We start from the raw sequence: 95,479 nt of genomic DNA on the forward strand, positions 1-95,479 counted from the left end.
GAGCCATGAGCCGAACAAAGCGACCGCCCAACCTCCAGCAATATAAAGGTGATAACGCATAATTTCAGAAGGCTCACCTAGATTTCGCCAGAAGTATAGTAGCATAGGATGGACGAGATAGATGCCAAAGGAAGCGACACCTAACTTCACCACTGTCTTTTTGACAATGGCAGGCACTTTTTCCTTCAGCCAAACGGCGACATAGTATAGAAATAAAATCGATACGAGTGTATATAGGTTCCACGCTAACTCATACCAGCGTGTATTAACCCAGTCGTTGTACACGTAAGCATTGTAGTACAGATAAACGTGATACAAGCCTGTTCCCAACCAGGTGAGAAAGACAAGACCCTTGAAAGTACCCGTGTACTGACGTCCTTTTATGCTGACGTTCTGCAACCAGGCTGTGATTCTCTCAAAATAAACACCGACGACGGCTCCTAGCGTATAATACGTGAGGTAGGAAAAGAATAAGCTCCCTTTGTACGGAAATTCAAGGACGTAGTGGTTGTAGAAGAAAAAGCCCCACTGTCCAATGATTCCGAGGAAAAAAATCACCTTTGCTAGCCATTTCATTCTCTGGAGCGCAAAAAGTAAAACGGGAAATAACACATAAAACTGTATACTGATGATGACAAAGTATAAGTGCGTATAGGCGTTACCAAATGCAAGGTCATCGGTTATAAATGCTTTCAAATCAAATTGTTGGAGCTGTTGCCAACTCTCAAACCCATGTGTCAATAACAATACGTGATACCCGACAGACCAAACCAGATAAGGCACAAGAATATACAGCAAACGTTTTTGGTAAAATTGCCTGATACGCTGGGTATTGAGCGCCTTAACATAGTAAGTATAGAACAGGACAAGGCTGCTTAAAAAGATAAAGGTCGGTGTTCCAAGCTTACCGAACCTGTTTAAGAAGATATAAATCGGGTACAAACTAGAGTGCTCCATGGTTACCGTAGGAACCGATGTGGCATGCACAAAAAGGACCCCCAAAATGGCGAGCCCACGCATCATATCTACTTCTTCAATATATTGTCGTTGACTGAGATCAGGTAACGACTGGCCTTGTACTTTTTTCGCTTTCTTATTCGATTTCATAGTTTCCTCTTATCATGACGTGACTTGGTCCTTTGATCACTTCAATCCCACGGCCATCCGATCTAGGGATGAGTAACAGATGATTCAGTGGAATGTTTGTCCCACGTATATCGTTCCCTGCTGTGACATCAGGGATACCATCCCCACCTGGTCCTATGATGCCATTCGCCTGACCGGTACGCACGATAATCTCTGTTCCCGCTTCCCCGATCAATTTCTGTCCTTCTTCTAAACGCTCAACCACCATCGGTGAGGAGCCTGAGGTCGTCCCATCACCTCCACCATGGCCTGTATCTGCGGAAAGCTCTGCACGGAGCTCTGCTTTAATCTCTGCTACTTTTTCGTCCATATATGACTTTGTAATAAGCGGATCTTCTGCCGTCCCTGGCTCGGCATTGTTCGCTGATGTCCCAGTGCCTATTAGTAATGCGGCAAGCATCACGGTGACCACTGTTCCTATTTTCCCCTTGTTCATGGTTGTCCCATTCATCTTCATGTCTCCCTCCCGTAATCGTTATATGATTGACGTTTTGTATTCATCAAGAGATCCAACCGTTCATGTATTATCCCTACTGTATCCGTAGGACGAGTGTGGCAAACTCTGCACGCGTCATCGGTTTATTCGGCCTAAACGTGCCGTCTTCATACCCGTTCATGTACCCTGCTTGCGATGAACGTATAATCCCTTGGTAAGCCCAGTGTTCGGGTGTCACATCAGGATAAACGACTCGCCGTACATGGCGGTGAGCATCTTCCATGCGATCAAGTATGACAGCCACTTCCGCTCGTGTGATACTGTTTGAAGGGCGGAACGTGTCATCCTCGTACCCTCCTAAGACACCTGCGCCAGACACGCGCTGAATGGATGAATAAGCCCAATGGTTACGGCTCACATCTCGGTAGGCGATCGTTTGACCCGGATCAGAATATTGCTTTAAGGACTGCAAAACAGTCGTGACTGCAGCCCGTGTCATAGGTGCATCAGGCTCAAATAGATAGTCTCCAGTCCCACCGAATAATCCACTCTCCGTCACTTCGATTATATTGTCTTGTGCCCAGTGCCCTCTAATATCACGATAACCTGACACTAATGTCTGTTGTGTCGCTTGTAAACGATAGGATTGGAATGGGAAAGGCTCGCGGGCGTTAATGACCACATAATACGTTCCAGGTGCTAATTTGTCGCCAAACCTTATTTCACTCGTTGCCCCACTTTGGGTTTTGCGTGTGATCAAGTTCTGGTCTTGGTCATATAGTCTTATTTGTAAATCCACGTTGGCTGGTAATTGATACGCTCTGAGCTCAACGTACCGCTCTCTAGAGACTTGTAGTCGAAACCAGTCGACGTCATTTTGATCATCGATGTTGGCTTGTACAATTTGCATAAATTGTAATCTCTTTGCTTCTTCTGCACTGTTGTTCGGTTCATACTGATCAATAAAGTAAGGTTTGTAAGACACTCGCACGTAATATTCTCCATTGACCTTATGATCATAATAGTGGTTGATTTTGAAGTAATAACGCCCTTCCTTAACAGTGGTATTCAAATGCTCCTCTTGTCCATTAGAGGCGTCACCATCATCAATGACTTGAACATCACCATTTGGACTCTCGAGATATAACACAGGGTCTAACCGTAGTGTATCAACGGTAATCTGTATATCTAATTCGCCTTCCTTAGGGACATCGATATAGTACCAGTCTTCTAAATAATCTTCATGAAATGTACCGGTGATGACTTCTCCATCACCTGATACCTTTGTAGCTTGGTTTCTATCATTATTCGGTTGCTGTGCATCGGCATAGATCGTAAACGTACTGGTTAGCTTGTACGATAACGAGGACGTGTCGGTTTCATTACTGTTATATTTCACCCGAATATAGGAAGTCCCCTGTGGAACGTTAAACGTCACCGTTTGATCACGGTTCACCGTATGCGTAACAGAAGAAGATTGCCCACCTGCATAAAAGGAAATATCCACACCGGTTACTTTATTATGGGCAAGGTCCACCTCGAGCTCTAGCGTTCCTCTGTAAGGTGCATTAACCTCATACCAATCAACGTCACTTGATCCTTGTAACTGAGCAGAGACCATCGTTTCAATTGGAAACGGAGAGGCATTGCCCATCGTGTCATTGTCATTATGAATATCTGTCGTTGGATTTATTTGTAACGCTTTTTCTACGTTAATTCTTCCATGACCCGTCTGAGCGTCCCAGCCGGATTGATGCACATCATCACTCGTATAAATGATATGATTGCGAATTTCACTCGGGTTGAGTTGCGGGTACTGCTTCAAAACCAGTCCTGCTAGTCCAGCAACCTGGGCGGCGGACATCGATGTCCCTGAGCGCGTGCCATAACCACCACCAAGGTGAGTGGTGTAAACTGCGCCAGGAGCAACAACACTGACCTCAGGCCCACTATTGGAATAGGATGTGGGTTGGTCCTGACTATCAACCGCTCCAACAGCGATCACATTGGAGAATGCAGCAGGGTAGTTGACTCTCTCTCCTTCGTTCCCCGTGGCTGCCACTGTGACAACCCCTCTATTTTCAGCGTAGGCCACAGCGTCTTGTAATGTTTGGCTATAAACGTGGCCGCCTAAAGAAAGCAGAAGGACCGAGGCTCCCTGGTCAACGGCATCATATATCCCCTGGCTCACTAAGTACGGCGTTCCTTTTCCGTTCTTCTCTATGACTTTCACGGGCATTATATTGGTGCGCCACATGACACCTGTCATACCCACTTCATTATTTCCCGTTGCAGCGAGCACACCCGTTATTTGCGTGCCGTGCCCGTTATCATCTTGAGGGGGCTCTTCAGGGTTCACTAGGTTTATACCTGGTACAAGGTTGTCCTTCAGGTCAGGGTGATCTAGGTCCACACCGGTATCGAGTACAGCAATCGTCATATCACGATTATCGGTGGCTGTTTGCCAGCCTTGTGGTGCTCTAATTTGCTGTAAGTATTGTTGTTTAGAAAAATCGGGGTCATTAGGGACCACCGATTGTATCTTCATATCATAATTCGGTTCTATGTACTCGATATCAGTGTGATTGGACCACTCCTTATACCATTCTTCAACATCGACCTCTGTACTAAGCCTTATGAGTGCAATGCCACGCTCATGATCTTCTTGTAGGATCGTAAATGTGCCCGTTGCAATTGGAAGTGTGGTTCCTTCCTTCCATTTTACAATCCATTCGTCGTTATCCTCTTCAACCTCTGGCATCATCGTCCCTGTTACATCGTCAACCATCGCGTGTTGCGCTGTAGCAAAATCCCAGTTAAGAAAGGTGACGAGGACAACAGCTAAAGCGAGAAAGACAATGAGCGACCGCGCCATTGCAGACGGCTTTTTCTTATTGGGTTCTAACGTTGATCCTAGCATTATTCTTCCCCTCTCCCTGTTGCCACGTATCCCTATCAAGTAAGATACACGTATCTCTAAAACTACACTTATTCTATCATTTATACCCTTTATTTTCTATCTTTTTCTACTATATTCTATTATATTCAACACTCATCATGACTGATCAGCAATGACCGTCACCTGGTCCTCTTCGCTAATGTTAAGCGGTAGGATTCCCTCTAAGGCGTCTAATGACAAATATGACGTATCGTGTGCAATCAACACAGCCTCATGCTGCTTCGGAATGAGGTAGTCCTGTTCCTCTACCTCGAAGACGATGCTTTGTGTCGCATTGTCCCAGCCAAAGTCATACCCAAACCATTGGGCCAAGGCGCGCACTTGGATATACTGTTCACCATTCGATTGAATTAATATATCTTCCTGAAGCGCTTCTTCTACGCCATTCCAGTGAACGGAACCTTCAGAGGTGACTTGAATCTCGTTTTTCCCTACTAAATATCCATACGCTTTTGGTAACTGAAAGTTGTGGTTTTCTACAGCAATATCAGGTGTAATCCCTCGCTGATGCACTGGGTTCCGATCCGGGGTGTAATATTCTTCAACGGAGATTTTAAGTGCACCACTTGTTTCGAGTGGTATGAGCGTTTGGACGGTTCCTTTCCCGTATGTCTGAGTCCCCATGACGGTTCCAACCTCATGATCTTGTACGAAACCCGTGAAAATCTCAGATGCACTCGCTGATAACCCGTTCACGAGTACGACAAGTGGGAGGTCAAACGCTTGTCCTTCTGAAATTTCGTAGGCTATCTGCTCATCGGAACGATCTCTCACATGCATCACCACCCCTTGTTCTTTGAATAACTCGGCCAATTCTAAGGCAGCATTTAGATATCCTCCGGGGTTGTCACGTAAATCTAAAATCACATGCTGTGCGCCTTCTGCTTGAAGTTTTTGTAAGTGTTCCTCTACGAGTGGCACGACCTCACTACCGAAGCTATGTAGCCTTATCACACCCACACTGTCATCTAACCACTCACTCTCCACAAGGGGAAGGCTGATCTCTTCTCGTGTGATGCTGTATGTATGTGATGTGGTCTCACTGTTTTGCTCACGCTGTACTGTCACTTGAACAGCCGTTCCTTCTTCTCCTGTCAAGTGGCTCGAAGCTTCTTCTAGTTCTGTAAAATGAACTTCCTGTCCATTGATGTGCGTCACAATATCGTTCGCTTCCACACCTGCTCTCTCTGCAGGTCCTTCTGGAATGACATCATTAATCTGAAGCTCACCGTCTTCCGTTAGCTGTATCATCACCCCGATGCCAACAAAGCTTCCTTCCAATGATTGATAGAATTGTTCTAGTTCTTCATCAGTAAAGAATTCAGTATGGGGGTCTTCAAGACTTAGTATCATGCCGTATATCGCCCAGTCCATCAGCTGATCCGAGTCAGGGGCGTCAATATGATACTCACTCAAATACCAGAAAACCTCCTCGAATTGGTCAAAGCGTTCTAACTCGTCCTCGCTGTATTCAGCCAGGGCAGGACTTACAGGGGCAAACAGTAAAGCCAGAAAAATACTCCACACGATCCACTTTTGTACTCTTAAACTATGCATCCTAACATCCTCTCTGTATGTCATACTACTCAAAATAAATATTTCGACGGATGTGACCGGATTCCTTGTTAAGAATCGACTCTCTGGAAAGTGTCCTGCACGCCGTCCTTATTTTGGATACTAGAACCTGTTTTGATTGATATATTGTGCTTGTGATCCCCTTCTATGAATCTACTGTTCTAGTGTTCTAGTCTTTTATTTAAAATTGTTTACCTTTCATCCCCATAATTTAAATCTCTGACTCGAAAAGTATATATAACTTGGAAACCTACTTCTCTTACGGTCACATTGTCTATTCGAACTGTCACCGAATGTACGTAAGAGGAAAGATCCTAGTTAAGCTCTTGCTCGATATTGCCTGGAACGCAGGAGATCTAGCGTTGACCCTCTGCCTTTATCCAATTGATCTCTTGCTTCCAACCTTTTTCTTTTTTTTTAACGTCTAATTACTTCCCTCTAATCTATTTCACTGCTGATTTATTTCTCCTCTTATTAATGGCCATTTCTAGATTTACTTCTGTATCTCTCCTATACTTAACTCAGTTTATAGCCAATGTCATCTATTTCCTCAGGATTAATCGGTAATGTGATCCTCACTTCTGTTCCTTGGCTGACCTTACTTTCGATCTCTATATGCCCGCGGTGAGAGCGGATAATTTTATGGCTAATCATAAGACCTAAGCCTGTCCCTTTTTCCTTCGTCGTATAGAATGGTTCACCTAACTTGGGAATGCGTTCGTCGGGGATACCACACCCTTGGTCGATAACGCTTATCCTAATATATTGCTCGTCAGTCACGTCGACTTTAATGAGAATTTTGCCCCCACCGTCCATCGATTCCAATGAGTTTTTTAATATATTGATCAAAACTTGCTTCAGTTGATTTTCTTCACACATAATCTCAGGTACTTTGCTACTATAAATGGTCACGATCTCTACATTATGTAAAATAGCTTGGGTATCAATCAGTGTCATGACGTCAGAAATAAGCTTTTGGACGTCCCTTTTTTGGAACGTTAAAACCTGCGGCTTAGCTAGGAACATAAATTCGTTCACAATCGTATTAATGCGATTAAGCTCAGAAAGAATGATATCGATATACCGTTTCTTGATGGTTTGTTCCGTTTCAATCAGTTGGACAAACCCTTTTAATGACGTTAACGGATTCCGAATTTCATGCGCCACACCAGCCGCCAATTGGCCTACGACGGAGAGCATGTCCGATTTCCTTAATAGTTCCTCCGCTTTCTTACGTTCAGAGATGTCACGGATAATCCCTGAGAAGGCCACAATCTTACCCTTTTTATTCCTGACGGGCGCAAAGCTCATACTGACATGAAAATGTGTCCCATCCTTTTTCATGCGAATCGTCTCATATCCGCTCACGGGTTCACCCGCTCTCATTTTTCTGCCAAGCTGCGCGGCTTCATCCATATACTCATCGGGGATCGTGGCGATGGTTCTCTTCTGTAAAATCTCATCCCTGTCCCACCCATACATCTTCTCAAAGGCACGGTTAACCTTAATAAAGTAGCCATTAAGGTCATAGATGACAATCGCATCCGTTGTATTATTGAAGAAGGACTCCATCTGTTCTTTTGTCATGCGTAGTTCTTCCTCTACGCGCTTTCTTTCCGTTATATCTTTGCCAATGATTAATAAACCGATATTATTCGGCTCATACTCGATGGGTACCTTCGTCACTTCATAGACACAATCGGACTGATCGGGCAGCGTAAAAGTCTCCTCAAAGGTTTGTTGCTTTCCCGTCTCTATCGTATGCTGATCCGAACGACTACACTGTTCTACTATAGATTTATATAAAGGGCTCAGCTCTGCCATCTCACTGTTACTCTTACCGGTGAAGTCTGGGTCCTTGAATTTAAATAACTTAAGCATCGCTTTATTCGCTTCAATCCAGTGCCCGTTCTGGTCGCGTAGTGAGACAAAGTCAGGCATCGTATCGATTAAGGCTCTCAGTCTCTTTTCGCTTTCTCTCAATTTGCGATCTGTGCTTTGCTTTTCCTCAAAGGAAAGTTTTAAGAGATGGTACATAATAATAGAAGTCACCAATATGAGGACGAAGCCCTGTATCATTCGTTTGGAGGTGGGGTCATATGCGCTTAGGATAGGGTGGGAAAACACATACTCGGAGACGAACAGAAGTGTTAACGCGATTAATATATATTTAATGGTAATTTGTAATGGTAGATTGTCCTTCCACTCAGACAGCCGAATCTTGTTACTCAAGGCTTCAACTTCCCTTCTCATACTATTCAGAATATTTGAGTCTATACTCGAAATTGTACCATAACACAGCTGATATAAGAAGAGTACGAAAGGAGTAATTTGTTAGAGTTTGTCGTGGTTTGCGCCTTAATCGACAAGGTTTAAAAGGGCCATAAAGCTCCTAGAATATAGGATAAGGATGATATAAAATGGTTTCGATGCATAGATTTGTAAGACAAGACCATACATAGTCAATGTCAAGTACGGTTGATCAGGAGGCGTTATGAAGAAAAAGAATCGTTTGGCCATTATCCTCATTCTCATCACGAGTATGATGATCATCGGTGTGACCAGTGCATGGTATATTCATGAATTGAAAACAGACTTTGATCACGCGGCAGAACATATGTATGAACCACTAAGCAGGGACCTGGACCCCACTGTAAAAGAAAAGGCACCCAGCGAAGAAAACACCCTAAAGCCCATTTCTGTCCTCCTTCTCGGTGTAGACCAGAGACCTGGTGAACAGGGGCGTTCAGATACCTTGGTTGTGGCCACCCTTAATCCGGAGGAAAAGAACACGTACCTGTTAAGCATTCCCCGTGATACATTAACGGAAATTGAAGGCTTGGAAAGATCAGATAAAATTAATCATGCGTATGCCTACGGAGGCGTGGACATGACCTTGGATACGGTGGAACGCTACCTAGACATCCCTATAGACTACTATTCTCTCGTTAATATGGAAGGGTTCATGAATGTCGTGGACGTGTTTGGGGGCGTTGAAATTGAGGTCAACCAACGCTTTGACTATGGAGCGTTCTCATTCAGCCCCGGTCAAACGGTGATGGATGGCGAGGAAGCTCTGGCTTACACACGGATGCGCAAGGACGATCCTGATGGCGACATAGGACGAACGAGGCGGCAGCAACAAGTGCTTAGGGCCTTGATTGACCGAGGGACATCTCTGCAAACGTTATGGAACCTAGATGATGTGTTTGCAGAGGTGGCCCAGCATGTGCGTACGAATGTGCCGCCTGAGGAACTATATGGTCTGCAGCAAGAGTATATGGCGGCGACAAGACAGGTTGAAACGCTTCGTTTGGAGGGAGAGAGTAAGCGTATAGACGGTATCTTCTATTATATTGTGCCGGAGGAGGAGCGGTTGAGGGTGAGCGAGGCGTTGAGGTCGCAATTGGGGCGGTAGCTCGAGCTTGCTCAAAGGGACAACCCTATGCTGCTTGAGGCTCGATGGTGGTAACCCTTCTCCGTTTTGGCTCGATGGTGGTAACCCTCCTCCGTAACTCGAGCTTCGCTCAAAGGTTACTTCGGAGGGACACCACCATATCCACCATGCTCCGATCAACACAAGCCTACTACTGGCTCAGGGTTTCTCCTTGTGATGATGCCCCTCTTTCGCCACTCGGGCTCGCTCAAAGGTGGCTTAAGAGGAACAAAACCGTGTGCTCCTAGTGACTTTTGGCTCATGGTGGCAACCCTCCTCCGTAACTCGAGCTACGCTCAAAGGTTACTTCGGAGGGACACCACCATATCCACCATGCTCCGATCAACACAAGCCTACTACTGGCTCTGGGTTTCTCCTTGTGATGATGCCCCTCTTTCGCCACTCGGGCTCGCTCAAAGGTGGCTTAAGAGGAACAAAACCGTGTGCTCCTCGTGACTTTTGGCTCATGGTGGCAACCCTCCTCCGTAACTCGAGCTTCGCTCAAAGGTTACTTCGGAGGGACACCACCATATGTTCCGATTCCAATACAAACGTACTACTGGCTCTGGGTTCCTCCTTGTGTTGATGACCCTCTTTCGCAACTCGAGCTGTGCTCAAAGGTGGCTTGCCGTATGCGCGCCTAGTGCGATTTTGGCTCCATGGTGGTAACCCTCCTCCGTAACTCGAGCTAGGCTCAAAGGTTACTTCGGAGGGACACCACCATATGATCCGATTCCAATACAAACGTACTACTGGCTCTGGGATCCTCCTTGGGTTGATGACCCTCGGACGCAACTCGAGCTGTGCTCAAAGGTGGCTTGCCGTATGCGCGCCTAGTGCGATTTTGGCTCCATGGTGGTAACCCTCCTCCGTAACTCGAGCTAGGCTCAAAGGTTACTTCGGAGGGACACCACCATATCCACCGTATGCTCAGATCAACACAAACCTACTACTGGCTCAGGGTTCCTCCTTGTGATGATGCCCCTCTTCCACCACTCAGGCTCGCTCAATGGTTGCTTTGGAGGGACTCCACCGTATGTGCCTAGTGCTCTTTTGGATCCATGGTGGTAACCCTCCTCCGTAACTCGAGCTGCGCTCAAAGGTTACTTCGGAGGGACACCACCATATGACCAGAGCATCAAGACCAATACAAACTTACTACTGGCTGAGGGTTCCTCCTTGTGTTGATGCCCCTATTTCGCAACTCGGGCTCGCTCAGGTGGCTTAAGAGGGATAAAACCGTGTGCTCCTAGTGACTTTTGGCTCATGGTGGCAACCCTCCTCCGTAACTCGAGCTGCGCTCAAAGGTTACTTCGGAGGGACACCACCATATGACCAGAGCATCAATACCAATACAAACTTACTACTGGCTGAGGGTTCCTCCTTGTGATGATGCCCCTATTTCGCAACTCGGGCTCGCTCAGGTGGCTTAAGAGGGACAAAACCGTGTGCTCCTAGTGACTTTTGGCTCATGGTGGCAACCCTCCTCCGTAACTCGAGCTGCGCTCATAGGTTACTCCGGAGGGACACCACCATATGCTCCTGTCAACACATCAGCTACTTTGGTATCGGTATCTCTCCTGAATGCTTTGTGATGCTGCCCCTCTTTCGCAACTCGAGCTACGCTCAAAGGTTGCTACAGAGGGACAACATCACATCGGCTAGGGTGTGTTCCCTGTCTTCCAGTCATCCTAGTGGTGATGGACAAGCCTTGTACGAGGGAGCAACTCACTCGCACAGTTGGTTGGTGTGTGTCAATTACCTTTTTGACGGCTCGGGTTGGGCTCAGTGTTTTTGTAGTTTTGTGAGGTCGGCTTGGGCGGGGAGGGTGTGGTTGATGTTGTGGAACCAGACTGTGAGGTGGTCCCCGACTTGCAAGGTAGGCTTTGGTGGTTGTATGTTTTCACCGGCTGTTCGTATCCAGATGGCGTTGTGTTTTTTAATCAGCGCTTCTTGGGTTAGAGTCTGAAGTTCTCTGAGTGTCATCTTTTCTACGAGCATGAAGCGTGTAGGTTCTACGATGGCGACGGTACCTGTCATGACGTAGCTGGGTGGTTTTTGTTGTGTTTGTTCGTTGGTGCTATGGTAGATAAGGAGACCGCCAATGATGACGGTCAATATAGTGAAGGTTATTAAGGAAGCTTTTCTGTTCATATCACGCTTTGGTCTCCAGTTCGATTTGATTCATGACTTGTGTTTTAAGTTGGGCAAGTTTTGTGGTGCTGTTTTTGTCTGAGTCACTTTTGACTCCAAAGTAGCATTTGATCTTCGGCTCTGTCCCGGATGGTCTGATACAGAACCAAGTGTCATCGTCGATCAGGCATTTGACGACGTTGGCCTGCGGAAGTGTGATGTCTTCTTCTTGCCCCGTTGTGAACCATGTTCTCTTTCTGATCTGGTAGTCCTCCACCGCTGTGATTTGGGGGAAGGTGTCGCGTAACCACTGATGATCACGGAAACGGCTTGTGATCTGTTCAATTTGACGTGTGCCTTCTAAGCCTTTAAGGGTGATGGATTCTAGCCCTTCTTTGTAGTAGCCCACTTCTTCGTAAATGGCGGTTAAGGCGTCGTATAGTGTGAGGCCCTGTTGGTGGTAGTGCGCGGCCACTTCAGCGATGAGTAAGCATGCTTGAACGGCGTCTTTGTCACGCACGAAGTCCCCAATAAGATAGCCGTAGCTCTCCTCATAGCCGAAAAGGAATTGGTGCTCCCCACTTTGTTCGAAGGTCTTTATTTTTTCCCCAATATATTTAAATCCTGTGAGTGTATCTATTGTTTGTATATGAAAAAGATCCGCGATGGCTCGTCCCAACTCTGAGGTGACGATGGTTTTGAGCATGACACCGTTTTGTGGCAAGCAGCCTTGGGCTTGGTATTGGCTCAGCAAGTAATGGAGCATGAGTGCCCCGACTTGGTTTCCCGTTAATGGGACATATTCGTCGTCAGGGCCTTTGCAGACGACGCCCATTCTATCCGCATCCGGATCTGTGGCCATGAGCAGATCCGCTTGTTGTACTTTGCCTAATTCAATGGCGTGTTCAAAGGCGGCTGGTTCTTCCGGATTAGGGGAAGAAACGGTTGAGAATTCTGGGTCGGGTGTGCATTGCTCCTCCACAGTTGTAACATGCTTAAAACCTGCTTGTCTCAAGACGCGCGGGACTAACGATGCGGCCGTCCCATGTAAGGGTGAAAAAACGATCTTAAGTGTTTCACTCGCTTTTTGTATCACTTGAGGCTGTTGCACGAGTGTTGTGACCTTTTCGACATAAGGGCCATCGATATCCTCCCCGATCCAGACGAGAAGCCCGTCCTTTTCTAATTGTGCTTGCTCGGCCACCTGTATATCCAGTTCGTTAGGGATGCTTTCAATTTCTTGAATGACTTCCCCAGCAGCTTGCGGTGGAATTTGCCCACCGTCTTCCCCATATACTTTAAACCCGTTATATTCCGGGGGGTTATGGCTCGCCGTTATGACGATCCCATTATGTGCATTTAAGGTACGCACGGCAAAAGAAAGCTCGGGTGTGGGACGTAGGTTCTCAAAAATATACGTGCGGATACCATACTTGCCCATGGTTCTAGCAGATTCGATGGCAAAGCGTTTGGAATAATAGCGAGAATCATAGGCGATAGCCACGCCGCGTTGCTTGGCTTCTCCCCCTTGTTTGTCTATGTAACGCGCCATCCCTTCTGCCGCACGCCTCACGGTATATATGTTCATGCGGTTCGTCCCTGGTGCGAGCTCTCCTCTCATGCCGCCTGTCCCAAATTGTATGTATTGGTAGAAATGTTCCTCTTGTTTGGCTTCATCATGCTCTAAATTTTGTAATTGCGCTTTCAATTCTGCGTCTAACGCTTCATGGTTGCGCCATTGCTCGTATCTTGTTTTCCACTCCATCTATGACACCGCCTCGACTTAGACTTCTTTTTTGATCATCTATACCTTTCGACCGTTTCCTGTATTTATTGTAGACCATCAGGGGAGAAAAAAGAAAGCCCCTTCATCCGTTTCTGTTAATCAGAAGAATATTGTTGTTGTTTGTTTAATAGGGATATAGTACAGCTTGGAGACAAGCTTCCTGACCTCATAGATTAATAGCAATACGGAAAATAAATTTGAGGAGGGTTTGATGATGTTTGCCGCGGTGACCTCTTTTTTCGATCGGCTCGTACAGCGCTTGCTACCTGATGCGTTCATTTTTGCCATTATCTTAACGATTGTCGTGTTTGTATTGGGCATTGGATTCACTGGGCACTCACCTGTGGAGATGGTTCAGTATTGGGGAGATGGGTTTTGGGATTTACTTGCCTTCGCCATGCAGATGTCTCTTATTGTGGTGACAGGGTATATCTTAGCTCATAGTCCGCTGATGAAAAACGTGCTCACGAGACTTAGTACCCTGGCCCAAACACCCGGACAGGCTATTGTGTTGGTCACGTTCATCGCGAGTGTGGCTTGCCTTATTAATTACGGTTTTGGGCTCGTGGTCGGTGCTTTACTGGCGATACACGTTGCTAAACGTGTGCCTTCCGTGGATTACCGTTTGTTAGTGGCCAGTGCTTACAGTGGTTTTATCCTGTGGCACGGTGGTTTCTCTGCTTCCATTCCCTTGACGATTGCCACTGAGGATCATTTTTTAGTAGACACGATTGGTGTCATTCCCATTTCAGAAACCTTACTGAGTTCCGTTAATATCTTCATTGTGCTCTTTCTACTACTGACATTGCCCCTTATCAATCGTATGTGCTTAAGATCAAGTGGGTCTGGTCCAACATTCAACACATTAAAGTCCTCAGCGATGTTAGAGTCGGAACCAACAGCTTCACACTCAGACAAAAAGGATACACAAAGCACCACAACGTTCACTCCTGCAGAACGTCTGGAGCATAGTCGCATTGTCTCACTTCTCATCGGTCTACTTGGATTGACTTTCATCGTGTACTACTTCATACAGCACCGTGTAGACTTGAATATTAACATTGTGAACTTTATCTTCTTATTTCTAGGCATCCTCCTGCACGGTACCCCTCATCGTTTCCTTAACAGTGCAAAGGAAGCGGTCAAAAATGTGAGTGGGATTATCATTCAGTTTCCCTTCTACGCAGGTATTATGGGGATGATGGTGGCGTCGGGGTTGTCTGAACAGATTGCGTTATGGTTTGTACAGATCTCTAATGAGGTTACCTTTCCAGTCTTTGCGTTTATCAGTGCGGGGCTATTAAATATATTCGTGCCTTCCGGAGGCGGTCAATGGGCGGTGCAAGCCCCGATTATGATACCTGCGGCACTGGAAATCGGCGTGGATACAGCCAAAACGGCGGTCGCTGTGGCCTGGGGTGATGCCTGGACCAATATGATTCAGCCGTTCTGGGCGTTACCGTTACTCGCCATCGCAGGTTTGGGCGTAAGAGATATTATGGGCTTCTGTATGATGATCCTCTTGTGGAGTTTTATCCCTATTACCCTGGGCTTACTTCTTTTCTAGGGCTATATAAAAATAGACATCCCCGCATCATGTGATGGTACGGGGATGTCTTATGTCCGTGGCCTATATACTGTAGCGAGACCAATTCCAAAGATAATGAGTGTCGCCCCAATGAGGATGTTCAATGTCAGCTGCTCACCTAATATGAGCCAACCGAAAAATAATCCGAATACGGGTACAAGCAACGTCGATAATGTCGCGGTGACCATATCGATATGACTTAAAAGATAAAACCATACACTGAAACACAAGGCAGAGGCCAGGATACCTGTAAATAGAACATCATATACGCTCGCCGCTGTCCAATGTATCGGTTCCCCACGCTCCATGATTAGTGTGACAGCCAGAATACCCAGCGTGCCAAACAGCATTTGGTAGGCGGTCACTTGCAGTTTGTTCACACCTTCAAGCTTCAAACGATAATACACGTTCGAAACGGCCCATGACAGGGCGGCAAGCACTATAAGACCTTCACCTATGAGTGTTGTTGCCGTCTGCTGCACCCATATATCCCACCCCATAATGGATACGAGGCCTAATATCCCTAGTAGAAGTCCCGTTCCCTTCATTGCCGTTAACCTTTCCTTTAAGAAGATCGCAGCGAGTAAGCTACTCCATATGGGCATAGAATACAGCAAAACAGAAGACTTGCCAGCGTCAACGAACTTCAGTCCATACATGACTAACATAAAAACGAAGCTCGTCTGTAATAAACCTACAACCACTAAGCGTCCCCATATGTGCTTAGGAGGACTGCCTACTTTTAATACCCACATGACAAGCAGTAACGTTAGTGCACCCGTCCCAAAACGCAAGGTTGAAAAAGTAAAGGGTCCCATATAATCTAGTGCTGACTTCATCAAAACCCATGCGTAGCCCCATATCATGGTGATGGTGAGTATAAGCAGGACAATGGTCCACCGCTTTTGGGTAAGTGAAGCCGTATGTTTGTCGGCGGGTTTTGTAGCCTGCATTTGTTTTTCCTCCTAGTTGAATGTCAGTTATTGTACCGAGTTTATCGTTATCTATCACTTATCTTAAAACACGCCACTTTAATGTTAAAGCATTCTAAATACAAAAAAAGAACCCCTACCGAAGTAAGGGTTCTTTTTATACTGAGAGCTGAATTAGCGCTCTTCGTAGATTACTACTACGTCAGCGAAAATAACACTGTCGTCTTCATAAGAAGAAGTTACAAGAGCTAGTTCAACTTCAGGTGCTTGGTTAAGAGAAGTGATGTCGCTGTAAGAACCAGCGTTAATTGCTCTAACACTTTCATCTTCCTCGTCAACCGTAACTACATAGTACTCTGTGCTGTCAGTAGTGTAGTAAGTAGTACCAGCATACTTGAACGCTCCATTAGGAGTATCGTCAGTGGTTAGTTTTGCAGGTTCAGATTTTTCAAAAGTCTCTACAGAATTGATGTCTTCATTCGCACCAAATTTTACTAATAGACCTTCTTCAAGTCCAAGTTCCCCGCTCTTTTCTTTTTCGCCAGTTTCAACGTTATACACATCGCTAGTTACAGAGAATTCAACGTTCTCGTCACCAGAGAATAACGTGATAAAACTTTGTTCAGCATCGTTAACCCAACGAGCTTCTTGGCTAACGAAGATTCCTGTACCTTCAAATATAGATGATACTCCGTCACCATCAACAACTTGATCATCAGCGTTTAATACAATTGTTACTTCAGAACCAAGCTTAAGGTCATTATCAAGGTTTACACCGTCAGCTATCTCGTATCTTACATCGTCTACCGTGATAGAGTTGTTAGTGTAAGCAGTATACTGACCAGTTACAACGTTACGAGTTGCTTCAACAGCAGTTGCTTCTGACTCTTCTTTAGGGTTAAGTTGTACACGTACAATGTCACCTTCCTGAAGATCACTTGCTTCAACTTCTTCACCGTTTAGGGTAAATACAGTGCTAGAAGTTGTGTCAAAAGAAGCGCTCTCTGTAACATTTAGACGATAACCGTTGTAAATGGAAGTTGGGTCTTGAGTTAATGCTTCGTCAAAGATGTTGTAGTTAGTTGCAATAAGGAAACGTACTTCATCATCAGAAGTTAAGAATAGCTTAGCTTGAGCGTCTCCTTCTGCTTTAACTTTGTCAAGAGAAGATTTGCTTCCGTTAAGGTATACTACAGCGTTGTTAGTAAGGTCATACTTGTTATCGTTAACTTCTACAGAACCGTAAGTTTCTGTTGTTACAGTTTCAACTGCTCCTTCAACAGTACGGTTGCTAGCTTCTTGAACGTAAGTTACTTTACCGTCAAGCTCTAAGTACTCAACGTTAGCACCTAGAAGAGAAGCTAGAGAATCACTAGTGTAAAGCGTAGCAGTTTCTTTCCACTCACCAGAGATTTCGATTTCTTCGTCATCGTTTAGTGCTGGAGAATAAACAACGCCTTCTTCGAACTCAGCGTTGAATGCATCTTCTAAGATGCTGTTGTCAGTACCAACGAAAGAGCTGATGTCTTGGCTGTATACTACAGTTTCAACGTCAAGTGCAGCAGCAGTCATAACAGCTACGTCACCACGAGTTGCGTTAGCTTTAGCAGAGAAGTTAGCGTCAGCTAGTAATCCAACAGAGTTAGCTTGGATCACATAGTTTGTAGGCCAAGATCCGCTTAAACCTTCGTCGTTGTAACCAGCTACACGAAGAAGTACAGTTGCTACTTCAGCGTAAGTTACGTTGTTGTTAGGCTTGAACGTTCCGTCTGGGTAACCAGCGAAGATACCATTGTTAGCAGCAACGGATACGTATCCAGCAGCCCAGTGGTCACTTGCTAAATCAGAGAATCCAGTGTTAACGTCACTTAGATACTCAGCAGACTCACCAAAACCAGATAGGTAAGCTACAATTTTAGAGAATTCAGCACGAGTGATGCTGTTGTCTGGTCCGAAAGAACCATCAGGGTAGCCTTCAAGAACACCTAGTGCTTGAAGCTTAGCGATTGAATCTCTTTGCTTTGCGTCATCTACATCAGTTGGTAGTTGCGCGAAAGCAGGCATAGCTAGAGAGAAAACTAGCGCAAATACTAATAAAGACAATAAACTTTTCTTCATAACCTTTGTTTCTCCTCCTTGAAATGCTTGTTTAGAATTTTGTGTGTTATTCTTATAGCTCTGTCCTCTCATATGTAGTGCACCCCCTCTCCTGAGTTGAGCAATCTTATATTTAATAATGTCTACAAACAAAAAGCGTTTGTAGAAACTTGTAAACTAGTGTAAACCCATACGTGAATATGTACCTCATTAGTATACTATTTATCTACCGAATCGTAAAGGGTAAAACTGGTAGTCTTTTTAGTAGTGTACATATATTGCCAGTCGTCATGAAGTGACTGTATGAGCTGTTTTTATTGATCTCCATATTCAACGTTAAGGCGTTGTTTTTTCGTCCTCACCCATGTTAAACGTATGAGTTTTGGAAAAGTTGCGTGTGTTTCATCATTTTTTTAAAAAATATTTCGAGATGAAAAACTTGTCGAAAAAAGATATGTAAGATCACTGTCAGTGAAAACGGCTATATCGTCAGTATGTTTTATTCGATATACCCAACATGACTTCGATATACCCAACGACTGACCAACAGTGATTATTATACCTTTTTCCTATTCCTTGTGTCATTAACTAGTTTTTACCATCCTTGCGGAATGGGCGCAAATACAATAGGATTTATATAGAGACAAAAGGAGTGTGACACAATGCTTAAGACGTATAGAACGGTCAAAGGTTACGGTGAAAAAGAAATTGTGATAGATAAATCTCGCTTTATCGGATATGTTGAACGGGCAGAAACAGAGGAAGAAGCGACCACTTTTATAGAAAAAATTAAGAAACAACACTATAACGCCACGCATAATTGTTCCGCTTATCTTATCGGAGAGAACGACCAGATTCAGAAGGCACATGATGATGGTGAGCCAAGTGGAACGGCTGGCGTTCCGATGTTAGAAACGTTGAAGAAGCAAGGGCTGAAAGATGTGGTCGTGGTTTCAACACGATACTTCGGAGGCATTAAGCTAGGGGCTGGCGGCCTTATCCGTGCTTATACGGCCTCTACCGTTGCAGGCCTGAAAGCAGCCCACATCATTGAACGTCAGCTTCATCAGAAGGTGTCCGTGACAGTGGACTATACCTTACTAGGAAAAGTTGAGAATGATATCAGACATCAGACCCACTTACACCTCGAACATATCGATTACCTGGAAAGTGTAACGATCCATGTCCTTGTGCCTATGGACGATGTCACAGCTTTCAAAAAGCGCATCGTCGACCTGACAAACGATCAATGCCAAATCAAGGAGGACGACCAGCAGTATATCGATACTGTCATCGACTCTGAAGCATAGAAAAGAGGCCCTGAAGGGGTAACAGCATGCAAAGGTCAGTACACTCTTACCTTTGAACGGTGCCGTTGACTTCCCAACAAGGGCCTCTTTTTTCATATTCAACTCTACTTAAATGATACTAAGTACTGACTCGTTAACATTGCTGTTAACACCGCTATTAACACTGCATGCCTCTTACATACTCGGAATGCGCTTCTCTTGTAACAATACACGCATCATCACCGCTGCTGCTTCGGCACGGGTAAAGTTTGCCTTCGGGTCAAAGTAGTAAGTCGGTCTTCTCTCATCTGCTCCGACCACATTCGGCTTCCCTTCGATTAAATCGGCTCTAGCCACGGCGACCACTGACGGGATTGCATACGCGTCGAAGTTATGAGCGTCTGTGAATTCGCGTTCCAATCGTTGCCGTGCACGATCTGGATCACTTTCTAATTTGAGGTCAGCTGCACGGGCAATCATGACAGCCGCATCTTCTCTCGTAATATTCTCCCGAGGTAGGAAACGCCCACCTAGGCTACCACGTACAATGCCGACTCTAGCAGCCGTCTCAATATACTTATATTCATATAACCCAAATGAGTAGGGATCGACTTCACGCACATCAGTAAATGTCCCTTGGCCCTCATAATCGAGCGGTATTTCAAACGCTCGTACGAGTAGCGATGCGAATTCACCCCGTGTGATCGGTTCATTGGTCACAAAGCGATTGGCTTCTTTGGACTGCATCATGCCTTTGGAATATAACGTTTCAAGGTGATTTCTGGCCCAAGGGTGGCCGATCACATCATCAAATGAACGATCCATATACATGACGACATAATAACCAAATTCTTGTACGGGCACAGTAATCGTATTTCTTCTCGGATCGACGACCCCGCCTATGTTATTCCATTCGAAGCGTTTGTTACCTAAGTGGTCTTCGTTATACCCGTAATGATAGACCGTGAGATAACGCCAAGCGGATTCTACCATATTGGGGTCATAGCTTAATGTTAATTCTCCTACCTCAGACGGCACATACAGATCGCTATAGTTATTCGCCGTCTTCGTATAGAACTCTTGTCCTCGTTCATATGGATATAGCCCGCTTCCGAACAGATTATCATGCTGGTCCTCAGATTGCGTGACCATGCCCGCATCAATCCAGAACATGTGACTCGCTTGTCTGAAGCGTCCGGTCGGTTCTGTCAAATACAGGTGTCCTCTCTCCCAGTCGGAACGTGATTCGAACTTAGACTCTTCCCCACGTAGTGGGTGTAACGCCTTATTCACTCGTCCGTCTACAGGGTCGGCTATCCCCACTAAAACATCTCTCGTCGGAGATAGATACTGATTAGACGCTGTTGGGTCGTTCGCTCTCAACACAGTCCCACGTGGAAATCTTAGTTCAAACTGGCGATCAAAAGCACGGATACGACTATTGTCGATACTCTCCTTAAATTGTGCACCCACAACCGGGGTATCTGTATTCACGAGGGTGATTTCAGCCTCATCTTCTCTATCACCACGTACGATGGTAAAGGCCACCTTATTATCTCCGCTACGTAAATCCTTCAGTTCAAAAACAAATAAGTCTTTCGTTTCATTGCCGATCTGTACGCTTTGGGTCTCCGTGACTTCCTCATCACGATCGTAAATGATCTTATCGGCCCCTTCTGCCTCTACGTACATCCGTGTGAAGTTACCATTTACCGTTCCTACTTTGGAAATAGGGTCCACATTCGGGTAATGCACAACGTAAGGTGCAGGTTCACGCACAATTTCTAACATACGTGTATTGTACAAACCACCTTCGTTCGAGGCAGTGATTTCAATTGAATTCGTTCCCGTGCCGAAGAGAGGGATGTTATGTGATGTCAATGTGGCGTTACCTAGCCTGCCACTCGAATCACTATTCACGTCAATCGCATCTATTAACTGATCAGACCCTTCTTGACGATCAAAACGTTTGGCGGAAGCGTTCCATTCATAACGTGCTTCTAGTGTGATCGAGGTTTCATCCTCGGCATATTTGTTCACTACAACATGAATTTCGGACGCATTACGTACGGCCGTCTCAAATTCTATACTACTTTCCTGCGTATAATAACGGTAGTCCTCACCGTCTAACTTCGTGTAATCATGATCTCTAAGGAAAGCAGACTCAAGATCTAAGCTGTACACCTCTGGTACGTTATCCTCAAAATAGAATAATTCATACGTAAACGTTGTAATAGGAGCAGCGCCGCCTACTGGATTACCATCGGCGTCCAGCTGACCTTGCGCATACACCTCGATGATGAGATTGTTTTGTCCATTGACCAACTGCCAATCGCTTCTATTCTCATGTGCATTGCTACCAAAACGGAAGCGAAACTCCTCAAACGTGCCCGACTCTTCGTAAATATCTTCATCACGAACAGCATCATACTGGTCGTTGAGTCGGACTCGAATGTCTCCCCACTGTTCAGACGGGATATTCACGGGCTTCATCTGAAGAACTGGACCGTTAAATGGATTGCCTTCGTTGTCGGTTCCTCTAGGCACATTTTCATTCGTATTAAATATCTGGCCGTTATACACGTTGGTAATGTAAACGTAAGGTGACGGATTATAATTGACAAGGTACTCTTTTGCTCCTACCCTATGCTCCGTTTCATTCGCATCGGTCGGAACAAATTTCAGTAGGCTTTGACCTTCAGGTAGGTCATTCTTATCTAACCTGACAAGGATGTACTCGCCATTATCTCCTGCTCGCTGTGTAAAAGGGCTGTCGTTAATGGCACCCGTTTGGTGGTTGGTGTAGACGTTCACTCCTGTGGTGTTGTTTTTCCCTTCCACTAAAAATTCGATAGCTGTTGTGGTGACGTTAATCTCAACCCCACTGAATAACTCCGTCCCTGATTCCTTGAATAATACTCTAGAAATATAGGGGTTATTCTCATTGACATAGTAATAGATGAACGATTGAGACTCAGAATCATAGCCCATGTTAGAGTGAAAATTCACATTGAGCATCTGTTGAGACTGGCTTTGGTCAACCGGTAAGCCCTCAATTGTCACATTGCGAATAAGATAGTAATCCTGATAAGCTTCAGCTGTGTAGGACTGACCGTTCACACTCGCTTGTCCATTTTGATCGATCTGTATCGTTTCTTGCACCTCTCCATTCACTTCTAAATCAATGGTTTGATGCGTCGGCATGTTGGCTTCACGATTAACCTTAATATCCGTGCTAAAGGTCAGCTCAAAAGGACCATCACTGTTCGTCGCTTCTAATGTCGGCTGCTTAAAGAGCATACTGTCTCCTTCAAGCTGAAGGTTGCCGCTTTGTGTTGCCGCTTCGTCCACTTCCGTATTAAACAAGAAGTTCTCCCCGTTGTTATACACAAATTGACGATCGGCCTGATACGTCTTCAACGGATTAGCGGCAATGATGGTCAGATCATTATCCCCTGGGCGTAGGCTCAGGTCGACGTTAGATTCACCGGCCGTGAAGGAAAACTCCCCTGTCTCAGGGTAGAAAAAGCTCGCTAACTGCCCTTCGCTATCCCCGAACGTGTACCCTCTCACTTCCGTAGCATTAGGTGCCACCCCGTCAATGAAAACACTATTCTGTTGAGGAATGGGGTTCTCCTCTGGGACAAAAATCCCATTCATGAAGGTTTCGTCGTTAATCTTCAAATCTGTGATGGTCGCCACTTCAGTAAACGTCACCCAAGCTGGCAACGACCTCGGCTGTGAAGGAGAATCGAGTTTGACGGTAATTTTATTTAACCCTTCAGATAACTCGACATCTTCAAAGCGAATCGTTTGTGTTCCCACACTAATCGCTGGGTTATCCTTTACCTCCCGTGTGATGTCAGTATCGACGTTATGTACCTCGTAGTAAAGGTCGGGTACGTCATCATCGGCGATCTGAGTGTAGTTCACTTCAACATCGATTCGACGTGACGTGACTGTTGATGGTTCATTGTAATCGCTGCGGCTCCAATCTGGATGTCCATCTTCTTCAGGCGCGGTGGCCCAGGATAGTATCTCTAGGTTAGGTGCTGCCTGTACCGTTTCCATTGGTGGCCATAGCGTCACAATGAGTGCTGTTATTAACAATAAAATGGTCGACTTACGTACAATCCTCACTCATGTCCACTCCCTTAAGTTATTCTTGTTCTGGTTATCAAATCAAAAACCTCATTACTCTCTATATCGACAAAATCTAGCATATCTTTTAGAACTTAACCTAAAAAATAAACTAAAAAACCACCTTATGCATAAAAACGCAACAGGTGGTTATATTTACTCATCTTCATTTATAGAGTAGTAGCGATTATACTGTTCAATGGCCTATTACTTCGAACTTGAACCCTCTAGCCAACGATAGCCTTTCTTGATGAGGTTCGTTACTGGGCGGTCTTTGGTATTCACTAGACCGATGGCTTCTGCCCCCACTTGTAAGGCTAGCGCTAATACGCTGACCAGCACCAGTGTAAACCATAACTCGGTCTTAGATAACAGGATGGCACAAGTACCGAATGCTGCCGCAATCCCATAAATAATAAGCACCGTCGCACGATGGCCAAACCCGAGGGCTTGGATACAGTGGTGTAAATGGTTCTTATCCGCTTCAGATATCGGTTTGCGGTTGACAATACGGCGGATAATGGCAAAAAACGTATCAGACAACGGCACACCAAGGATTAGGATGGGGATAATGAATGACGCCAGCGTCACCTGCTTGAACCCTAACAACGACAAGGCGGCCAGATTAAAACCAAGGAAAAGCGCGCCCGTATCTCCCATGAATATCTTAGCAGGATGGAAATTAAAGCATAAGAAAGCGATAATAGCACCTAATAAAATAGCGGCGTATAAAGCCACAAAACCGTTCCCCATAATCAAGGACATCACGAGAATTGTCCCTGTGGCAATGCCTGACACACCGGCTGCTAAACCGTCTAAACCGTCAATAAGGTTGACAGCGTTCGTCACCCCGACGATCCAAAAGATCGTGATAGGAATAGCAAACCAACCTAGAATCCATGGGGCTTCCTCAAAAGGTAAATTCAATAATTCCATACGAAGCCCGAATCCCACAACTGTAATCGCTGCTGCTAGCTGACCCGCTAACTTCGCTTTTGGAGAGAGCTCCATCATATCGTCTAATATACCAATGACGATGATAATCAATCCGCCGAGGAATAACCCCCAACCGATCATGGTATGAGGCATAAATCCAATAAAGGCGAAAGCAAAACCGATAAAAATCGCCAGTCCACCGAGACGTGGCATAATTTTGCTATGCACTTTTCTATGATTGGGTTTATCTACTGCGTCGATGCGAAATGCGAGTTTCTTCACGAATGGTGTACTTACATAAGTGACGGCAAAGGCGAGTAACGCCCCGATGATATAATATATTGTAGAAAATTCGTACTGATAAATGACTTCCATATTAAGACACCTCTTTGTGGTGTGATGATTTCATTTCATTGTGTAAAGATTCCATTACATTGTATGATGATTTCATTTTGCGAAAAATGTCCTTCACAAGAATAAATGTTACATGTCCTTTCAATTTTTGACAAGCGTTATTTTTCGCTATTTTTCGCCTTGCGCACCTTCAATACGAAACGGGGCAAGTCTAGCTGGCGTTTCCAACGGCTAGGTTGCGAAAGTAAACGATGAAGCCATTCTAATCTTAGCTTCTGCCACAGCACTGGCGCCCGCTTAACCTCACCTGCAAGGACATCTAAGGACCCGCCGACACCGATGGCCACTTTTGCTTGTAGTGTCTCTTTATACTTTGCAATCCACTGTTCCTGTCTCGGGCAACCTAAAGCGACGAGTAACAAATCCGGTTTCGCTGCATTAATTTGTCGGACGATGGCTTCCTCGTCATCAGGATGGTAATACCCATTCTTTCGACCGACGACGTCGATTTGTGGGTATAAAGCCCTAATTTTCTCTGCTGCTTTTCGATTCACTTCCTCATTGGCACCCAAAATGTAGACAGAAAATGGCTTTTCTTGGGACGTTTGGCACACTTGATGAAGCATGTCATATCCTGCGACTCTCTCAGGTACGGGGTCCCCAAGATGGTTCGCTGCCCAGACAATGCCAGTACCGTCAGGCGTCACGAGATCCGCATCCTGTACGATGCGCTTTAGCTCTGCATCACGCGTGGTAAACATCACGATTTCAGGATTTGCGGTCACAATGTGATGTGTATGCGCCATGTCTGTCCTTAATGTATGCAGACGTTTAGTAATCCACTGTGTGGTCTCTGTCATGTCCATTTTAGAAAAAGGAATGCCAAGTACGTTCACTGTCTTCCACTGTTGTGTCATTTATTATCACACCGTTAATTGATATTTTCCTATGCAAAGATGTTAGCGAAAAAGGATTCATTCGGAGAAGCTATAAAGCTGAACAAAATTAAAAATCCCTTTCCTTCACTCTAGGAATTTAAACGTATTTCGTCGAGAAAAGTTTCAATTTGACTATAAATCTGTTAATGATTGTATCATGGGGGCATGAGGACGTAAAGAAACCTAAATCAGTCTTGAAAAAGAGTCCCCTGTACCATTTTCTTAATCACTTGTTACAAAATTGAGAGCATCGCTTGCCGTAAAAAGAGCCACCCCTTTAGAGGTGGCTCTATAAATGACTGCTTTAACTTTTTTTACTGTAACGGCTTATACGCTGGAACAGTTAAACTTTGTTCAAACTTATGTGAGATATCCAACTCTTGAGCTTTTTCACTTCCCAACAATGCGGTCAACTCATCCTGGTTATTTAATTGATGGTAGTTGAGTGCCGTATATAAAAGCTTCTGAGAAACTTGTTCAGCTTCTAACCCCTCGTCTGCTACTCCTTCTAAATACTGTAATGATTCTTCATGATTACCTAAGAGGTACTTTGCTATCCCTACATCGATCGAAAGGCCATTGTTTAGTTTAATTGTTCTTTGCAGCCTTAAGCCTTCTGGTACTTCCGTATTTTGTATCAACAGTCTTTCCTCTAAGTGTGTCAATACGTTCCCTAGCTCATCTTTCGAGTCTTTTGCTTGCGCTGTCCCTCTTATTTCTGAAAGGTAACTCATACGATAGTGCAAATTAGCTTGAATCATTTCCGCACTCCACGGGTGGTACTGTAACGCTAATCCCAAATGCTCAAAAGCCTGGTCGATCTGACCCTGCTCCCACAAAAAGTGTGTATAATCTAAATGATATCGAGCTTGAGTAGGTGCATACATTAATAATGCTTGATACTCCTCATTTATCTTTTCGTCAACATTTTCTCCGTATACATCGTTTTCCTTGGCGTATTGAAGCAATTGGATTTTCATCTGATAATACTTCGGATCTTTTTTCAGTTTAATTGCTTGATCAATATAATCCATCATAGTATAAAATTCACCAGATAATTGAGCCTGCTCGTATAGGCTGTCTGCTTTGGCATAAGCGTATGATTTATATACGCTAAATACACTTACGACAATGATCAGTATCATCACGGCGTTGATAATGCTATTCTTTCGTTTATACGATAGCTTTGGTAGCTTAAGCCTTTGGAAGACTCCGTGATCAGAATGTCCTATTCTATGACTCCAGATCAAGGCCATTAAGCTGAATAAAAATAAGTTATAAGTGCCAAATGACATGTTGAAATCAATCATGTTGTGTAGCAGCATGGTGATCACAATCACTATAGCTGGTGCTAAAAATACATCTTTCCCTTTTGAGTCTTCATCCAATCGAACATAATAACGAATTCCTTGTACCAAAACATATATGATGAATCCAAATATAAATAAAGATCCAATGAGTCCGACTTCTACTAATGTTTGCATATAGAAGCTATGCGCTTGGGTACTGTAATATGGGAGGGTTTGGTACTGCTCAAATAAAGCTCTCCATGCTCCCCCGCCACCTCCGAGCCAAAAATGATCCTTCCAAACCTCAAATGCATCCTTATAGAACAAGATTCTAGTTTGGACACTATTTTCAGCTAATGTAATTTGACCAATTCTTGACTGTAATCCTTCTGGAAAAAGAGGGAGTATCTTGTCCTTCAATCTTGTTCCCATTGTAATCATCGCTATCAATCCTGAGAAGAAAACCCCTGCGGGTAGTATGATATTAAGCTTTGAGGTTGTATGTAATTGATAATTGCGATTCAATACATACTGTACTACAAAAACTACAGCCATAAAGAGCACCGATAAGAGGATGATGAAATACCCTGCCTTACTAAATAACTCGTCAGCAACGTAGTTTTCATATCTGGTAAGACCCAAGAAGCTGATGGCAATGATCGCAATCGTGTATAGCACATATAAAATTTGTTCTTTCCAAGCTAAGAAAACAAGACCAAGGAACCAACCTACTATAATGACCAAAAAACCGCCTCTAGAATCCGTTAATAAAAAAGCGACCATAAACGGCACCAATGTGGACCCGTACATCAGTTGATAGCCAACATGAAGACGTCTGGTTACACTTATTAAACCCGCAATCACAAACGCACTCACTATACTAGCCAGTGTATTAGGATACTGGAATACAGAAGAAAAGCGTCGAGAGGATCCCAGTAAGGCATCCGTATATTCCAATATATTCAAATGAACCAAAAAAACTAACCCTACGATCCATGACATCGTCAACCAGAGCAATATCCACAGACCATTCTTAAATGGTTTATACTCCTTTAACCATATTAATAACATGATGAATATGGCACTATAGGAGAGCCATTGTAGAGTTTCATTTGCTGCAAGAAGCTGGTTTACACCGAGCAGAGAAGATATGGCGTAGAATAAGGGTATACCTAGTAATAATAAAATAACGAATCGGTCTGTTATTAGTTGTTCCTTTATCTCTCTATAACGGAGTAGGATGGTACTAATAAATAACAATTGGATTAAGACACTCATCCAATAATAATCCTCATGGAAAAAAAGTCCTCTATTATAGGGTGAGATTGTAAAAATTAAAGCGAATATAGAAAAAAGGGCGATTAGAAGATAAGGTATTTCTCCACCCTTTACTGCATTTCTTTGGTCTGGTTGCTTTTTCCTCAACAAAAACATCCCTTTCTTACGGTTTACCCTCAGCTGCTTCCTGTTGCTTTATCTTTAAGTCATGATTGTCCTTCTATGATACATGTTCTTTGAAGGTAGGCACAATCTGTCGAAGTGCTTTTTTAATATCTACTGGACTTTTGTGCAGTACCGATTGTAGCTGCTGGATTTCTTTTTCCATTTCTTTCGATGTCCAATTGGCTGTTTTACCGATAAAGATACGATCATGCTTAGTAGAGGTTGCCCCTTCCTCTTTGGTTAATATTTCTTCATATAGCTTTTCCCCCGGTCTAATACCAGAAAACTTTATCTTAATATCTTCATCAGGAGTGAACCCTGATAAACGAATTAAATCTTGGGCTAAATCTAGTATTTTAACAGGCTCTCCCATGTCTAGGATAAATACTTCTCCGCCTTTCGTTAAGGCGCCAGCTTGTATCACCAATTGAACGGCTTCAGGGATCGTCATGAAGTAGCGTACCATCTCAGGATGAGTAACCGATACTGGCCCTCCCTGTTCAATTTGTCTCTTAAATAAAGGAATGACACTACCTCGACTCCCTAACACGTTCCCAAAACGAACGGCCGTAAACTTTGTAAAGCTTGTCTCATTCAACGACTCAACGATCAACTCAGCGACCCGCTTCGTCGCCCCCATGACACTGGTTGGATTCACCGCTTTATCTGTAGAGATTAAGACAAAGCGTTCAGTCCCATACTTGCTCGCACACTCTGCTACATTTTTTGTGCCAATAATATTATTCTTGACCGCTTCTACTGGATTTCTTTCCATTAGAGGTACGTGTTTATGAGCGGCTGCATGAAAGACAACCTCTGGCTGTAACGTTTTATATACTTCGTCTATACGGTCTTTGTCTTGGACATCCGCAATAATTGGGAGGATATCAAGATGAGGATATGTACGTCTTAATTCCATCTCTATTTGATAAATACTATTTTCGCCATGTCCTAATAAGATCAGTAGTTCAGGATTAAATTGTGAGACTTGTCGACATAATTCTGAGCCTATGGATCCACCTGCACCTGTTACTAAAACTCTTTTAGCCGTAACATAGCCCATAATGCCTTCTAAATCAACCTGAACGGGGTCACGTCCGAGTAAATCTTCAACTTTTACGTCACGAATTTTTTGGATCGATACTTTTCCTTCGATCAAATCAGCTACCTTAGGTAATATCTTTACCTTAGCTGAAGTCTCTTTACCAATATCAAAGATTTTTCTAACTTCTTTTCTTTTTGCAGACGGAATTGCAATTATAATATCATCAATATCATAGTTTTTTACTATATTAGGAATATCTTTTCGACTTCCCAAAACTGGCAAGCCCATTACTTCCAAATGATGCTTTGTATCATCATCATCAACAAATGCAATGGGATAAAAGGAACCCCCGGGATTATGCTTAAGTTCTCTTGCTACGAATGTGCCTGCATTTCCCGCTCCTACAATTAATGCTCGGCGATGGTGTGGTTGTATCTTAATGTAACTGTCTCTCCACATTCTCCAAGCTAACCTTGAACCACCTACAAGGAGAATCAATAACCCGAAGGATATTAAAAATATTGATCTAGGAATCACTACTGGATCTACTAAAAACTTATACCCTGTATACAAAATAAAAAATGCCCCTGTAGAAATACCAGCCACTTTAAATAAGCTTATTAGCTCACCAATACTGGCATAACGCCACATTCTTTTATAGATGCCAAAGCAATAATTTGAAACTATGACTATCAGTCCGAAAGATACGATGATGTACGGAATCTGTGATATATACTGTTCTGGAATCTTGAAGTCGAAACGAAGGAGGTAGGCGTAGAGTATTGCTAATGAAACAAGCAATAAGTCAATCAGCATTAAAGTAAAAACTCTCTTTTTTCCCCTCACTATAATTGGCTCCCTCTCTCATTTTCTGTATTGATAATTATTTACATGTCGAATTTACTAGAATTATATCACTTTAAATATTTAATAAGCTACATATTTTTTCTAATATTTTGATATTCTGAGAAAGCTATTTTCAATTCACTTCTTAGGTATGAATACTTAATATATACTGACTCTTGAATTAAGTCAGTTGAAAGTAAGTTTTTCATCTCAATCTCTACTAAATAAATCTCTTGTATACACTTTATCCTCTACTTCACGTAAATCATCAGATAATCTATTAGCCACAATTATATCTGAAATCTTCTTAAATTCCTCAAAATCATTAACTACTTTTGAGTTATAAAACTGATCCTCACTTAAAGCTGGTTCATATACAACGACTTCAATACCCTTTGCTTTAATACGTTTCATAACCCCTTGAATAGCAGATTGTCTAAAATTATCAGAATCCATTTTCATTGTAAGTCGATAAAATCCTACAATTTTAGGATTACGTTTAATGATCATATCCGCAATATGGTCTTTTCTTGTTCTATTAGCATCAACAATGGCTGCCATAATATTGTTTGGAACGTCTGCATAGTTAGCAAGCAGCTGCTTTGTATCCTTTGGTAGACAGTAGCCACCATACCCAAACGAAGGATTGTTATAGTGATTCCCTATTCGAGGATCTAGTCCAACACCATCGATAATCTGCTTAGTGTCTAATCCTCTTACTTCTGCATAAGAGTCTAACTCATTAAAAAAAGCAACTCTCATTGCTAGATAAGTATTCGCAAATAGCTTAATAGCTTCTGCTTCTGTGGAATTAGTAAACAAGACCTTGATGTTTTCTTTTATAGCACCTGTAACAAGTAAATTGGCAAATACTTTTGCTCTTTCTGATTGTTCTCCTACAATAATCCGAGAAGGGTATAAGTTATCATATAAAGCTCTGCCCTCTCTTAAAAATTCAGGAGAAAAGATAATATTTTCCGTCTCAAACTTTTCCCGAACTGCTTCTGTATAGCCTACTGGAACAGTTGATTTAATAACCATTACTGCATCTGGGTTAATAGACAACACATTCGCAATAACAGCTTCAATAGTTCTAGTATTAAAATAGTTTTTTTCCGGATCATAATTGGTAGGAGTAGAGATGATAACAAACTCTGCCTCTTTATATGCCATATAATTATCTGTTGTTGCAGTTAAGTCCAATTCTTTTGTTGCTAGAAATTCTTCAATCTCATTATCTATTATCGGAGACCTTTTATTATTGATCATATCTACTTTTTCTTGAATAATATCTAATGCAATTACTTCATTATGTTGAGCCAGTAATATAGCATTTGATAAGCCTACATACCCTGTTCCAGCTATAGTAATGTTCATGAATCACTTCACCTCCTATAATATATAATAATATATCAATTATTACCTTTACGTAGTAATGATCTATATAATTCTTCCATTATATCCACACTTTTATCCCAATCATAATTATTCAATACAAATTCTCTTCCTTGCTTACCAAATAACTCCCTTTTATTTTTATCCATTATTAATTGATATAATTTTTCTGCAATTTGTGTACTATTATTTTTCTCAACTATAAATCCTGTTTTTCCATCTTGTACTACTTCAGGAAGACCACCAACATCTGATACTACTACAGGCAATTCACAAGCAGAGGCTTCTACGATAGCAACACCAAAACTCTCACTGATACTTGGGGCAACATAAATGTCCAATTTATTTAAGTATTCAGGTACCATATCATAAGGCACTTTCCCAGTAAAATTAGTTATATTAGAGAGCTCCAACTCATCAGCTAAAGATTTATATTCATCTATTTTGCTTCCACCTCCAACTAATAGCAATCGGATATTTGATGCAATTTCATCCTGATTATTCAATTTTAATAATTTGATTAATTTATAAGTTCCTTCAATGATAAGCTTTATTCCATATATATCCTCCATTGATTTTACTGTACCTATTGTAATAATATTAGTATTGTTCTCGTTCGAAATTTTCCTTGAATAAAATTTTTGCATATCAACCCCAAAGGGTGTTACTGAAATAGGCATATTCGGTTCGCAAAGTGACAAAGTTTGTTTCTTCATTATTTCACTTGTAGATGCTATTTGATCCGCAGATTCTAAATTTTTTTTAATCAGATTGAGATTAATACTGTTTTTAAATGGAAATTTAAATACGTCACTACCCCAAACAGATAATAAATAAGGACTATAATTAACAAAACGTGCTAACGTGCCATAACCACTAGCGTAATGGGCATTTATAATGTCAGGTTTTATCTTATTAATATAGTTTCTTGATTGAAAAAAACCTAGATAATAACCTATAGGGGGAGGAATACTCACCTTTTTAATTTTAACCCTAGAATCGATATTATTTTCATCTGCGGGATGTATAGTGATCAAATGTACCTCATGTCCTCTTTCAGCCATTGCATTTACCCATCTAACTGTATGAATAGAATGTGCAGAAGCTAAAAAACATATTTTCATAATTTACTCCATTTCAAAAAGATATAAAAAATCTTTAAAAATTGTTTCCCTTTTATACTTAATCTTATCTTCTAATGTAACTTTCGGAATATCATTACATACAATTATTTCTCTGAAGTAATTGTAAAAATTTTCCGTTTTATCAAACTCACCAATCACTGGTAATCCCAATCCAATATAATCGAAAACTTTTGTACCAAAGTCTAATTTCTCATCTCTTATTATACAAATACCTATATCAAATTTTTTTGCTAATTCAATTGCCTCAATATATGATCTTCTACCATAAAATTTCATTTTACTATTAGATAGACCACTTAATTCAATAGCATTTTGATTAACTTTTTTTTCACTGCCTATAAAGTGAATTTCATAATCAACTTTATTAGTACTACAAAACATTTGAATAGATTGTAAAGTTTTAATTGCTTTCTCTAAACTATATTCAGCAAACTTACCTATACAGACGTAATTAATTTTATTATTGAATTTATTTTCTTTTAACTCTTCTCTATTTACATCCAATGTATGTCCATTAGTAATCAATTTAATTTTAGAGCAGTCCTTAAACAGTTTTGTATACTCTTCACTCATTCCAGTTGTACAAACAATAAAATATCTACAAATATTATAAACTTGTTTCTCTATTAAAACGGAAACAGAATATTTTATTACATTCATTAACTTTTTCTTTTTTCCATACGCTCTTTTAATATTTAATGACCATGGATCTCTAAAATCTACTAGTAATTTAATCCTCAATAATTTACTTACAATTGCTAATGGATATAAGTGATGAAAAGGCCCACACGATACATAAATCGACTTTGGTTTGGTCTTAATAATGTGAAATAATAACTTAAATAGCCAAACTAAAAACTTTTCATTCTTTTTAAATGTATTTTTGCTAATACATTTAATATTAATATTCTCTTTTAACAAAAAATTATATAACGATAACGATCTTAATGCACCTACACCATCTGATTCATCAAAAAAATATGCAACAAACAAACTCTCTTTATCCAAAATATCCCCTCTTTAGTGTTTATATAAGGTAATTTTTAAACCTAATTTAAGAAGTGTACATAATTATTTACTTTTTGTAGTTCAATCTATACATTTCTTTGCTTTAATCTCATATTTATTCGAGAAAGCTATTAACAAGCCTATAATAATCCACAATAATAGGGAAATAGTTGAAATATTATATATTAATAACCCCTCAAAGTTTTGAATAACCAAGATTCCAATAAAAAAAGATGCAGTAATTCTTAAATTGTATCCATCATGATTAATTATTTTTTTAGACAAGAAGGACATACTCAGTAGTAATAGCACTAATAATAATATTCCTATTAAACCTGATTGGTACAAAACTTGTACATATAAATTATGCGTATACCCATATAATCTCAAAAATTCATAATTATTACCCATTCCCATTATTATATTACCTGAGCTATAAACATCTTTTATCGCTAACTCCCACGCTAAATGTCTACCCGAAAAAAAGTTTTTCCCAGTATAGTTAACAATAAAGTCATTTATCATCATACCTAAATCTGTATAAAATAATTGCACATATACAAAAATAAACATCATACTAAAGAAAAGTATACTTGTTGTTAACTTTGTATAATGTTTTTTTATTTTTGGCCAAAAAATATACACTAATAATGTGAAAAAACAAGCTAAAATAGCAGTTCTTGATTGGGATAAAAGTATAATTACAATATTTAGTAAAATAGTAAATACATTAACTACCTTAGCGAAGTTATTTAAAGGGTCTTTTACTGAAATAAAGCAAAAATATAAGAATAAATAAGCTAATATTCCATTTGAATTAGCAAAATGTAACTGTGAGTTTAATACACCAGTGAAGAAAAGTATACTTGAAAAAACAAAAATAGAGATCATCCAGATAGGAAAAACGATTATTTTATCACCAATTAATATCATTGAGATATATACAAAAAAGATAATTGTTAAATATAAAATATATCTAAAATCAATTTCATTTGAAACATCAATATTAGTCAGATAATAAGTGAAAAATATAAAGGAAATTGTTATTATTGATATATTTTTATTATTTATATAAAACTTAAAATCTCTTATTAGTAAAAAAATATAGATTAAAAATGTAAAAATTAGAGGGATTATCAATAAATCTGTCGTTAATGAAGTGTACGCTGAAAATTCAAGTGACATAAAAAACAAAGCAAGTACTAAAAAAATATTTAACAAATGACTTATTGGAAACTTTCTCGTTATGTTCATAAGCTACCATCCTGTTTATAGACTATCAAAGATCTTTATATACCTCATTATATATTTTTTCAGAAATATGTTCTTTACCATAATTAATCGTACATTCATTCTTTATGAAAGTGCTATTATATGTTGAATGATTTATAATAATTTCATCCATTGCTCTGCTTAGATCTTCAACATCATCTACATTTACTAATAATCCATTATTATTATTAACTATCATTTCTGGTCCTCCACATTTTGTTGCTATAATAGGCTTTCCACAGGCTAAGGCCTCTATATAAACTACACCGAATGTTTCATATCTGCTAGGCAAAACAAACACGTCACATTGGTGCATTTCTAATACAACTTGTTCTCTAGACAGAGGACCTAAAAAGTGGACTTGATTATTTAACCCTTCATCTCTGACTAATTTAATTAAGTCGTCCATTGCATCACCATCTCCACCAATTACTAATTCAACACTTTCATTCCCTTTAAAACTTTTTGCAAAAGATTTAATTAGTATATCAATACCTTTATTATAATTTAAAAAGGCAAGACTAAAGAAACGGAATTTATTACTTTTGTAAATTGGAGTGGTTAATGTATTAAATTTTGCTACATCAACTATGTTGGGAATTATTATTATTTTATCTTTGCTTACATATCTTTGCATTTCTCTTTTTAAACCCGGACCAACTACAATCAATCTCTTTGCTGTATTCAAAGTGTCTTTTACAAAACTTATTTGATAATCTTTTATTAATCCTCTTCCATACCCTGAAAAATGTTCTGTAATTACTAACGGAATATTATACTCCTTTGATATTTGTGCCGCTGCCCACCCCCCCCATAATATGGAATGAGCATGCAAAATATCTGGCTTCCCATTTTCTTCAATGTAGTATTTAAGTATCTTTTTTAATCTCTTATAAAATATAACTCTTGGCGCATGCTTTACTTTTGGGAAAAAGTTATATCCTCTAATACGGTATGTTAGAACACCACTCTCATAGTCTTTCGAAAAACCACTTTTTATTCTGTGATTTTTAATATTTTTAAGGTTCCATATTTCGGGATAAGCAACTGTAATATCCAATCCAAACTCTTGTAACGCTAAAGCCTGCTCTTTAAAAAATATCCCTGAATTAGGTGATTTGTTTGTTGGATACCATGATGGTACTATTAAAACCCTCACATTTCTACTTCCTTTTCATAACTTTTTTTAACACGAATCTATACAAGTATAGATCATTTTGATCGATAAGAAGCAACTTAGGTATTTTACTTTTCGTAAAATGTGCATAAATAACAATTTTAATAATAAACGACAGTACATACGAAGCTGATGTTGAAAATGCAGCTCCATTTAAACCATATATAGGAATTAAAATTACATTTAATGTGATATTACAAATTACGGTAAAAATAGATGTGTATAAATTCATCTCCGGTTTGCCTTTTCCAGCTAAACTATTTGAAAGAATTCTTTCACAAGAAAACACAGTAATACCTGGTAATAAAATTTTTATAACTAATGATGCATCTAGATAAGCCTCTCCAAATAAAAGATATATAACTATGTCTGACAAAATGTAAAGTACAATACCTGCAATAATTGATAAAAACAATACATTCCTCGATACTACAGCAGTTAAATTATTTTGTTCTTTTTCACTAGATGAAGAAACCCTAGGAAACATAACAGTAGCAACCGGCTTAGAAATTATCCATAGTCTTTCAGCAATATTTATAGCCACGTTGTAAATACCAACTGGGAGCGGTCCTAAGAAAAAAGAAATTAGTAACATATCAACACGATAATTAAGAAATGCAAGAATATTACTCAAATGTGATTTAAATCCATATTTCAAGCTATCCTTTAGATATGAATAAGAAAAATCTTTCATAACTATTTTATAGTTTTGCTTGATAATGTAATAGATAACAATAATTGTGGTAGTTAAGTTACCTAAAACAAAGGAAAAAAGAGCTCCAGTTATACCTAATGGTAAAAGATAAATTGTTAATATTAATGATATAAGATTAACTAATTTCCCAATTACCGCTATGATATTAAACGTTTTAAAGTCCTCAGTACCTTGAAAGAAAGATTGAATAAAGTTATTAAAGGTCAATATAGGTAAAACACTTAAGATACTTAACAATAAGATAACCGGTATACCGTCAAAAAAGGATTCAGAAAACAGTGGTATTATTGCCACACCTAAGATTATAGAGATTAAACTTATAGCTACAGATAATACAACATTGGTAGAAATCACAGTCTGCAGACTATACTTTCTCTTCCCAATATAATAAACAGTAGAAGAGGAAATCCCTAAATTCATAAATGTCATTAGCATATTAGGCAGTAAAATGATTAAGGCATACATACCTTGCTTTTCTGGACCTAAAATCCTAGCAATTAGCACAGTAGTTAGTAGCCCTAATGTTATTACTACTATATTTCTAGTAAATGTTAAAAAACTATTTTTCAAAAATGTCGAATTAGCCAAAGTATATACCTCTTAAATATCACAGTTTATAAGATTATGTTTATATATCTTTTAAAGGGAAAACTGGTTACCTTTTCGCTTAATCTATTATTTGCAGATGTCAAAAACAGACTAACCAACAAACGATAAAATTTGTATTATTTAATTTATATATACTTATTATCAGTTTTTAAATTCGATGGGGTGATTTTTATCAACAGATTCATAGAAAGATAACACTAGTTTCAGAGCATTCTTACCGTCTTCACCAGTAACAGCAGGCTCGCGATTTTCATTAATAGCATTCACCATATCTTCAATAATCCAATGATGACCTGGAGTTCCCCAGGGATCAGCTTTAATACTTTCTTTCAAATCGCTTATTTCGTTTTCTGACATATCCATAAGATCAAGATGTTCGAAGTATAATGCGTTTGTACCACCAATTTTTACAGTACCTTTTTCACCGAATATTGTAATAGACTCTTCATAGTTTTTAGGATACACAGTAGTTGAAGCTTCTACGGTTCCAAGTGCGCCTGAATCAAATTTTATTGTTCCGACAGACACATCTTCAGCTTCTATATTCCTAAATCTTGTTGCTTCCATACTAAACACTTGTTCAGGAGTTCCCATAAACCATAACAATAAATCAAGATTGTGAATTGCTTGATTCATTAGTACTCCACCATCATGCTGTTTAGTACCTCTCCAAGGAGCTTGGTCATAATAATCCTGATTTCTGTTCCAATTCACTATACAGCTAGCATGGCTAATCTTTCCTAATAAACCCTGGTCCATAATACTCCTCAACTCTTGAACAACCGGTCTAAAACGATTCGGATGAACCACCGCTAATTTTACATTATTTAGGTTACACGCATCTATTATTTTATCGGTATCTTCGATTGACATCGCAATTGGTTTTTCTACAATAATATGCTTTTTTGCTTCCGCTATTTGAACTGCAATGGAAGCATGGAAACCACTTGGAGTACAAATACAAACTATATCAATATCCTCTTTTTCAAGCATTTGTTGTAAATCAGTATAAGGTTCTGCATCATATTCTTCTTTGTAAAATTCCATTGTAGCTAGAACTTTATCACAGACTGCAACGAGCCTTGCAGCATCAATGTTATCAATTGCTGCTGCATGCTTTTTTGCTATAAAGCCACATCCGACAATTGCAAAATTCATAACGAAACCTCTTCCCTTTTCATATATTGATCTTAAGCATTCATAAACTCTTGTATTACATCACATACTTTTGTAACTTCTTCCTCTTTTAGATATGGATGCATTGGAAGTGAAAGAACAGTATCACAAAGTTTGTTTGTTACAGCAAAATCTTCCTCTTCAGATGGTAGATCTGCGAATGCCTGTTGAAGATGCATTGGTTTAATATAATAGATCATACTTGGAATATCATTTTCTTTCAGCTTAGCTTGTAAAGCATCCCGTTGTACTTTTGATTCAAGCTTGATTGTATATTGTGCAAAACTAGAATAATAACCTTCTGGAATAAAAGGGGTTTCTACAATATCTTGTAGTTTTTCACTATATAGTTGATAAGCTCTATTTACTCCATCTAGCTCATGTTCTTTAAATGCATGTAATTTTACTTGCAAAATGGCTGCTTGTAAGGTATCTAGTCTAGAATTAACACCAATCCTTACATTGTCATATTTATTTTCACCTTTACCATGCACTTTATAGGAACGAAGCAGTTCTGCTGTTTCATCACTATCTGTAAAGATTGCTCCACCGTCTCCATAACAACCTAATGGCTTAGCTGGAAAAAAAGAAGTAGTTGCAGCATCACCGAAACTGCAGGCCATTTTACCATTAATTTTTCCACCAAATCCTTGTGCACCGTCTTCCAAAACAAGCAAATCGTACTGTTTAGCAATCTTTTCTATTTCATCATAATTAGCTGGGAGACCAAAAAGATCAACCGGTATAACTGCTTTAAGGTTTAGCCTTCCCTCTTCTTTCACTCTTTCAATTGATTGTTTAAGCTTATCAGGATCAATATTGAATGTTTTTTCATCAACATCTACAAAAACTGGTGTCGCTCCGTTAAATGAAACTACTTCTCCCGTAGAAAAAAAAGTAAAATCAGGTACGAAAACAGCGTCACCCTCTTTTACATCCCAAGCCATGAAAACCAAGGACAAAGCATCTGTTCCATTTGCACATGTAATACAATGCTTAACCCCTACGTATTTAGCTAATTCCTTTTCAAGTTCACTTACTGGTTTACCGCCTATATATTGGCCACTGGTCAGCACATTTTGAATAGCATCATCAATAGCTGATTTATACTGAGTATATTGAGCTTTCAAGTCACGAAACTGCATACCTTACCTCTTTCCTTTTATTTAATTTGGGTTAAACTATGTTCTCTTAATTCATAAGATCTATCACATTCTTTACAATGATAATCTTTCTTTAAAGGAAGACCACATTCACAAACCCAACCAATTTGTTTTGCCGGAACACCAGCCATTAATGCATAGTCTGGAACATCTTTTGTTACAACGGCCCCAGAAGCAATCATGGCCCAGGAACCGATGGTGTTTCCACATACAATCGTCGCGTTTGCTCCTATAGAAGCACCATATTTAACTAAAGTTCTTTTATATGCAGCACTACCTTTAGGATATTTACTTCTTGGAGTTAAATCATTGGTAAATACCATAGATGGACCACAGAACACATAATCCTCTAATTCTACACCCTCATATACAGAAACATTATTTTGAACCTTTACTCCGTTGCCAATTTTTACATTGTTAGATACATTTACATTTTGTCCGATTGAACACTTTTCTCCAATTTCCGCTCCAGAATGGATGTGACTAAAATGCCATACCTTTGTTCCTTCTCCAATCTTTACATCATTATCAATATAACTACTTTCATGTACAAAATACTGCATCTTAATTTCTCCTTATAATTCCTTGAAATAATTAATTAAGGAAGAGTCATAATGGAAATCTTTCTATAGCAGCTCAATATTTTCTCTGTTCCTTATATCTTTCATTGCATTTTTTGTATCGAAAATAGCTTTTGCATGCTGTTGCACAAGGGCATAATCAACCATTGTATGATCTGCTGTTATCATAACCAAGTCTACCTTTTCAATAAGCTCAACTGTCAATTCAGTTTCTCCCTTTTTAAATTTTCCATGATCATTATACTCTGGTATATAAGGATCATAATAAGTAACATCTGCCCCTTCTTTTTCTAATTCATCAATTACCCTAAGAGCAGCACTCTCTCTATAATCATCAATATCTTTTTTGTAAGCTACACCAAGTACTAGGATTCTAGATCCATTCATTGCCTTCTTGTATCTATTTAAGATTTTGCTTGCTCTCTCTACGCAATATTCAGGCATCCGATCATTAACCATCATAGAGGATTCGATCATTGATGTATGAAAGCCGTATTCACGTGCCTTCCAAGAAAGATAGTATGGATCCAGTGGAATACAATGCCCACCAAGTCCTGGTCCAGGATAGAATGCTTGGAATCCATACGGCTTTGTTTTTGCGGCGTCCACAACTTCCCAAAAGTTAATCCCCATTTTATTACTAAGGATTGCAAGTTCATTTACTAAGCCAATATTAATATTTCTATAAATGTTCTCAAGAATTTTTTCCATCTCTGCTACTGCTGGTGAAGATACACGATGAATAGGCGCTTCTAAAATACTCTCATATAGAGCTGCTGCAACATCTGTGCATCTATCTGTGCATCCGCCCACTACTTTAGGTGTATTTTTTGTTTTAAAGTTCAAGTTACCAGGATCTACACGTTCCGGAGAATACGCAAGGAAGAAGTCCTCGCCACATTTCAAGCCAGATTCCTCAAGTATCGGTTTTAAAAGTTCTTCGGTTGTTCCAGGATAAGTTGTTGATTCTAACACTATTAACATGTCCTTATGCATGTATGGTACAATACTCTCTGCTGAGGCTTTAACATAACTGAGATCAGGCTGTTGATACTTATCTAAAGGAGTTGGAACACATATACTTACACAGTCTGCTTGTACTACTTTTGCAAAATCAGAAGTAGTTAATAAATTTCCTGAGTTCACAAGAGATTCAAGGTCTTCATTAACTACATCACCAATGTAGTTTTTCCCCTCATTAACCATTTTCACTTTGGATTCTTGAACATCAAATCCAATTGTTTTATATCCTGCTTTTGCTTTTTCAACAGCTAATGGTAGTCCTACATAACCTAACCCTATAACGCCTAGTGTTGCAGTTTTGTTTAATAGTTCTTCCTTTAAATTACTAGTTAAAGTAACAGTATTCATAAATATTATTTTCCTCCTTTTAATATAGCATTACATATATTCTTCGCAGCTTTTCCATCACCAAATAACAAAAGTTGTGGGTGTTGAAAGCATTCTAGCTCTCTTTTAACTGTTTTTAAGATTTTATCAATATCAATTGAACTTAAAACATTCCAGCCATTTTCTAGGGTTTCAACCCACTCTGTCTGTTCTCTTAGAGTTGTGCATGGTGTTTTAAGAAAGTATGCTTCTTTTTGAAGTCCGCCAGAATCTGTAACAACCATATATGCATTTGCTGTCAGGTATAACATCATTAGGTAGCCAACAGGTTTAATTAGTATTACATTATTTAACTTAATATCTAGTTTATCAATCAATTTTCGTGTTCTTGGATGAATTGGTAGGACTACTGGCTTGTCCATTTTTTCAAATGCAGAAAAAATCTTAAATAACTTCTTATGATCATCAGTATTTTCTGCTCGATGGATGGTCGCAAGATAATACTCTTTTTCTCTAAGGCTAGGAATCTTTTCATTTTCCTCTCTTAACTCCGTTAACCAAACACCATTAGAGTAACGACTTCCTGAAATTTCAATATTTCTTAAAACTGCATCATACATTATGTCTCCTGTATTTAAGACGCCATCTGTTATTCCTTCTTTTTTTAAGTTATTAAGGGCTGTTAGAGTTGGACAAAGTAGTAAATTAGATATGTGGTCTGTTAAAACTCTGTTTTGCTCTTCAGGCATCAACTTATTATAACTACGCAAACCAGCTTCAACATGAAATACAGGAATATGTAATTTACTAGCTGCCAAAGCACCAGCCAATGTGGAATTCGTATCACCGTACACTAGCATCCCATCAGGCTTTTCTACTAGTATTATTTCTTCAATTTTCTCAATCATACGTCCTGTTTGTAAGCCATGACTACCAGAACCAACACCTAAATTATAATCAGGTTTTGGTATATTTAGTTCTGTAAAGAAAACTTCAGACATATTAGTATCATAGTGTTGACCAGTGTGTACTATAATTTCTTCATTTTCTCTTCGAAAAATATCAGAAAAGGGGGCTGCTTTTATAAACTGAGGCCGAGCACCAATTATTGTAATTATTTTCATTATCCCTAATCCTTTCAAGGTAGACTGATATTATTTTATGCTTCTAAGATTATTTCTTCGAGTTTATCTACTAGCTTTTTGTAATCAAGTTCTTGAGAAGCTTTTTCAGCATTATTACAATAAACTGCATATTTTTCTGAAGACATCTCGTAAAAACTTATTATTTCTTTAGCAAAATCATTCGGATCATTTGTACTACATATCTTTCCACAGTTAAATTTTTTAATCTGGTTATAATTCATATCAATAGATGATAATGTAGGCTTTCCACTTGCAATATACTCACTTAATTTATTTTGACTACCACCGTATTTCCATGTATTTACCTGTTTATAATTAAGCAGATTTAAGTTAGAGGTAGATAGAATATAAGGAATAAATTTCTTTTCCACTTGTCCCTTAAAGTGAATATTATTTATATTCTCACGTTTGCATCTTTCTTCTAATTTTCTTTTATCTGGACCTTCTCCATAGATTAAAAATTGTATATCTTTGATACCACTATTTTGAATTTCCTTAGCAGTATCCACCAAGAAACTAATATTATTGGCTTCTCTAATAGCACCAGTATAAACTACTTTAAATATATCCTTATTTTCAAGAAGATCATCGTTTAAAGGATAATTCAATTTATTATAATTAAAATCATCTAAGTCGAACCCATTTGTTATATGATGAACTTTGCTTAAAGACATCTTTTTATTTATACCTCTGTCTATCAAATAGTCTTTTCCACCCTCCATTGAAAAGATTATTTTGTCAGATTTCTTAAAAACCCATTTTTCTACAGAGTATAAAAATTGTATAATAGGGTTTTTTTGTGAATAGCCTAGAAAATCTACAATAGATTCAGTCCATAGATCACGGACATCCAATATAAATTTGGAATCTATCTTTTTTGAAATAAGGTACGGAATAACAGCAAAGACAGACTGAGGATTGCAAATTATTACATCAGGTTTTACTTTTTTCTTTTTAGAAACTTTACTTAATCGAAATGGAAATTGTAGCATATTTATTATTCTTGATATACCATTTCCTGAGTAGTTTGATGTTCTAATATGATTATATTTAACACCCTCATATTCCTTTTCTATGAATAACGTACTATTATCGTTAATAAGATTTATATCTGAATTGTGAATTGTACTAGCTGCAAAAATTTCAACATTATATCCCTTTTTAGTTAAATACTTTGCAAATTTATTTGTCCGAGTCCTTACAGCCAAGTGTGGTGGCATAGCTGAATGACTAATAAACCATATTGTTTTCATCAAATCGAACCTTCCTTATATCTAATCTTTCTTTCTCTAATTTATAATTTGTACGATAAACTTTTCGATAGTTAGTGAATCTTGTATCCACTAGTACTAATATATTCCTCAAAATGATTAACTCTTATTAATACCATCCTTGGAAACAAGGTCGTATAGTCAGGTCGTACTAATACCTTGTTTTTTTATGTTCCCGGCTATACAAAAGTGAACGTAAAGATAAATTTAAAATATTTTTAACCTTAATGTATAAACCCATTTATTAATCATATCAGGAGTTCTACTAGCAACCTTAAGCATACCTTTATATTTAAGACGATTACTTGGAGGATTCCATTGTCTCATTACTTCTCTTGCTTTAGTTTTTTCCCCAGACATAATCAAAGTGAAAATATATGCAATCATTTTTTTATCATACTTTAAAAGAATACTTTCTTTTTCTTCCCTAGTTCTCTCGGGGTTGTTCAATTCTTGTGAAAGAACCGATAAATATGCTTTAGGGTACGCTATACGAACTCTTACTCGGGCATTATTTTCTGCAGACCTATTATAATCAACACAGCGCTTTGTAGAGTAAGCCACCTTCTTATTTATCTGTGCTACTCTTGCAAATAAATCTAAATCTTGTCCAATTAATTCATTGGGGGTAAAATATCCAGCATTGACTATTGCTTGTTTTCTAATTGTTGTTGCAGATGTCCATACAAATTCGTATTTATTTTTAAGTGTCTCCCAATAACTTAATAAAACCCCATCATATTCTTCTTCAACAGCACTAGAAAAATTAACCTTTTTTGGTCCAAGTATGATTCTATACGCAGTCACAAAGATATCACTTTCTGGATACTTAGAAATAAGTTGATTTATTGTGTCTAAATAATAAGTATGCCAATAATCATCAGCATCAAGAAATGCAATATATTCTCCAACAGCCATGTCTATTCCAGTATTTCTTGCAACAGACACGCCTGCGTTTTTTTGTTCAGTTATTTTTAGTCTTTTGTCTTTGATATCTTTAATTTGATCCAAGCTACCATCATTAGATTCATCATCAACGACTATTACCTCAAAATCGGAAAAAGTTTGTTCTAAAACACTTAATACTGTTGCTTTTATATAATTTCTTTTATTGTATAGTGGAATAACTACAGAGAACTTTGGCATTAAGACCTTCCTTTACATGGAGTTACTTTTGGTCAACTCAATTCTGATTTACTAATACTTTCTTTTAATAAATAGCAGTTATAATTATGAATTCCATTCGAAATGTTCATGTCATAAACTAAATCACCAAATACTTTATTAATAGTACTTGATCTACTTAATCTTAAAATGGGATTAAATAGTTTAATCATCCTAATTTCTTTTCCATGAATTTCTGCTATAAGCCTAACCATCTCAGAAGTACATACATATTCGTTATTCTGTGGGAAAAATATTCCGTTAGAAGCTTCGTCAATCAATAATCTTATAAATTCACATAAGTTATCGATATAAATCATACTACGCTTATTTTCTATGCTAGGGAAAAAAGGCACCTTAAGTGCAAGGTTAGCTAGTCTCGGATAATTTCCTTTACAACCTTTACCATAAATCATCGGGGGACGAATAATGGCAACTTTAAATCCAGTGCCTTCTAAAGATTTTATCAATTCCTCGGCCTCAAGCTTTGACTTGCCGTAATTACTTATTGGTTTGGCAGGTGTGTCCTTGTCTATAATTCCTATTTCTATACCATAAACACTCATAGAGCTAAGAAATATAAATTGCTTAACTCCATCAACTCTTGCCTTTTGAGCAACTTCGTAAGCCAAATCACGATTAACCTTGTAATAAAGATCAGCATTTTCTTTTGTTTCCTTTATATGTGCAATCCCAGCAACATGAAACACACCATCATATCCTGATAAATCCTTTTTCTTCCATGTATCATCTCTTAAACTAATTGTATCTACCGAATATCTATCAGGATATTTATTAAGCCAATCCTTCAGGCTCGTACCCACATAGCTATTTTTACCTGTTATCAATATCCTTTTCATTTAGTAACTGACTCCTTAGTATTGGTAACATCCTTTTGACCCGTTGCACCTGTACTACCTTCCACAATCCCATCACTTTTCACTACACTTACAATGGTTCCAAAGAAGCATTTAACATCCATCAAAAGACTAAGTCTCCTAACATACTCTCCGTCCAACTTTGCTTTTATCTCAATAGGAAGTTCATCTCTCCCATTAATCTGCGCCCAACCAGTTAGGCCAGGGAGAACATCATTAGCACCGTACTTGTCTCTCTCTTCAATCAAATCATACTGATTCCACAAAGCAGGTCTTGGCCCAATAATACTCATCTGCCCAACAAAGATATTCCAAATCTGTGGTAACTCATCTAATGAAGTTTTCCTTAGAAACTTACCCATTTTAGTGATATATTGTTCCGGGTTATCTAGTAGGTGTGTCGGTGTATCCTTTGGCGTATCAATTTTCATCGTACGGAACTTTAAGATATTAAAATAAGTTTTATTAATACCGACACGTTTTTGTTTAAACAAAACGGGGCCTCTTGAATCGAGCTTAATCAGTATAAGTAATACTAAATAAAGCGGAGATAGTACTATAATTCCAATTAAAGAAAGAATGATATCTATAAATCTTTTTATATTTATATACATGGTAACACTCCTTGAAAAAAGCTATTTAGTAAATTAGGACTTAATTGGAAATCATCCGCTTTTCCAACCAACTACTAAGACACTAAATCTCATCTGTTTCAGATAAAGACCGCATGTTCATGACAAACTTCTGTATAGCTTTTTCTAAAGCAGGAATGCTAATTATGATTAGCATTCCTGCTTTGAAATTTCTTAACTTAAATAACGTGAAGCCTATACATTCACATAACTTCTTCATACCGTTCATAAAATAATCTCTTACAAAATGACTTTATCCTTTTCCAGGACACTTTCTATATACTGCATAACATCCTCTTTCAAATCTCCTCGCTCCAACGCAAACTCAATCTGTGCCTTAATAAATCCAAACTTATCACCTACATCATGGCGTACGCCTTCAAAATTATAAGCAACAACCATCTGTTTTTCATTAAGTCCTTTTATCGCATCAGTCAACTGAATTTCATTCCCAGCACCAGGCTTCTGCTCATCTAATATTTCAAATATATCAGGCCTTAAAATATATCGTCCCATAATAGCATAATTAGAAGGAGCTTCTTCTTTGCTTGGTTTTTCCACTAGATCATTAATATGATAACAATCCTTATCTATGCCACCATTTTTCACTGAGATAATGCCATATTTTGAGACATCCTCATTAGGCACTTGCTGAACCCCAATGACGGATGAATTGTACCGTTCATAGACGTCTATCAATTGCTTCAAGCATGGCTTCCCATAAGCATGCACAATATCATCACCTAATAGGACAGCAAACGGCTCGTCGCCTATAAACCGACTCGCACAAGCTATAGCATGTCCAAGTCCCAGAGGTTCTTTCTGACGTATATAGTGGATATTAGCTAAGTTTGAAATACTTTGTACTTCTTCTAATTGTGTAATCTTACCCTTACTCGATAACGTTTCTTCTAACTCATATGATTTATCAAAATGGTCTTCAATGGCTCTTTTTCCACGACCAGTCACAATAATAATGTCTTCTATTCCTGAAGCAACCGCTTCTTCGACAATATATTGAATGGTTGGTTTATCTACGATCGGTAGCATCTCTTTTGGTTGTGCTTTTGTCGCTGGTAAAAACCTCGTGCCTAAACCAGCTGCTGGTATAATCGCTTTTCTCACTTTTTGCATCCTCTTAACCTCCTTATCATACCCTTATTGAATAGCCTCACCATTTTGATCTCTCTGTACTGGAGATACCTGAGGCGCTGAGTTTATCCAGTAATACCGACCAAATACAACAAAAACACTGATCATTACGCCTAAGACTCCTGCTATGGCAACATTCAGCTTCTTATTTGGACTTGCTGGACTTTCGGGTTCAACCGCCTGGCTTGTAATTAATAAGTTTTCCTCTACTGCGAATTGTTCCTCAGCGATTCGCTGTTCAAGATTATTCTTTCTATTTTGTAGTTCTGTTATTTTTATATCGATGTCTAATTGTTTTTGTTGCAGGTCTAGGTACAACGGATTAAGGTGCTCATTCTGATACTGTATGCTTCCTGAATCAGCGTTTGAACTCGTATTTTCAGTAACAACAGAGTGTAGGAATGAGTCTTCAGTCAGTGAGTTGTTGGTAACAAGAATTTGTGGTGTCTTATTCAGTTTCTCTAGGATGTCCTTTAAGCTATTTTGTTCAATTTCTATGTCCTCATTAATCATTTGGATTTCATACTTTAATTGTTGTGTTAGCTGTTGTGTCGATTGGTTGTACATATACTTGATATACTCTGATGTAACAACGTTGGCTATGTGTGCCGCTTGCTCTGGATTGTTATCCAGCGCGTAAATTCTTATCAAATTGGTATCTCCTACTATTTCTGCTCGAACTTTTTGACGAAGGCTATTTATAGAAATATCTTGTTCATGATCTAATTGTTGTATTGTTCCACTCATAACCTGATTATTGCTTACGTGTGCCACATACGATTCGAGATTGAGATTGTCTGTATCTGCAGTGACCATCACCGTTGCACTGGCCTCATACGTAGGATCTAGGATAAAGAAGCTGTTGATCCCACTGAGCAATACAGCAATTGCTGTCACACTCGCGATGATCCACTTGCCATTCAAAACCACTTCAATGAGTTCTCTTAAGCTAATTTCATCTTCCATGTGTAATTTGTTTTGTTCCTCTGTCATTTCTGCTCCCCCAATAGAATAATGGTTATGTACTTTGAATAAACACTGTAAAAGGTCTTAGCTCTATCGTTAAATCATATAAACAACAGAGCTAAAATCTTTTCTCATCAATACAAGAATTTAGTCTAATATTCTTGATTTTTGCGTTTAATACGTCACTATCCGAGTGCCATTATACCACATTCAGTCATCGTTTTATGATTTAAACCTTATATTTTCCATATTTTCTTGTGATTGGAAACTTCGTTGCTCCCCTAAATATTAAGATCGTTGGTATGTTATTAATTTTATCGACAATCGTTGCCTATGTATAGCTAAAATTTTGTCAATTGATGTCTACGGTACACTTTAAAACACTTTCTATTTCTATTTTGATCGTTCCTCCTACCAGATTATTTTTTAAAAAATCAAGCAACAACCCAAGCATTGTCATCCTAGGTTGTTGCTTTTTAAAAAGGCAGGGGTCTTACTCAAAGAGATAGATTAATAGGTAAACGTACTGACTGAGAACAGGTCACTGCATTAAGCAACTGTCTCTATATCAAGCTAAGTTTCTTTGTTGAAGCTTATTCATGCTAGCCTAGTAGATTAGTCCTCGTCCTCGTCGTCATCTTCATCGTCATCTTCGTTGTCTTCGTCATCATCTTCATCTTCATCATCTTCGTCGTCTTCATTTTCCCACTCGATTTCATAGGATGTGCCGTTCGTGAATGTCACTTCGATTTCGAGTTCATAAAGTTCACGATCAGATGGTAGGATATCAAGCACAGCGTTTAGAAGCTCTTCCTTCGTCATGTCAGCGGAAAGGTCAAGCTCTTCTAGTAAACTTTCTAGTTGTTCTTGTGCTTCTTGTCCTTTTACTTCTACCTTACCATCAGAAGACTCTGCTTTGATTTCTGCTTTGACTTCGTCTTCTTCTAATTCATATTCCCATTCAACTTCTGCATCGTTCTCAAATTCAGCCTTCACTTCAAAAGCTCTGATACCAAACTTGTCTTCGATAACCTCTTGGCTATCTTCAGAGCCTTTCCATTCCACCTTGAACTTAGAACCGTTGGAGAATTTTACCTTTACTTCAAGCTTCTCAAGGTCGCCTTCTGGTAGAGCCTCAACAATTTTGTTCGTCAGGTCTTCCTTCGTATCTTCTGCATTCAGTTGAAGTTCTCCAAGCACGGATTCTAACTGCGCTTGAGCTTCTGATCCCTTGATTTCTGTTTTACTATCATTTAATTTCTCTTCAATCTTGGCTTCTACTTTCCCATGCTTCTGCTTGTATTTCCACTCTACTTTAGAACCGTTCTCGTACTTACCTTCAACCTTGAATTCTACGATGTCTAAAGCCTCTTCGTCCACGTTTGTCGTGTCGATGATCGCCGCTTCGACTACAACGCCATCTCTAGCGATAAGGTTTAGCGCGTCACCTTCAGCTATTTGATCAGCATGAACGAACTTATCTCCATATTGAACGAGAAGCTCAGAAGAGATACCAAATGTAAATGTGTCTCCACTGAAGGATTTGACTGTCAGTTCACCATCGTAAACGTCGTCAGTAACACTGTCTTCTTCGTATACGTCAAAGCTCACGCTCTCTACTTCACCGCTGACAAACACAGCCCCTTCTTGCTCAAGTAGGTTTTCGTTTGTACGGTCTAGTAATGCCGCCATTTCAGCACGTGTCACCGGCTTGTTCGGCTTGAACGTGTTGTCTGTGTAGCCTGTGACGAGGTCATAATCTACAGCCACGTTCACATAACCCACAGAACCTGCTGGGATCTCGTCTGTATCTGTGAATTCAGGTGTTTCCGTCATAACGTCTAGTGCTTCATCTGTTAGATCTAAAGCACGAACAAGTAAGCTTGACACCCAAACACGAGAAGCTGGCTTGTTCGGTTGCAGCTTGTCCTCTGCTGCATCAAAAAGGCCATTTTCTAGTGCGACTAGTAGGTAGCCCTTAGCCCATGGCGCTTGCTTCTCAATTTGTTTCGTGTCTTTGAATTGTAACGTCACGTCTGTGTCTTTCTCTTGGGCTTCCTCTTCAAGTCCCATGAGGCGGACGGCTGTCACTACAGCTTCAGCACGTGTCACGGGCTTGTTCGGTTGGAACGTCCCGTCAGTATAACCAGTGAAAATATCTTTCGCTGTCATGCTGTTGATATAATCCCCAGCCCAAGGCGCTTCATCTGAGTCCTTGTACTCAATGTCTAAGGTTTGACGATCCTTGCCTTTTCCTTTGTTATCTTTTGCGTCGACAGCTAGTGGAGCTGCCATGCTAAAGACGAGGGCAAAGACAAGCGTCAACATTAACGCAGAACGTAAATTGCCTTTTTTCATGCGTGTTTCCTCTCCTTTATCGATTGTTATAGCGAGTCTCCCAATATTATGTAAAACACGAAGTCACATACACTGAAACCTCCGTGTTCAAATGGGAGCTAGTACACATTTCGACATTGTTGAACAAAATGTGTCGGGAGTTGGAGAAAAATTTGCCAAAGGAATATAAAAAACAAGTTTGATATAACGTTAAAGCTACGAGCACGCACACTGGCGTGAAACCAAAAAAAGACACCCGCTTAGGGGTGCCTTCTCATTCATCTATACTGTGACGTGATCTTACTCTTCGTCTTCTTCCTCAGTGTCTTCTTCTGTATCCTCTTCAGTATCTTCTTCTGTTTCTTCCTCAGACTCTTCAGCATCTTCTTCGTCTTCGTCATCTTCAACTTCAAGTGCTTCTGCGTCTAAGATATCGATTCTAACGATAACGCCGTCTTTGACAACGAGTCCTACGATCTCTCCAGCTTCAAGCTCACTTGCTGTTACGTCTTCATCGTCTTCAGCCTTTACTTCTAGGTCAGCTGCAACGTCGTAAGTCACTTCTTCTCCGTCTACAGTTTCAACTGTGATCGTACCGTAAACTTCTTCCGTTACAGACTCTTCTTCGTTGCCTTCTTCTTCATAAACATCTCCAGTTACTGTTTCTTCCTCAGATGCTTCTTCATCAGCTTCCTCGAAGTCTACTTCAACGATCGTTCCTTTTACGTCAAAAGCGTTGAATTCAAAATCCTCGCTTGCACGGTCTAAAAGTGCAGCCATTTCTGCGCGTGTCACGTTTTTGTTTGGTTTGAAAGTGCCGTCAGGATAACCAGTGATAAGCTCATTCTCAGCTGCAACGTTCACATAACCGCTAAGTCCTGCTGGGATCGCACTTGCATCAACGAAATCTGGTGTTTCAGTTAAAGCTTCTTCTGCTTGCTCTTCAAGGTCTAACGCTCTTACTAGGATTTGAGAAACCCATGCACGAGACGCTGGACGTTGTCCGTGAATACGATCTTCACCTTCAAGTAGTCCTTCTTCTAGTGCTGTTAATACAAAGCCTTTAGCCCAAGATTGATGTCTCTCGAATTGTTTTGCGTCAGAGAATGGAAGTTCTTGATCAAGGTCTTGCTCTTGTGCCACATCATCAAGTTCCATAAGACGAACAACGGTTGTGATCACTTCTACACGAGTGACAGGTTGGTTCGGGCGGAAAGTGTGGTCAGGGTAACCTGTAAATAATTCTTTTGCTCTCACGTTATTGATGAAGCCTGCTGCCCAGTGATCATCTGAGATGTCGCTGAATCCGTCTTCGCCTTCAGTCCCTTCTTCATCTGTGCCTTCCTCTTCTTCGTTGCCTTCCTCTTCATACACGTCTTGTGTCACTGTCTCTTCTTGTTGTGCTTTTTCTTGGCCTTTCGCGTTTCCTTTACCATTTCCATTGTTTGCATCGGCATACGCTGATGCTGAACCAAATACGAGTATTAAAGCAAGTGCGGCTGTTACGAACTTACGTACATTCATTTTTTAAGTTCCTCCTCTAATTTTAATTAATATATTGATGATGGCCCATACAGTTTTAGTCTGTGGTGCAGTATGTACTCTGTGGTGCCATTCATTGTCTATCTGGGCTTTCACAAATAGCTTTCGGCTTGTCCTAACTTTTTGTGAGGGGGTCGTTTGAATTTTTCTATAAAAAATGTGGAAAAAGTTAAAAAGGCACGTTCTACTTCTCCCCTCGTTTCATTCGCTATCGCTGTACCAATAATAATCATGATTAGTGCACCTATCATAGAATTAAAAAAGTAAGAGCAAGCACACGCCTTACGGTGTGCTTGCTCTTACGGGGTTCGTATACATGAACGATACAAAGATTATTCCACGTCTTCTTCAGTGTCCTCTTCTTCTTCGTTGTCTTCAACTTCTTCATCTTCCTCTTCTTCAGGAACCTCTTCTGTATCTTCCTCTTCGTCTTCATCGTCATATACATCATCTGTTACGGACTCTTCTTTTTTACCAGCGTTTTCTTCTTTCTTCTCTGCGCCTTTTCCGTTAGCGGCCTTTAGCTCTCTCGCTTCTGCACCATTGCCGTTTTCTGCTTTCTTTTCGCTAGCTTCTGCACCGTTTCCGTTAGCGCCTTTCTTTTCACTTGCTTCTTTGCCTTTCGCATTTGGTTGAGCTTCTTGCTCCTCTTGTTGTTGTTCTTCTTCAGGTGCTGTCTCAACATCCTCCTGAGTTTCGTTAGCCGCAGCAAATCCCATTGCTAGTACTAAGAAAGCTGCGCCTCCCATAATCCATTTGCGTAAGTTCATTTGCACTCTCTCCTTCGCAATTTTTTTAATTTTTAGGCTTCTCCTGCTGTCTGGTTAAAGCTTTCGATCGCTTTATGTCATTTTGTGTCGGCTTGTTTTAATTTTAGGGCTAATATCCCATACTCAGAAATCCGTTATGGGACTAAGGAAGGTTTGATTGACAGAGTAAGGGAGTTTAAAGGGTCTAAGGGTGGTCTAGGAGAGCTCTAGAGACGGCTTAAAAACGTTAATACGGAGGGCCACGAGAGCCAAAATACGTACAATAAAAAAGTACAAATGAAATAATTTAAATGAAAAAACCCCTCCAACTGAGGGCGGAGGGGTGGGCACTTGGCACTTGTGTTGATGTGCCGTCATGCGTTTTTGCTATGTGATTGTACCACTGTTTATGTTATTTAATTTTGTTCGTTTACTATTTTGTTATGTTATTTGGCTTGTGTTGTTTATGCCCTTGTTGTGTTGATGAGCTCAACGATGTTCTCGTATGCTTTACTGTAGCTGATGTTGGTACCTGATATCGGCGTCCGCTTGTTCTGAGTCTGCATTCTCAGATGACTCCTCATCTCGTAACGGTTCTCTATCTAGAAAGTGATGCACGAGCTCATGAATACGGTCTATCTCCGCTTGAGGGATCATCTCGTACGAGTATATCCCAATTTGCTGACCTTCTCCTTCTATAGAGGTGGTTTCTAAATTCTCCATATCGAATTTATAAAACGATCTGATGAGCCGGTCTAGCTCTTTTGGTTTGAGAGTCGTGGAGACATTATCTCCAACAACATCCATCATATTAAATATTCTCGTCAGGCTCCTCACTGAAAGCAGTTCGTGTCCCAGTGCTTTTAGCACACGTTGCTGTCTCTCCATACGAAGATAATCACTTGTGTAGTAACGGGAACCACGATTGTCTTTTCGTGCACGGACAAAATCTAGTGCGTTTTTACCGTCGAGGACCTGCTGACCTTCATCTAAGTTTATATTCGTTCCATCGGCAGGATCATAATATCTGATGGTTCGGTCAACATAAACGTCTACACCGCCAACGAGGTCAACGAGTTCAATGAAACCATTAAAGTCAATGGACACGTAGCCTTTGATAGGGATATCTAACCATTCTTCAATTGTCTCTATGGTATATTCCACGCCACCGATTGAAAATGTTTGATTGATCTTTTTTAACTCACCTGGGATTTTTTCCACATAACTGTCCCGAGGGATGGAGATCAGCTTCACCTTCAGTTCCTCTGGGTCAACTAACGCTAACATTAAAGTATCGGGTCGACCCGTGTCGTCTTGGTCCATCCTCTGATCTATACCGTATAATAGAAGGGCAAAAGGCTCTTGTAATTTCTCTTTAGGTTCTTTTTCTTCATCTGAATCGGGATCTTCCGTATTTTCACTCTGGTCTTCATCTACATGCCACTCGCTAAGCATATCTTGGTAACTTTGATACAACGCAAACCCACTTACTATGACTATTAATAGTATGGCTATAGAGCCCCACAAGAGTATTTTTTTCAACATGTGTCGTCACGTTCTCCTTCGTCATCAGGGACTGTAGTCCTAAAATATGTGCCTGTGCCTAAGATATAATCTTGTATGAAAGTCCTACTCTCCATAATATACCGTTTGGGTCTTATGAATGCAACGCTGAACTGGTTTTGTTGCAAAATTGTCGATTTATTTAATTAGGAGGGCGGAGGGCTTGGCAACGTTGTCCTTTCCTCCATCTATCATATAATCTCCTTTCTTTAGACATAGTAAAAGAAAGAGGTATGAACGAAGAGGTTTTTATTATATCCCAGAACCAAAATCAGCTCTCATCGTCTTGACTCATTTTGAGGGTCGGCCATAAATTGTGTACGTAAAAAAAGGTATTATGTGAACTAATTCCTTTTGTGCTGACTTGTTAAGATGATCATTCACTTTTTTTATGTTATAAGGTATAATTCGGTTAAGAACGATTTATACTTTTAAAAGAGGTTATCACAGTCTTGAGTACCACAGGACTCACCTAAATTTTTGCCAAAAGAAACCCCCACTACGGCAATAGTGGGGGTTTCGTCGTTCTATCGACGGAAGATGAACTTGAATAATCCGATTAGGATATTCTTATCTACCAGTAAATGAGAAAGCCCCCCACGATATGTAGGGGGCTATTGTTATATTATTTATGTACCTTACTACTAACAGTTAATAGCTTCTTCTATGGCTCACGATGGCAAAAGTGAGACCCATGGTCGGTCCATTCTTTTTATCAATGACCCGAAATCTTGGTCGGTGCGGGTATAATAAAATATGATAACTATGATAATGTTGCACCGACGAAAGATCTAAGGCTTTGTGCCACCAAAAGTGACACATTTTTATTTAGTAGCTGGATTGTATGGTATGTAGCTTTACTTCCCAATAGGAAGTGTATATCAAATTAACACAACTTTCAACATTTTTTTCACAAGTTTTTTCAGTCTTTTGACCTAGATTAGATCAAAAAAAGGCACACGACAGCATGCCCGTTTCCCTTCATCATGCTTTCTTCAGCTATTATTCATTTGTGTCGATCAGCCCAAACATCTCTTCTATCATGTTTACCAGCGCATCCATTGACACCACAAACGGTACGACGTGTTGTGCAAGTCTGACCGACTTAACCGTCTTTTTTAGCACCAGTTTGGTATAATCCCACTACGGCAAAAAATGGGGTTCTGTTGAGTCGTAATAATGTCGGGCCGCTTCTTCAAATTTGCCTTGTTTATATAGACAATGAGCCAGGGCCAGGGTGAGCTGTCGTTCTCTGTTATGATCCTTCACATGATGACTTAAGACTTTACCCTGCGTGTAAGCATGGTGTGCTTGCGCCATATCGCCCGTATGCATGTACGTATCACCTAGCGTTTGATACGCCTCTATGAGATGCGACGTGTATGGGGAATCTTGGTTCATAATATCCTGACAGACTTTTTGCGCCGCCACAATGTTGTCTTGAACGACGTACATTTGGGCCAAGGCCAGTTTCGTTTTCAAATATTCTTCCCCATGATCCAACTCCTTAAAAAGGGCCATACTGGACTCAAAGTACGCCTCTGCCTGCTCCACTTCACCTCGCATCCCTAATAACATCCCCAGGTTATGCTTCACTGCTGCTATATTTTTGGTGTCATGGGCTAGTGAAAAGAAGTTAAGGGCACGGTTATAATTTATCTCCGCCTCCGTGTCATTCTCTAGCTTGCGGTTACATATCCCTAAAGCCATGTTGATATGACCCGTTTTATAGTAAATACCGGATGCGTCAGACAGTGCACAAGCCTCGTTCAAATACTTTACTGCTGAGTAGTATTCTCTGAACTTACCGTGTGCAATCCCTAAGCATAACAGTAGATAGATTTTGTGCTTGGCGCTGATTTGTTCAGTAGAGGAAACGGTATACGCCTCTTGTAATAATGCAAGCGCATCGTAATGATGTTCTAGCTTCAGTAAGATATCGGCGAGAGATATTTGAGACACCAGTCTACGCTCAACGTAGATCTCTTCTTGTTTATCGGACAAGACGTTGATGCTTTTCTGCAGTAAGCGCTTGGCGTTCTGCATGCGGCCTTGTTCGGCACGTAGAAGACCCACTGACCAGTACAGTAGTGATCGGGCATAGTCGTCCAACTCGTGTAATGACACATGGGGTTTTACACGTGCAAGAATGCGTTCTGCCTCCTCAAACCGACCTTCCTCCACACAGTTGGCTAGCATTTTGACTTGTCGTACGACTTCAGTGAGTTGCATTTCATTGTTTTTAGGGCCAGCGAGCAACGCTTCAACACTCGTATTTAATTTTGCCGCAATCTTCTGCAACGTATCGTAAGAACCATTTATGACACCGCTTTCAATACGGGACAAATAGCTTCTGGTGACGATACCGTCGGCCAGCTCTTCCTGTGTCATGTTCAGTTGTCTACGACGTTCTTTTATTGTATAGCCGATGTTTTTCATCTCTGTCCTCTCCTTCTTCTCTATACTGCCAGACATATGCCTTAGTGACAATGCCACACTACACATTATGTAACATTTTTTGCGACGCGTTCAAATGTGACATTCAGTATAAAAGTCATATTGACGTCGTGGATAAATATGGTTTAATGTTAACTTATGTACACAGTATACAACACAAACAATTTTGTAAACAGATGTGTACAATATGGATAAGGAGTGGATCTCTTTGGTAAAGGGCTTAAGGTTGTTTCAACATGCAGCGATGTTAGAAAAGGCATCATCTGATGGAGGGCAACAAACGGTAGAAGAAATCTGGCCATTGATCGTGCATCAAGGGTGATACACCATGACAAAAACGGCACTGAGGTCGGAGATGGATCGGTTAAATCATTTTATTGATCATTATGGGAAAAAAGACTTCACTGTTGGCACCCTAGGACCTTCTGGCAGTAGTAGTGAGGCCGCGACGCAATTCCTTTTGGGTTCTTTCTTTGAACAGTATGAGGCAAACGTCACGCTTTATGACTCGTTTGAAATGTGTTTAGACACCCTCGGTACAGGCGACATTGATGCGGCAGTCGTACCCCACGCTTACCCCAAGATAAACTTATTCTACATGAATCCTAACCTAGAACTAACGTATATGTTCAGAATGGATACCCCAATGTATGGATTAGCTGCAAGACACGATTATGTCTTTCATGAAGAAGCGCTTACGAACGAGATCGTCCTATCTCACCCAGCACCCGTATCTCTTATGGATTTCTATTGCGCACCAAAGATAAAAGAGAAGCCTATCCAATACAAATTGATAAGTTCCACAAGCAAAGCCGCTCAGCTAGTGGCTGAAGGTCATTACAACCTAGCCCTCACGAATTGGAATGCGATACAAACATACAACCTCACGTTTGTCATGACCTTCGAGCCCATTCGCATGAGTTGGTCCATGTTTACGAAAAGGAGACTGGTCTAGCATGGTACAACAATTAAAATCTGATTATTTTCCACCCGCTCGGTTAGTGGAATGGGAAAACGGCATCAAACAGTACGCTTACAGAAGAGGCGATACAGAGGTGTTAATCTCCTACGTCCCCGCCCATACCACCGTTGATGCACATGCACATCCAGAGGTACAGATCGGCATGGTGATCCAAGGCGAGTTGTTGATGACGGTAGATGAGGAAACGCAATTGTTGACACCGTTAGCATCCGTTTATGTGGCCCCTCCGCAGACCCGTCATTCTGCTGTCAATCCATCTAGCGAGGAGACCATCGCTGTAGACATTAAACGCTTAAAACAAGATGAGGCCTATACGGTTGAGACCGACAGTTACTTTATTGCTCCCAAGTTAACGAGAGATCTTATACCTGGCATGGCGGTGACTTTCTTTTATAATCAATGGTTTGAGCTCATGCTCGCGGATATCCCACCCCACGGGGGTGAGATGCCACACCACCGTCATCGGAATGAACAGATCGGTATCTGTATCGGTGGCGGCTATGAGATGACCATTGAAAATGAAACGGTCCAAATGGATTTTGGTCGTACCTACTTTTGTGAAGCGAAAGAGTATCATAGTGCTATTAATAGACAGGCGGAAGCGTCCAAATCCATTAATCTATTCTTCCCTCCGCGATATAACAGGACGCGATCATGATGAGACCGATCTGTTTGGTCACTGGCGCTAGCAGAGGCATCGGATTAGCCATTGCTCAAGCGTTATACAACCGTCATTATACATTGATTCTAAACGCAAGAAACGCAGGGGCGCTCAAGGACGCTCAAGCGTCAATCGAAGCTCAGGCCACACGTGAGAGCCAAACACCATCTGAACGATCAGTAAGGAGTGAATGCCCCGAGATTTATCTCTATCCCGGGGATATGACAGATGAAGATGTACGGCAAGCGTTATTCACTTGGATCACCAATCATTGGGGTCAATTACACGTTCTAGTGAATAATGTCCCTAGCCAAATGAGTGTCAGACCCGAAGAGATGACACCCGCTCATATCCAATCCGCTGTAGCAGATAAATTAATTCCTTATCTTGATCTGACCAAGCAAGCGATGCCGCTCATGCAACAGCAAGCGTATGGCCGTGTCATTAATATTGTCGGTAACTTCGCTCAGGAACCGAATCCTGACATGTTTCTTAACGGGATGATTAATGCTGCTATTATGAACGCTGCCAAGTCTGTAGCAGATCAGTTGGCCCCCACGGGAATTACGGTTAATTGTGTCCATCCAGGTGTGATTGAAACGGATCGTTATCACAGCGCACGTGAGCATATTGCACACACGAGTCACATCAGTGTTGAGGATGCCACTGCAAGACTGATCAAGGATATTCCAATGAACCGGGTGGGTCAGCCACAGGAAGTAGCAGCGTTGGTGGCCTTTCTCGCTTCAGCGGAAAGTGCTTACGTCACGGGACAGAATATCTCCGTTGATGGCGGCCAACGCAGGTCAATGTAAAGTGAAGAAGGTGATGAGATAATGGTAGACACGAAAACTTTTGAGGATAAAGTGGTCATTGTCACGGGCGGTGCCGGTGGTATCGGTCTCGCCACAGTGAAGCAGTTCGCTGAACAAGGGGCCCATGTCGTCATCGCTGATATTAATCAGACGTTAGGGACCACATCCAAGTCGGCGCTTGCTGCTGAAGGCTACTCTGTTAGCTTCCAACATACCGATGTAGCGGATGAAGCGGATTGCGAGGCGTTAATGTCCCGTACAATCGAACAGTTTGGGCACTTAGATATCTTAGTCAATAATGTCGGCATTGAAGTGACGACACCGATTCATAACATGTCCATAGAAGAGTGGAACCGTGTGATGAACGTCAATCTGACCAGTGTTTTTCTATGTAGCAAACACGCCCTACAACATATGTTGAGGCAGAAAAGCGGCGCTATTGTTAATGTCAGTTCCGTCGGTGGTCTGGTCGCTTGGCCTAAGATTGCGGCCTATAACGCGTCTAAAGGCGGGGTCCTCATGCTCACGAAAGCGATGGCCAGTGACTATGCTCGAGACAACATTCGGGTAAATTGCGTCTGTCCAAGTATTATTGACTCACCCATGACAGACACGTCCATTGGGGCTGAGAATCGTGATGAAATCAAAGCTCAAAAAGCAAAATTAAATCCGATCGGTCGGTTAGGCCAGCCGGAAGACGTCGCGAGTGCGATCCTCTACTTAGCATCCGATCAAGCTTCTTTTGTCACGGGGACGGCTCTAACGGTCGATGGTGGTTATACAGCAGTGTAAGGAGTGTGAACAGCATGCAAAAAAAGAAAAGAGTCCTCGTCATCGCGGACCTTGGGGGATGTCCCCCACACAGTTTCTATGAAAGTGTAGCGGAAAAATATCATATTATCAGTTACGTTCCTCGCCCTTTTGCCATATCCGCTGGGCATGCACGCTATATGGAGGAATACTCCATCGCAGTGGTGAAGGACCCAGATATGCTACAGGATATCGAAGACTACCCACACCCCTCCTCTATTTACTGGGCTGATGGCGAATATCACAAACCTGAAGAACAAGTGGTGGCAGACATTAAAAAAGTGGCGACCTTATTTGAAGTGGATGCCATCACAACGAATAATGAATTGTTCATCGTACCCATGGCGCGCGCTTGTGATGAATTAGGCTTACGCGGAGCTGGTTATGAAGCGGCCAAAAAAGCCCGAGATAAGAATCTGATGCGTGAGTCTTTTAATCGATCGGGATTAGAAACGGTCCAAAGCCGAAGAGTGAAAAGCTTAGAGGACTTTTTACAAGCGGTCGAGGATATTGGCTTGCCTGTGGTGTTGAAGCCCACATATCTGGCCAGCTCCATTGGCGTCACCCTGATTGATGACGAAGAGCAGTTAGAGCGGACGTTTCTCGACACGGTTAAAGCGTTAGAGGGTATCCCGGTTCCCGACGCCATTACGTACGAAGCCCCGTTCATTGTGGAGCGATACTTACAAGGAGAGGCAGGAGATTGGTACGAGGAGCCCGGATACGGCGACTATGTGAGTGTAGAAGGGATGATGGTTAACGGTACTTATTATCCACTCGTCATCAATGATAAAACACCGTTAATTAAATTTACGGAGACCTCTCATATCACGCCGTCTATCCTAGATTCTGCTTCAAAAGCACTGATTATTGAAGCGGCTAGAAAAGCGAACGAAGGGTTAGGATTAGCCTACTGTTCCACCCATACGGAGCTTAAGCTTATGAAAGGGAAAAAAGTGGGTGTCATCGAAACGGCTGCCCGTTTTGGAGGATGGGACTTAATTCCTCAAATTCGCACCTCATTCGGGGTCAATGCACCCACTATGTTATGTGACCTGCTCGTCGATGGTCAATCGGATGACTTACCGCTGAAGGTTTTAGACGTCCCTCGGCAGTACTCTGCGGTGCTTAATCTGTACCTCACTGATTTTAAAACACAATATACGTTCGATTCTGATCAAATCAAGGTTCAATCCTTAGAATTGAACGAGGAAACACAGTTAGTGGGCGATACGTCTATTACCGCATTCAGTGCGCCTGAGAAAGGCACCGTTGTCAACGTGGACACGGATTTCGAGTCTTTGTACGCCTTAGCGACGGTTAATTTTGTCAGCTCGTCTCCACATGACCTGAAGCGCTCTATAGAGAACATACGCCAACATAGTGAACTCGTTTTTAGTCCTTGTACCGAACACCAACTAGAGGAGTCCAAATCATGAGTCAAGCGAATCGTACAACTAAGTTAAATAAAGATGCTAAGCTTCTGTTGGTCAGTCAGTCTGCTTCATTCATGGGAGATTACTGCGTCCTCCCTGCTATCTTAATTTTAGCGACTTATTACGGCAACTACTGGGTGGTATCCGGTGTGCTTGTCGTACGCAGTATACCGATGATCTTTCAACCCTTTCTGGGCGTCTTCGTCGATAAGTTTGAACGCAAAGTGATTATGTTCTGGACAGATATCATAAGAGGGCTATGCTTCTTAGCTCTCTTTTTTCTCCCTGAAGGAGAGTTTCCGCTTCTCTTTCTAGGCTTGTTATTCGTTTCTTATGCCAGTGGGGTGTTCTTCAACCCAGCACGATTGTCCCTGATGGCTAATCTAGGCGTGGATGTGAAACGCATCAATACGCTCTTTGCCTTAGCGACAACGCTATGTATTATTTTCGGGGCCAGTTTTGGGGCACTGTTCTTGTTCTTAATGGGATCAGTTAAAGCGGCCGTCCTCTTCAATGCCCTGTCTTACCTTTTACCCGCTGCACTGGTGTTAATGATTAAGGCAGAGTCACCCAAAATCGATAGTGTGGGATTCAGAGCACACATGCAAAGCTTTAAACGCGGGCTTTTAGAGATTAAGGGCAATGCTTATGTGCGTAACGCCGTGTACTTGATGATGACCATGGCGACAATGTGCGGCGTAGCCTACAGCTTTTATCCTTCTGTGAGTGAGGGATTTATAGACGGTGAGGTCGGCAACTTTATCTTGACGGTGGCCCTCGGTGTCGGTGGGTTCATCGGAGCGAAGTCAGTGGAACGCTGGGGATTCCAATCTCAAGTAGGGATCACGTTATTTTATATCTTGTCCTTGGCTTCTATATTATGCTTTATCTATTCACCGACGTTTATGTTCGCAATGCTTGCGGCCACGGTGTTTTATATGGCCATGGAGTTTGGGGAAGTGATAGCGAAGGTACGGGTGCATGAGAGCACAACGAATGATATACAAGGTAGAATCTTTGCTGTATCTGAGGCTTTGATCGGGCTGTGCTTGTCGCTGGGGGCCTTGTTCATCAATCTATTCTCACTTCCGGTTATCGCAGGCATCATTGGTTTAATGATTATCGCTCTGGCGGTGCAGTCTCGATCTCTGCGCCATATGACGGATAAGGAACAGCATTCAGGCTCTGCACCTGGGGTGTAATAGTCTTATAATTCTATTCTTATTAGTTCTGTCTTATCAGTTCTAGGGGTTTAACAATCTATCATGTGGGGAAACATACGCGTAAATCAACCTAGGAGGAAGACAACCATGCGTGGTACACCCTATGTGATTTATTTCATTAATATCGTCATTGGTATCGCCCAAGTGGTCTTAGGGTTACGTATTATTCTAAAGTTGTTCGGTGCGAATACGGCTGCCCCGTTCGTACAGTGGGTTTATGATACGAGTGCCCCATTACTTTACCCTTTCGAGGGTATCTTTCCGACAAGAGCATTAGATGGCTCTTTCGTCATTGAATTCTCTAGTCTGTTTGCCTTTGTTATTTATACTTTAGTGGGGTACCTTCTTACTCAGCTTGTACTGATGTTGGATAAGACGGCCAGGAAGTAGCCGGGGTTAGTCAAGATTAAGATTCATGTTCAGGTTAAGGTCCGACTAGCTTCTGATTAAAAGCCAAAAACCAGAATATAGATAACAGGAGTATGAATGACGCTGATTTAATAAAAAAACCTGTTGGGGAGCATATCACACAATGCTTCCACAACAGGTTTTTTAATGACCTTCTTCGCTCTATTCACAGGCTCTTGTCAGGCGCTAATTGGAACGCCCCATGAGCATAAGAGAGATCTCATGTACGTTATTCACGGTCGAATACGTCTGGGTCTGGACCGACACGTTGGTCTTCATTAAGGGCTGAAATCTTATCCATGTCTTCTTGGCTCAGTTCAAAATCAAAGATGTCTGCATTTTCTTTGATACGATGTGGCTTAATGGATTTCGGAATGGTCACCACTTCGTTCTGAAGATCCCAACGTAAGATCACTTGCGCTGGAGATTTATCATGTTTGTTAGCAATCTCAACGATCGTTGGGTTGTCGAGCAGTTGGCCTTGCATTAATGGAGACCATGCTTCAAGCTGTATCTGATGCTGCTTACAGAACTCATGTACCTTCTGTTGTGTCAGCTTTGGATGAAATTCTACTTGGTTCACCATCGGCTTCACTTTACAGTCTTCCATTAGCTCCTCTAGGTGGTGCGCGTTAAAGTTACTTACGCCAATCGCACGCACACGCCCTTCTTCATACAGCTTTTCGAACGCTTGCCATGTTTCCTTGAACTTCCCTTTTTTCGGTAGTGGCCAGTGAATGAGGTATAGGTCAACGTAGTCTAAGCCTAGCTTTTTTAGACTTTCATCGAACGCTTTTAGTGTAGAGTCGTAACCTTGCTCGCTATTCCATAGCTTCGTTGTCACGAAGATCTCTTCACGAGGGACGTCGGTTTCAGCTAACGCTTGGCCAACCCCTTCCTCGTTTTTGTAAACAGCTGCTGTATCTATGCTTCTATAGCCTGTGTCGAGAGCGGCTTTAACCGACTGCACGACTTCATCTCCGTCTTGAACCTTAAATACACCTAAACCAAACCTTGGCATCTCTACCCCGTTATGTAATGTGGTACGACTTTGTAAGTTCACTGTATCTACCTCCTACTCATTTGATTTCTATTATATTAGAAAATCGTACAGATACAAAATATGATGACCACAAATTTCAGTTGGCTATGCTATCATGAGGTTATGAGCCATGTGTTTATCTGAAAATATATGGGTTATGAAGAAAGCAACGTTTTGAAGCCAGTTATGTAAGCCTGTTTTGCAAGTCAGAAAAATGGATGACAAGTAAAGGAGTCGATACAATGATCAAAGGATTTCATCACACAGGCGTTAAGGTCTCTGACATGGAGCGTTCCATCGCTTTTTATGAGAAAACATTCCAGTTAGAGGTCACAAGACGTACACACATAAGCGAAGACACTGAATTATGCTTCTTATCGTTTCCTGATTCCCCCGGAGTCAGTGTGGAGTTAATTTGTGAAAAACAACAAGCAGAACCTCTAGGGGAAGGACAAGTTCATCACCTCGCTTTCCGTGTATCAAACATTGAAGAGGAAATGTCCCGTCTCAAAAGTTCAGGCCTTTCTTTTTCAACAGAGGCGCCAATAGAAGTTTTAGGCGGCCTGAAAGTGGCTTTTACTACGGGACCGGACGATGAGATTCTAGAGTTGGTTGAAGAATAGCATCTTTAAAAGCTAAATACAGGAGAAATACAAAGAGCTTGGGGGACCCCAAGCTCTTTTGTATAGGCATGACTTGATACTTATATTACGATTATATCACGCACTGTGTTATATCGTGATATGACGCTTCTGCATTATTTTTTTAAAAAAGGTATATTCCGATTAGCCCTTCCTTCTATTAGGCAATACAGACTATGTTTGGAGGAAAATGCGGGAAAGTTTTGATTAGACTTTTTACTAAAAATAACATTGACAGCGCTTTCATAAATCGGTACTTTAAATATAACGCATGTTATACTATCCGTTATATTTTTATGATGAAGGGAGCTGTCTTCATGTCCACCTATGTGCAAGAGGAAACTTGGGATCGGGAAAAGATGAGAGATTTGCAATGGGAACGGTTAAAGACAACGATCGAGCGTGTCTACGAGAACGTCCCTTTTTATCGGACAGCCTTTCAAGAGGCGCAAATTGAACCGGAGAGCATTCAATCTTTGGAGGATTTGCAGAGGCTACCTTTTACCCAAAAGCATCATTTGAGAGAACATTACCCGTTTGACCTGATCGCTACACCGATAGAAGAGGTTGTACGGTTTCATGGGTCTTCTGGGACAAGTGGTAAGCCCACGGTAGTGGCCTATACGCAACAAGACATCGATCACTGGGCAGATATCGTCGCACGTTGTATTTACATGGCAGGTGGACGACCAGGAGACATATTACACAACGCTTATGGATATGGGTTATTCACTGGGGGACTTGGCTTGCACTACGGTTCTGAGAGGCTTGGATGTGCGACTGTTCCAATATCAGGCGGTAATACATCCCGACAGATCACACTGATACAAGACTTTAAACCTCGTGTCATCTGTGCGACCCCTTCTTATCTCTTAAACATCGGTGAAACGATGAAAGAGATGGCCATCGACCCTACCACTACTTCCCTCAAATACGCTATCTTGGGTGCCGAACCGTGGTCTGAGGAGATGCGCGATTATATAGAACAGCTTTTTGATATTAAAGCTCTAGACATCTACGGTCTAAGTGAGATTATCGGACCCGGGGTGGCGATGGAGTGCCCTGAGGGACAAGATGGTCTACACATTGCTGAAGATCATTTCCTCGTTGAAGTGATTGACCCTGAAACTTTACAACCGGTGGCGGAGGGAGAAGATGGGGAGCTTGTGTTCACGTCTCTCACCAAAGAAGCGTTACCGATCATACGCTACCGTACGGGAGATATCGCCTCAATCACTCGAGAGCAGTGTGTATGTGGACGGACAACGACGAAAATGAGCCGCGTCAAAGGCCGCATAGATGACATGCTCATTATTCGTGGGGTGAACGTCTTCCCTTCAGAGATCGAGCGTTACGTGCTACAAATGGAAGCCCTATCGTCTCATTATCAGATTCATTTATCGAAAAAAGGGGTCATGGACCACGCTGTGTTACACGTTGAAGTATCAGAATCTTTCTTCGACTCTATTCCAGGTCAAGATTTGAAGCATCCGCTAGCCCAAGACCTTGTGAAAGATATTCAACATACACTAAAGGAACAAGCTCTTGTCACGATGGATGTTCAACTTAACGCACCAAATACCATCCCCCGCTCAGAGGGTAAAGCCAAGCGAATTGTGGATCAGCGTAAGGCTTCTGTCGCCCAAACATAGAGAACTGACTAACTGTGAGAGGCTGAACGCTTAGCTGTATAAGTATACATGTAAACCAAAAAACATGCCATAGTGAGTGACCATGGCATGTTTTTTGGTTCAGTTCGTCTCACTTCCTAAGCTATAAAATGGTCAATAGGAACCCCATTATAACGGCTCCCATGAATGAAACGACGACATCCCTTTTCCCAAACTTGACCCCTTCTTCAACGATGATTCTATGTCCTATGTAATAAAAAATAATTAAAACAACAAAAGATAGAACGACATTGGCTATAAAATTAATGAAAATATTAACCACTACCTTTAAGGTTTTTACTCTTAATATTTTCCAATTACACCATATCATGTTTTTTTGTTATAAGTCATTAATTGGAAGCTCATTACAAGACGGTGGTCAATAGTGTAGAAGAAGTATCTATAAATTTATAAAATAGGAGACGGAGTACTTATTGGGACAAAATAAAAGGTAGCCTATGAATACTTTTGACATATCCATAGGCTACGAGCGGCCTTGAAAAGGCCTTTTATGTGTTTTCTAAACTTGATGTCTATCCTCTTTTATTCAAATTCGATATCAACACTTCGATCTTCAGCGTTGTATTGAACGTGAGCGCCTAGGCTTTCAGTAACAAAGCGTAGCGGGACCATGACGCGTGAATTTCTTATCTCCGCAGCGATCGGCATCTCCACTTCCGCCCCGTTCACAATAGCCACTCTATTATTAAGTTGCACGGATACTTCTTCCCCGTCTAATGAGAAGGTTGCTGTTTTGGTTGTATCATCCCAGCTGACAGGGCTTTGGGTTAGGTCAGAAATATATCTTACAGGGACAAATGTATGATCCTGGTTGATATAAGGTACAGTATCCATTTGTACCGTTTGGTGGCGAATCGTTGCATGCGCTTGGTCGATGAATAAGGTTCCTTTTTTCGCGAATACCAACTCTTCTAACGCATAACGCACGATGGAGTCTTCACTTAACGTTTTGTGTAATTCTGGGTCTTCTTTTAACTCATGAGTTGTCATGATCTTATCGGTGTCTGGTCGTGGAATTTCAACCGTTTCGCCTTGGTTCCATCTGAAGCCACTCATGCTTACTTCTATTTCTACAGGTCTTTCTAGTTCACTGTTCACAAGAGGGGTCAAAGACAAACTAAATGTATTATCTAGCTTCAACGTATGGGCTTGATCATCTACATAAACGTTAAACTGACCATCAAAGTTAGCGTCAACGCCCATTTCCTGCATAAGTTCATCTTTACCCATGTATTCTAACATTAAACCCACGTCTTTCAAGGTTTGTCTCACTAATTCAAGGTTGGCTTCACGATCACCAGGAGGTAAGAATTGCGCATCTGGTTCAACAGTGCTGTTTAACTCTTCCAAAGCGACATAAAAATCATCTAATCTATCATATTCTGCTAAGTTACCAAAAGTAAATGCGAGCATATTAAACAGTTCATCAAAATCAACCGCATACTCTATATGTGTCACTTCTTTTTGTCCATCAGGTGTATCTATCGTCACCTTGCCATTCGATGAAACATTGCTTAAATCGTAATCGTACTGACTAAGATAATTTTCAATAGACGGAAGTAAAGGTTCAAGTTGATCAGTTTTGTAAAATGCCCCCTCTATCTCCTGCATCCAATCATCTGTTATTTGAATATACTCTTCATCTGCAGATGTCTTCACATAGACACCGTTAGCCGTCTTAAACCATTCCACATCTAACTCTGGAAAAGTTCTATTATGAATGGTTATTGGTTGGTCTATGTAGACGCGAACATATTCTTCATTATCTAATGTTCTCTTAGACTCCACATGCACACCGTTCTCTAGAACTTCTAACAACATCAATGTCATATCATCCAATTCGGATTGATAATCGGTCGTAAAATTGGTCTTCACTTTGAACGTTTGTTCCGCTTCAAATGACGTGCTGCCCATTTCTAAGCTCTTAAAAGCGATAGAAGTGAGGGCTGGGCTTGTACTCTGACAGCCTGCTAGAAGCAGCGCGAAAGCGACAAAGATGATCATCCCTTTTTTCATTGACTCCACTCTCCCTTACATCTTTTTTTGTAAATAAAAATACCTCATACCCAAAACGGTGAGGTTCCATTGATGTGTTGAAGCTAGACCTGTCAAAAAGGCCTCACTTAGTCTATGATGTGTATTCTAGGTCACCTAACCACGTGAATATATAAATCTATTTAGTAGTTTATATAAAAATGTGAGTCGAATCAACAATTTTTTACAAAATATTCATGATTATCAAAAGACCCCACTTGGCGTAGTAGGGTCTTTTTGATACGAGTGGTGCCTCGCTCATCATAGCGTTAAATCATCATTGTACCAATAACGCCTGCAATGATGACCACGAGCAGAATAAATGGCACTAATAGCAAGAGGAAAATAATTAATAAAGTGGCAAACGCCTTCCAGTTGGAGAAACGGTGGACCTCACTCAATCCCCCAACCAGTATGACGACGGACCATATAAACAGAGCGAGCTGTATGAGTAATACGAGGGCTGTGATGACGGCTGTTGCAGCGTTATCGGTCATTAATGGATTATTCATCACGTGAGGCCCTAATATAAGAACCCCTAAAAATAAGATTATATTAGCCACAATCAATGGTAGGTTGGACCAAGCATATACTGTGCGGGTTTCTCGATGCGAGGCCTGACCGTCTATCCAGCTTCCCACCCACTTGTACAGCGCACTTAAAAAGAAAAAAGCGATGAATCCAGCCACGAGACCGCCGACTAAAGCGAGACCAAGCCAAAGCGCGAACATAGCGCTTGAGATATCTGTCAGTCCTTGAGATAATACACCACTCACACTGGAGAGTATCACAAGTAAGATAACCATATAACGAGGGTTTGTGTTTACCAGTTTTCGAACCGTGACTTTTGGTTTCGTCCATATAGTTAGAAACGCCGATTTCATCTCTTCTGGTTCAGCATATTGTAATTGTGCCCTTGGGTCTGCAGAAGATTCCACGGTATCGTGATGGGCGTCAATCGTTGCATCCATTTCCCTTTCTTTTTCCGTTTCATTTTCAGTTTCATTTCGACCATTTTCGTAAGACATAGCGACCTCCTTTTCACTACGTTATGCCCCAAACATATTCAGCATGCTACCCATTATAGCAAAGATTTCTATCAATCTGCATCATTTAGTGCCACTCACTATGCGACATATATCGACATCAGTTTTAAACTGATGAGCAAAAAAAGCCCCCAGGACATGGGGACTCAGGAGGACTCTATTAACATTAAAGCTGTACTGACACGTATTTGGTCTCAAGAAACGATTCTAGCCCTTGATGACCGCCCTCACGTTCGAGGCCACTTTCTTTCCAACCGCCAAATGGGGCTTGCGCAACAGCAGGTACACCGTCGTTCCAACCGACGATGCCATACTCAAGGGCTTCCATCAGGCGTGTCCCTTTACTCATGCTTTCAGTGAAAAAGTAGGCAGCGAGTCCGTAGTTGGTTTGATTCGCACGTTGAATCGCTTCTTCTTCACTCTTAATTTTCTGGACTGGGGCTACAGGGCCAAAGGTCTCTTCCTGCATGACCTGCATGTCTGCTGTGACATCGGTCAATACGGTCGGTTCATAGAAGTAAACGCCTTTCTCCTGTACACCTTGCCCCCCGCAGACAAGGTTGGCACCCTTATTTAACGCATCCTGAACATGGCGCTCCACTTTTTCATAAGCTTGCACATTGATGAGGGGACCTAAGTCCGTGTTTTCGTCCATGCCGTCGCCCACTTTTAGCGTTTGGACCTGTTCTACAAAGCGAGCCACAAAAGCGTCATATATGCCTTCCTGTACGTAAATGCGATTACCGCAGACACATGTTTGGCCCGCATTTCTATATTTAGAAGCGATCACGCCTTGGACCGCCTTATCTATATCAGCATCATCAAGCACTATGATAGGGGCATGGCCACCTAGTTCTAAAGAGACTTTTTTCACTTGATCCGCACTTTGTCTCATAAGATGTCTCCCTACTTCGGTAGAGCCGGTAAACGTGATTTTGCGTACGCGCTGATCCTGCATACAAACCTCACTGAAAGCCGCAGGCTCACTCTGTACTAGCTGAATCACACCGGGTGGAAACCCTGCTTCGTGTGCGAGTTCAACCAGTTTGATTGCTGTGAGCGGTGTTTCTTCTGAAGGCTTAATCACCACAGTGCAACCAGCAGCCAGAGCAGGGGCGATTTTTCTCGTGATCATGGCTGCGGGGAAATTCCAGGGCGTAATGGCGGCCACCACACCAACGGGTTGCTTCAGGACCATCAGCCGTTTATCAGGGTGACTGGCTGGGATGGTTTCACCATAAATCCGTTTAGCTTCCTCTGCATACCATTCAATAAAAGAGGCACCGTAAATGACTTCTCCCTTCGCTTCCTTGAAGGGTTTGCCCATCTCCAAAGTGATCTGTTCAGCGATCTCCCGACGGTGTTGCATGATGAGCTGATACCAGGTGCGCAAGCGTTTAGCTCTTTCGGATGATGTCGTTTTGGACCAGTTTTGGAAAGCGTCGTGAGCGCCATCAATCGCCTCCTGTACCGTTTCCTTAGGCACAAACGAGATATGGTCTATCACCTCCCCTGTTGCCGGGTTTTTGACCTCTTGTCTGCTCCCAATGTTCCGCCAAGCGCCATTAACATAAGTTCCACCTTGCTTTTCGGTCACTTGCATCAAAAGACACCTCTCTTTATTTTGGTTTATGGTCTATTTCGCGATAGCCTAGTATTCTCCTACCTTTTTCAAGGCTAATTCTCTTTAAGGTCGATGGGGTAGCCATACTGATTTTGTTTCATGCAAGTCAATCAATGAAGCCAGTCAAGACAATGTGAGTGAGATGACCTCGATCTTCATCCGCCCAGGAATAATCCCCCGTATACGAGAGAGGCCAGAATGACAAAGGCGGGATGAACTTTCCACTTCTCTAAAAGCAAAAGACTGACAACGATAATCAAAAGCGTTTGTACGACCCCAGCCGAAAGCCATGACGTCTCGAAAAACTCAAAGGCTAAGACCCCGAGGAGAATGGCAATCGTGGGGCGGATCAGGGCTGTCATTTTCTTCACCTTAGGAGAGTCTTTAAACTTATAGAGCAAGCTGAGTAATAATACCATGGCGATCAGTGAGGGCCCAACGGTGGCAAATAAAGCAATAAAAGCCCCCAACGGTCCGCCTACTTCATAACCTACGTAGCCCGCCATTTTGGTGGCGATGGGGCCAGGTAGGGTGTTCCCAAGCGCAAGCAACTCTGCAAACTCTTCATTGCTCATCCATCCATAGCGGTTGACCACTTCATACTTGATGAGTGGAATGGAAGCGGGTCCCCCTCCGTAACCCACAATGCCGGGTATGAAAAAGGCTAAAAATAAATGCCAGTATGTCACTAAATCTATCATGCTTTAGCCGCCTCCTTCTTTTTGTTCTTTGCTAGTAAGGCATAGATGATTAAGGCACCGATGACGATCGCTGGATGGATGGAGAGAGCCGTATAGGCCAGTAAGCTCACGACGGTCAGTATAATGGTGGTTACCCAACCTAGACTTTTGCGCGATTGCTTGAAAAATGAGTAGGCGAGTACGGCCAGCATGACTCCAACAACAGGAGCAACAGCCTGTGTCATGCCTTGCACCACTCGACTATCACGGTAAGAGGACAGAAAGCCGATCAGCAGTAGCATCAGTAAAACCGTTGGTAGAACAGTGGCGGTCAATGCCGTAAACAATCCGACTAAACCACCGACACGATAGCCGATATAGCCGGCCATTTTCGTTGCAATTGGGCCAGGTAACGTGTTCCCAAGGGCCAGGACATCGCTAAATTCTTCATCTGTCATCCACTGATAACGGACAACGACTTCTTGATGCACAAGAGGGATAGAAGAAGGGCCTCCCCCGTATCCTAATATGCCTGAGCGAAAAAATCCGATGAACAGGTCTCGCTGTTTTTTAAAATCCACGTGTGACGCCTCCTGTATTTGTAAAAATCGAACTTACCAAGCTCAACATTTTACGATATAATATTGCTCAGAATCTTTTTCCAAAAAGAAAAGTGGTGGGATCATGAAAATTGATCAAACAGATCGTAAATTATTAGAAATCCTCTCGGATCATGGACGGATGTCTTATGTTGATTTAGCCAAGGAATTGGGGTTATCTCGTGTTGCCGTGAGAGAAAGAATTAACCACTTGAAGGAAGCCGGTGTCATTGAAAAGTTCAGTGTGGTGGTTAATTCTGAAAAGGTAGGTAAGTCTGTTTCCGCGTTTTTTGAAGTGGACTGTGAGCCGACTGCACTGGTTTCGGTTGCCGAGAACCTGGCTCAAAACCCTAGAGTGGCTAGCTGTTACCAGATGACAGGCCCAAGTACGTTGCATATGCACGTTCTTGTGGAGGATTTTGAGAAGTTAGAGCAGTTTATTAATGAAGAATTGTACGCACTAGAAGGCATCACGCGTGTCGAAAGCCACATTTTACTCAGACGCTTTAAAAGTCGTACGGGACTAAAACTATAACCCCATTATCTCCTTACAACTTTATCATGATTTATTAGACAGCAACAGTGCTTGAATGGCTAAACGCCCTGACTCAATGGTCAGGGCGTTTTGTTGATGTCTGGCACTTATACGGGATCTCCTTTGGCGAGTGAGTATCCTCTGGCGAATGAATATCCTCATAAGTGTTGGTAGACATCCGGTCGTGCTTACCAAGCGGCCACTTCCCCGTCTGTACGAGATTCTGTAGCCCCTGCGAGTACGCCCGTTTCAGGATCTCTCCAGATGATTTGGCCTCTGCCAAAGCTGCCGCTGTCGACGAGTTTGTGCACCCGATGTCCTTGGCGTACAAGCGCTTGCGCTATATGGTTTGGAAAATGAGGTTCGACATGAATATCCTTATCTTTGACCCATTGCCACCTTGGCGCATCTAGTGCCGCCTGTGGGTTAAGGCTGAAATCAACGGTGTTCATGACCACTTGCATATGTCCCTGCGGTTGCATAAATCCACCCATCACACCGAATGGTCCTATCGGCTGGTCCCCTTGTGATAGGAATCCAGGGATGATCGTGTGGTATGTCTTCTTCCCTGGCTCAAGCACATTGTCATGCGACGGATCTAAGGAGAAATTGTGTCCTCTGTTTTGTAAGGCGATACCTGTACCAGGGACGGCGACACCAGATCCGAATCCCATATAATTGCTTTGGATAAAGGACACCATATTTCCTTCCCCGTCTGCTGTAGCAAGGTAAACCGTACCCCCACGTGGCGGTTCGCCCGCTTCAGGTTGTAACGCTTCACTTGAGATCAGTTGCCGCCTCTGTTCCGCGTATGTATCGGATAATAAATCCTCTACACCCACACTCATCCTAGACGGATCGGTGATGTACTGTAGACCGTCAGCAAAGGCCATTTTCATCGCCTCGATTTGTTTATGGTAGCTATCTGCTGATTCTTTTTCCGTAAATGCGTAACCTTTTACAGTATTTAAGGCGAGCAGTGCAATTAAACCTTGCCCGTTTGGTGGGATTTCCCATACATCGTACCCACGATAGTTCACTTTGATCGGATCAACCCATTCAGGCTCATAGGAGGCAAGGTCTTCATAACTTAAAAAGCCCCCGTGTTCCTTACAAAAGGCGTCGATTTGCTCTGCAATAGCCCCACGGTAAAACGTTTCGGCGTCGCTTTCTCCAATGGCTCTTAGTGTCTGGGCATGCCCTGGCGACCGCCATATCTCACCGATTTCTGGTGCTCTACCATCTGGGGCGAACGTCTCAAACCACCCTTCAAATTCTGGGCCTTTTAGATTTTGTTTATATATCTTATAAGCCGCTTTCCAATACTTCCCTAAGATTGGTGAAAGCGGGAAGCCTTCTTCCGCATAGTCAATGGCAGGCTGTAAGACGTCTCGGAGTGGTAATCGACCAAACCGCTTCGATAACGCTGCCCATCCCCCTGGGGTACCCGGGACAGTGATAGGCACCATGCCATGTTTGGGTAATTCTTTCTCGTATCCTAACGCTTTGACCTTATCTACTGAGATCCCTTTCGGCGCTGGACCGCTTGCGTTAAGCCCGTGGAGCTTGCCCTCCGTCCATACGAGCGCAAAAGCATCACTCCCAATCCCATTTGACGTAGGCTCCAGTACAGTCAAGCACGCAGCTGTGGCAATAGCCGCATCTATGGCATTCCCGCCTTGTTTTAAAATATCTCTGCCAGCTTGTGCGGCCAGTGGTTGTGATGTTGCCACCATACCTTTTCTACCATAGACGGTCATGCGTTGAGATGGATAAGGCTGATATAAAGAATCATATGACATCATTTGCTAAAATTCCCCCTTTTAGGATGCTCTCTGTCCATTTTTGTTTTTTCAAAATTGGGTAATCTCTCATGCATCACCAAAAAACTATACCCTAACTTCAGAAAGTAAAATGATAGGATTGTTATCAAAAATAATAGTATAAAGGACTTATCCCTTTCTTTTTGTCTAGATTTTATTATAAAGTATAACTTTTCGTAAGTCTACATAGTCCCCATGTTACCAGTTAAAATGGTTGTTTCGTCCTACAGGAAAAGCTTGATTCTTGTAGAAGTATTGTAGATATAGTCGAAAAAAAGAAAGGGAATGTACCATGGATGCGTCTCATAGATCACTAAGATTAAGAGCATTTATACTTCCAACTTTATATACGATATGCGTGGGGCTGGGGCTCGTATTACTCCCACTGGACATGCTTGATTGGCGCTTCACACTCGTATTTGCCATCAGTTTTATCATCCTTTGGCAATGGGGGAGCATTCCATATCATAAAAAGTTCGGGTACACCTTCGGTTCTCCATTGTACTACAGTACGGTGTTTCTTTTTGGACTGGAAACAACGATGGTATCACTCTTGTTAGCAGCCAGTTATTTTTATTTTTATCAAGCTTATTTCTCACCAAACGAGAGTTCTCTAGGTCGTTTGTCCTACGTATTTATGCTCTCAGCTACCGTTGCCACTTGTTACTTTACGTTCGTACTGATTGGTGGCGAAGTCGGTATGTTTAGCTGGGACCAGTTCCCTTACTATATCATCGCTATGATCGTCAGTATGGCCATCGATTCTGTCATTACGTTTATTCAGGTTCGTTCTTATCAGTATGTTGAGTCTGCTCAATATTATTTAGTAGCGACCATACTTACTTTTATCCTCCTTATGACGGTTTCCCATTCTACATTATTTGGTGTTATTTTCTTTGTTGGTTTGAATGTACTGATCGCTTTATTATTTAAAAGGCAACGACTACGCTTTGAAAAAATTTACAAAAGGGCTTATTTTGATAACCTAACGGGCTTACCCAACCGCTTTTTATTTACTGAAAAAATGGAGCTACAGGGGAAAAAGATTCAGCCTGAGAAAAAACAAGTCAATATATTGCTTATCGGCATCGATCGTTTTAAGCTTATTAACGATATTATGGGGCATGCCAGTTCCGATAGACTGTTAAAAATGGTCGCTGAACGCTTGCTTAGCGTGGCCCCCGTAACAGACCAGGTTTATCGTGTAGGTGGAGATGAATTTGCTTTTCTGCTTACGAAGGAAGACAGCAACAGCGCTGACCAAACGGCCCAATATATTCTAGACGTCTTTAAAACGCCTTTTGTTGTGGATGAACAAGAAATCCATCTTTCTGTTAGTGTGGGAGGCTGCTACTGGAATATGGAAAAGGATTCAGTCGGTGAAGTGACCAAATATGCTGAAGTGGCCTTAGCGGAAGCCAAAAAGAATGGCGGACATACCTATAGTAAGTTTACCGAAGACATGCGGCAGGATACGCTCAACCGCTTGCAGATGGGGCTTGATCTAGCTAAAGCGATCGAGCGGAATGAATTAGAGATTTTTTATCAGCCACAATTTTGCACAGCGACAAAAGAACTGGTCGGGGCAGAAGCGCTACTGAGATGGAAACATCCGGAACATGGGTACGTTCCCCCGAATAAGTTCATCCCTATTGCAGAGGAAAACGGTCAAATTATCCCAATAGGCGATTGGATTATCCGCACGGCTTGCCAACAATTAAAGCAATGGGAGAAGGACGGATACTCTAGTATACAGATGTCGATTAACTTATCCTCTCGACAGTTCCAACAGAAGGACTTGCTCCATGTGATCAAGGAAACTCTAGAGGAAACGAAGGTGAAGGCACAATTTCTAAAGCTTGAGATTACCGAAAGTGTGGCCATGACGAATGAGCATATGGTCCTTGAGCGTCTTTTCTCCTTAAAAAAATTAGGCATTCAGCTTTCATTAGATGACTTTGGCACAGGGTATTCTTCCATGTCGTACTTACAACGTTTTCCGCTCGATGCCATGAAGGTAGATCGTTCCTTCATACGTGACATCCATCAAAATAAGCGTAATTACGCCATTGTCAAATCTACGATTGCGTTGGCGCAGAGTCTCGGTTTAGAAGTGGTCGCTGAAGGCGTGGAAACGGAAGAGGAATTCGAGGTTGTCCGAAAATTAAAAGGGGATATGGTTCAGGGCTTCCTACTGGGTCGGCCGCTACCTAACCATGAGTTTGAAGCGATGTTAGCGAAACAGGAGTATGCGATTTAACTCAAGATTATACTTTTGGATTAATAGCTTTTAATGGCTTAATGGACGGTTTATGGACTCTCCAACAGTCTGAGATCAAAAAGAGAATGGGGCGTTGTCCCATTCTCTTTTTGATTTATATCCCAATATGCTAACATCAGTCAATGGTAAGTGTCTCGGGGCCGGCGTAGTCAGTCTGCCCTTGTTTTGTTGCATAAGCGTAGACGTAATATGTGCCAGGTGTCAAAGCTTCCCCATTCACTTTGCCATCCCAAGTTAATGTTTCATAGTCTTCACCACTGACGTTAAGGTGCACCCCACCATCCCCAACATATTCAAATGGGGAAGCGGTGTATACCCAGAGCCCCACTTCTTCTGCTCCACTTGGGAGGTATACAGTGTACTCATAGCCCTCTTCAGTTTCGGTTAGGGAAAAACTTGTAATCCTTGGGTAATCTGGTTCTTGTACAAAAAGGATGGTTGGCACTTCAGTCGTATGTTCTCCATCCGAAATAAGGATCTTCCCTTCATAGTAACCAGCCTCTAATTGATCAGCGCGGACGCGAACGTTCATATTGACGGCCTTAGCACTGTGGGCATCGACTTTTGTGTTCTGACTCGTTTTCACGTCAATACCTTGTGGCTGATCATCAAATGTGACACTAATATCGTAGCGTTTGGTCTCATTAGAAAGATTCTCAATGGTAAAATGCTGTCTTTCTACTTGTCGTCCAGCATCCTTGTCGAAAACACCAAAGGAATGGCTACCTGGACTGACCAGCGTGTCGACCTCAATTGCTTCAACTAAGCGGATGCTACCTGCCCCTTGGTCATTATGCTTATAGCTATCACCATTAGGGTCAAACAATGGCTCAGCGGTATTCATCAACGCTGCCTTTACTTGTTCAGGTCCCCACTCGGGATGGGCTTGAAGTAATAACGCTGCAGCTCCCGCTACGTGTGGCGCAGCCATACTCGTCCCTTGCATGGATGCATACCCATGAGGATCATCAGGATTGTGCGTTGGGACAGAGCTTGTGATATTCACACCAGGTGCACTCACGTCCGGTTTGATCATCCATGTATCCATCACCGGGCCACGAGAGGAGAAATCGGCAACGGTCTCATCGATTTGCTTACTAAAGTTGATACCGAAGCTGACTTCGTGGTAACCAGCTTCAATCTCAGCTACGAGCTTTTGCCCGTCAACATCGTCAAGCTTCAGTGTGGGAACAGCCATACCCGGTATTTCATAGGGAATGTCACCTTCAACATTGTTGAAAATGATGGCGCCTACGGCACCCGCATTTTTAGCATTGGTTGCTTTATCTACAAACGCAAATTCACCGCGGCTTATGACGGCGATTTTCCCATTCAGGTCTTTGCCGGCAAAATCCTCTTCATACCCCATTCCAACATAAACCATGTCGAAGGTGCCCTCTCCTAGTGCGAGTAGATCTTCCTCCGACTCATAACCCATGACAGCTGACGACGGGTAGTCATATACGTCTTGTGTGGTTGTGATCACACCGTCGTAAACGTTATAAGGCAGTTGTGTCGCACCCACTGAGATGGCCATACGTGATGTTCCTGGAGAACCCACTGTCCAATTGTTAGGACCGGCGTTACCGTTTGACGTTACGGCCACAACGCCTTCTGCCATCGCCCAATCGAGTGCAATACTTGTGGCCCAATCTGGATTGTTAAGTGAGTTACCTAAGGACAAATTCATCACATCTGCTCCATCCTGTACGGCTCTCTCAATGCCAGCGACAACGTCCGTTGTCGTCCCACTGCCACCCGGTCCTAAGACACGGTACCCTAATAATTGCGCATCTGGCGCGATACCTTTAATTAATCCATTCGCAGCCACTGTACCAGCGACGTGCGTACCATGACGTGTGGAACCCCCTCGTGGGTCCCCTACGGGCGTTTCCTGTGGATCGTTGTCATTGTCGACGAAATCCCATCCCTTGTACGCGCCAAACGCATGGGTTAAATCGGGGTGGGTATAGTCTACACCCGTGTCAATGATAGCCACTGTTACACCTTCTCCCGTGTAACCGAGGGTTTCCCATACGGTATCCGCTCCTATGTATGGCGCACTATCTGCCATGTGCGGCGTATACGCTTCTGAGCTTATAAGGTTGTCATCGGACGTCATCTCGTAGGTCACGTTAGGATAAACCGCCTCCACCCCTGTGACAGCTAACACGTGCGGCAGCTCATTGGCAGGCACGTCGATGGATAATCCTGAGAAGAGATAATCATACTCCCTGTTTACCTGCAAGTCACTCACTTTAGCTTTTAGCGCTGAAACGACTTGCTCTCTTTCTGTGGCCAGGGCCTTTTTATCTTGTGCCTGCCCTTGGTGCTTCGCTTCCATGATGGACGGTTCCTGTAGCTCTACCATCACGGTTACCTTCTCATCACTCTGTAAATCAAACGTTCCGTATAACGGCGCAGGCTCATGCTGTCCCTCTTCATTCGCGACGCCTTGGGCTAAGACGCCTGTACCAAGAGTCGATAAGAGCAATGCAAAAATGGCTGTTATGACAATACTGTGGCGAAAAACTTTTTTCATGCTTTGTGACACCCCGCTTTTCATAATTTTCTAACACTACTATATTAGACCATAATGTTTAAAAACCCTTGCGTCTAAAGTCCTATTTATCGCTGACATGAACAAGGCTGTTCGCTAAACGAGTCACGCGCTCGCTTTTGTATCAAGAAGAGGCTGTCTAAATGACGGTGTTTGACGCATTTAGACAGCCTCTGTGAGGCATTGAGAGGAATATAAAATGGGAGATTAGGAGATGTGTTTATGATGGGAGGTGTTTATCAGTTGTTTTTTAATATGCGTGCAATCTGATACTGGACTTCTCCACTAATCGTCGGGTCTTCACCAACGAGATAAGCATGCGTGATCGCATTTGTGCTCAGTAACGTTTCCAATTCATCACTCACGGTGTCTTCTACTAAAATCGTTCCGGTGTTTTTCTGAGCTGCTAGTGTACCACTGGTATGAGCGGCATGATACGCATCAGCGGATACGAGGACAATATCGGAACCTAATCCGAATCGATCAGCTAACACATAGCTTAGCTCAACGCTTGAATCGTGCCACACCCTTTCTGCAGTCGGTAACTTGCGTAAGGCATGATCTTCTATGCGTTGCTCGTTCCCGAGCACGATAAGCTGATTGATGTCTAACGCCTCTAGCGCCTTATTAACCGTATTGGAGACTTTTCTCGTATCCGTATAGAAGATAGGCACCCCTTGGACTGCAGCGTAGCTAGCGGCCGTTAGTGCTTTGTCATGATCATCACGGTGCACCAAAACAGCCGTATCAGGGGTGATACCCGCTACTTCCGCAATCGAGACGGTGACTTCGTCCGTGTTTTTCCCTGTCAGTCTCGTCACGTCTAGGCCTAACGTGTCGAGTTCTTGTTCGATCTGATCAGAGATCATGTTGGCATTGCCTAGTAATGTCACTTCTCTCGCATTCAGACGTGCCAACTCTTCTTGCACTTCAGCAGACAGCTGTGACGGGTCTGTCACAAGTATCGGTGCTTGCCACTGAGCGGACAACAACGTGGCCGCTAATATTTCGCTTGTCTGGCCTGTGTGAGCTAGAATAACGGAGTCTGATTGTGCCCATCCTTCTTGACTGACCAGTGTTGATGCTTCAACCAATTGCGCTGCGGGTAAACGAGTGGTGTAGGTTGAAATATCTTCTTCTGTTGGTGGGGGATTCTCTGCAACGACACTCAGTTTCCCAGGCGTGGTCTCGACCACCTGATTTCCTGCTTGATCTTCGAAAGTGACTTCAATCGTCGCATCCTCGAATTGGACATGCTCAGGTGCCGTCCATTGCCCTTGATAGTGACCCGGGGTCACTTCCTCCATTTGGATTCGGGTCTGGGACTCGGCATCGGCATCTGCCGTACCCATCGGTAAGAGAATAGCAAATGTGGCCTGTCCTCCTTCTTCACTCATGAAGGACACCTGCACTTGTTCTCCTGAATAAAGTTGGACATTTTCACTCGGTTGTAGCTCAGATAAAACGGGCGCTTCGGTATTGACGGTTACTTCTAAAGTTTCTGTGGCGGCATTTCCCGCTTGGTCTGTAGCGACTACTGAGAGCGTATTCTGGCCTTCATCCAACATGATGCGATGGGCAAAACCACCATCATCGTCCACACTCACCGCTTCATCGTTGACCGTCACTTGAGCGAGGTATTCGTCCGTCGCCTGACCCGTGACTGTCACTACCTCTTTATTCGTGACAGATCCATCAGTCGGTCCATCAATATATAGCTCGGGTTCCACCGTATCACGTATAACGGTAATCGCCTCGGAAGGGTCCGTTTCCCCAGCTTCTACTGATGCTGTGGCTTGTATGTGGTTCTCTCCTTCCTCTAGTGGGACTTCCACTTGGAAGGCTTGATCGATACTTGTCGCCTCTGCGACTTGTTCTTCGTTACGGTAAATACGAATGACACTGTCCGCCTGTACTTGTCCTTCAACCACTGCGTGTGTCTCATTTGTAAATGATTGGTCCTCAGGTGCCGTGATGGTAGGTGAAGATAAGGCGTAAGACACGTTGGCCCGAATCATGGCATTACCATAGGACTCGTCTAGCTTTTGAAAAGCCCCATCTACCACCATATAGGCACGGTCAGAGAAGGTCCCGTCTTCATCGAAACCTAAACCAGGGGTATCAGGGTTATCTCCGATCTGGACAAAGACGACATAAAAGTCTTGGTCTGTGCTGAGACCGAATTCAGACAAGTCAACGTAATTCCAACCCCCTCTTTCACCGTCAACAACCACCGGGTCTATTAATCTCTCTCCTGGTTGCCCGTTCGTCTGTGAATCGTAGATCGTAACAGAGAACGCATCAGCGCCTGGCGTAGGCCAGTCTTCTCCCCAAAGGTAAACACTAGCTCCTTTAATTTGGGCTTGTCCGTCTGGGCTCATCCGCATGGCCCAACCGTTTCCTTCATCGTAGAAGGCGCGCGCGTTCTCCGCAGTGCCATCATCATAGGCGATCATCTGATCATAACCAATGAATGGTTTAAGCGCGATGGCCACACTCGTTTCTTCTTCACCGTCGATATGGACCGTCTCTCTAGCGATGTGATAGTTGTCCGCGCTGATTTCTAGTGTATAGGACCCTTCTAGCACATCGTCAAAATGGAAGGAGCCTTGCTCATCCGTATGAATAGCAGGCACTCTGTGATCCTCAACGAGCTTTAACTGTGCCTGTTCAATCGGTGCGCCCGTTCGTTCATCCACAACCTCCCCAACGAGGTCCCCTCTTGGTACGGGATCAAGCTGGAAGTGTTGTTCAAGTCTATCCTCATCGGCCAAGCTGAACGTCGCTTCTTCCGAGTGATAACCGTAGGACTCTGCCCGCAACGTCCATTGTTCACCTTCTTCTGTAGCAGGGTGGATCAGTCGATACTCTCCCGTGGCAGGGTCCGTTCGAACACTACGCCCTGTTTCTACCACGGTTAATACGGCGTCTAATGGTAAACCACTAGAACGAAGAAGCGTGGCTTCACTTTCATCATAAAACGTATAGGCTGATTCGTCTTCTTGTAGTTGGAACTCACTTAAAAGCGTTTCAAGTTTTTCTCGTTTGTCTTCTTCAGGCTTTTCGGCCACGACTTCAGCTTGGTTTTCTTCACTGTCAACGCTTGCTTCATCGCTCATCACCTCTAGCGTGCTAGCGTCTCGCACACCGCTTACCCTTACATCGTCGATATACCAGCCTGGGTAGGTGACGGACAGATCAGAGGTGAATAGAAACTGTATCCTAATCTCTTCCCCGACGTAGTCACGTAGAGATATGGTCACATCCGACCATTCACCTCTTCTTTCAGAATAAGAAGCGATGTCTTCAAAAGTGGCACCGTCATCCGTTGTTATTCTGACGTACGCTTGATCGTAATTTCGTTCAATGTTATACCAATGTGTGAAGGTGAGTTCGGCGTCTTGAACATCAGTGAGGTCTAGCGTAGGACTCATGATCCCGCTATCTGAGCTGTTGCTATAGTCACCGCTTAAGTTTGTGGCCCACAAACTTTCTCCTGATGCCGCTTCACCAGGGCCGCTCGTGGGTATGCCCCATTCCCACTCACTGCTATCTCCATCGGTAACGAAGCCGCCGTTATCCGCTTCAAAATCTGAGAAGTATAAGGTTACAGTCTCTAAAGCTGTTGCAGATTCCTCGTTGGAGAATTCACTTTCATTGTCAGAGTAATCGTAAGCTGTGACAACATAATAGTACGTTTGATGCGCTTCAACACGACTATCTGTCCAGCTCGTGTCTGTGGTCTCTCCAATTGGTTCATACGCTCCCCCCGCTGAATCTGATCTATAGACGGTGTACCCTTTTAGATCAGGATCTGTTGGTGCCTCCCACTGTAACAAGATACCTGAACTTGTACTGTATGCCTCTAAAGCTGTAGGCGCACTCGGAGGTTCGTGATCTACACCTTTGAGTTGAACATTATCGACGTACCAACCCGGGTAAGTCACTGACCCGTCTGAGAAAAAGCCGTAGAGCACCATTACTGGATTCTCAGACCCAACATACTGATTGAGATCAGCGACGTATGAACGCCATGTTTGATCTCGTCCTGTAAAGACGTCAATGATATCCCATGTCTCTCCGTAATCATCGCTAATCGCAAGGACGCCTTCATCAAAGTTATTCTCAATATCGTGCCAATGGTTGAACCTGACAGACGCTTCATTGGTATCTCTTAGATCTAATGGCGGCATCAGCATGTAGCTATCTGACCCGTTACTGTATTCACCTGCTAGATTCGTAGCCACTAATTGTTCTCCAACAATCGGGCTCGGTCCAACTGACGGTCGCCCCCACTCCCAGTCACCACTCAGGTCCCAACCTAATGGAGATTGAGAGAAATCCGTCTCATACTCATCGGGACGTACACCGAATTGAACTTCAACAGGGTACTCATCCGTTTCACTCAGATTGTGTCCGTAGTCCACAGCCTTAATCTGATACGTCAGTCCCGGTTCTTGTACAAACATCCACGGGATGACGCCTCTGTATGACCCAGATTGATGGTCTCCTGAGACACGATTCATCGGAATAACGGTCCAATACGTGGCGTCATCCGGTTTTACCCATAATTCCGCTTTTGTCACCGCAACATCATCTTCAACGGACGCTTCAATCTCCACATCCAACCCTGCATATAATTGCTCTATAGGGTCGTGTGAGATGGTCGGTGATGTATCGTCTTGTCCTTCCGTTGTGACTGTCCCCACGACTTCACCACGCCCTTGAGCAATGGTGGCCACTGCTTCAAACGCGTTGACCAAACCGAAACCGTAACCGTAGTTAGGGGCGTCTTCATATTGATCATCAGTTAAAGGACGAGCCGTATCGAGCATGACTTCTTCTAGGTCATCCACTGCGAGTGCCGTATCCATAGAGAGCATCAAGGCCGCTGTCCCTACGACATGCGGAGATGCCATCGATGTCCCGTTCCATCCCGCTTCATATCCACCTGGTACTGACGATCGGATATTGGCCCCAGGTGCTGATAAATCTGGTTTTATATCATCGTCATATGGCCCTGGACCCTGATTAGAGAAGCTCGCACGCAAGTCCTGACTGTCTGTTGCGGCTACAGCCACACTTTCAGGGTAGTTTGCAGGGGTACTGACCGAACCGGGTTGAGACCCACCTGAGGAGTTCCCTGCGGCAAAAACGGGTAAGATGTTCGCGTCTCTCCAAGCCTGGACCATAGGGCGGTACCACTCATCTAGGCCTGGACCACCGCCCCAAGAGTTATTAATGACGTCTGGTGCTAGACTAGGATCGGGATCGCCATTTTCATTAATAGGGGCGAGCATATATTCACCGGCGGCTAGTAACCAAGAGGACTGACCACCTGCGGCAGTGAAAGCCTTAACGGCAATCCACTGAGCACCGGGGGCAACCCCAATCACTTCATTTCCAGCCGGATCCTGCCCCAGTATGGTCCCCAAAACGTGAGTGCCGTGGGGCACACTAGAGATATCGTACGGCATCTCTTCACCGTTTACAGCATCGAACCAGTTTCCAACTGGATTGGGGTTCTCAGGTTGTTGAGGGTCATAACCACGCCAGTTGTCCATGAGTGCTTCGTGCTGCCAATCTGCACCGGTATCAATGAGGCCCACGACAACACCCGTTCCGTCTACACCATACGTATCCCAAACCGCAGGTGCTTCCACTCGGTCTATGTTCCATTCCACGGACTGTGTACGGGGCTCATCTCCCTGTGACTCATCTTCCTGTGAGGACGTAGAGGTTGCCTCTGTTTCTGTGCTGCTTTCCTCAGTACCCGCTTGAGACGGTTGTCGTTCTTCTGGCCAGTCTATTTCTATATGGGCATCTGGTAGTATAGAGGCTACGTCTCCTCGTTTAGCAAGCGTATCCGCGACTTCCTTACTCACTTTGGCATGAATCATGTTTACAATAAAGTAAGCGTTGATTTCCTTTACTTCACCGTTGTTTTGTTGCTTTTCCAGAAACGTAAGAATGCCCTTCTGACTTTCTTTTGCATGTGTTTGAAGGGCATCGACAACAGCATAACGTACATTCATCTTTTCCTGATACTGGGTGGTCTGAGCCGTATGTTGCTGACGCGCTTCAGTTACCACCTGACTTGTGTCCACTTGTGAGTTGAGTTTGATCAGTACATCTACAAATGCGTCTTCTTTGAACGCATCCTGTACTTCAGGTGACACCTTCTCCTCAGCTGAGGACATTTCAATCGTATCAAAAGATACGTCTGGCTGACTTTGGGCTTGTACACCTAGCCCAGAAAATGAAGATAATACTAACAGGAATATTAACAGTGATGCCCAAATACGTCGTTGGCTGACCATGACAAAACCACTCTCCTTTCTCTTATACACATACAATTAGAGAATAATTTGTCATTACCTTCCAACTAATGGATTATATTAACACGAAAAGAATGATAGAGATTGTCGATTTCATAGGTGGTTCGTACTAATTGTGTATTGTCCAAAATAAAAACGAAAAATAAAAACGCCCAAGTGTCTCCATCTCACCTGGGCGTCCGCGCTCTATCATTTTATTTTGTTCATATTATGGTACATAACAATAGATTGATCTAGAAAGACGTAAGGTTAAAACATCTACATCCTTATAGGTTTGAAACAACAGTCGTTTGGAATGACCACCGTAGATTAATATAGCCATCGCCGGAGTGGATTTCGCCAAGAAGGTTGGTGTTTGCGCCTTCTCGATCAAAGTCCCAATTGCTTAAGTTCCCAGAAGCGGAGCGATAGACATGATCGTTATGCATATTACGCTGCTCCTCATAAGTGCTTCCGATAAATCGCTCCCTTTGCCCAAGTGATTCATTTGTAGAGTGTTGTAGTGTATTCCAAAGATCATAAACTTTGTCACCGTAGGGAATGAGGCCTACGAAGTAGCCAATCACGTTGCTACCACTCTGTGACAAGTTCTGCCCGCTTAACGTCTGAGCGTAATAAACATTTCGATCCTCCAAAGCGCCTTGTACCATTTGCAGGTCTTCTAAGGATAACCCCCATCCGTAGTACATGACACTTATATCTTTTGTCCAGTGATCGTATTCTATAATCATCCCGTGTCGGTACGTAAAGGCAGTGTCAAAGCTGTTTCTCAGCCCGGACCAACCTAGAAAGCTTGAATCATGTTGAAAGGCTGTGATCTGCGTGATCGTATAATCCCCTTGATCAGCACCCCGTGCATAGTAATTCCAGCCTGGAGAGGAGCTTATATCAACGTCCCGTTTCCAGCCCGATCCTTTGAATAAGCTTTCGGGTAAGTTATAGTTGGACAGATTCACCTTATCTGTGTACGGGTCCTTTAAGTCTCTGAACATACGATCTAATTCATTAAAGTTGACTCGTATGTCTGTCCAAGACTGTGTTGTGATCGGTGAATCCATTGTATATTCACCTTCCGTATCGGCTGTACCGCTTTGTTCCACCTGTATGCTATGAGGTGTCTGATCCCCATCACTCGCTTTATTGTGCATATTTAGTAATGTGATCACTTTTTCAATTACTTCACTTTCTTCCATTCCTTTATGAGCTAGGCGCACATCCGATCCTTGTTGGTAAGCATCGAAATCTTTTTGATCTACCTTCGTCTGGAATCTCAACCATTCCCCACTTTCCTGATTTTCCAAGACGATCGTGAGTGTTGTCCCATTAGCATCATACTGGTCAGATGTTGCTTGGTCCAACCTGAATTGAAGCACCTTGTAATCTTCCGTTGCTTTTAGATCACCTAATACTAACTTGCCTGCATAGGGACTATCTCCTTTAACCGGATACAAATCACCCTGAAGCTCAAGTGTGTGTTTCGTACCGTTGTGGACGATGGTCCCTAATCCTTTCACAGTCCCATCGGCTTGTTTTAAATCAATGTCTAATTGAACCTTGTCTTTGCTTTGAGATGCTTCCCCTTTCTGGGTCGTTTCTCCTGGTTGTATAAATTCACCCTCAATATTCTGTAATTCAAGCTCATGTGTTGATGGCTCGGCGCCTACCATGTTTAAACTAAAGAGACTCACAACCAGACATCCTACTAACATGATCACAGCTTTCTTCAAAGACAATCTCCTCCTATGAGTTGATTTATGTCTATGCCTAGATGTCAGCAAACTGAAACGAACGGCAACTTTAGACACTGATTTTAAATTGTCATCACTCCATTCTCGTTATATATGAAAAAACTATCATGTTTTTACATTTATAGTAAATAGGATAATAGACTTAACATTCAGACAATAGGTGACACATTGGGGGATTGATAGACATTTTTTGAGTGAATACGGGAAATAGGAGGGGGCGAGAGCTATTTCAGCCTAAAGCTAGCTTGATCGACCATTTCTACACGAGGATCTTTTCGCAACTGCTTGACGAGTTTAAATAAAGCATCATCCTTCTTTTTCGCTTCAATCATGCAGTCAATCTGTTCACAGCTCCCTTTCACCTGTTGCAAGAAATCCATGAACATGTCCAGGTCGACATACTCGGCGTGTGCTCTGAACTGCGTTTCACTTTTGGGGCTAGACATATGCATCTTAACAGGCAATGGGGAGTGTGCCCAGGTCTGTAAGACGCGGTCCCATTGTTTTTCCCAATGTATGTCATGATGATGGGCTAGGTGATGATGGTAATCAAACACGAGCGGTATTTGGAGCTTCTCACATAAATACAGCGTATCCTCAAGATGAAAAGATTTATCATCGTTTTCTAACATCATCATCCGTTGAATGGCATGCGGGACACGTCCCCAGTTGGTGACAAAACGTTCTAGAGCATCGTCCCGCTTTTTATAGTCACCACCTACATGCATCACACAACGATGCTCCGTGTCCACATTCATGCCTTTTAACAATAAATAATGCATTTTTAGATTCTCTAAGGAAGGTTTAAAAACCTCATCCCGAGGTGAGTTTATTAAAACAAAATGGTCCGGGTGGAAGCCCACACGCATGCCATGCTTATCTATGAACTCACCTAACTGAGCCAAAGGTTCCTTAAGAGCTTGCATATAGTGCCACCCTTTTAATTCTTCGTGAGTAGCGAGGGGAACGATCCTAGAGCTAAAGCGAAAAAAATGAATGTCATGGGCTGCGTTATGTTTTAACAGGCGTAGACAGTTTTCTAAGTTAGACACGGCAATTCTTTCAAGCTTGCCAATAGCCGCTTCACGATCTCCCAACTTCTGAAATTGCGTAAACGTCATCGTTTGAGATGGAGAGGCGTTTTGCAAATGGACACTCATCCCCACATAGCCCAACCGTACAAGGGTCATATTAACACACTCCAAATTCATTTTGGTATTAGTATACCCCTCTTTTTCGTATGTATTTTTGTTTCGCAATATTTCCTAGGAAATGACAAAATATGTCCCAAGCAGGTATAAGCTCTCAGTGCTGTAGCATCCCCTTACTTAAGATTGCTTGTCCCCTAAAGCAAACATCAAATCGCCTTCTGCGACCACTTCGCCATCCACTTTCGCTGTAGCATGCCCTTTGCCGATGCTTCCGCGAAGTCTCGTCATTTCTACTTCCAATTCCAGTTGATCCCCAGGGGTGACTTGCCCTTTGAATCGGAAGTGATCAATGCCAGCAAAGAAAGCTAGACGCCCTTGGTTCTCTTCTTTTTTCAGAATGGCAACCGCTCCGACCTGAGCTAAGGCTTCAACAATAAGGACGCCCGGCATGACAGGATAGTCAGGAAAATGTCCGTTAAAGAAGTCTTCATTCGCTGTCACGTTCTTAATCCCGACGGCACGCTTCCCTTCTTCCACCTCTGTGATACGATCGACAAGTAAAAAAGGGTAACGATGAGGAATAATCGCCTTGATCTGTTCTGTTGTCAGCATTGGTATCCTTCTCCTTCTTTTTCATTGATTCTTTTTCATTCATTTTTTTAATTATTCTTTTTACACTATTAGTGATAATATAGCATAAAACAAGACGCTATGTGCACAAACTAACGATGTCCCCAACTTTTCTAGAGGGGTGGGGTTCACATAAAGGAGCTTTTCAGTGACATAAGGTCACTGAGAAGCTCTTTTCAGTTCATCATGAGCTTTAACAAAATGGATGAGATAGACAAAACTTGTTATAAACGAAAAGATAATGGCGGCCCATAACAATGCTTCAGAGTATGGGAATTGAAACATGAGGAATAAGAAGACGACGTAATAAAAAACGGTTGATGCTTTGCCAAAAAAGTTAGAGGCTAGAATGCGACTGTTCCTAAAATGGAAGACAGCAGATATCAGGATCATAGCAATATCTCGGAAAAAAAAGAACCCTGCTGCAATCATTGATATACGCTGATCGATGAGAAAGGAACAAATGACAGTAATCATCATACATTTATCTGCAAGCGGATCAAGTAGTTTACCAATCTCAGTCATTAACCCATGCTTACGCGCTAAATAGCCGTCTAGCATATCACTTAAACCTGCTACGAGTAAAATGACAAAGGCGTAAAGATTTGCCAATTCATGACCTGAAAAAAACACAAGAATAAAAATAGGTATTAAGAAAAACCTTGCAATGGTTATCATATTTGGTACGTTCATAGGTTTCCTCCTCTTTGAGCGAAAACGTAGCTAAAACGCAATAAAGATAAGCAAGGTCAATTCCGTAACGCTATAAGTTGTTATGTCTATTGTATTATCGAGAACGACGATTATGAAAAGACTAAGTCATAAATGTGCTTCCAAGTGTCAATTTTGAAAACATCGCTGGGTGCACCGTCACCGATTAAAGCGTAGCCCACTAATAGACCCGCAACGACAGACGCAAGTAAACAAAATAGAATGAAAAGCCACTTCATAAAGAATGATCCGACTTTACTTCTCTTTCTTTTCTTGTTCTTATTTGTCTTCTTTTTCTTCACTGCTTTATTCTCTTCGCTCTTTTGAGCACTCGGTTGTGAGGTTTGTCCTTGTTGTTCATTCTCCTGTACCATAAGACATACTCCTTTTTTCCAACAGAAGGGTTATCCTCTGATCGTGTTTGCTAATCCCATCATCTCATCTGCTATTGTAATTGATCTCGATTGAAATTGCATCATTCTTTGCGTGACAATCATCTCCGTTAATTCTTGGGAAAGGTCTACATTGGACAATTCAAGCATTCCTTGTCTTACAGCATAAGGTTTTTCATCATTGACGTCAAAACGACGGAGCACATTATCTCCCAGGAGGGCTTCCTCATCACCTTCTAACCCGAATAGGTTTCCTCCCAAGGCTTGGAGCTGATCGGGCCTATTGACTTTTGCCACACTGAGTTGAAATTCCTCCGGTACATCATCGTCTGGGTAATACACTTCTACTGTCCCATCAGATTTGATATCGATACTTTCATAATTTTGATCGAAGGATATACTCATACCCGTGTATTGATCAATAAGAGGTAATCCTTGTTTGGTCTGTAGACGTACATATCCGAGCCCTTCTGGGTCTTCACTGAGCTGTAATGCCCCGTCTCTCGTATAGACCGTTTCAATATGCTCGGTACCACTTTCATCAACCCACGCTTGACGGACACGGAAGTAGACGTCTTCTCCTTCAATCATGACGTCTAAGGGTCTCCCTGTTTCTTGTGGGGCCCCTTGGGCGGTGTGTAACGTCGTTTGACCGATCTTCGCCCCGTGCCCAACTCTCAAGCCCTCGGGGGTTTGTCTCCCGACCTCTTTGTGAGGGTGGGGTTGATTGTTCACTTGTTGAGTGAGTAAGTCTTGGAATGACGCCCCTCTTCGCTTATATCCAACCGTATTCACATTTGAAACGTTATGGGAGAGGGTATCTAGTTTTTTCTGTAGCTCATTTAACGTATTAGCCGACGTCACCATCTGGGTATTCACTTGAGCCGACACCTCCTATATACGATTTACCGCTCATTGAATCCTTTGCTTTTCCTAGTTCTCGTTCTCGTTTATCCTCTGTATGAACCTTCCCCTCTTACTAATGGCTACAAAGGGGGCCACTTTATAGCAAAGGGTTAATAAATACGTCCCACTTCATTGACGGCCTTCTCGGCACTGCGGTCATACGCTTGCAGAATCCGTTGATTCGCTTCATACATACGATACGTGTTCAGCATGTCTGTCATCGTTTGTGTGGGGTCCACATTAGAACGCTCCACGTAACCTTGTAGCACACTAAACGGTCTCGTCGCTGAACCTTCTTCTAAGTCGATTAAAAAATCAACATCAGCTAGTTCTGATATATTCTCATCTTCACCATCGAATCGTAATAATCCGTGACCTTCCTTAACCATCGACTGTGGCTCTTCTGTATAAGCTAAGAATAGACGGGCAAGATGCGGAACTTCCTCCCCATCCTCCTGTACGTATAGTTGACCATTTTCAGCCACTCTCGCCCCGTCAGGCGCGTAGATTGGGTCTCCGAGATCATCTAGTACGCGGTAGCCCTCCTCCGTCGCAAGGTATCCCTCAGCATCGATGGTAAACTGCCCATTACGTGTAAAACGTATATTTTCAAATGTTTGTTCAGCTTCATTTTCTAACATTTCTTCCTCATTCCCCGGCTCTTCGATGTCAAGGTCCTCATCCGTATCGTTCTCTGTAGAGGCTTCCTCTGGGATTTCTACTGCGAAAAACAGATGCCCTCTGGCCTCTGTTTCAGGATTCACAGGCATATGCTGGTCTACTAACGCAAAGTCGAGGTCTCTGTGTGTTTCTTGTACATCCCCTTGTTGAAAATTGAGAGCCCCTTCTTGTAAATACACACCGGTGTGTAGCACCCCCAAAGGCGCTTGTCCTTTCAATTGAGGTTGACCTTTGACTTGTGAACCATAATTGTCGTTCATCCGGTACATTAATATATCCGGAAAAGCCCGCAGTGAACTCTGGTCCTGCTTGAAGCCAGCCGTTTCTACATTTGCCAAGTTATTAGTAAGCATCTCTTGCTTGCGACTTGTCGCCGTCATACCTGATGCAGCAGTATATATCCCTCTAAACATATGGACCCCCCCTTATGACCACATCAAAGATCTATCACATATAGGATGACTCTAAATGGATGTTCGTCCTTTGCCATGCCTTAATGGGTGGCATTAGTTAATATAATTATCCCAATTCTCTAACATCATGCCTGTCCCATTAGCGACGCAAGCCATCGGGTCTTCTGCGATGAGAACAGGGACTTTCAACTCGTCTGATAAAAGCTTGTCCAACCCGTGTAAAAGTGCCCCACCGCCTGTAAGGATAATACCACGATCAATGATATCAGCCGACAACTCTGGTGGCGTACGCTCGAGCACACTTTTGGATGCCATGACTATATTAGAAACGGGCTCTGCCAATGCCGTATAAATTTCTTCAGAGTGGATGGTAATGGTACGAGGTAAACCTGATACCATATCACGCCCTCGAATGTCCATTTGTTCTTGGCGTCCTTGAGGATATACGGTGGCAATATTCATCTTGACATCCTCTGCTGTGCGATCGCCTATCACGAGCTTGTATTGATTTTTTATGTAATTTCCAATGGCGTAGTCAAACTTATCCCCAGCCATTTTTATAGAAGAGGCGGTGACGATATCATTCATAGATAATACCGCTATATCAGTCGTACCACCGCCAATATCAACGACCATATTCCCACTCGGCTGTGAGATGTCCATTCCTGCACCGACAGCCGCCACTTTCGGTTCCTCCTGTAAGGCCACTTTTTTACCACCGCTTTTTTCTGCCGCCTCAATGATGGCTTTTCTCTCAACGGAAGTAATGTTGGCTGGACAGCATATAAGTATCCTAGGAGATGTAAATAACCCTTTTACCCCTATTTTTTGTAGAAAGTATCTGAGCATCGCTTCTGTAATATCAAAGTCTGCAATGACACCGTCCTTCAAGGGACGAATCGCTTCTATGTTACCCGGTGTCCGTCCAACCATACGTCTCGCTTCATGTCCAACGGTTAAAACCTTATTTGACTTGCTATCAATCGCGACTACACTAGGCTCGTTTAAAACGATTCCTTTCCCTTTTACATGAATAAGTACGTTTGCCGTTCCTAAATCTATACCAATATCTCTTGTCAGCATGCCTTGCCCTCCCTGTATCAATCAACAATATCTATATCATACTAAAAATAGCGTCAAATTTCGATTTTTTCTTTAATATATTTTTCGATATGACTCAGGGATTTTCCTCTATTGTTTTAATGTCATACACATGGAAAATCTAGGTGTTCGCTTCAGCCAAATCCTCACCTTCTATTTTACCAGAAGGGGGCTGCTTATACTTAACCTTTGTTGCTTCTCCTCCTCTCAAATGTCGTATTGACTTGTGGTATTCCAAAATTTCTCTGACCTCATTTGCTAGTTCTGGATTAATGTCGGGTAGTCGTTCGGTTAGATCTTTGTGCACTGTACTTTTTGAAACACCAAATTTTTTAGCTATCATGCGGACCGTATTCTTTGTCTCCACGATGTACGTAGCGATTTTCAACGTCCGTTCTTTGATGTAATCGTGCACTCCCCTCGCCTCCCTATTCGGTTTAGTCTGATACATTATATTGACAAGGAAGAGCATATATTCTACAAATCCAAGCCTGACAAGCTAAAAAGACCTTTTTTTTTGTTTTTTCCTAAAAAACAATGGTTTGTTTCTCCGTTTTCGCAAATGAAAAAAAAAAAGCTTTTCCTACTGGACAAGCTTTCTCATCAAACGTATGGATTTGATCTTCTGCTATATTGATTGTTGGAACAAAACTATTTTTTAGTTTCGAATCTTAGTTCCAAAATATCTCCTTTTTGAGTCTA

71 protein-coding genes (1 of these 71 cut by a window edge) are annotated in these 95,479 nt (G+C 42.0%); 14 read left to right on the forward strand and 57 right to left on the reverse strand.

Translation table 11 applies throughout. The annotated features are described in order from the left end of the window. From JKM87_RS06975 to JKM87_RS06995, 5 genes are all read right to left on the reverse strand, one after another. Window positions 1–1,107: the 5' portion of an acyltransferase gene (locus JKM87_RS06975; RefSeq protein ID WP_202079387.1), read on the reverse strand. It extends 90 nt beyond the left edge of the window; only the first 1,107 of its 1,197 coding nucleotides appear in the window; the start codon lies at window positions 1,105–1,107; the stop codon falls past the left edge of the window. Beyond that, window positions 1,094–1,603 (reverse strand): hypothetical protein, encoded by a 510-nt coding sequence (locus tag JKM87_RS06980; RefSeq protein ID WP_202079390.1) that lies wholly within the window; start codon window positions 1,601–1,603, stop codon window positions 1,094–1,096. The genes JKM87_RS06975 and JKM87_RS06980 overlap by 14 nt, the downstream gene beginning before the upstream one ends. 73 nt (window positions 1,604–1,676) lie before the next feature. Then, window positions 1,677–4,502 carry a S8 family serine peptidase gene (locus tag JKM87_RS06985; protein WP_202079392.1) on the reverse strand — a complete coding sequence of 942 codons (2,826 nt, stop codon included), beginning with the start codon at window positions 4,500–4,502 and terminating at the stop codon, window positions 1,677–1,679. Window positions 4,503–4,637: 135 nt separating this feature from the next. After that, on the reverse strand, window positions 4,638–6,098 hold the full coding sequence (locus tag JKM87_RS06990) for a S41 family peptidase (protein ID WP_202079394.1): 1,461 nt from the start codon (window positions 6,096–6,098) through the stop codon (window positions 4,638–4,640). 534 nt (window positions 6,099–6,632) lie between these two features. Continuing rightward, window positions 6,633–8,348, reverse strand: coding sequence for a PAS domain-containing sensor histidine kinase (locus JKM87_RS06995; protein ID WP_202079396.1), 1,716 nt, complete (start codon window positions 8,346–8,348; stop codon window positions 6,633–6,635). A 262-nt stretch (window positions 8,349–8,610) separates the two neighbouring features. On the opposite strand from JKM87_RS06995, the gene JKM87_RS07000 reads away from it, so the two are divergent. Further along, the gene (locus tag JKM87_RS07000) at window positions 8,611–9,534 is read left to right on the forward strand and encodes an LCP family glycopolymer transferase (RefSeq protein WP_202079398.1); all 924 of its coding nucleotides are present in this window, start codon (window positions 8,611–8,613) and stop codon (window positions 9,532–9,534) included. 155 nt (window positions 9,535–9,689) lie between these two features. Here the strand turns inward: JKM87_RS07000 and JKM87_RS18035 are convergent, their stop codons facing one another. The 4 genes from JKM87_RS18035 to JKM87_RS07010 all read right to left on the reverse strand — a co-directional run bounded on the left by JKM87_RS18035 (window position 9,690) and on the right by JKM87_RS07010 (window position 13,450). Further along, a complete protein-coding gene (locus JKM87_RS18035) occupies window positions 9,690–9,815 on the reverse strand; it encodes a hypothetical protein (protein WP_272899179.1) in 126 nt (41 codons plus the stop codon). 79 nt (window positions 9,816–9,894) lie between these two features. Continuing rightward, a complete protein-coding gene (locus JKM87_RS18040) occupies window positions 9,895–10,020 on the reverse strand; it encodes a hypothetical protein (protein ID WP_272899180.1) in 126 nt (41 codons plus the stop codon). Between the two features lie 1,317 nt (window positions 10,021–11,337). Then, window positions 11,338–11,706 carry a DUF3221 domain-containing protein gene (locus JKM87_RS07005; protein ID WP_202079400.1) on the reverse strand — a complete coding sequence of 123 codons (369 nt, stop codon included), beginning with the start codon at window positions 11,704–11,706 and terminating at the stop codon, window positions 11,338–11,340. A gap of 1 nt (window position 11,707) precedes the next feature. Further along, window positions 11,708–13,450, reverse strand: coding sequence for a phospho-sugar mutase (locus JKM87_RS07010; protein WP_202079402.1), 1,743 nt, complete (start codon window positions 13,448–13,450; stop codon window positions 11,708–11,710). A 235-nt stretch (window positions 13,451–13,685) separates the two neighbouring features. On the opposite strand from JKM87_RS07010, the gene JKM87_RS07015 reads away from it, so the two are divergent. Further along, window positions 13,686–15,038 carry a short-chain fatty acid transporter gene (locus JKM87_RS07015; RefSeq protein ID WP_202079404.1) on the forward strand — a complete coding sequence of 451 codons (1,353 nt, stop codon included), beginning with the start codon at window positions 13,686–13,688 and terminating at the stop codon, window positions 15,036–15,038. Between the two features lie 50 nt (window positions 15,039–15,088). Here JKM87_RS07015 and JKM87_RS07020 read toward each other — a convergent pair whose 3' ends face one another. Beyond that, window positions 15,089–16,012: a DMT family transporter gene (locus JKM87_RS07020; RefSeq protein ID WP_202079406.1), complete on the reverse strand. Its 924-nt coding sequence runs from the start codon at window positions 16,010–16,012 to the stop codon at window positions 15,089–15,091. A 153-nt stretch (window positions 16,013–16,165) separates the two neighbouring features. Beyond that, window positions 16,166–18,181 (reverse strand): S-layer homology domain-containing protein, encoded by a 2,016-nt coding sequence (locus JKM87_RS07025; protein ID WP_202079408.1) that lies wholly within the window; start codon window positions 18,179–18,181, stop codon window positions 16,166–16,168. A gap of 569 nt (window positions 18,182–18,750) precedes the next feature. On the opposite strand from JKM87_RS07025, the gene JKM87_RS07030 reads away from it, so the two are divergent. After that, the gene (locus JKM87_RS07030; RefSeq protein ID WP_202079411.1) at window positions 18,751–19,398 is read left to right on the forward strand and encodes a YigZ family protein; all 648 of its coding nucleotides are present in this window, start codon (window positions 18,751–18,753) and stop codon (window positions 19,396–19,398) included. Between the two features lie 174 nt (window positions 19,399–19,572). Here JKM87_RS07030 and JKM87_RS18185 read toward each other — a convergent pair whose 3' ends face one another. The 28 genes from JKM87_RS18185 to JKM87_RS07170 all read right to left on the reverse strand — a co-directional run bounded on the left by JKM87_RS18185 (window position 19,573) and on the right by JKM87_RS07170 (window position 57,797). Beyond that, the gene (locus tag JKM87_RS18185) at window positions 19,573–23,517 is read right to left on the reverse strand and encodes an S-layer homology domain-containing protein (RefSeq protein ID WP_202079413.1); all 3,945 of its coding nucleotides are present in this window, start codon (window positions 23,515–23,517) and stop codon (window positions 19,573–19,575) included. Between the two features lie 207 nt (window positions 23,518–23,724). After that, window positions 23,725–24,828, reverse strand: a complete 1,104-nt coding sequence (locus JKM87_RS07040) for a glycosyltransferase family 4 protein (RefSeq protein WP_202079415.1) — start codon at window positions 24,826–24,828, stop codon at window positions 23,725–23,727. A 137-nt stretch (window positions 24,829–24,965) separates the two neighbouring features. Further along, the gene (locus tag JKM87_RS07045; protein ID WP_202079417.1) at window positions 24,966–25,724 is read right to left on the reverse strand and encodes a WecB/TagA/CpsF family glycosyltransferase; all 759 of its coding nucleotides are present in this window, start codon (window positions 25,722–25,724) and stop codon (window positions 24,966–24,968) included. A gap of 335 nt (window positions 25,725–26,059) precedes the next feature. Continuing rightward, window positions 26,060–28,312 (reverse strand): O-antigen ligase family protein, encoded by a 2,253-nt coding sequence (locus tag JKM87_RS07050; protein WP_202079419.1) that lies wholly within the window; start codon window positions 28,310–28,312, stop codon window positions 26,060–26,062. A 220-nt stretch (window positions 28,313–28,532) separates the two neighbouring features. Beyond that, the gene (locus JKM87_RS07055) at window positions 28,533–30,338 is read right to left on the reverse strand and encodes a nucleoside-diphosphate sugar epimerase/dehydratase (RefSeq protein ID WP_202079420.1); all 1,806 of its coding nucleotides are present in this window, start codon (window positions 30,336–30,338) and stop codon (window positions 28,533–28,535) included. Between the two features lie 240 nt (window positions 30,339–30,578). Continuing rightward, window positions 30,579–31,745, reverse strand: a complete 1,167-nt coding sequence (locus JKM87_RS07060) for a nucleotide sugar dehydrogenase (protein ID WP_202079422.1) — start codon at window positions 31,743–31,745, stop codon at window positions 30,579–30,581. Between the two features lie 35 nt (window positions 31,746–31,780). Further along, complete coding sequence (locus JKM87_RS07065) at window positions 31,781–32,887, reverse strand: glycosyltransferase (protein ID WP_272899181.1); 1,107 nt, start codon at window positions 32,885–32,887, stop codon at window positions 31,781–31,783. A 3-nt stretch (window positions 32,888–32,890) separates the two neighbouring features. After that, window positions 32,891–33,916 carry a glycosyltransferase family protein gene (locus tag JKM87_RS07070; protein ID WP_202079426.1) on the reverse strand — a complete coding sequence of 342 codons (1,026 nt, stop codon included), beginning with the start codon at window positions 33,914–33,916 and terminating at the stop codon, window positions 32,891–32,893. Between the two features lie 81 nt (window positions 33,917–33,997). Next, complete coding sequence (locus JKM87_RS07075; RefSeq protein WP_202079428.1) at window positions 33,998–35,170, reverse strand: O-antigen ligase family protein; 1,173 nt, start codon at window positions 35,168–35,170, stop codon at window positions 33,998–34,000. A 25-nt stretch (window positions 35,171–35,195) separates the two neighbouring features. Next, on the reverse strand, window positions 35,196–36,347 hold the full coding sequence (locus tag JKM87_RS07080) for a glycosyltransferase (protein ID WP_202079430.1): 1,152 nt from the start codon (window positions 36,345–36,347) through the stop codon (window positions 35,196–35,198). A gap of 4 nt (window positions 36,348–36,351) precedes the next feature. Further along, window positions 36,352–37,668, reverse strand: coding sequence for a flippase (locus JKM87_RS07085; RefSeq protein WP_202079432.1), 1,317 nt, complete (start codon window positions 37,666–37,668; stop codon window positions 36,352–36,354). Window positions 37,669–37,830: 162 nt separating this feature from the next. Continuing rightward, entirely contained in the window at window positions 37,831–38,847 is a 1,017-nt protein-coding gene (locus tag JKM87_RS07090) for a Gfo/Idh/MocA family protein (RefSeq protein WP_202079434.1), read from the reverse strand. 32 nt (window positions 38,848–38,879) lie between these two features. Beyond that, window positions 38,880–40,010, reverse strand: a complete 1,131-nt coding sequence (locus JKM87_RS07095; RefSeq protein ID WP_202079436.1) for a DegT/DnrJ/EryC1/StrS family aminotransferase — start codon at window positions 40,008–40,010, stop codon at window positions 38,880–38,882. Window positions 40,011–40,027: 17 nt separating this feature from the next. Continuing rightward, a complete protein-coding gene (locus tag JKM87_RS07100) occupies window positions 40,028–40,591 on the reverse strand; it encodes an N-acetyltransferase (protein ID WP_202079438.1) in 564 nt (187 codons plus the stop codon). A gap of 63 nt (window positions 40,592–40,654) precedes the next feature. Then, window positions 40,655–41,980 (reverse strand): nucleotide sugar dehydrogenase, encoded by a 1,326-nt coding sequence (locus JKM87_RS07105; protein ID WP_202079439.1) that lies wholly within the window; start codon window positions 41,978–41,980, stop codon window positions 40,655–40,657. Window positions 41,981–41,985: 5 nt separating this feature from the next. Then, window positions 41,986–43,083, reverse strand: coding sequence for a non-hydrolyzing UDP-N-acetylglucosamine 2-epimerase (gene wecB, locus JKM87_RS07110; RefSeq protein WP_202079441.1), 1,098 nt, complete (start codon window positions 43,081–43,083; stop codon window positions 41,986–41,988). A gap of 35 nt (window positions 43,084–43,118) precedes the next feature. Further along, the gene (locus JKM87_RS07115; protein WP_202079443.1) at window positions 43,119–44,357 is read right to left on the reverse strand and encodes a glycosyltransferase family 4 protein; all 1,239 of its coding nucleotides are present in this window, start codon (window positions 44,355–44,357) and stop codon (window positions 43,119–43,121) included. 225 nt (window positions 44,358–44,582) lie between these two features. Beyond that, window positions 44,583–45,521, reverse strand: coding sequence for a glycosyltransferase family 2 protein (locus tag JKM87_RS07120; RefSeq protein ID WP_202079444.1), 939 nt, complete (start codon window positions 45,519–45,521; stop codon window positions 44,583–44,585). Window positions 45,522–45,553: 32 nt separating this feature from the next. Next, the gene (locus tag JKM87_RS07125; protein ID WP_202079446.1) at window positions 45,554–46,399 is read right to left on the reverse strand and encodes an NAD-dependent epimerase/dehydratase family protein; all 846 of its coding nucleotides are present in this window, start codon (window positions 46,397–46,399) and stop codon (window positions 45,554–45,556) included. Then, the gene (locus tag JKM87_RS07130; protein WP_202079448.1) at window positions 46,396–47,031 is read right to left on the reverse strand and encodes a sugar transferase; all 636 of its coding nucleotides are present in this window, start codon (window positions 47,029–47,031) and stop codon (window positions 46,396–46,398) included. The genes JKM87_RS07125 and JKM87_RS07130 overlap by 4 nt, the downstream gene beginning before the upstream one ends. A gap of 258 nt (window positions 47,032–47,289) precedes the next feature. After that, complete coding sequence (galU, locus tag JKM87_RS07135; protein WP_202079450.1) at window positions 47,290–48,183, reverse strand: UTP--glucose-1-phosphate uridylyltransferase GalU; 894 nt, start codon at window positions 48,181–48,183, stop codon at window positions 47,290–47,292. A gap of 24 nt (window positions 48,184–48,207) precedes the next feature. After that, window positions 48,208–49,194 (reverse strand): YveK family protein, encoded by a 987-nt coding sequence (locus JKM87_RS07140; protein WP_202079452.1) that lies wholly within the window; start codon window positions 49,192–49,194, stop codon window positions 48,208–48,210. A 588-nt stretch (window positions 49,195–49,782) separates the two neighbouring features. Then, window positions 49,783–51,525, reverse strand: coding sequence for an S-layer homology domain-containing protein (locus JKM87_RS07145; protein WP_202079454.1), 1,743 nt, complete (start codon window positions 51,523–51,525; stop codon window positions 49,783–49,785). 279 nt (window positions 51,526–51,804) lie between these two features. Beyond that, on the reverse strand, window positions 51,805–53,028 hold the full coding sequence (locus JKM87_RS07150; RefSeq protein ID WP_202079456.1) for an S-layer homology domain-containing protein: 1,224 nt from the start codon (window positions 53,026–53,028) through the stop codon (window positions 51,805–51,807). 110 nt (window positions 53,029–53,138) lie between these two features. Then, a complete protein-coding gene (locus JKM87_RS07155; RefSeq protein ID WP_202079458.1) occupies window positions 53,139–53,297 on the reverse strand; it encodes a hypothetical protein in 159 nt (52 codons plus the stop codon). 81 nt (window positions 53,298–53,378) lie between these two features. Next, window positions 53,379–53,816, reverse strand: coding sequence for a hypothetical protein (locus tag JKM87_RS07160; RefSeq protein ID WP_202079460.1), 438 nt, complete (start codon window positions 53,814–53,816; stop codon window positions 53,379–53,381). 489 nt (window positions 53,817–54,305) lie between these two features. Then, on the reverse strand, window positions 54,306–55,340 hold the full coding sequence (locus tag JKM87_RS07165; RefSeq protein ID WP_202079462.1) for an LCP family protein: 1,035 nt from the start codon (window positions 55,338–55,340) through the stop codon (window positions 54,306–54,308). Between the two features lie 1,161 nt (window positions 55,341–56,501). Beyond that, on the reverse strand, window positions 56,502–57,797 hold the full coding sequence (locus tag JKM87_RS07170) for a tetratricopeptide repeat protein (protein ID WP_202079464.1): 1,296 nt from the start codon (window positions 57,795–57,797) through the stop codon (window positions 56,502–56,504). Window positions 57,798–58,143: 346 nt separating this feature from the next. On the opposite strand from JKM87_RS07170, the gene JKM87_RS07175 reads away from it, so the two are divergent. The 7 genes from JKM87_RS07175 to JKM87_RS07205 all read left to right on the forward strand — a co-directional run bounded on the left by JKM87_RS07175 (window position 58,144) and on the right by JKM87_RS07205 (window position 64,132). Next, window positions 58,144–58,770 carry a type 2 periplasmic-binding domain-containing protein gene (locus JKM87_RS07175; RefSeq protein WP_202079466.1) on the forward strand — a complete coding sequence of 209 codons (627 nt, stop codon included), beginning with the start codon at window positions 58,144–58,146 and terminating at the stop codon, window positions 58,768–58,770. A 1-nt stretch (window position 58,771) separates the two neighbouring features. After that, window positions 58,772–59,455: a cupin domain-containing protein gene (locus JKM87_RS07180; RefSeq protein WP_202079468.1), complete on the forward strand. Its 684-nt coding sequence runs from the start codon at window positions 58,772–58,774 to the stop codon at window positions 59,453–59,455. Further along, window positions 59,455–60,273 carry an SDR family oxidoreductase gene (locus tag JKM87_RS07185; protein ID WP_202079470.1) on the forward strand — a complete coding sequence of 273 codons (819 nt, stop codon included), beginning with the start codon at window positions 59,455–59,457 and terminating at the stop codon, window positions 60,271–60,273. Before JKM87_RS07180 ends, JKM87_RS07185 begins: the two co-directional genes overlap by 1 nt. 21 nt (window positions 60,274–60,294) lie before the next feature. Further along, complete coding sequence (locus tag JKM87_RS07190; RefSeq protein ID WP_202079472.1) at window positions 60,295–61,065, forward strand: SDR family NAD(P)-dependent oxidoreductase; 771 nt, start codon at window positions 60,295–60,297, stop codon at window positions 61,063–61,065. Between the two features lie 14 nt (window positions 61,066–61,079). Beyond that, on the forward strand, window positions 61,080–62,522 hold the full coding sequence (locus JKM87_RS07195; protein WP_202079474.1) for an ATP-grasp domain-containing protein: 1,443 nt from the start codon (window positions 61,080–61,082) through the stop codon (window positions 62,520–62,522). After that, window positions 62,519–63,721, forward strand: a complete 1,203-nt coding sequence (locus JKM87_RS07200) for an MFS transporter (RefSeq protein ID WP_202079476.1) — start codon at window positions 62,519–62,521, stop codon at window positions 63,719–63,721. The genes JKM87_RS07195 and JKM87_RS07200 overlap by 4 nt, the downstream gene beginning before the upstream one ends. Before the next feature lie 108 nt (window positions 63,722–63,829). Next, window positions 63,830–64,132 carry a YggT family protein gene (locus JKM87_RS07205; protein ID WP_202079478.1) on the forward strand — a complete coding sequence of 101 codons (303 nt, stop codon included), beginning with the start codon at window positions 63,830–63,832 and terminating at the stop codon, window positions 64,130–64,132. Window positions 64,133–64,379: 247 nt separating this feature from the next. On the opposite strand, the gene JKM87_RS07210 is transcribed toward JKM87_RS07205, so the two are convergent. Then, the gene (locus tag JKM87_RS07210) at window positions 64,380–65,171 is read right to left on the reverse strand and encodes an aldo/keto reductase (RefSeq protein ID WP_202079564.1); all 792 of its coding nucleotides are present in this window, start codon (window positions 65,169–65,171) and stop codon (window positions 64,380–64,382) included. 263 nt (window positions 65,172–65,434) lie between these two features. Between JKM87_RS07210 and JKM87_RS07215 the strand changes: the two genes are divergently transcribed. Together JKM87_RS07215 and paaK are read left to right on the forward strand one after the other, a co-directional pair. Then, the gene (locus tag JKM87_RS07215; protein ID WP_202079480.1) at window positions 65,435–65,815 is read left to right on the forward strand and encodes a VOC family protein; all 381 of its coding nucleotides are present in this window, start codon (window positions 65,435–65,437) and stop codon (window positions 65,813–65,815) included. 335 nt (window positions 65,816–66,150) lie between these two features. Continuing rightward, a complete protein-coding gene (gene paaK / locus JKM87_RS07220) occupies window positions 66,151–67,485 on the forward strand; it encodes a phenylacetate--CoA ligase PaaK (protein WP_202079483.1) in 1,335 nt (444 codons plus the stop codon). 561 nt (window positions 67,486–68,046) lie between these two features. Here the strand turns inward: paaK and JKM87_RS07225 are convergent. From JKM87_RS07225 to JKM87_RS07245, 5 genes are all read right to left on the reverse strand, one after another. Beyond that, a complete protein-coding gene (locus JKM87_RS07225) occupies window positions 68,047–69,540 on the reverse strand; it encodes a stalk domain-containing protein (protein ID WP_202079485.1) in 1,494 nt (497 codons plus the stop codon). A gap of 287 nt (window positions 69,541–69,827) precedes the next feature. Further along, on the reverse strand, window positions 69,828–70,586 hold the full coding sequence (locus tag JKM87_RS07230; protein WP_202079487.1) for a Yip1 family protein: 759 nt from the start codon (window positions 70,584–70,586) through the stop codon (window positions 69,828–69,830). A gap of 184 nt (window positions 70,587–70,770) precedes the next feature. Then, window positions 70,771–72,207, reverse strand: coding sequence for an NAD-dependent succinate-semialdehyde dehydrogenase (locus tag JKM87_RS07235; RefSeq protein ID WP_202079489.1), 1,437 nt, complete (start codon window positions 72,205–72,207; stop codon window positions 70,771–70,773). Between the two features lie 176 nt (window positions 72,208–72,383). Then, window positions 72,384–72,917: a chromate transporter gene (locus tag JKM87_RS07240; RefSeq protein WP_336885148.1), complete on the reverse strand. Its 534-nt coding sequence runs from the start codon at window positions 72,915–72,917 to the stop codon at window positions 72,384–72,386. Window positions 72,918–72,925: 8 nt separating this feature from the next. Continuing rightward, window positions 72,926–73,489, reverse strand: coding sequence for a chromate transporter (locus tag JKM87_RS07245; protein WP_202079493.1), 564 nt, complete (start codon window positions 73,487–73,489; stop codon window positions 72,926–72,928). A gap of 103 nt (window positions 73,490–73,592) precedes the next feature. Here JKM87_RS07245 and JKM87_RS07250 point away from each other — a divergent pair, with 103 nt between their 5' ends. Then, window positions 73,593–74,042, forward strand: coding sequence for an Lrp/AsnC family transcriptional regulator (locus JKM87_RS07250; RefSeq protein ID WP_202079495.1), 450 nt, complete (start codon window positions 73,593–73,595; stop codon window positions 74,040–74,042). Between the two features lie 188 nt (window positions 74,043–74,230). Here the strand turns inward: JKM87_RS07250 and JKM87_RS07255 are convergent, their stop codons facing one another. Continuing rightward, window positions 74,231–75,847, reverse strand: a complete 1,617-nt coding sequence (locus JKM87_RS07255; protein WP_419761836.1) for a gamma-glutamyltransferase family protein — start codon at window positions 75,845–75,847, stop codon at window positions 74,231–74,233. A 310-nt stretch (window positions 75,848–76,157) separates the two neighbouring features. On the opposite strand from JKM87_RS07255, the gene JKM87_RS07260 reads away from it, so the two are divergent. Continuing rightward, window positions 76,158–78,125 carry a putative bifunctional diguanylate cyclase/phosphodiesterase gene (locus JKM87_RS07260; RefSeq protein WP_202079497.1) on the forward strand — a complete coding sequence of 656 codons (1,968 nt, stop codon included), beginning with the start codon at window positions 76,158–76,160 and terminating at the stop codon, window positions 78,123–78,125. A 136-nt stretch (window positions 78,126–78,261) separates the two neighbouring features. On the opposite strand, the gene JKM87_RS07265 is transcribed toward JKM87_RS07260, so the two are convergent. The 11 genes from JKM87_RS07265 to spoIIID all read right to left on the reverse strand — a co-directional run bounded on the left by JKM87_RS07265 (window position 78,262) and on the right by spoIIID (window position 95,192). Further along, window positions 78,262–80,688, reverse strand: a complete 2,427-nt coding sequence (locus JKM87_RS07265; protein WP_202079498.1) for a S8 family serine peptidase — start codon at window positions 80,686–80,688, stop codon at window positions 78,262–78,264. Between the two features lie 257 nt (window positions 80,689–80,945). Continuing rightward, window positions 80,946–87,026 carry a S8 family serine peptidase gene (locus JKM87_RS07270; RefSeq protein ID WP_202079500.1) on the reverse strand — a complete coding sequence of 2,027 codons (6,081 nt, stop codon included), beginning with the start codon at window positions 87,024–87,026 and terminating at the stop codon, window positions 80,946–80,948. A gap of 284 nt (window positions 87,027–87,310) precedes the next feature. Next, entirely contained in the window at window positions 87,311–88,771 is a 1,461-nt protein-coding gene (locus JKM87_RS07275) for a hypothetical protein (RefSeq protein ID WP_202079503.1), read from the reverse strand. 245 nt (window positions 88,772–89,016) lie between these two features. Beyond that, on the reverse strand, window positions 89,017–89,982 hold the full coding sequence (gene uvsE / locus JKM87_RS07280; RefSeq protein ID WP_202079568.1) for a UV DNA damage repair endonuclease UvsE: 966 nt from the start codon (window positions 89,980–89,982) through the stop codon (window positions 89,017–89,019). 138 nt (window positions 89,983–90,120) lie between these two features. Beyond that, window positions 90,121–90,555: a 3-hydroxyacyl-ACP dehydratase FabZ gene (fabZ, locus tag JKM87_RS07285; protein ID WP_202079505.1), complete on the reverse strand. Its 435-nt coding sequence runs from the start codon at window positions 90,553–90,555 to the stop codon at window positions 90,121–90,123. 177 nt (window positions 90,556–90,732) lie between these two features. Then, window positions 90,733–91,266 (reverse strand): CDP-alcohol phosphatidyltransferase family protein, encoded by a 534-nt coding sequence (locus tag JKM87_RS07290; protein ID WP_202079507.1) that lies wholly within the window; start codon window positions 91,264–91,266, stop codon window positions 90,733–90,735. 110 nt (window positions 91,267–91,376) lie between these two features. Continuing rightward, a complete protein-coding gene (locus JKM87_RS07295; protein ID WP_202079509.1) occupies window positions 91,377–91,658 on the reverse strand; it encodes a DNA-directed RNA polymerase subunit beta in 282 nt (93 codons plus the stop codon). Window positions 91,659–91,688: 30 nt separating this feature from the next. Then, window positions 91,689–92,555, reverse strand: coding sequence for a flagellar hook-basal body complex protein (locus JKM87_RS07300; protein ID WP_202079511.1), 867 nt, complete (start codon window positions 92,553–92,555; stop codon window positions 91,689–91,691). A 137-nt stretch (window positions 92,556–92,692) separates the two neighbouring features. Further along, complete coding sequence (locus JKM87_RS07305) at window positions 92,693–93,676, reverse strand: flagellar hook-basal body protein (protein ID WP_202079513.1); 984 nt, start codon at window positions 93,674–93,676, stop codon at window positions 92,693–92,695. Window positions 93,677–93,769: 93 nt separating this feature from the next. Then, window positions 93,770–94,759, reverse strand: a complete 990-nt coding sequence (gene mreB / locus JKM87_RS07310; protein ID WP_202079515.1) for a rod shape-determining protein — start codon at window positions 94,757–94,759, stop codon at window positions 93,770–93,772. A gap of 139 nt (window positions 94,760–94,898) precedes the next feature. Next, window positions 94,899–95,192 carry a sporulation transcriptional regulator SpoIIID gene (gene spoIIID / locus JKM87_RS07315; RefSeq protein WP_202079518.1) on the reverse strand — a complete coding sequence of 98 codons (294 nt, stop codon included), beginning with the start codon at window positions 95,190–95,192 and terminating at the stop codon, window positions 94,899–94,901. Window positions 95,193–95,479: the final 287 nt, after the last annotated feature.

The organism is Caldalkalibacillus salinus (genome assembly GCF_016745835.1).
In the GTDB taxonomy this organism is placed as follows: Bacteria; Bacillota; Bacilli; order Caldalkalibacillales; family JCM-10596; genus Caldalkalibacillus_A; species Caldalkalibacillus_A salinus.

Coding starts and splice junctions, on each gene's coding strand:
- JKM87_RS06980 (WP_202079390.1), bottom strand. CDS start 1,603: ATGAAGATGAATGGGACAACCATGAACAAGGGGAAAATAGGAACAGTG.
- JKM87_RS06985 (WP_202079392.1), bottom strand. CDS start 4,502: ATGCTAGGATCAACGTTAGAACCCAATAAGAAAAAGCCGTCTGCAATG.
- JKM87_RS06990 (WP_202079394.1), bottom strand. CDS start 6,098: ATGCATAGTTTAAGAGTACAAAAGTGGATCGTGTGGAGTATTTTTCTG.
- JKM87_RS07000 (WP_202079398.1), top strand. CDS start 8,611: ATGAAGAAAAAGAATCGTTTGGCCATTATCCTCATTCTCATCACGAGT.
- JKM87_RS18035 (WP_272899179.1), bottom strand. CDS start 9,815: ATGAGCCAAAAGTCACTAGGAGCACACGGTTTTGTTCCTCTTAAGCCA.
- JKM87_RS18040 (WP_272899180.1), bottom strand. CDS start 10,020: ATGAGCCAAAAGTCACGAGGAGCACACGGTTTTGTTCCTCTTAAGCCA.
- JKM87_RS07005 (WP_202079400.1), bottom strand. CDS start 11,706: ATGAACAGAAAAGCTTCCTTAATAACCTTCACTATATTGACCGTCATC.
- JKM87_RS07010 (WP_202079402.1), bottom strand. CDS start 13,450: ATGGAGTGGAAAACAAGATACGAGCAATGGCGCAACCATGAAGCGTTA.
- JKM87_RS07015 (WP_202079404.1), top strand. CDS start 13,686: ATGTTTGCCGCGGTGACCTCTTTTTTCGATCGGCTCGTACAGCGCTTG.
- JKM87_RS07020 (WP_202079406.1), bottom strand. CDS start 16,012: ATGCAGGCTACAAAACCCGCCGACAAACATACGGCTTCACTTACCCAA.
- JKM87_RS07025 (WP_202079408.1), bottom strand. CDS start 18,181: ATGAGAGGACAGAGCTATAAGAATAACACACAAAATTCTAAACAAGCA.
- JKM87_RS07030 (WP_202079411.1), top strand. CDS start 18,751: ATGCTTAAGACGTATAGAACGGTCAAAGGTTACGGTGAAAAAGAAATT.
- JKM87_RS07040 (WP_202079415.1), bottom strand. CDS start 24,828: ATGGAAGTCATTTATCAGTACGAATTTTCTACAATATATTATATCATC.
- JKM87_RS07045 (WP_202079417.1), bottom strand. CDS start 25,724: ATGACACAACAGTGGAAGACAGTGAACGTACTTGGCATTCCTTTTTCT.
- JKM87_RS07050 (WP_202079419.1), bottom strand. CDS start 28,312: ATGAGTGTCTTAATCCAATTGTTATTTATTAGTACCATCCTACTCCGT.
- JKM87_RS07055 (WP_202079420.1), bottom strand. CDS start 30,338: ATGCTGATTGACTTATTGCTTGTTTCATTAGCAATACTCTACGCCTAC.
- JKM87_RS07060 (WP_202079422.1), bottom strand. CDS start 31,745: ATGAACATTACTATAGCTGGAACAGGGTATGTAGGCTTATCAAATGCT.
- JKM87_RS07065 (WP_272899181.1), bottom strand. CDS start 32,887: ATGAAAATATGTTTTTTAGCTTCTGCACATTCTATTCATACAGTTAGA.
- JKM87_RS07075 (WP_202079428.1), bottom strand. CDS start 35,170: ATGAACATAACGAGAAAGTTTCCAATAAGTCATTTGTTAAATATTTTT.
- JKM87_RS07090 (WP_202079434.1), bottom strand. CDS start 38,847: ATGAATTTTGCAATTGTCGGATGTGGCTTTATAGCAAAAAAGCATGCA.
- JKM87_RS07095 (WP_202079436.1), bottom strand. CDS start 40,010: ATGCAGTTTCGTGACTTGAAAGCTCAATATACTCAGTATAAATCAGCT.
- JKM87_RS07100 (WP_202079438.1), bottom strand. CDS start 40,591: ATGCAGTATTTTGTACATGAAAGTAGTTATATTGATAATGATGTAAAG.
- JKM87_RS07105 (WP_202079439.1), bottom strand. CDS start 41,980: ATGAATACTGTTACTTTAACTAGTAATTTAAAGGAAGAACTATTAAAC.
- wecB (WP_202079441.1), bottom strand. CDS start 43,083: ATGAAAATAATTACAATAATTGGTGCTCGGCCTCAGTTTATAAAAGCA.
- JKM87_RS07115 (WP_202079443.1), bottom strand. CDS start 44,357: ATGAAAACAATATGGTTTATTAGTCATTCAGCTATGCCACCACACTTG.
- JKM87_RS07120 (WP_202079444.1), bottom strand. CDS start 45,521: ATGCCAAAGTTCTCTGTAGTTATTCCACTATACAATAAAAGAAATTAT.
- JKM87_RS07125 (WP_202079446.1), bottom strand. CDS start 46,399: ATGAAAAGGATATTGATAACAGGTAAAAATAGCTATGTGGGTACGAGC.
- JKM87_RS07130 (WP_202079448.1), bottom strand. CDS start 47,031: ATGTATATAAATATAAAAAGATTTATAGATATCATTCTTTCTTTAATT.
- galU (WP_202079450.1), bottom strand. CDS start 48,183: ATGCAAAAAGTGAGAAAAGCGATTATACCAGCAGCTGGTTTAGGCACG.
- JKM87_RS07140 (WP_202079452.1), bottom strand. CDS start 49,194: ATGACAGAGGAACAAAACAAATTACACATGGAAGATGAAATTAGCTTA.
- JKM87_RS07145 (WP_202079454.1), bottom strand. CDS start 51,525: ATGAAAAAAGGCAATTTACGTTCTGCGTTAATGTTGACGCTTGTCTTT.
- JKM87_RS07150 (WP_202079456.1), bottom strand. CDS start 53,028: ATGAATGTACGTAAGTTCGTAACAGCCGCACTTGCTTTAATACTCGTA.
- JKM87_RS07155 (WP_202079458.1), bottom strand. CDS start 53,297: ATGATAGGTGCACTAATCATGATTATTATTGGTACAGCGATAGCGAAT.
- JKM87_RS07160 (WP_202079460.1), bottom strand. CDS start 53,816: ATGAACTTACGCAAATGGATTATGGGAGGCGCAGCTTTCTTAGTACTA.
- JKM87_RS07165 (WP_202079462.1), bottom strand. CDS start 55,340: ATGTTGAAAAAAATACTCTTGTGGGGCTCTATAGCCATACTATTAATA.
- JKM87_RS07170 (WP_202079464.1), bottom strand. CDS start 57,797: ATGAAAAACATCGGCTATACAATAAAAGAACGTCGTAGACAACTGAAC.
- JKM87_RS07175 (WP_202079466.1), top strand. CDS start 58,144: ATGACAAAAACGGCACTGAGGTCGGAGATGGATCGGTTAAATCATTTT.
- JKM87_RS07180 (WP_202079468.1), top strand. CDS start 58,772: ATGGTACAACAATTAAAATCTGATTATTTTCCACCCGCTCGGTTAGTG.
- JKM87_RS07185 (WP_202079470.1), top strand. CDS start 59,455: ATGAGACCGATCTGTTTGGTCACTGGCGCTAGCAGAGGCATCGGATTA.
- JKM87_RS07190 (WP_202079472.1), top strand. CDS start 60,295: ATGGTAGACACGAAAACTTTTGAGGATAAAGTGGTCATTGTCACGGGC.
- JKM87_RS07195 (WP_202079474.1), top strand. CDS start 61,080: ATGCAAAAAAAGAAAAGAGTCCTCGTCATCGCGGACCTTGGGGGATGT.
- JKM87_RS07200 (WP_202079476.1), top strand. CDS start 62,519: ATGAGTCAAGCGAATCGTACAACTAAGTTAAATAAAGATGCTAAGCTT.
- JKM87_RS07205 (WP_202079478.1), top strand. CDS start 63,830: ATGCGTGGTACACCCTATGTGATTTATTTCATTAATATCGTCATTGGT.
- JKM87_RS07210 (WP_202079564.1), bottom strand. CDS start 65,171: ATGCCAAGGTTTGGTTTAGGTGTATTTAAGGTTCAAGACGGAGATGAA.
- JKM87_RS07215 (WP_202079480.1), top strand. CDS start 65,435: ATGATCAAAGGATTTCATCACACAGGCGTTAAGGTCTCTGACATGGAG.
- paaK (WP_202079483.1), top strand. CDS start 66,151: ATGTCCACCTATGTGCAAGAGGAAACTTGGGATCGGGAAAAGATGAGA.
- JKM87_RS07225 (WP_202079485.1), bottom strand. CDS start 69,540: ATGAAAAAAGGGATGATCATCTTTGTCGCTTTCGCGCTGCTTCTAGCA.
- JKM87_RS07230 (WP_202079487.1), bottom strand. CDS start 70,586: ATGTCTTACGAAAATGGTCGAAATGAAACTGAAAATGAAACGGAAAAA.
- JKM87_RS07235 (WP_202079489.1), bottom strand. CDS start 72,207: ATGCAAGTGACCGAAAAGCAAGGTGGAACTTATGTTAATGGCGCTTGG.
- JKM87_RS07250 (WP_202079495.1), top strand. CDS start 73,593: ATGAAAATTGATCAAACAGATCGTAAATTATTAGAAATCCTCTCGGAT.
- JKM87_RS07255 (WP_419761836.1), bottom strand. CDS start 75,847: ATGATGTCATATGATTCTTTATATCAGCCTTATCCATCTCAACGCATG.
- JKM87_RS07260 (WP_202079497.1), top strand. CDS start 76,158: ATGGATGCGTCTCATAGATCACTAAGATTAAGAGCATTTATACTTCCA.
- JKM87_RS07265 (WP_202079498.1), bottom strand. CDS start 80,688: ATGAAAAAAGTTTTTCGCCACAGTATTGTCATAACAGCCATTTTTGCA.
- JKM87_RS07270 (WP_202079500.1), bottom strand. CDS start 87,026: ATGGTCAGCCAACGACGTATTTGGGCATCACTGTTAATATTCCTGTTA.
- uvsE (WP_202079568.1), bottom strand. CDS start 89,982: ATGACCCTTGTACGGTTGGGCTATGTGGGGATGAGTGTCCATTTGCAA.
- fabZ (WP_202079505.1), bottom strand. CDS start 90,555: ATGCTGACAACAGAACAGATCAAGGCGATTATTCCTCATCGTTACCCT.
- JKM87_RS07290 (WP_202079507.1), bottom strand. CDS start 91,266: ATGAACGTACCAAATATGATAACCATTGCAAGGTTTTTCTTAATACCT.
- JKM87_RS07295 (WP_202079509.1), bottom strand. CDS start 91,658: ATGGTACAGGAGAATGAACAACAAGGACAAACCTCACAACCGAGTGCT.
- JKM87_RS07305 (WP_202079513.1), bottom strand. CDS start 93,676: ATGTTTAGAGGGATATATACTGCTGCATCAGGTATGACGGCGACAAGT.
- mreB (WP_202079515.1), bottom strand. CDS start 94,759: ATGCTGACAAGAGATATTGGTATAGATTTAGGAACGGCAAACGTACTT.